The organism is Thermonema rossianum DSM 10300 (assembly GCF_000426825.1).
Lineage (GTDB): Bacteria > Bacteroidota > Bacteroidia > Cytophagales > Thermonemataceae > Thermonema > Thermonema rossianum.
Window position 1 is genome coordinate 57,672 of the sequence record NZ_AUGC01000009.1, and the last position, 90,734, is coordinate 148,405.

At 47.2% G+C, this 90,734-nt stretch carries 72 protein-coding genes and 1 rRNA gene (1 of these 73 only partly in view); 29 read left to right on the forward strand and 44 right to left on the reverse strand.

Features of this window, described 5'->3' with window-relative positions:
* From K384_RS13665 to K384_RS07590, 13 genes are all read right to left on the reverse strand, one after another.
* Positions 1 to 1,715, reverse strand: partial view of an HsdR family type I site-specific deoxyribonuclease gene (locus K384_RS13665; protein ID WP_084147156.1) — the beginning only. 1,954 nt of this gene lie to the left of the window's left edge; only the first 1,715 of its 3,669 coding nucleotides appear in the window; the start codon lies at positions 1,713 to 1,715; its stop codon lies off the left edge, out of view.
* Between the two features lie 82 nt (positions 1,716 to 1,797).
* The gene (locus K384_RS13840; protein WP_211245234.1) at positions 1,798 to 2,526 is read right to left on the reverse strand and encodes a transposase; all 729 of its coding nucleotides are present in this window, start codon (positions 2,524 to 2,526) and stop codon (positions 1,798 to 1,800) included.
* A 4-nt stretch (positions 2,527 to 2,530) separates the two neighbouring features.
* Positions 2,531 to 3,706, reverse strand: coding sequence for a restriction endonuclease subunit S (locus tag K384_RS07540; RefSeq protein ID WP_038030996.1), 1,176 nt, complete (start codon positions 3,704 to 3,706; stop codon positions 2,531 to 2,533).
* Entirely contained in the window at positions 3,703 to 4,128 is a 426-nt protein-coding gene (locus K384_RS13670; RefSeq protein WP_245605290.1) for a GIY-YIG nuclease family protein, read from the reverse strand. Before K384_RS13670 ends, K384_RS07540 begins: the two co-directional genes overlap by 4 nt.
* 31 nt (positions 4,129 to 4,159) lie before the next feature.
* Positions 4,160 to 5,722 (reverse strand): class I SAM-dependent DNA methyltransferase, encoded by a 1,563-nt coding sequence (locus K384_RS07550; protein WP_038030998.1) that lies wholly within the window; start codon positions 5,720 to 5,722, stop codon positions 4,160 to 4,162.
* A gap of 140 nt (positions 5,723 to 5,862) precedes the next feature.
* Positions 5,863 to 6,654 (reverse strand): M48 family metallopeptidase, encoded by a 792-nt coding sequence (locus K384_RS07555; RefSeq protein WP_038031000.1) that lies wholly within the window; start codon positions 6,652 to 6,654, stop codon positions 5,863 to 5,865.
* The gene (locus tag K384_RS07560; protein ID WP_038031001.1) at positions 6,651 to 7,097 is read right to left on the reverse strand and encodes a DUF4870 domain-containing protein; all 447 of its coding nucleotides are present in this window, start codon (positions 7,095 to 7,097) and stop codon (positions 6,651 to 6,653) included. The genes K384_RS07555 and K384_RS07560 overlap by 4 nt, the downstream gene beginning before the upstream one ends.
* A 37-nt stretch (positions 7,098 to 7,134) precedes the next feature.
* Positions 7,135 to 7,497 (reverse strand): TM2 domain-containing protein, encoded by a 363-nt coding sequence (locus tag K384_RS07565; protein ID WP_038031003.1) that lies wholly within the window; start codon positions 7,495 to 7,497, stop codon positions 7,135 to 7,137.
* A 37-nt stretch (positions 7,498 to 7,534) separates the two neighbouring features.
* Complete coding sequence (locus K384_RS07570; RefSeq protein WP_051633229.1) at positions 7,535 to 9,214, reverse strand: acyl-CoA dehydrogenase family protein; 1,680 nt, start codon at positions 9,212 to 9,214, stop codon at positions 7,535 to 7,537.
* 157 nt (positions 9,215 to 9,371) lie between these two features.
* Entirely contained in the window at positions 9,372 to 12,386 is a 3,015-nt protein-coding gene (secDF, locus tag K384_RS07575) for a protein translocase subunit SecDF (protein WP_038031004.1), read from the reverse strand.
* A gap of 127 nt (positions 12,387 to 12,513) precedes the next feature.
* Positions 12,514 to 12,906 (reverse strand): hypothetical protein, encoded by a 393-nt coding sequence (locus K384_RS07580; protein ID WP_038031007.1) that lies wholly within the window; start codon positions 12,904 to 12,906, stop codon positions 12,514 to 12,516.
* Positions 12,907 to 12,964: 58 nt separating this feature from the next.
* Positions 12,965 to 13,942, reverse strand: coding sequence for an AAA family ATPase (locus K384_RS07585; RefSeq protein WP_038031010.1), 978 nt, complete (start codon positions 13,940 to 13,942; stop codon positions 12,965 to 12,967).
* A 50-nt stretch (positions 13,943 to 13,992) separates the two neighbouring features.
* Positions 13,993 to 15,987, reverse strand: coding sequence for a sensor histidine kinase (locus K384_RS07590; RefSeq protein ID WP_038031013.1), 1,995 nt, complete (start codon positions 15,985 to 15,987; stop codon positions 13,993 to 13,995).
* 117 nt (positions 15,988 to 16,104) lie between these two features.
* On the opposite strand from K384_RS07590, the gene K384_RS07595 reads away from it, so the two are divergent.
* The 7 genes from K384_RS07595 (at position 16,105) to K384_RS07625 (ending at position 25,195) form a co-directional block, all read left to right on the forward strand.
* Entirely contained in the window at positions 16,105 to 18,480 is a 2,376-nt protein-coding gene (locus K384_RS07595) for a TonB-dependent receptor (RefSeq protein WP_169737629.1), read from the forward strand.
* 14 nt (positions 18,481 to 18,494) lie between these two features.
* Positions 18,495 to 19,070 (forward strand): hypothetical protein, encoded by a 576-nt coding sequence (locus K384_RS07600; RefSeq protein WP_038031018.1) that lies wholly within the window; start codon positions 18,495 to 18,497, stop codon positions 19,068 to 19,070.
* A gap of 541 nt (positions 19,071 to 19,611) precedes the next feature.
* Positions 19,612 to 20,931, forward strand: a complete 1,320-nt coding sequence (locus K384_RS07605) for a flippase (RefSeq protein ID WP_038031019.1) — start codon at positions 19,612 to 19,614, stop codon at positions 20,929 to 20,931.
* A gap of 19 nt (positions 20,932 to 20,950) precedes the next feature.
* Positions 20,951 to 21,988: a hypothetical protein gene (locus K384_RS07610; RefSeq protein ID WP_038031020.1), complete on the forward strand. Its 1,038-nt coding sequence runs from the start codon at positions 20,951 to 20,953 to the stop codon at positions 21,986 to 21,988.
* A 219-nt stretch (positions 21,989 to 22,207) separates the two neighbouring features.
* Complete coding sequence (locus K384_RS07615) at positions 22,208 to 23,116, forward strand: glycosyltransferase family 2 protein (protein WP_038031022.1); 909 nt, start codon at positions 22,208 to 22,210, stop codon at positions 23,114 to 23,116.
* Between the two features lie 29 nt (positions 23,117 to 23,145).
* On the forward strand, positions 23,146 to 24,258 hold the full coding sequence (gene glf, locus K384_RS07620; protein WP_038031024.1) for a UDP-galactopyranose mutase: 1,113 nt from the start codon (positions 23,146 to 23,148) through the stop codon (positions 24,256 to 24,258).
* 13 nt (positions 24,259 to 24,271) lie between these two features.
* Complete coding sequence (locus K384_RS07625) at positions 24,272 to 25,195, forward strand: glycosyltransferase family 2 protein (RefSeq protein ID WP_051633230.1); 924 nt, start codon at positions 24,272 to 24,274, stop codon at positions 25,193 to 25,195.
* 77 nt (positions 25,196 to 25,272) lie between these two features.
* On the opposite strand, the gene K384_RS07630 is transcribed toward K384_RS07625, so the two are convergent.
* Genes K384_RS07630 through gmd form a run of 8 tightly spaced genes read right to left on the reverse strand, consistent with a single transcriptional unit; the run spans position 25,273 to position 32,655 of the window.
* On the reverse strand, positions 25,273 to 26,514 hold the full coding sequence (locus tag K384_RS07630; RefSeq protein ID WP_038031026.1) for an O-antigen ligase family protein: 1,242 nt from the start codon (positions 26,512 to 26,514) through the stop codon (positions 25,273 to 25,275).
* On the reverse strand, positions 26,495 to 26,797 hold the full coding sequence (locus tag K384_RS07635; protein ID WP_071837472.1) for a glycosyltransferase: 303 nt from the start codon (positions 26,795 to 26,797) through the stop codon (positions 26,495 to 26,497). The genes K384_RS07630 and K384_RS07635 overlap by 20 nt, the downstream gene beginning before the upstream one ends.
* Before the next feature lie 59 nt (positions 26,798 to 26,856).
* On the reverse strand, positions 26,857 to 28,005 hold the full coding sequence (locus tag K384_RS07640; protein WP_038031030.1) for a glycosyltransferase: 1,149 nt from the start codon (positions 28,003 to 28,005) through the stop codon (positions 26,857 to 26,859).
* A gap of 2 nt (positions 28,006 to 28,007) precedes the next feature.
* Positions 28,008 to 28,532, reverse strand: a complete 525-nt coding sequence (locus tag K384_RS07645; RefSeq protein WP_051633231.1) for a glycosyltransferase — start codon at positions 28,530 to 28,532, stop codon at positions 28,008 to 28,010.
* 7 nt (positions 28,533 to 28,539) lie between these two features.
* Positions 28,540 to 29,364, reverse strand: coding sequence for a glycosyltransferase (locus tag K384_RS07650; protein WP_038031031.1), 825 nt, complete (start codon positions 29,362 to 29,364; stop codon positions 28,540 to 28,542).
* Complete coding sequence (locus K384_RS07655; RefSeq protein WP_038031032.1) at positions 29,315 to 30,583, reverse strand: O-antigen ligase family protein; 1,269 nt, start codon at positions 30,581 to 30,583, stop codon at positions 29,315 to 29,317. Before K384_RS07655 ends, K384_RS07650 begins: the two co-directional genes overlap by 50 nt.
* Positions 30,584 to 30,595: 12 nt before the next feature.
* Entirely contained in the window at positions 30,596 to 31,537 is a 942-nt protein-coding gene (fcl, locus tag K384_RS07660) for a GDP-L-fucose synthase (RefSeq protein WP_038031033.1), read from the reverse strand.
* A gap of 5 nt (positions 31,538 to 31,542) precedes the next feature.
* Entirely contained in the window at positions 31,543 to 32,655 is a 1,113-nt protein-coding gene (gene gmd, locus K384_RS07665; protein ID WP_038031154.1) for a GDP-mannose 4,6-dehydratase, read from the reverse strand.
* Between the two features lie 104 nt (positions 32,656 to 32,759).
* On the opposite strand from gmd, the gene K384_RS07670 reads away from it, so the two are divergent.
* Positions 32,760 to 33,593, forward strand: a complete 834-nt coding sequence (locus tag K384_RS07670) for a hypothetical protein (RefSeq protein ID WP_038031036.1) — start codon at positions 32,760 to 32,762, stop codon at positions 33,591 to 33,593.
* 12 nt (positions 33,594 to 33,605) lie between these two features.
* On the opposite strand, the gene K384_RS07675 is transcribed toward K384_RS07670, so the two are convergent.
* Entirely contained in the window at positions 33,606 to 34,583 is a 978-nt protein-coding gene (locus K384_RS07675) for a hypothetical protein (protein WP_157630099.1), read from the reverse strand.
* Positions 34,561 to 35,085, reverse strand: coding sequence for a heavy-metal-associated domain-containing protein (locus K384_RS13380; RefSeq protein WP_051633233.1), 525 nt, complete (start codon positions 35,083 to 35,085; stop codon positions 34,561 to 34,563). The genes K384_RS07675 and K384_RS13380 overlap by 23 nt, the downstream gene beginning before the upstream one ends.
* Positions 35,086 to 35,133: 48 nt before the next feature.
* Here K384_RS13380 and K384_RS07685 point away from each other — a divergent pair, with 48 nt between their 5' ends.
* Entirely contained in the window at positions 35,134 to 35,958 is an 825-nt protein-coding gene (locus K384_RS07685) for a hypothetical protein (protein WP_038031040.1), read from the forward strand.
* An 85-nt stretch (positions 35,959 to 36,043) separates the two neighbouring features.
* On the opposite strand, the gene K384_RS07690 is transcribed toward K384_RS07685, so the two are convergent.
* Genes K384_RS07690 through tpiA form a run of 3 tightly spaced genes read right to left on the reverse strand, consistent with a single transcriptional unit; the run spans position 36,044 to position 43,048 of the window.
* The gene (locus K384_RS07690) at positions 36,044 to 41,416 is read right to left on the reverse strand and encodes a hypothetical protein (protein WP_157630100.1); all 5,373 of its coding nucleotides are present in this window, start codon (positions 41,414 to 41,416) and stop codon (positions 36,044 to 36,046) included.
* A 17-nt stretch (positions 41,417 to 41,433) separates the two neighbouring features.
* Positions 41,434 to 42,267 carry a 50S ribosomal protein L11 methyltransferase gene (gene prmA, locus K384_RS07695; protein ID WP_038031045.1) on the reverse strand — a complete coding sequence of 278 codons (834 nt, stop codon included), beginning with the start codon at positions 42,265 to 42,267 and terminating at the stop codon, positions 41,434 to 41,436.
* Between the two features lie 10 nt (positions 42,268 to 42,277).
* Positions 42,278 to 43,048 (reverse strand): triose-phosphate isomerase, encoded by a 771-nt coding sequence (gene tpiA, locus K384_RS07700; RefSeq protein WP_038031048.1) that lies wholly within the window; start codon positions 43,046 to 43,048, stop codon positions 42,278 to 42,280.
* 115 nt (positions 43,049 to 43,163) lie between these two features.
* On the opposite strand from tpiA, the gene K384_RS13385 reads away from it, so the two are divergent.
* Both K384_RS13385 and K384_RS07710 read left to right on the forward strand, forming a co-directional pair.
* Positions 43,164 to 45,701, forward strand: coding sequence for a PAS domain-containing protein (locus tag K384_RS13385; RefSeq protein WP_051633234.1), 2,538 nt, complete (start codon positions 43,164 to 43,166; stop codon positions 45,699 to 45,701).
* An 86-nt stretch (positions 45,702 to 45,787) separates the two neighbouring features.
* A complete protein-coding gene (locus K384_RS07710) occupies positions 45,788 to 46,459 on the forward strand; it encodes an arsenate-mycothiol transferase ArsC (RefSeq protein ID WP_245605291.1) in 672 nt (223 codons plus the stop codon).
* Positions 46,460 to 46,462: 3 nt separating this feature from the next.
* On the opposite strand, the gene K384_RS07715 is transcribed toward K384_RS07710, so the two are convergent.
* The 5 genes from K384_RS07715 to K384_RS07735 all read right to left on the reverse strand — a co-directional run bounded on the left by K384_RS07715 (position 46,463) and on the right by K384_RS07735 (position 53,874).
* Positions 46,463 to 47,581 carry a vWA domain-containing protein gene (locus K384_RS07715; protein ID WP_038031051.1) on the reverse strand — a complete coding sequence of 373 codons (1,119 nt, stop codon included), beginning with the start codon at positions 47,579 to 47,581 and terminating at the stop codon, positions 46,463 to 46,465.
* Positions 47,582 to 47,637: 56 nt separating this feature from the next.
* Positions 47,638 to 49,287 carry an apolipoprotein N-acyltransferase gene (gene lnt, locus K384_RS07720; RefSeq protein ID WP_245605292.1) on the reverse strand — a complete coding sequence of 550 codons (1,650 nt, stop codon included), beginning with the start codon at positions 49,285 to 49,287 and terminating at the stop codon, positions 47,638 to 47,640.
* Between the two features lie 74 nt (positions 49,288 to 49,361).
* Positions 49,362 to 51,413, reverse strand: a complete 2,052-nt coding sequence (locus K384_RS07725; protein ID WP_051633235.1) for a M16 family metallopeptidase — start codon at positions 51,411 to 51,413, stop codon at positions 49,362 to 49,364.
* Between the two features lie 8 nt (positions 51,414 to 51,421).
* Positions 51,422 to 52,756 (reverse strand): M16 family metallopeptidase, encoded by a 1,335-nt coding sequence (locus tag K384_RS07730; RefSeq protein ID WP_038031056.1) that lies wholly within the window; start codon positions 52,754 to 52,756, stop codon positions 51,422 to 51,424.
* Positions 52,757 to 52,896: 140 nt separating this feature from the next.
* A complete protein-coding gene (locus K384_RS07735; RefSeq protein WP_038031057.1) occupies positions 52,897 to 53,874 on the reverse strand; it encodes a ribonucleoside-diphosphate reductase small subunit in 978 nt (325 codons plus the stop codon).
* Positions 53,875 to 53,991: 117 nt separating this feature from the next.
* Between K384_RS07735 and K384_RS13950 the strand changes: the two genes are divergently transcribed.
* Complete coding sequence (locus tag K384_RS13950) at positions 53,992 to 55,131, forward strand: hypothetical protein (RefSeq protein ID WP_038031059.1); 1,140 nt, start codon at positions 53,992 to 53,994, stop codon at positions 55,129 to 55,131.
* Positions 55,132 to 55,162: 31 nt separating this feature from the next.
* A complete protein-coding gene (gene kynU / locus K384_RS07745; RefSeq protein WP_038031061.1) occupies positions 55,163 to 56,437 on the forward strand; it encodes a kynureninase in 1,275 nt (424 codons plus the stop codon).
* A 551-nt stretch (positions 56,438 to 56,988) separates the two neighbouring features.
* Here the strand turns inward: kynU and K384_RS07755 are convergent.
* The gene (locus K384_RS07755; protein WP_038031065.1) at positions 56,989 to 57,297 is read right to left on the reverse strand and encodes a GIY-YIG nuclease family protein; all 309 of its coding nucleotides are present in this window, start codon (positions 57,295 to 57,297) and stop codon (positions 56,989 to 56,991) included.
* A 425-nt stretch (positions 57,298 to 57,722) separates the two neighbouring features.
* On the opposite strand from K384_RS07755, the gene K384_RS07760 reads away from it, so the two are divergent.
* From K384_RS07760 to K384_RS07775, 4 genes are all read left to right on the forward strand, one after another.
* Complete coding sequence (locus K384_RS07760) at positions 57,723 to 59,120, forward strand: LutB/LldF family L-lactate oxidation iron-sulfur protein (RefSeq protein ID WP_038031067.1); 1,398 nt, start codon at positions 57,723 to 57,725, stop codon at positions 59,118 to 59,120.
* Positions 59,117 to 61,150, forward strand: coding sequence for a BatA domain-containing protein (locus K384_RS07765; RefSeq protein ID WP_038031070.1), 2,034 nt, complete (start codon positions 59,117 to 59,119; stop codon positions 61,148 to 61,150). Before K384_RS07760 ends, K384_RS07765 begins: the two co-directional genes overlap by 4 nt.
* The gene (locus K384_RS07770) at positions 61,141 to 62,391 is read left to right on the forward strand and encodes a peroxiredoxin family protein (protein ID WP_038031073.1); all 1,251 of its coding nucleotides are present in this window, start codon (positions 61,141 to 61,143) and stop codon (positions 62,389 to 62,391) included. Before K384_RS07765 ends, K384_RS07770 begins: the two co-directional genes overlap by 10 nt.
* A 95-nt stretch (positions 62,392 to 62,486) precedes the next feature.
* Positions 62,487 to 62,666 carry a hypothetical protein gene (locus K384_RS07775; protein WP_038031075.1) on the forward strand — a complete coding sequence of 60 codons (180 nt, stop codon included), beginning with the start codon at positions 62,487 to 62,489 and terminating at the stop codon, positions 62,664 to 62,666.
* Between the two features lie 68 nt (positions 62,667 to 62,734).
* On the opposite strand, the gene frr is transcribed toward K384_RS07775, so the two are convergent.
* Both frr and pyrH read right to left on the reverse strand, forming a co-directional pair.
* Positions 62,735 to 63,298, reverse strand: a complete 564-nt coding sequence (gene frr, locus K384_RS07780; protein ID WP_038031077.1) for a ribosome recycling factor — start codon at positions 63,296 to 63,298, stop codon at positions 62,735 to 62,737.
* Positions 63,299 to 63,331: 33 nt separating this feature from the next.
* Complete coding sequence (gene pyrH, locus K384_RS07785) at positions 63,332 to 64,048, reverse strand: UMP kinase (protein ID WP_038031079.1); 717 nt, start codon at positions 64,046 to 64,048, stop codon at positions 63,332 to 63,334.
* Positions 64,049 to 64,199: 151 nt separating this feature from the next.
* On the opposite strand from pyrH, the gene K384_RS07790 reads away from it, so the two are divergent.
* Both K384_RS07790 and hemC read left to right on the forward strand, forming a co-directional pair.
* Positions 64,200 to 65,183, forward strand: a complete 984-nt coding sequence (locus tag K384_RS07790) for a type IX secretion system membrane protein PorP/SprF (protein ID WP_038031081.1) — start codon at positions 64,200 to 64,202, stop codon at positions 65,181 to 65,183.
* 67 nt (positions 65,184 to 65,250) lie between these two features.
* Complete coding sequence (gene hemC / locus K384_RS07795) at positions 65,251 to 66,171, forward strand: hydroxymethylbilane synthase (protein ID WP_038031083.1); 921 nt, start codon at positions 65,251 to 65,253, stop codon at positions 66,169 to 66,171.
* A 124-nt stretch (positions 66,172 to 66,295) separates the two neighbouring features.
* Here hemC and K384_RS07800 read toward each other — a convergent pair whose 3' ends face one another.
* The 6 genes from K384_RS07800 to K384_RS07825 all read right to left on the reverse strand — a co-directional run bounded on the left by K384_RS07800 (position 66,296) and on the right by K384_RS07825 (position 73,968).
* Positions 66,296 to 68,689: an outer membrane beta-barrel protein gene (locus K384_RS07800; RefSeq protein ID WP_038031086.1), complete on the reverse strand. Its 2,394-nt coding sequence runs from the start codon at positions 68,687 to 68,689 to the stop codon at positions 66,296 to 66,298.
* Between the two features lie 99 nt (positions 68,690 to 68,788).
* Positions 68,789 to 71,059 (reverse strand): peptidase domain-containing ABC transporter, encoded by a 2,271-nt coding sequence (locus tag K384_RS07805; RefSeq protein WP_157630101.1) that lies wholly within the window; start codon positions 71,057 to 71,059, stop codon positions 68,789 to 68,791.
* A complete protein-coding gene (locus K384_RS07810; protein WP_038031091.1) occupies positions 70,986 to 72,305 on the reverse strand; it encodes a radical SAM/SPASM domain-containing protein in 1,320 nt (439 codons plus the stop codon). Before K384_RS07810 ends, K384_RS07805 begins: the two co-directional genes overlap by 74 nt.
* Before the next feature lie 167 nt (positions 72,306 to 72,472).
* Positions 72,473 to 72,817, reverse strand: coding sequence for a hypothetical protein (locus K384_RS07815; protein WP_038031093.1), 345 nt, complete (start codon positions 72,815 to 72,817; stop codon positions 72,473 to 72,475).
* A 96-nt stretch (positions 72,818 to 72,913) separates the two neighbouring features.
* Positions 72,914 to 73,123: a hypothetical protein gene (locus tag K384_RS07820; protein WP_038031095.1), complete on the reverse strand. Its 210-nt coding sequence runs from the start codon at positions 73,121 to 73,123 to the stop codon at positions 72,914 to 72,916.
* Positions 73,124 to 73,509: 386 nt separating this feature from the next.
* Positions 73,510 to 73,968, reverse strand: coding sequence for a peroxiredoxin (locus K384_RS07825; RefSeq protein ID WP_038031096.1), 459 nt, complete (start codon positions 73,966 to 73,968; stop codon positions 73,510 to 73,512).
* A gap of 141 nt (positions 73,969 to 74,109) precedes the next feature.
* On the opposite strand from K384_RS07825, the gene K384_RS07830 reads away from it, so the two are divergent.
* Entirely contained in the window at positions 74,110 to 74,922 is an 813-nt protein-coding gene (locus K384_RS07830; protein WP_038031098.1) for an enoyl-ACP reductase FabI, read from the forward strand.
* Between the two features lie 140 nt (positions 74,923 to 75,062).
* Positions 75,063 to 75,833, forward strand: coding sequence for a hypothetical protein (locus tag K384_RS07835; RefSeq protein ID WP_038031101.1), 771 nt, complete (start codon positions 75,063 to 75,065; stop codon positions 75,831 to 75,833).
* Between the two features lie 4 nt (positions 75,834 to 75,837).
* Here K384_RS07835 and K384_RS07840 read toward each other — a convergent pair whose 3' ends face one another.
* Both K384_RS07840 and K384_RS07845 read right to left on the reverse strand, forming a co-directional pair.
* Positions 75,838 to 78,006 carry a heavy metal translocating P-type ATPase gene (locus K384_RS07840; RefSeq protein WP_071837474.1) on the reverse strand — a complete coding sequence of 723 codons (2,169 nt, stop codon included), beginning with the start codon at positions 78,004 to 78,006 and terminating at the stop codon, positions 75,838 to 75,840.
* A gap of 5 nt (positions 78,007 to 78,011) precedes the next feature.
* Positions 78,012 to 78,227 carry a heavy-metal-associated domain-containing protein gene (locus K384_RS07845; RefSeq protein ID WP_038031166.1) on the reverse strand — a complete coding sequence of 72 codons (216 nt, stop codon included), beginning with the start codon at positions 78,225 to 78,227 and terminating at the stop codon, positions 78,012 to 78,014.
* A gap of 89 nt (positions 78,228 to 78,316) precedes the next feature.
* Between K384_RS07845 and K384_RS07850 the strand changes: the two genes are divergently transcribed.
* The 3 genes from K384_RS07850 to K384_RS07865 all read left to right on the forward strand — a co-directional run bounded on the left by K384_RS07850 (position 78,317) and on the right by K384_RS07865 (position 81,777).
* Positions 78,317 to 79,342, forward strand: a complete 1,026-nt coding sequence (locus K384_RS07850; protein ID WP_038031102.1) for a glycosyltransferase — start codon at positions 78,317 to 78,319, stop codon at positions 79,340 to 79,342.
* Between the two features lie 367 nt (positions 79,343 to 79,709).
* Positions 79,710 to 80,459: a hypothetical protein gene (locus K384_RS07855; RefSeq protein ID WP_038031104.1), complete on the forward strand. Its 750-nt coding sequence runs from the start codon at positions 79,710 to 79,712 to the stop codon at positions 80,457 to 80,459.
* Positions 80,460 to 80,877: 418 nt separating this feature from the next.
* Positions 80,878 to 81,777 carry a hypothetical protein gene (locus K384_RS07865; RefSeq protein ID WP_038031110.1) on the forward strand — a complete coding sequence of 300 codons (900 nt, stop codon included), beginning with the start codon at positions 80,878 to 80,880 and terminating at the stop codon, positions 81,775 to 81,777.
* A 653-nt stretch (positions 81,778 to 82,430) separates the two neighbouring features.
* Here the strand turns inward: K384_RS07865 and K384_RS07870 are convergent.
* Complete coding sequence (locus K384_RS07870; RefSeq protein ID WP_038031113.1) at positions 82,431 to 83,540, reverse strand: MBL fold metallo-hydrolase; 1,110 nt, start codon at positions 83,538 to 83,540, stop codon at positions 82,431 to 82,433.
* A 277-nt stretch (positions 83,541 to 83,817) separates the two neighbouring features.
* On the opposite strand from K384_RS07870, the gene K384_RS07875 reads away from it, so the two are divergent.
* The 5 genes from K384_RS07875 (at position 83,818) to K384_RS07895 (ending at position 90,138) form a co-directional block, all read left to right on the forward strand.
* Entirely contained in the window at positions 83,818 to 85,095 is a 1,278-nt protein-coding gene (locus tag K384_RS07875) for a hypothetical protein (RefSeq protein WP_051633237.1), read from the forward strand.
* A gap of 52 nt (positions 85,096 to 85,147) precedes the next feature.
* Entirely contained in the window at positions 85,148 to 86,209 is a 1,062-nt protein-coding gene (locus K384_RS07880; protein WP_038031115.1) for an imelysin family protein, read from the forward strand.
* A gap of 62 nt (positions 86,210 to 86,271) precedes the next feature.
* Positions 86,272 to 87,624 (forward strand): di-heme oxidoreductase family protein, encoded by a 1,353-nt coding sequence (locus K384_RS07885; protein WP_051633239.1) that lies wholly within the window; start codon positions 86,272 to 86,274, stop codon positions 87,622 to 87,624.
* Positions 87,625 to 87,763: 139 nt separating this feature from the next.
* The gene (locus K384_RS07890) at positions 87,764 to 89,269 is read left to right on the forward strand and encodes a GH3 auxin-responsive promoter family protein (RefSeq protein WP_038031117.1); all 1,506 of its coding nucleotides are present in this window, start codon (positions 87,764 to 87,766) and stop codon (positions 89,267 to 89,269) included.
* A complete protein-coding gene (locus K384_RS07895) occupies positions 89,266 to 90,138 on the forward strand; it encodes a DUF3667 domain-containing protein (protein WP_038031119.1) in 873 nt (290 codons plus the stop codon). The genes K384_RS07890 and K384_RS07895 overlap by 4 nt, the downstream gene beginning before the upstream one ends.
* A 344-nt stretch (positions 90,139 to 90,482) precedes the next feature.
* Here K384_RS07895 and rrf read toward each other — a convergent pair.
* A 5S ribosomal RNA gene (rrf, locus tag K384_RS07900) occupies positions 90,483 to 90,594 on the reverse strand.
* Positions 90,595 to 90,734: the final 140 nt, after the last annotated feature.

The window sequence follows — 90,734 nt, forward strand, 5'->3', positions numbered from 1 at the left end:
AATTTTTGAATGGTGGTAAAGATAATACCTCCGGAAGCGACTTTCAATTTTTCTTTCAGGTCTTGACGGCTCTCGGCTTGCTTGGGCTCTTGACGCAACAGCTGGGTGGAAGCGGCGAAGGTATTGAACAATTGGTCGTCGAGGTCGTTGCGGTCTGTAATGACTACAACGGTGGGGTTATCCATTGCCAAGACAATCTTTCCGGTAAAGAAAACCATTGACAGGGATTTGCCACTGCCTTGGGTATGCCAGACAACCCCTCCTTTCCTGTCTCCTTTGGGCTGTTGTTTCACTCCTGGCAAGCTGTACTGCTCGGGTGATTCTTCTACGAAGTTTTGCTGCGAAGGAGGAGTTGATGGTTCTTTTCCTTGAAAGGCAGGATGATCGTAAAGCCACTGCATTACTGCATCTATGCTTTGCAAAATTTCTTTTGCCGGTATATGAATGACGGTTAATCCCAGCGATTGGAGATAATGGTCTCTTTCGGCATCATATTCCATTTTATCATCATGGCTGCTCCCGTCTATTTCAATCACTACCTGATAATTGGGGCAATAAAAATCAACAATATAGTTTCCGATAATTTTTTGCCTGTCAAAATCCAAGCCTTTAAATTTTCCCTTATGGACTCGTTGCCAGAATAATACCTCAGCAAGGTTGCCTGCTTTGCGCAATTCTCTTGCCCGTTCTTTAAGTTTTGGATTGTAAGGCAGGCTGAAATAGTTTTTGTTGGCTCTTTTTACCACCCCGTCAGACTTCGTCTGCCACCCCTCCAAAGGAGGGGAACTAACCACCCCGGTCTTCGACCACCCCTCCAAAGGAGGGGAATAGTTGGCGGCTCTCAGGACCGACTCTACCGCCTTGTTTACGGCATAGTATTGATGGTAAGCTGCCAGTTTCTTTATGGTAGCGATGGTTATCTGTCCGGTTTTCGGGTCTTCGCGCTTTGATTTTTCATATACGATAAAGTGCCTGATTAAATCAAGCAAGGTGGTTTTGTTGAGCATGCCTTTGATGAGGGTTTCCAGCTGGCTGACCAGCTGCGAAGCCTCGCGCTTCCCGTCGGCTGATTTCCAAGCCATGAAACGGCTCATGTCCGCCGATAAGGTGCCTGCTCTGGCTTCGAAGCCATCCGAAATCACGGAAAAGGCGTTGTAGGTAAACAAGGAAGGAATGCTTTGCTTGTAGGTTTGTATTTGACGGAAAGCCGATTGTATGGTGGCATTTTCATTGGCGGCATTCTTGAGCTCCATCACGACCAAAGGAATGCCGTTGACAAAAAGGACAATATCGGGGCGTTTGTTTACGCCGTTTTCAATGACCGTAAATTGATTGACTACGACAAATTCGTTGTTTCCGGGGTTTTGAAAATCGATGAGACACACCGAGTCGCCGCGCGTTTGTCCGTCTTTTTGATAGGTAACTTTGATGCCTTCGGTAAGCATGCGGTGAAAGGTTTCATTGGCGGCTATCAGCTCGGACGAGTGGACGCGCCGTACTTCTTTCAGGGCTTCTTCTTGTACCTCTGCCGGAACCGAAGGGTTTATTTTTTGAATCGCATTTTTCAGGCGGTTGGTGAGCAAGACGTCTTCATAGGCGGCTCTTTCGGGGTTCTCGCCGTCGGGGGCAATGTGCGGACCATACAGATATTGAAAGCCCTGTTGTTGTAGCAGCTCTATGGCATATTGTTCTATGGTGTTTTCATTGAGTTTCATATTGTATCATTCAGGTTCTGTTTCCGTCATCCGTCTTTGGTTTCTAATGGGTGGTTGGGAGTCCGGTTAATTTTTGGCATTTTTATATCATCCAAATTTCTGAATTGTATTCTGCTTGTGATTCCCTTATGGTGTTGCTGTTGTTGCTGTTTAATTTATCATTTTCCCATTTTTTGGGATTATTTATAATGTATTGTGTAATGCGATAATATTCATTTTCATTTCGTATGACGTGTTCCCAATACCGGGGCTGCCATGCAAAAGATTGATTTATTTGGCGGGCATTTTTTGTTACGCCGATTTTAAATCCGCGAACGATTGATGCCAAATTTTTGGATTGTGGACCGAATTTGTTTTTTGTTGATGGGGGTTCCGGTTGGGGTTGTAGAGACGCAATATTTTGCAGAGACGCAATATTTTGTAGAGACGCAATATTTTGCAGAGACGCAATATTTTGCAGAGACGCAATATTTTGCAGAGACGCAATATTTTGTAGAGACGCAATATTTTGCGTCTCTACAATGTTTTTGTTCGCGTTGCGTTTATTGATAATGATAATGCCATGCACATGATTGGGCATAATGATATGCGCCCCCAATTCAACAAACGGAAAATGATTGGATATTTCGTACCAACACGAATTGGCAATATGACCGATGGGAGACAATTGCATTGCACCGGATGAAATCTCTCCAAACCAACAATGTCTGTTTTTTGTGCAAATGGTGATAAAATACGCGCCATTCCAACCGTAATCCCAATTTTGCAATCGTGTTGACTCAATACGATATTTATTTTTGAATTTTCCCATTGTATTAAAATTTTACCCGCACCTCCCCGCTCATCAATTTCGGTAACAAGGTATCCCGCAGTTTTTCAAGCGTGCGGATTTGCTTTGAATTAACTATTTGCTTGTCAATCAATGGTTGAATTTTATTTGTCATGTTTTTCAATTCATCATCTGTAGGCACTAAAACCATAGCATTATCCAAATCCTTTCTTTTTATGTGTCCCATTGTAGTTGCTTGCGCCGTTGCAATAGCAATAAACTGCTCGAGATGGTATCTGCTCCATAGATAATAATACCATTTTGGAAATTCATCTGATGTAACCTTGAAAAGGTGCTGATTCAAAATGCAGGATTCGCCATCCCATATTTTGACCATCAAAGATGCTGACCATGAAAAAATCACATCACCATTTTCTACAACGTATTTTTCATCAACATCAGTAGTACACCAGTCACAATCTTTCGAAATACCATTCCTCAGTTCTTTTATCTTCAAAACTGGCAGTTTATCTATATCATTTTTTGGCGGGTATTTTTGGCAAGCCAATCCATTTAAAAATGTAGCTATAGAACTCAAAGGCTTTTCTTCCCATTCAGGATTAGGATTCTCCACAAACCACTGCCGAAACAGGGTTTCGGCCATTTGTTCGAGTGTTTTGTTTTGGCGGTGGAGCAGGTCTATTTTGTCGTCTAAGCTGCTTAATACTTCAGCTATGGCTTTTTGCTCAGGGAGTGGGGGGAGGAGGATTTCGATTTCTTTGAAAGTATCGCGAGTAATCGTATCGAAAACACCTCCGTGAGAATATTGTAAAAAGTTTGACACTCTATCTTTTAGGAGATAGTAAACATATTCATTTGTCGAATACTCATTTGCCCTTATTCCATAGCAAGATTGATTAAATGCCATTTGTTTTCCCAACATTGCAACAATACCTACTGTTCCTCTAGCAGAAATAATTATATCGCCTTTTTCTAGCAATTTTGTACTACTGTTTTTTAGGCCTTCTTCAGTAATTTTTTTTTCTGTATCGTAAACATATTTCTTCCCATTGTTAAAATCAACAACTGAAAGCCATGGGATATCACCATTCCAATATTCAGCAACAGAAGTTTTGGGTGTCCCGCCTCCCACAATCTCTGCTATTTCTCCTAATTTATATTTCTTCCACTCACATTTCGAGCGGTTCAATGTATCACTCATCGCTTTTCTGTTTTTTTGTTGTTGTCTTTGGCAGGGGTGCTGTTATTGGTTTTGGGGATGTTGCCTTCGACAGACTCAGGCAACATGTGTTTTGGCTCGGGCAATGGGTCTTCTTTTCCGGTGGTTTCGACAGGCTCAACCACCGGAGGATATTGGGTGTAGTTCCTCGATAATCGCGGCAATTGGTCATCATTGCCTTTTATTAATGCTTCTTTTTTCTTCCGGCTCCGGCCCTGCACTTGTTTTTCCCGGCAATACGCCTCGTCTATTCTGTCGTATTCTTCATAATATACCAATTTTACGGGCAACCGTTTTTTGGTGTGATTGGCGCCCTCGCCTGCCCGGTGTTGAGCCAATCGCCTTTCCAAATCGGTTGTGCTTCCTGTATAATAGCTACCGTCTGAGCATTCTAATATGTACATCCAACCCTTCGGCATGTTCGGATATCAACTTTCATTTTGACCCGTTCAATGTGGCGCTTTCCGGCAATTGTATTTTACTTAGGTTTTCCAATATCCTTTTATTGAGCTCCGCTTCTTCTTTCAATTGTTCTTCGAACTCGGCTTTGAGTTTGGCAAAGCGCTCGGCAAAGTCAAAATCATCGTCTTCTTCGGGCAAGCCCACATAGCGCCCGGGAGTGAGCACATAATCCAATTCAGCTACCCGCTCTATAGGCACAGAGGCGCAAAACCCTTTTATGTCTTCGTATTGGCGGGCTTCGACAGGCTCAGCCCGCCAGTTATGGTAGGTATCGGCTATTTTGCGTATATCTTCTTTTGAGAGTTCGCGCGTTCTTCGGTTTACCAAGTGCCCCATGTTGCGTGCATCAATAAAGAGGATTTCCCCTTTTCTGTGGGTTTTGTTTTTGCGAATAAACCAAAGTGAAGCCGGTATTTGTGTATTTAAAAACAGTTTGGCAGGCAGGTTGACGATGCAGTCTATCAAATCGTTTTCGATAAGGTTTTTACGAATGGCATATTCTTCTTTTTGTTTGGTTGTCAGCGAGCCTTTTGCCAATACAAAACCGGCAACGCCGTTGGGTGCCAGGTGATAGATAAAATGCTGTATCCATGCGTAGTTGGCATTGCCTACAGGCGGCACCCCGTATTGCCAGCGGGGGTCGTTGCGCAAGAGTTCCCCGCTCCAGTCGCTCACGTTAAAAGGTGGATTGGCGATGATGAAATCGGCTTTGAGGTCAGGGTGGGCATCGTTCAAAAATGAGCCTTCATTGTTCCATTTTACTTGCGAACTATCAATGCCCCTAATGGCAAGGTTCATTTTACACAGCCGCCAGGTGGTCTGGTTGCTCTCTTGCCCGTAAATGGAAATATCGTTGACCCTGCCTTGGTGCTCAATCACGAACTTTTCGGACTGTACAAACATACCGCCTGAGCCACAGCAAGGGTCAAACACCCGCCCTTTGTATGGCTCAAGCATTTCTACCAACAGCTCTACCACACTGCGCGGTGTATAGAACTGACCGCCTTTTTTGCCTTCGGCAAGGGCAAATTCACCGAGAAAATATTCAAATACATGCCCGAGGATATCGGCACTCCGGGCTTTGGCTTCTCCAAGCGCTATGTTTCCTATAAGGTCCACCAACTCGCCCAAGGCGGTAGGGTCAAGATTGGGACGTGCATACACTTTTGGCAATACGCCTTTCAAGGAAGGGTTTTCCTTTTCTATGGCGTCCATGGCATCGTCAATCATTTTGCCAATGGCAGGTTGCTTGGCGTTTGCCTGCAGGTAACTCCACCGTGCTTTCCCGGGTACAAAAAACACATTCTCGGCTTTGTATTCGTCTATATCTTCGGGGTCGGCACCGGCATATTCCCCTTCGCCTTCTTTCAGTTTTGCATATAGTTCTTCGAAAGCGTCGGAGATGTACTTCAAAAATATCAACCCCAGTACCACATGTTTGTATTCTGCTGCATCAATGTTTTTTCTGAGCTTGTCGGCAGCTTTCCATAGTTGCTTTTCCAGTGGTTCTTGCGTTTTTTTTGTCTTCTTTGCCATGAAGCTATAAGTGATTTGGTTTATTTGAAGAGAAATTTAAGGCTTTTTAACCAAGGTTCAAAGGGAAATTCCGGCGCAAAGGGAGGAAAGGAAAGCGTCATCTTTCGTAAGACATACCTTCTCTTCGCCGGCCGGTCTGACTACCACTCCACTGCCTTCCTTACCGTCTCCCATCGGTCTGCGCCCGGCACTTCGCAGTAGGTCTGTCTGTGTTGCTGCTTGTTGAGGGCAGCGCGTACATACTCCACGCGTTCTTTTGAAAGCGGGTGGGTGCTGAGCCATTCCGGCATTTCGGGCAAAGCGGCATCCCCGGCAGCAAAGCGCTGCAGGATGCTTACCAAGCCTTGCGGGTCGATGCAGGCATTTTCGAGCAGGATAACGGCACGCAGGTCAGCCTCTTGCTCTGCCTCACGGCTAAAAGCATTGGACAAGAGCATGGCAGCCAGCCGGCTTATTTCGCTGCCGCCGCCTGCCGCCGCCAGTATCATCGTAATACCTGCCTCTTTGAGCAGCTTTTCCGATATGTGATTGAGTTGAATGTGAGCCATCTCATGTGCCAGCACCGCAGCGAACTCTTCGGGTGTATCGGTAAGGCGCAACAAGCCGGTAAATACCACCACATGCCCTCCCGGCAGTGCCACTGCATTGGGCTCGGGTGCATGCAATATGTGCAGATGAAGGCTGTCGGGGTCCATGCCGTTGGCTTCTGCAAGATGCTGCATGATGTCGCCGGTCATAGCTGTAAGCGTAGAATCCCGGGACTCTCTATACAGAGAACGCAGCTCTTCCCACAACAAGTCGCCCAGTTGGTTTTCCCAGCCTGCCCCCAAAGAGCGGCGGTCAGACAACAGCCCGTCTGCCATCAGCACCAGCAGGAAATATAACAAGGCAAGCCCTGCCAGCGCCCCGGCTGCTTTTACCGGCTTTTTCATTTCTTTACGGTTTGCAGTCCCAGTATTTCGTCGCAGTAGTCGGCATAGAACCACCAACGCACATGCCTTTGCTTTGAGAGGTGATGCATCGTTATCAAAGTGGCTATAAACTCGCCTATGTTGAGCAACACAGCCAAGACCAAATAAGCAACGTAATATTTGTTTGCTTTCGCATCGCTAAAAACAACCAACATGGTCCACCAAAAAGCCGCTGCATTCACAACAAAGAGAGTGAGTTGTGAAATCATGGCTTGCATGGCATGCCAGCGCACAAAAAGTGAGTCTTTGCGAAAAGAAAAAAAGAAAATAAGCGTAGCCAGCAGGTTCAATACAGGTAAAGGCAAGCCTGCCATCACCGCTACTATCGACATCATGTAGCCTTTTGCGGCAAGACTTGCCTCATCTTTGTGAACGTGAAGGGGAAAGGTAGTTACTTGAATCATTACTTCCCTTTTTTCCATTTAAGGTAAGCAAAAAGTATTACTCACCCATCACTTCCATGAATAACTCAAAGTTTTTCTTGGCGGTATCTTCGGCACTGATGAACCAGTCAACCACGGTCCATATGCCCAAGCCCCCGCAGGTAATCAGTTTCAAAATACCGAAGGTCACGTCATTACGCATGAAGCGGTCCAAACCGAAGTAGCCGCCCACCAATGAGAAGATGGTGATGACCGACGGGTCGTAAAATTTAGTTTCCATCAGGCGCTTCCAGTCGGCTTGTGTGCTCGATTCCAGCATGGAACGTATGGTTTCCAAGTCGCGGCTCAGGAAGTACCTGCCGTAAGTAACCATAAAAAGGTCAATCTGTTCCGGGGTGATAGGGTCTAAAAGGTCTCTCATAGCAGTTTTTTTATTTTTTATGTTGCATAAAAACATTTTAAAAATCCCAGGCAACGAGCCGGTGGGCATCGTGCACCGAAGGCATGGCAACAGGCTTTGTCAAAGCATGATGCCGGTAGTTCCAAGAAGCTGCCAGCCAAGGGGTGGCTTCACTTTGCTCCTGAATGAGCAGGCTCAGCGTGTAGAGTTGCGTCAGGCGCTCAAACAGATGCTTTGCCACCAGCTGGTTTTCATTGCCTTCGGGCAGGTCTTTCATCTCTTTGAGCAGCTCATCCAGCTGATGCAAAAAAGGAAGCGCAGCCTCACCCTCTTGGCGGAAAGCAGTGGTCATTTCTTTGACCATCACTTCCAAACCATTCGACTTGGCAGCCGCCCGCAGCATGTCCAATATCATGATGTTGCCGGCACCCTCCCAGATAGGCAATACCAGCACGTCACGCATCAGCTTAGGCATCACGCCGTCTTCTATGTAGCCAATGCCCCCCATCATCTCCATCGACTCCCGTATGATATAGACCGCTTCGAGGGCAGTGTATCGTTTTGCCATAGGAATCAACAAGCGTGCCAAATGGGCTTCGCTTTCGTTGCCGTTGTCGGCGGCATCCAATGCCCTGATTGCCCGCCAGGTGATATAAAAGACAGCCTGATAGCGAGCGCCCAGCTCTACGAATTTATCATAAGCCAAGGGGTGCTCTATGAGTCGCTTGCCGAAAGTAGAGCGGTAGCAGGCAAATTGATAAGCTTCGACAAGGGCACGACGGGCAAAGGCTGTGGCTGCCACTGCATTGTAGAGGCGCGAAAGATTGACCATCTCTGCCATCAACTTGAAGCCTTCCCCTTCTTTTCCTATGCGTTTGGCGAGGGTGTCGCGCATGATAATTTCGGCACTTGCCATGGAACGCACACCCAGCTTATCTTTCAGGCGCACCACTTCCATAGGGTTGCGCCCGCCGCCGGGCAACTGGGGTTCTATCAAAAACAGGGAAAGCCCACGCGTACCCTCCGATGGTGCCCCGGTACGTGCCAAAGCAAATATGATTTGTGCATTGGCATTGCTGCAGAACCACTTTTCGCCGTTCAGGCGGTAATAGTTGTCCTTGCCGGGGGTTGCCTCCACCAAATTGGCACCCACGTCGGAGCCGCCCGACTTCTCGGTAAGAAACATGGCGCCGGTATAAAGCTCTGCGGGCTTGTCGGTATAAACATGCGGCAGCAGGCGCTGTTTGTCTTCTTCTTCGCAGAAACGGTCAATCAAACGGGCAGCGCCATCGGTCATACACAAAGGGCAAGGGAGGCCGCCTTCTGCCATGGCATACAAGAAATAAGGAGCAAAACCTGCCAGGTGGCGCTCTTTTTGAAAGGCAGCCCGCAGCTTAGGATGCCACTTCACACGAAACATCTCCGAGCGAACGGCGATGCCTGTCAGTTGCCAATAAGCAGGATGAAATTCGATTTCGAAAATGTCTTCTCCATAAAAATTGCGGCGCTTCAATACAGGTGGGTACTTATCGGCAGCAAGCGAGAGCGCATCCATCACTTGCGCTGCCTGCTCTCCTATCCATTTCAGCTTGGGGGTCAGGTACTCGTTCAGCTGTGAAGAAAAGTATTTTTTCCAATAATGGGCAGCCATGCGGTCGCTTTCATAAAAATTTTGGCTGGGCAAAAAGCCGGAAGGCAGCACCCGGTTTTCTATACATTTTTTTGTGGAAGTACTCATGGGTTTGGTTCTTGGTATGTATACCGAATTTACACAATTTTTTCAAAAGAAAATACCAAAAAACAGTTGTTTGCCCGGTGGTGCGTGCGCAATAAAAAAAGCCGCCCGGGAAGGACGGCTTTTCATATTTATTTATAGAAGTGCAGACTTTCAGCGCTTATGCATTGCCTGCTGCTTCTTTGCCGGCTTTTTTCTTGGTAAAGTCATACACAATGGGGGTGGCTATGAACACCGAAGAGTAAGTACCGAAAACAACCCCCATCACTAAGGCAAAGGCAAAGCCACGCAGCACTTCGCCACCAAACAGCAACAGCACAAACACTACCAAGAAGGTGGTGAGTGCCGTAATGATTGTACGGCTCAATGTTTGGTTGATGGCTTTGTTCAGCAGCTCGCGCAGGGGCAGGCTACCAAACTCGGTGCGGTATTCGCGGATGCGGTCAAACACCACCACGGTATCGTTGATAGAGTAACCAATGATGGTGAGCATGGCTGCAATGAATACCTGATCGATTTCCAGAGAGAAGCCCAGCAAGTTGGCCAACTGATAGGTGGAAAGTACCACCAGGGCATCATGGAAGAGTGCTATCACGGCACCCAAGCTGTATTGCCACTCGCGGAAACGTATCAAGATATACAAGAAGATAACCACCAAAGATAACAAGACCGCTACTTGCGAAGTATTGCGTATGTCATCGGCAATGGTGGCCCCCACTTTGTTTGAGCTCAGCACCTTTGGATTCAGCTCGCCGAACTGTGCCAAACCTTTTTCCAAGGCTTCCCGAACGGTTTGATCGGCTGTTTCGCTTTCATCGTCAATCAAGTAGCTGGTGGTGATTTTAAGACGGTTGTTGGCACCGAAGGCTTTTACTTCGGGCGCCTTGTTTTCGAACACGGGGGTTAAGGCAGCACGTATATCCTGTGCCGATACGGCCTTGTCGAATTCTACCACATAAGAGCGGCCGCCTTTGAAGTCAACCCCCAAGTTGAAGCCGCCCATGATAAGGGTAGCTACAATACCCAAAACAACCACTACTGAAGAGAAGGCATATGCCTTTTTGCGATTGGCAAGGAAGTCGAAGTTTTGAGCGTCGAGTTTTTCCGACACTTTACGGGTAAGGGCGGTGATGAAGTTGATGCGCGGTTTTTTACCATCGCCGGCAAGGTATTCTACCACCAAACGGGATACAAAGACAGAAGAGAATACCGAGCAAACAATGCCTATTAACAGGATGATGGCAAAGCCCTGCACCGGGCCGGAACCAAAGATATAGAGAATCAAGCCGGTAAGGAAGGTAGTCACGTTGGCATCGATGATAGAGCTCAGCGCCTTGGCATAGCCTTTTTCAATGGCTCCAACCAAAGGCAAGCCATGCTTCAACTCTTCGCGAATACGTTCATAAATCAGCACGTTGGCGTCCACTGCCATACCGATGGTAAGCACGATACCGGCAATACCGGGCAAGGTAAGCACAGCGCCCAAAGGTGCCAACACACCGAAAATAAACAAAAGGTTGATAAGCAAGGCGAAGTTGGCTACCCAACCGCTGCTGCCATAGTACATCGCCATGAAGGCAAGTACCAGCACAAAACCTAATACGATAGACAGGATACCCTGCTGAATAGACTCTTTACCCAAAGAAGGACCCACTACGGCTTCTTCTACGATGCGTACCGGTGCGGGCAGTTTGCCGGCTTTCAATACGTTTGCCAGGTCGGCCGCCTCTTCTACCGTAAAGTTGCCGGTAATGGACGAGTTGCCGCCGGTGATTTCGGCTTGCACCGTGGGGGCCGTATATACGTAGTTGTCGAGCACGATGGCAATACGCTGTCCGATGTTTTCACCTGTAATTTTTGCCCATTTACGAGCCCCTTCGGCATTCATAGACATAGAGACAGCCGGACGTCCGTTCTCATCATAATCGGGGCGTGCATCGGCAATCACATCGCCCTCGAGCAAGGGCTTGCCATCGCGTTGCGTTTCAATGAAGTAGAGTTCCAGCTTGCCGGCCAATGGGTTGTTTGCACCGGTTTCGGGCTTGGCAGCCCACAAAATACGCACATTGGACGGGAAGAAAGCACGCACGGTTTCATCTTGCAAGATGCGATTCACCTCGGCGGTGTCTTCTACAGACACATACAAGCCGTAGCCGGTCAGCACAAAAAGTTTATCAAAGCGAGAACGCTCTATTTGCAATGAATCGGCGGCGGTGCTGTCGGCTTGCGCCTGTGCTTCTTCTGCTTTCAAAGAATCACTGCTTTCGAGCGAGTCGGCTTGTGCCACACCTGCAGAGTCGGCAGTTTCTTCGAACGGATTGCTTACTTGTTCGTCTGTTTTTGTTTCCGCTTCAAACGGATTGGTGGCGTCTGTCTTGCTTTCGCTGTCTTCTATTTTCAGGTAGTCTCTTAGTTGCAATAGTGAGAATTGCAATTCATTGAGCGGGTATACCCGGTAGAACTCCAGCTTGGCTACGCCGGAAAGTAGTTTTTTGGCACGCTCCGGGTTATCCACACCGGGCAATTCCACCTGAATACGCCCGCTGGCAGGCAGTTTTTGAATGGTGGGGTTGGCCACGCCGAACTTGTCAATACGGCGGCGCAATACTTCAAAGGCACGATCTACCGCATTGTTGATTTCCTTGTTCAGATAAGCCACCACTTCTTCATCGCTCGAGTTGAAAGTGAGCTCTTTGTTGCCGGGATTGGCAAACAAGCGCGCCAAGTTGCCGTCGGGCTTTACTTCTTTGTAAGCCTCGGCAAAAAGGGTTCCGAAGGGGGCTTGACTGCTTTGCTGCTTCTGTTGCGCTAATTTCAGCGCTTTTTCAAAGTCTTCGGTTTTGGCTCTTGCCCCTGCCAAAGCCTTTACGATATCGGCGGGCGATACCTCAAGCACCAGGTGCATGCCCCCTTGCAGGTCAAGCCCCAGCGACAAAGCGCGCTTTTGCACGTCCTCGTAGGTAAACGAGCGGAATCCCAAATTGTAAACCGTCACGTTAGAGACGGAGTCAAGGTAACGTTGCTTTAAAGAGAAATCGATATTTCCGTTGCTGTCGGTGGCATAAGCCTCTGCGTCACGCTGCACTTTATAGTGCACCAAAGTGAACGACAGATAATAGACCGACAGGATGCCCAGTATAATGGCTAACCATTTGATAGCTCCTTTTGCTGACATAGTCTATTTTTATTTTTTGGTTTTGATTGAATACAATACGGTGGGTAAAAAAGACAGACGCACCACAGGTGCATCCGGCGGCTCGCCAATGCATGCAGCCGGCTTCGTTCGAATGGAAAAAAGTGGCTTAGGGGGCGTTGACCACCACAAAATACCGGAAGAGATACTCGTAGTATATCAGCCGGGGCGGAAAGTCGGGGAAAGCAATGCGCGTGCTCTCCGGTGAAGGAAGGCTGATGTTGAACAGAAAAAGAAAAGGGTGTTTAAAATCGAAGCGCAAAACCGATAACACAGCCTTGTGGACGATGCCTTGCTCCCAACAGGCTTGGGAAGTATCCTCCCGGTCTGCCGGAGTGTCTTGACAAGCGCTACCGGTACCTACGGCTTGTCGCTGCTGCTCTGCCTGAGCGGGCAGGCTCCATGCATGGACCTGGCCGGCAGCCTGCCACAAGAAAAAGACAAGCAAGCCCCAGATATAGGCATAACGCGCAGCAGCAATATGTTTACGGACCGATTTCACGCTGTATTTGTCATCAAACAGCGCGCAATTTATAGAATATCATTCAATCATTCAAATATCAGGAAGCGTTGATGATTTCAAGGATTAAATCATCGACCGAAATATTTTCTGCTTGTGCTTCGAAGTTTAAAACAAAACGATGCCGCAATACAGGCAATGCCACAAACAGCAAATCTTCCTGCGCCAGCGAATAGCGCCCCGAAAGGAAGGCATGGGCTTTGGCTACACGCAACCAGGCTTGCCCGGCACGGGTACCTGCCCCCCATTGCACCCATCGTTTGATGCTCTTGTGGGTGGTACTTTGTGGGCGGCTCTCCAGCATGCAGCGATGAATCCACGCAATGAGGCTTTCATCCACGGCAATTTTTTGTACACAAGCCTGCGCCGCCAAAAAATCGTCGCGATTCATGACAGGCGCCGGCTCGTAAAAACTTTCGGTAGCCGTTTGGCGCAACACTTCCAGTTCGGCCTCTTGAGCCGGATATTCCATTTTTAAATACAGCAGAAAACGGTCAAGTTGCGCCTCGGGTAAAGGGTAGGTACCGGATTGCTCTATGGGGTTCTGAGTAGCCAGCAAGAAAAAAGGCGAAGGCAAAGGGTAGGTATTGCCGGCATAGGTAATGGCCCGCTCTTGCATGGCTTCCAACAGAGCCGCTTGTGTTTTTGGGGGTGTCCGGTTGATTTCGTCTGCCAGCAACAGGTTCGTGAACACAGGCCCCGGACGAAACTCCACTTCCAGATTACCGCCGGGCAGTTGCCGTATCACCTCGGTACCTATGATGTCGGAAGGCATCAGGTCGGGCGTAAACTGAATGCGGTTGAAGTCCATCTGCATGGCCTGCGCCAGTGTTTTGACCAGCAGTGTCTTGGCTAAGCCGGGCACGCCTTCCAGAAGAGCATGTCCGCCTGCCAGCATGGCCGAAAGCACCAATTTGATGGTATCGTGTTGCCCAAGCACCACCTGATCGACTTCTGCCAGCAGCTTCCACAAACGCTCCTGCAGATACTTGACTTGTTGTTCAGTGGTCACGCTCATGATATTTTTTCAATTAAACGCCGGGCAGGGGCAATTGTTGTGCGGTGTCCTTAACCGGCAGAAGGTATGTTGATGCCATAGTTGACCAAGACAAGCGTAAAACACACTTTGGTGCCTCGTTCCGGGGTGCTTTCCACCGAAAAAGTGCCGCCGCTCTTGGTGATAAAGTCATGACACATCAGCAGGTTGAGCACTGCTGTGTTGAATTTGCTTTTCTCTTGATAGCTGATTTTTTGCACTCCTTCTTGATAAGCCTTTATTTCGGCTTCACTAAAGCCAATGCCGTTGTCTTCTACACACACCTTCAAGCTGCTGTCTTCCGGGCATTCGATGCTTATGTGCACGCTGCCCTGCGGGGCAGTCATACGGATGGCATTGGACAAAAGATTGCGAATCACAAAAGACAAGGCATCTTTTTCTATCTTGGCGGCTACTATTTTATTGCAAGCATTCCGGAAATTAACACTTAGCTGCTTGGCTTCAATAAACGGGCGCGATTGGTCCACGCTCTCACGTATATGACGCACCACATCGAAACAAACGGAACTGTCGAGCGCAGCCGTTGACTGCTGCTGCATCCATTGCAGAATGTCTTGCAAATGCAGAAGGGCTTTTTCAAGCTCACCCAGCATACGCTGCCCAAGGTCTTTCTTTTCTTCGGCACTCAACACATTTTCGTGTGAAGTGAGTAGAATCAAAAAACCTTTCAGTGTGCTGAGTGGCGCCCGTATTTCCTGCGAAATAACCGCATACATTTTTTCTTTTACACGCAGCTCATGTTCAATCAATTTTCGTTGCAAAGCATTTTCTTCTGCCTTTTGTGATACTTCCAACGATATTTGATGCAGTTTTTTGTTCCGGTCTTCAAGGGCTTTGTTTGATGCTTCCAACTGCCGGTTGATGTCTGCCAGTGTCATGTTGGCCTCTTCCAACTCTTCCTGCTTGGCTTCCAAATTATTGAGTGCATCCTGCAATGAAAAAAGCAAGCGGTTGAAGCTCTCCGTCAATTCGCCCAATTCGTCTTCCGTGAATTTCTGCACGGCATAAAACGAACGGATGCGTTCATATTGCCCCTGTGCAATGTAAGAAGTGTAGCGTCGCATGACTTTCGTCAGGTGCTGCAGCGGAATGGTCATCAGGTAAGACAAGAAATAACCAAAGGTAAGACTCAGAATAAGCATAATCAGAAACGAAACAATCATGATATTCTGAAACTGCCCTTGTAAAAGACTGTCCTGCTTGGCTACTTCTTCCAAGGCTCTTTCAAGGGCATTGGTAGCGCGGTCGGCACTGCGGCGCAGCTCAAAACGCAGGCCTTCGCCTTCCTGCTCCTCGCCTATCTGACGATAATAGACAAAATACCAGCGCAGATGGCTCTCGTATTCTGTCAACAGCTGTTCAAACTCCCGGAAAGTTGAAGCGGGCATAAGGCGGCGCGCCCGCTGCCGTAAGCGTGCAATTGCTTTTTTCAAGTTTTCCCGGTTCGAAGGGTCAAGGCTCTTGATTGACTTTTGTTCCCACAGGCGTACCTCCATCCATTCAGCCCGTGGCAAGTAGGGAATATGATCTATGGCTTTTGCCAAACGCATGACCTCGCCATATTCACCATAATTTCCATAGCCCATCCGCTGCACAATCACCACTGTCTGATTCAGCTTGTCATGATAAATGCTCAGTTGCTCCCTTGCGTCTTTCAGGTGCATGCGTATGTCGCTGTTCTGCACCACAGGCATCTGCATGAGGGTGTCTAAGTTCTTTTGAATATGGGCATACAACTGCTTGTGCCTATCTATCAGTTCGCTGCGCCCATAGCGGTAGAAGTAAGGCTTCTTCAGGTCTGTCAGGAAAAAACTTTGCTCTATTTTCACCAGCTGCAGGGTCTGTATCATCACGCCGGTCATTTGCTGCGACAGCCGGCTGATGCTGCGGCGTTTGTTGTAAAACGAAAGACTAATAGCCATCAAGCCGCCCAAGAGGGCAATAAAGAAGGCATAGCTTGCAAAGAGTTTGTACCGTACAGACCAACGCTTGATTACAGACCACATGCTTGTAAAGCAAAAATAATTTCATGGGTAAGATAAAAATTTATGGTTTGTGAAAAAAACTGTGAGAGAGTCAAAAAAAAAGTATATTTGCAACATTGTTGCAAAAACAAAATCGAAATGCCTCACTACAAAACATTTCTGTGGGTTTGCTTAGGGCTGTTGCTACAGGCTTGGGATGGCAAGGCACAAGACTGTGCACTTCGCTTGGACGGACGCATAGTTGATACGGACGGCAAGCCACTGCCTGCCGCTACGGTTTACATAGTGAATAGCAAGCAGGGCACCGTCTCCTCTTCCGATGGTTACTATAGGTTGGAAGGTTTGTGCCCGGGACGCTACGTCATTGAAATCTCCTTCACAGGATATAGCACCCTCTACGACACTTTGCAGCTGCATAGCTCGATGCACCGGAACTACCGCCTGTCGGAAGCCCTCCTGAATGCAGGCGAGGTGGTCATTGAAAGCAAGCCTTTCCTTTATGAGAGTGTTATTGTTGAAGCACTCGATGACGAAGCACAGTGGCGGCGGGCAAACAAGCCGCTCAGCCGCATGCTTGAAGAGGTAGAAGGCATAAGCAGCTTGCGCACCGGCGCCGAGATAGCACAACCCATGTTGCATGGATTTTGGGGTAACCGGCTGGCGTTGAACGTAGAAGGCAGCCCACTGGGCAGCCAGCGCTGGGGTGCCGAGCATGCCCCTGAAGTGGACCCGCTGGCTTATGACCAAATAGAGGTTATCAAAGGGGCGCAAGCCGTGCTGCTGGGAAGCGATGCCATAGGGGGCGCTGTGGTTCTTAAGCAGCAAGCCCTAAGCGACGTGGACAGCCTGCGGAGCCGGTGGGTATTGAACGCACACAGCAATGGGCGGGGCTTTTTGTTGCATCAAAAAACCAGCGGACGCCTCTCCAAACAATTGGCTTTCAGACTACACAGCACAGCAGCGCGCAGTGGCGACCGTCAGGCAGCCCACTATATGCTTTCCAACACCGGCCATCGTCGCCTAAGTGCCGGTATGGGCTTGGGCTACCGCTTCCACCGGTGGGATGCCGACCTGCAATATGACTACTTCGGCGCAGAGAACGGTATCCTGCGGGCAGCTCATACGGGTAATCTCGATGACCTTGCCCGCGCCATGGAACGCCAAGAACCATGGTACATTGCCCCTTTCAGTTATGAAATTGAGCACCCCAAACAAGAGGTCGCGCATCATAGTTGGCGCCTGCAATCGCACCGCCATGGCCCGAAGGCCGATTGGCGTTTTGTGTATAGCTTGCAGATAAATACCCGCAAGGAGTATGACGTGCGGCGGGGCGGCCGCAGCGAGCTGCCTGCTGTATGGATGCGCCTCCTGCAACAGCACCTGCGTGTGCAAAGCGATTTTCATTTTTTGAAACAGATAGAGAGCAGTTTGGCGGCAGAATGGCTTTGGCAGGACAATCTGAATCGCACCGAAGAAACCAATACCCGTCCTATACTGCCGGATTATCGCCGTCAACAGGTGAGTCTTGCCTGGGCAAACACCATTCCTCTTGCCCACATGGAATGGAACTGGGGCGTTCGCTTTGACTATAACAGTGCGCAGGTGTGGATTTTCGACTACCAAAACCGGCTATTCACCCCTGATTTTAAGAAGCTGAATGTTCAGTTCAATGCAGGTTTTCACACGCACCTGTCAGATGCATGGTCATGGACTTCTTCCTGGGCATGGAACCGCCGTCTGCCGGCCATCAATGAGCTTTACAGCCAAGGGCTGCACCACGGCAGTGGGTGGATAGAAGAAGGACTGCTGGTAGATACCAACGGATATTATGCGCCCGGGACCGAACTACGATTTGAGGAAACTTACCGCTGGGTAAACCAGTGGGTATTTCACAAGGGGGCACACCGGCTAAGCCTCACGCCTCACCTGAGTTATATTCAAAATTATGTAAATCTGGAAGCTGCCGACTTGCGTCTTACCATCCGGGGCGCCTTTCCTGTGTTTCGCTATCATCAAACCGACGTGCTGTGGGCGGGCAGCGATTGGTTGTGGGAATGGCAGATAGCTCCCTTTCTGAAAACCACACATAAAGGCAGTGTACTGTGGGCTCACGATATAACAAGGAATGCCGGTTTGAACCGGGTACCGCCTCCGGCATATCGCGGGGCTTTCGTTTGGCAAAAAGAAAGATGGGGAAAATTCTCGGGCATACAAGTAGAACTGGCTGCCGAATATGCGGGTATTGCCTGGTCATTGCCGGCGGTGGTCGCTCCTGCCGAGGTAGGCAGCCGCCCGGAACAGCAAGCACAAGCCTGGGATTTCATGCCGCCCCCCAATGATTACTGGTTGTTTCATTGGCGTATAGAAGGCAGCTATACGTCGCACTGGCGTTTTGCCTTGGAAGTAGAGAACCTGTTCAACCGGGCTTACCGCTCTTATTTGAACCGTTGGCGGTACTTTGCCGATGACTTGGGACGCAATGTTTCCGTTTCTGTTCAATATATGTTTCACTAAAACTCAAAAAAAGTATGAGAAAGCAAATTTTCTTTTTCGCAGTCCTGCTGGCAGGCGTATTTATGAGCGCTTGCAAAAAAGACGACCCCAAGCCGGTCAATGAGTCGGAGCTCATTACTACTGTGGAGGTTACCTTCACCAATCAAAACGATGCCTCGGATATGGTTACGCTTCGCTGGTACGATGAAGATGGCGACGGACCGGCCGCGCCGGTTATCACCAATGGTAATTTGAAAGCCGGTGCTACCTATCAAGCACAGGTCAAATTGCTGGACGAGAGCAAGTCACCTGCCGAAGACATCACCGAAGAGGTGCAGGAAGAAGCAGAAGTTCATCAGTTGTATTACGGCTTTGGCAGCGGGTTATTTGCTTCGTTTGAGTACATGGACCAAGATGCCAACGGTAAACCGTTGGGTTTGCAGTTCCGGGTAACTACGGGGGCGTCGCCGGTTGCTGCCCAAAACTTCACGGTAGTGCTCATCCATGAAGGTGACAAGTCGAAAAACAATTCTTCTACCCCATGGACCTATGATGCGCTCATAGGGGGCGAAACGGACGTACAGGCTACATTTAGCGTAGGAATTCAGTAAGAGTACTACTGTCTGTATCATTCTGAGAGACCAAAGGCAACCCTGATAGGGTTGCTTAGTTGTTTTCAATGTATTACCTTTGCATTCTAAATAAGAAATGAGCATCATTAATCATTCTATTCTTAGAACCTCGTATCAAGAAGATGCAGCTGCAAGAAATGATTAATCAGTCTAAATTGCGCAGCTGGTTTAAAAGCTGTTACTAAAAAGCTAAACCACACGCTTCCCAAAATTAAGTGTTATCGTAGTTAAAATATAAGAGACGCCTAACAAACAGCTTGAGGTAGTTTTAAAAGAAAAGAACAAACTCTCATTTGACACCACAAAGCATAAATACGCAAAAGGGCACATTCTTTAAACACAAGTCGAAGGCATAAAAATTGATGAGACAACGACATACTGTAAAACCAAATGAACTTATAACCTAAAAGAAAAGTATTTGTATTGGAAACCGATTTAGAGTAAAAACACATCTGTAATCAATTATTTACGACCAAAGTCATAATAGCTACATGCCCCCTTTTTCAAAAAACACACGCATATGATTGAGTTGATTTCGAATTGTGTAAAGAGTAAAATCCAGTCAGAGTCTAATAAAAGACTGTTATCTAACTTTTTTTCATTGTCTATTTTACAAGTATCAAACTACCTCTTGCCTTTGATTAGCTTTCCATATCTTATAAGGGTTTTGGGGGTTGAAAAATATGGACTGTTAGCTTTTGCCAATGCATTTATTGCATATTTTACTGTATTAGTAGATTATGGATTTAACCTATCAGCTACGCGCGAGATTTCTATTTACAGAGAACACGAGCAAAAAGTTTCTGAAATATTCAGTTCTGTAATGTTGATTAAACTCGGCTTGCTTGTGCTCTCTTTTTTTATCCTATCTTTTATTGTTTTTTTCTTTAATAAATTCAAGCAAAATTGGCTGATTTACTATTTGACTTTTGGTGTAGTGATAGGGCAAGGTCTTTTTCCAATTTGGTTTTTTCAAGGCATGGAAAAAATGAAGTACGTAACATTTTTAAATCTTTTAGCAAAACTCATCTTCACAGTTTTAATTTTTATTTTTGTTAAAAAACAATCAGATTATTACCTTGTACCAATATTCAATTCTTTGGGATTTATTGCAGCAGGAATCTGTTCAATATCGATAGTTTTCTCAAGTTTTAACGTAAAATTCTTAACTCCTGGCAGAAGAGAAATTCTTTACCAGCTCAACAAGGGGTGGCATATTTTCACTTCAATGCTTTCGATAAGTCTGTATACTACGTCACGTATATTCGCAGTGGGGTTATTTACAAACAACACCATCACTGGATATTATGCAGTAGCAGAAAAAATCATGAGTATCTTTCAATTTTTTCCTATAATTTCTCTCTTGCAGTCAACCTATCCAAGACTAGCTAATCTTTACAACCAAAACCCTAAAAAAGCTTTTTATTTAACGAATAGGTTGCAACTTATAACAACTCTTTTTTACCTTGTGCTCTGCATAATGGTTTTTGCTTTTGCCGATTGGGTAATTTTATTGATTAGTAACAAGATACATAAAGAGGTTGTCATTACTCTTAGGATTTTAACGGTTGCTGTGTTTTTTATAAATGCTAACGCTTTTAAGGCTCAATTTTTGCTGGTGTCAGGAAATGATAATATACATGCCAAAATTCACTTTGTTTTAGGGAGCTTAGGGCTTGTTTTAATTTCTCTGATGACTTACCTTTGGAGCTACAAAGGTGCTGCATTAGGAGTAGTATTTGTTGAGATTGCTGTATTTATATACACTTATGTAGTAATTAATCGCTTAAAGAAAGAAAAAATATTTATTTCCAGTTTCGATAAAAGAGTCAATTTGTAGAACCACAAAAGATTTTGCTATGTACAAGGGATATAAAGTAGTTTGTCTAACACCTGCCGGGAGAAGAAGATACATGAAGCTCCTTGCACCTTACATTTTAAAAGCAATTCAAGAAAAATATGTAGATGAGTGGCAAATATTGGTTAATACAACCAATCCTGATGATATCCTTTTTTTTGAAAGACTAAGGGAAAACTTTAATAATATAAAATTGATTCCACAACCTGATGGAATCATAGATGGTAATAGAAGCATCAATGCATTTTTCCGATACTTTACAGACGAGAAAACAATATATATACGACTTGATGACGATGTGGTATGGATAGAAGATAACTTTTTCAAAAAGTTTTTAGATTTCAGAATAGAAAATCCCCAATATTTTTTAGTATTTCCTCTAATCATAAACAATGCAGTATGTACTCATATACTTCAACAAGAAAATAAAATCTTAAAAGATGGTCCCTACATACGTGCACTTGCTTCTGACAAAAACGGATGGGAAAATCCATTATTAGCTGAAAAAATCCACCGTTGGTTTATTAAAAGTGTTTTAAATGGCACTTACAAAAATCTGTATTTTGATTATGTCCCGGTCTCGTTAAATAGAGTTTCTATCAATTGCATTGGCTTTTTAGGGGAGCATTTTAAATTATTCAATGGTAATGTCGTTGGAGACGAAGAAGAGGATCTAACTGTCCACAAACCAAGACAACTAAAATTAGTGAATTGTATATTTGGCGGTGCTCTTATCTCACATTTTGCATTTTACACCCAAAGAAGCCATTTAGATAAAACCAATATTTTAAATGAATATGAAAAGCTACTATTAGAAAGCAAAAATAGCTTTATCAAGGAAACCTACCTTATCATTAATAAACTGCTGAATATCGAGCATTCGTCACAAGCAAACCTTAATAAATACATAAATCCCCAAAAGCAATTTATACATAATAATATTGCATATGTAAAAAAGAAAGTAGGGGATATCAAAGTTCCTTGGATAGTATTGAAAAGTCTCAGAGAGATTAAAAATCTATATTGGAATAAGATGTAATGTATGGAAAAGAAAGTTTGCAATGTAGTATTTTATGGCAGGCATGTTAGTTAATTTATTTTTATTTAGAATACATGAGCATACTGTAGACATGTATCGAAGTAATTTACACTACTTTGGTAAGGCTTTTGCTTTATGTTCTGACATAAGGCTATGCCTTATACTGTCTATCTTTTAAAAAGATATAACTTGGACACATTTGCTACAACGCAAAAAAACATGAAAATCTTTGCAACAGTTGTTACCTATAATCGGCTAACATTGCTACAACAATGTATTGAGCATCTGCGAAGTCAAACCCGCAAACCTGATGCTATCATCGTCATTAATAACGGCAGCACCGACAATACACTTGCTTGGCTGAGAGAGCAAACAGACCTAATAGTAGTTACGCAAGAAAATACAGGAAGCGCCGGAGGCGAATATACTGCCGCTAAGACAGCTTATGAGATGGGTGCCGATTACGTGTGGATGATGGATGACGATTGTATACCCGAGCTTGATGCCTTAGAATATCTGACTAACTTCTTAGATAGAAGCGAACTTCATGGTAAAGCAGTCGTTGGCTGCCTTGTTTGTAGCAATCAAGAAGAAAACAAGCTATCCTTTCCATTAACGGAATACCCTTCGTCCATCACTTACTTTAAGCCTTCCGAAATCAAGGAAAAAGAAGCTATACGCACCCTCTTTTTTACTTTTTTGGGTATACTAATTCCCAAAGAGGCTATACGGAAAATCGGCTACCCAGACCCCCGTTATTTCATCCGTTGCGATGATATTGAGTATGCTGTTAGACTAAAAAAATTGAACTTTCCTATATACATAGTAACTCGCTCGATAGCAAGACACCCCAGGCCGCAGTATGTTCATTTAAAAATGCTTGGTGTAGAGCTTCTTTTTACCAATGATGACAGTAAGAAAATATTTTATGGTCTACGCAATTCTACCCATCTTCTAAAAAAACACACTCATCCTATTGCTTTTATAGGCAAGCATCTGCCAAAACAGTTACTCTTGGCTACATATAAGGCTATTGCTATTGATAAGTCTCTCAAAAGCTTTTTTATTTATTTAAAAGCAATTGTCCATGGGCTTACCAATCGCTTAGGGAAAGTCGAGTTTAAATAATAAAGTACTAAAAGAAAACAGTAAAGCATATGTATGACTATTTGATTGTAGGTGCCGGATTGTTCGGAAGCGTATTTGCCCGGGAAATGACAGATGCAGGCTATAAATGTCTCATCATAGACAAACGACCACATACCGGCGGCAATGTGTACACAGAAAAGAAAGAGGGCATAGATGTGCATATGTACGGTCCTCATATTTTCCATACCAGTGATGATAAAATATGGGCATATGTCAATCGCTTTACAAGATTCAATCACTACGTCAATCGTCCCAAAGTGTATTACAAAGGAAAAATTTACTCTTTCCCTATTAACTTGTTTACCTTATATCAGTTATATGGTGTAAAAACTCCGGCAGAGGCGCAAAAAAAATTAGAAGAAGTAAGAGTACCTATTAAAAATCCCAAAAACTTGGAAGAGTGGGTGCTATCTCAGGTGGGACGTGAAATCTATGAAACTTTTATTAAAGGATACACCATGAAACAATGGATGTGTGATCCCAAAGAGCTTCCGACTTTTATTATTCGACGCCTGCCCATTCGCTTGACCTTCGATGACAACTACTTCAACGACTGTTACCAGGGCATTCCTGTAGACGGCTATACGGCTATGATGGAACGCATACAGGAAGGTATAGAGGTGCGTCTCAACACCGACTACTTCGCCGATAGAGATTACTTCGACAGCCTTGCACGTAAGGTGGTATTTACCGGCAAAATAGATGAGTTTTTTGGTTATCGCTTTGGCGAGTTGGAGTACCGTACGTTGCGCTTCGAACACGAAATGCATGAAGGCGATTATCAGGGCAATGCAATTATCAACTATACCGAGTATGAAATTCCTTACACCCGTATTTGCGAGCACAAGCATTTCACCTTCGGACAACAAGCCAATACAATTATAACCAAAGAGTATCCGGAAGCATGGAGTAAAGGGAAAGAGCCCTACTACCCCATTAATAACGAGCGTAATAATACAATTTACAAACAGTATGCAGCACTTGCCGAGGAGTTAAAAGGCAAATACATTTTTGGAGGTCGCCTTGCCGAATACAAGTACTATGACATGCATCAAGTGATTGGTTCGGCCTTGGCCAAAGCCAAAAAAGAGATTGAACTACAAAAAACAACACATTCATAACTTTTTGCTCCAAATGAAAAATCATAAAGCAGTATTGGCGGTTGTAGTAACCTATAATCGTCTGGAATTATTGAAACAGTGTATAGAATCGTTACGGAATCAAACATATACGATAGAGCGTATTCTTGTAGTTAACAATGGGAGTAATGACGGCACTGCTCAATGGCTGGATGAGCAGCAAGACCTGTATGTAGTCCATCAGGAGAATTTAGGAGGTGCCGGTGGTTTTCATACAGGTTTTAGGGAAGCTCTTAAACAAAATGCTGAATGGGTTTGGGCAATGGATGATGATTGCATTCCTCAGCCGGAGGCCTTGGAAAGGCTTGTGCAATATGCAGAAAATGCAAATAACATTTATTGTAGCGTAGCAGTAGATGCTCAAAACCCTAAACAACTCTGTTGGATTACCAAGGGCATAGACGGGCGTAGGTTGCAAAGAACAGATGAGTTGGGCAATGTCCCTATGGAAGTAGCCGGAGTGCCTTTTTTGGCAATTTTTTTATCCACTGCACTTATAAAAAAAATTGGCTTTCCCTTGAAAGAACTTTTTATTTGGGGTGATGACACAGAGTATTGCTGGCGCGCCAAGAAACAAGCACAAAGTAAGATTTTTTATATTCCCCAAAGTAAGGTATACCATCCGGCAACAGAGTACATTTCTGTGCGCCTACTTCCGTTGATGCCACGTATTAATCTTGTAAATGCTGCCCCATGGAAGCTATATTACGAGTTTAGAAATATTACATTTCTCAATAAGCAATACTCCCACCCTATCAAATACTATTTCTTTTATTTGCCTAAGACCATCGTTAAATTATGGCTGTCCAGAAGATTTATATTTAAAACTGCCACCAAGCAACATTTCAAAAATATGCTTAAAGCCATTTACGCGGGACATCGAGGGAAGCTGGGAAAAGTTGATTACGAACGTCTATGATTCAAATTCAAAGAAAAAGAATAAAAAGGTAACCTTCTTCAGGGAATCATTTTCTTGGGCGTCTTCCTAGCCCTGAATCATTTCTTTGTACGGTCTTCCCGGTGGGGGAGCATATACCACATGCTCCCTATCCACATATACCAGACAATGCCCTTTTGATTGCTGAGGTAGCAATCAACCATCAAAGCAATGAAAAAAGCCACCGCTTGAAGCATATACCAATAGTTGCCCCGCCGGATGCTCCGGATTACCGGATAGAGAAATACGGCAAGCAAAAGGAGCAGCCCTATTAGCCCGTGCCGCACAGCCTCCTCCAAAAATTCATTGTGTGTGCTATATCCCTGAAGCCAGTCCCAGTCATTGGCAGTATAACAAGCATTCAGAGCTTGTGTAGCATCGCCGGTGCCTACCCCAAAAAGAAAGGTTTGCCAGTCTTGTGTCCATACTTCCACGCCGCAATGCCATTGCCCCAAGCGGTGGTAGAAGCTGTATTGCAAAAAACCTGTCAAATCGAAAGCCGAGCGTAGATTGACGGAAGAATCCACTTGGTAATGATAGTTTGTTCCCTGCCAAACTTTTATCCCCACCAAAAATAAGCATAACAAAACGGCAAACCCTACTGCAACGCTAAGAGCAAGATGCTTTCGGTATTGTTTAAAAGATGATAGCCAAAAGCAAGGAGCTAAAAAAGAAAGGGCTGCAAAGGCAATTAAAGCTGCTTTGGCATTAATTAGCAATAAAACACTCATTACCAAGAGGTAGTAAAAAATAAAAAACAAAGCAGCTGCTCTTTTACGAGATAGTAAATAAGCTACCATCCATAAACTACTCACCCAATACATCCCCAAAAAGCCATGATGGAAAGGTGTCGTTTGGGTGATTAGCCACATATTGATTTCCCGGTACTTAAGATAAAATGGGATAATGCCCCATAGCATGTAAGGCAATGTTAGAAGAACAGAAACAACAAAAACCCACATAAGCCCATGAAACTCCCGTGTATGCAAAGGCGGCGCCGTTGCCCACATCCAAGGCACCAATACAAGCAACATGTGCACTTCCAAGTTGAAAATACCTTCGCTATAATCGGCGGTCCACAGTAGCCCTATGGCAAACAACGCATACCATAGCCAATGCAAAAGCATCCAAGGACGCTCTCTCCACTCATGCCATGCCGGCCGGTAGTAAATATTGTATAAAAAGGTCCATAACATTAGCAGAAGCGTGCACGCTCCATTGAGGTGCTCATGCCAGGGCAGTGAAGCTATCACCAAAATGAGCAGTACGAAATATATTTTCTTATTCAAAATTGCCTTCATATGCCTTAAGATAAAGCTCTGCCATTTGCCGGGCATTGAAATGCTGTTCACATAGACGCCGCGATTCTTTTCCCATGTGAGCTATTTTTTCTTCCGGTGCCTTCAGCAAGTCATGCAAAGCGGCAACAGCTTCGTCGACTTTATCGAACAAGAAACCATTTTGGTTTTCTATTACTAAATCCTCATTTCCGACACACCGGTGCAAAAGTAAAGGTTTCTCGCACATCATGGCTTCCAGTACGGTAAAAGGTGGCCCCTCCCACGGGAGAGTGAGAATACCCAAGGAAACAAAACAATATAAGCTTTATTGCCTAATAAGCTAATTACCATAGCTCAAAGTTATCACACCTTATCTATCAGTAAATTACAATAAACATTAAGCAACGAGTCTTTCATCCTTTCTTTGGAAAAACGTTGAGTTACACTCTGTCTAAGTTCTTGAGCAATCGTATTGAGTTGCTCAGTATTGCTAAGTAGCCTGATAATTATTTCAACTGCTTCTTCACTGTTTTGAAATACAAGCGTTTTATTCCCTACCACTTCTTGCAGTGCCGGAACGTCCGAAACCACCACTACCCTTTCCATGGCCATGGTTTCAGCAGCCACATACCCAAACGACTCATACTTGGATGGCATAACCACAATATCAGCTGCCGCTATAAAGTCCCTAACATCAGAAACCCAGCCTGTGATCTTTAGCACACCATCCATTTTTTTCTTTTTGATTAAATCTTCGATTTGATGCCTTAAAGGTCCATCTCCTACCCATAAGAAATCCACTTGTGAAGGGAGCACCTGGAGCAATCGACACGCTATATCCACAAAGATTTCTGGTCTCTTTTGGTGTGCTAATCTACCCAAAGCTATAACTAAAAACTTATCTTGACTTACATTTAGCCTTTTTCTTGCTTCTTCTTTACTTTGAGGTACAAATCGATGGGCAGAAATCAAGGGTGATACGACGCTCACTTTTTTCGTGGTCACATTCAAGTCACGAATAATTCGTTTTTTCTCTGCTTCCGTAACTGCAATTAAACGATCTGTGACAGGCAATAAAAGTGTTTCTATTAGCCCATAATACCACGCTATACTTGTAGCTAACTCATTGGGAGTATATACAGTTTTAACTGTATTGTTCACTTGAAACAATAGCTTTAGCAAACGCACAAGCCCCCCAGCTTTTGAACTATGACAATGTATAATATTCGGTTTGAATTTTTTAATAATAGCTCTTATCTTTAGAGCCGCCTGCAAATCAGATATTGGGCTAATAGAACGAACCATTGGGACTTCGAAAAGTTCTACCCCATTCTTTCTAAGTTTCTCCAAAAGAAGTAAAAAACTCGGTTCTGAACGGTTCAAAGAATATATGAGCCCAAGTTTAAGATTATTGACATTCTCCAAAGCATAAAATACATCCTCTATGTACCTCTTGGTACCTCCAAGAGTAGGTTCAATAACATGCAAAATTCTTAGTTTAGTGTCTGACATAACTATGAGTAGTTTTTAACAATGAAGTTGTTTAAAGTTTCCTGAGTAAAATTGCGGTAAAAGCCAATAACCCTGCCGGCGTAAGCCGCAGCCACCCACTCAAGCAACACATAAAACAGTCGCATTGTCTTGCTAACGTCTTGGCGTGCAAAAGCAAGCCCATGAGGCGTATAAATAAGCCGCTGCCCGGGCACTACGCCTCTTAGTGCGAAGCGGCCCAAGAAGCCGGCTTTGGATGAGTGCAAGTGAATTGCCTGCACGGAATGCTCTCGTTGTATTTTCTTTACAATACGGCGAAGGCTACGGAATGCTTTCCAGTCCATTATTGGGTGTACTTCCCGCTGAGCAAAAGGCCACTCCACAAAACCGGCATTCTCCGGGAATTGTTTTCGCACAGCGTCTATATCAACCCCTCTTTTACCATAAATGATGATGTGTCGATATCCGGGTTGATTTTTTACTATCTGTAGAATAAATTCAATAATTCCTCCACCAAATGCTTCTGCTATATGGATAATTGTCTTCATGCGTTATTTACTGAATATTCAATCTGCGTTTTAAAAAAAGAATCCAAGAATATGGAAGTAGCAACAAGGCACAAACTCTTAACAAACCCAACCAAAAATAAAGGTTGCCGAAATTCCGGTTTGCCCAAATCACTTTTACTCGGGATTTCAATTGTTTTTTACGCTTGGTAGCAGAAATTCCTGATGGGTTCCATATATAAGAAATGAGGGACTGTGGAATAATTGCTGTTGGGAATTGCTTTACAAATTTAAAAAAATAGGCATAATCCTCTGCTGCCGGGTAGTCATAAGGATAAAAGCCTATTTCCTTAACAGCTGACGTTCTCATTATAACAGCAGGATGAATAAATAAAGACTTTAAATACATTTTTTTTCTTATACTTCTTTCATCTAAAGGAGCTTTATAGGTAAAAAGATAGTTTCCCTCCATATCATAAAAATTGACCCAGCATCCCAGAAGCGCCACTTCCGGATGTTCATCCATATATCGCTCCTGAATAGCAAAACGCTCCGGATGGCAAATGTCCCCACAATCTAAGCGGGCAATATAGGGGCAGTCAGGGAAATGGCGGAGAATATATTCTAATCCTTGATTCAATACATGTTCAATGCCACGATTTTGCTCGTTCAGTAGCAAGACCAGCTCCATTTTTTGCCCAAATCGCTTTTGAAGCTCAGCCTCACCGGGACGTTGTTCGGCTCTACTGCCGTCATCTACTATTAACACACGCACTTTAGGATGCGACGAGATGCTCTCCAATGACTTGTACAATCCTTCAAGATTATTGTAATGTGGAATGAGTACTGTAGTTTTGATTGTTTGATTGTCCATACTTCGTACCTATGTAAAGTCCCAATACTAAATAAAAATAAGGCTCCCCGCCTCTGAATTGCACAAATCCGGCTACAAGATAAAGTATTAAGGATAGTAGAAACAAATTGTTACGGTCCTTAAATAAGTAGTCTTTCACTACATTTGCAGCCAGAATAAGAAACAACATACCACCAATAACACCAAAATCACTAAGGAATTGGATATAGATATTATGAACATTGTCTTCGGGAAAGGCTTTCTCCTTCATCTTTTCCATCACCGGCACGGTATTACCTGCCCCCACACCACTCCACCAACCTAAGCGAAGAGCTTCCGGGTAAGCCTCCCATAGCTCAAAGCGCCCTTGCATGCCTTTATCTTCTGTTTTACCAATATACAGCAGTCGTTGCAAGCCCACGAACTTTTCACCCACGGCTTCCCAGTCCACAGATGCTGCCGCATACATTACCCCCACAGCCCCTAAAACTATTAAAAGCTGCCGCTCCCATCTACGAACATAGGATGAAAAATAAAATAAAAAAACTGTTACGACATTCAACACAATGGCTACCCGGGACGCGTAAATGAAAGCTACAGAGATGCAAGCCCCCCAAACAAGATAAAAAAGCCACTTTTTATTTTTGGACATAAAAAAAACAGAAAAGAAAGCAATCCAAGTGGCTTCCAAGTTAGGTCCTCCACCGTAAAACATGGGGAAATAGGGGTGCTCACGCCAGGGCTCATTAAAGAATAAAAGAATGGCATCGAAAAAAACAACCATTTTAACATAAACAGCTGCCAGCATGACAAGTAGTGTGTACCGTATAGCTTTTATGATGGCTTCTTTAGGCAAAGACAGACCCCAAAGCACACCCAAAAACATGGCTATAAACGACAATAAATAATTGATTAAAAGTTTATTAAAACCATGAATCCAATATCCAACAATCGAGCTAAAAACAACCCACACCACCCAGTGCCAGATGTAGTTAGGAATGTACTTAGTAAGTGCTCTGAATGAATAAATCACAACAGGTACAGAAAGAAGTAAAATTAACTGATACACCTTTACTACCACTCCGCTTTCTTCTTGCTCAAAAACCCATCCTGTAATGGATAGTGTTTGTAAGTTCATAAATATGAGCAGACAAACAAACAGCCACATGGCTGCTTGTTTATTTAAACGACCATAAACAGGGGCTTCACCCGGGGAGTATATCGAAAGATCGTTCGACATGATTTTAATAGTTTAGTCGTGCAAATCTTTTTGATTGTCAAGATAATAAGCGATCGTTTTCGTAATACCTTCTTTTAAACTTGTTTGATGCTTCCACCCCAACGCATGCAAGCGTTGCACATCCAGCAGTTTGCGCGGTGTGCCGTCGGGTTTGGAAGTATCCCAGTCAATGGTGCCGGTGTAGGCGGTCATCTCCTTGATAAGCCCGGCCAGCTCTTTGATGGAAATATCTTCACCCGTCCCCACATTGATGATCTCTCTCTCATCATAATGTTTCATCAAAAAAAGACAGGCATCGGCAAGGTCATCGACATACAAAAACTCGCGGCGTGGGCTGCCGGTCCCCCAAACAGATACCGAAGATTGCCCTTTTGCTTTGGCTTCCAAAAACTTGCGAATCAGTGCAGGCATGACATGGGAAGTCTGCAAGTCAAAATTATCGCCCGGACCATAGAGGTTGGTAGGCATGGCACAAATAAAGTTGCAGCCATACTGATCGCGGTATGCCTGACACAGCTTAATGCCGGCAATTTTAGCCACGGCATAGGGTTCGTTGGTAGGTTCCAGGGCACCGGTCAGCAAATACTCTTCTTTGATAGGCTGCGGGGCAAACTTCGGATAAATACAAGAGGAACCTAAGAACAAAAGCTTTTTTACGCCCTGTCTGTATGCCTCATGAATCACATTGGACTGAATCATGAGGTTATCGTAAATAAACTCGCCCCGGTATGTATTGTTGGCCAAGATACCGCCTACTTTTGCTGCCGCCAAGAAGACGTACTCCGGTTTTTCCTCTTCAAAGAAACGGCGTACGGCTGCCTGTTCACGCAAATCCAACTCTTTTGAAGTGCGTAAAACAAGGTTTGTATATCCTTCTGCTTGCAGGCGCCGCACGATGGCACTCCCTACCATGCCACGGTGGCCGGCTACATATATCTTGGCTTGCTTCTCCATGTCTTCTATTCGTGATAGTTTTTGGTTTTATGCCCGCCCTCTTTCAGATATTTGTCACGCTCAAAGAGTTGCAGGTCTTCCCGCACCATCTCTTTAACGAGCGCATCCAAATCATAGGAAGGGTTCCATCCCAATTGGCGGCGTGCTTTCGATGCATCGCCTATCAACAAATCGACTTCTGCCGGGCGAAAATAACGTGGGTCCACCTGAATGACCACTTTACCTTCGGGTAACTGAAAATCGCCATGACATGCAGCTACTACTCCCCGCTCTTCGACGCCTTCACCTTCAAAGCGCAGCTCTACGCCCAACTCTTGAAATGCTTTACGGGCAAACTCACGTACAGAAGTGGTTACGCCCGTAGCTATTACAAAATCCTCGGGTTTTTCCTGCTGCAGCATCAGCCACATGGCTTCCACATAATCTTTGGCATGCCCCCAGTCCCGGCGGGCGTCCAGGTTGCCCAAGTACAAAGTGTCTTGCAAGCCCAAAGCGATGCGTGCCGCTGCACGGGTTATTTTACGCGTAACGAAAGTTTCGCCTCGTAATGGGCTTTCATGATTAAACAAGATGCCATTGCAGGCATACATGCCATAAGCTTCGCGATAGTTGACCGTAATCCAATAGGCATAGAGCTTGGCTACCCCATAAGGCGAGCGGGGATAAAAAGGCGTCGTTTCTTTTTGAGGTATCTCTTGCACTTTCCCGTACAACTCAGAAGTAGATGCCTGATAAATACGGGTTTTCCGGCTAAGCCCCAGAAGACGAACCGCCTCCAGCACACGCAAGGTACCCAACGCATCCACATTGGCGGTATATTCAGGCATTTCAAAACTCACTTGCACATGCGACATCGCCCCTAAGTTATAAATCTCGTCGGGCTGCACCTCTTGTATAATGCGCGTCACATTCAAAGAGTCTGTCAAGTCGCCATAATGAAGAAAGAAGCGAATATCCTCTTCGTGAGGGTCTTGATAAATATCATCTACGCGATCGGTATTAAACAGGGATGCACGCCGCTTGATGCCATGCACTTCATAGCCTTTCGACAATAGAAAACGAGCCAGATAGGCACCGTCCTGCCCCGTAACACCGGTGATTAATGCGCGTTTGGTCATGTAAATAAACTGCTTATCCAAAAGTTCCTCGCAAATTTATTATTTTTTTTCCTTCTTTCAAAACTTCTCATTAGTTTTGCAGGAACATTTAAACAGCGAGAGTTATGGCAAAAATTCAACACCAAGAAGACTTTGACCTGATAGATGTGGGTGCCGGAGCGTACCGCCTGGCAAAACGCTACTATCGCCCTTTGATTTTATTTCCCGTCGCCGGTGCACTCTTAGCACTCCTTTTGTCGTTTGTTCTCATTAAACCGGTGTATCAAAACAGCTTCATCGTTTACTTTCGCGTGCTTAACCCGGATGAGGCCCTTCAGCTCATCAAAGACTTAGAAACACTTAAAGAAGACAATTATCCCGAAGACTTAGCCAAAGTATTGGGAATTGGCGAAGCGCAGGCTCGCAGCCTGAAAAGTATCACGGCACGACGTGTTGAAGGTAAAAATAACCAGCTGAGCCCCACGGTTATTGTTGAGTTTGAAACTACCAAGCCGGAAGACTACGAGGCCATTCAAAATGCTTTGGTAAACTACCTGTCCGGAATTCCTTATGTAGAAAAAGAAAACAACCTTTTTCTCAAGCGCCAGAAGGCTTTGCTTGCGGAAATACAAAGCCAAATACAGCGTCTTGACAGCATGCACGTGGCTTTGATGAATGCTATCAATAACACAAGTAGAAACGCGCAAGTACCTCAAGTACTTACAAACAGTATTTACACAGAGATTGTTTCTTTAAAAGAAAAACAACTTGCCATTGAAAGAGAGCTCCAATATCCTGAGTCCGTACGTATCATAGAGCCGGTACGCCCTATGAGTAAACCAACGAAAGCATCACTCAAGATGAATACTCTTATTGGCTTTTTTGCCGGTGTGTTCTTAGCTATGTTTTACATTTTCTTTGCCGAAGTAAAACAAAGGGCAGAACAAACTGCTGCTTAACAGTGCTAAATTCTAAGGAAAAAAGTAATGCTGTAGCTGAAACTGCACTACCGGATAATTGTGAATATAGGAGCGCCGGTACAGCGGCGCTCCTATTGCTATTTCTATACGTGTATTAGAGCGCACAATCTTTTGAATGCCTGCATAAATTTCCCAGTAATGCTGCCCGATGTGCAGCTCACTGCTCGCCGGGATGTATTCCCCATCTTGAATGATACGCACGGCAGGATACTGTTTGCCCATCAATTCCAAGTACAAATTGATGTTGTTTTGGTGGTAATCCTTGTATACACGCGGGTAAAGTAAATACCCCAGAGACAGATTATACTTCCAAGCCACTCCGTATTCCATGCGAGTGGGCAGGTCGCCACTCTTGCCTTCATAAGCTTGAGGCACAATTACCCCCATTGTATAAGAAAGCGCCCAGCGGCGATGCAGCTTGGTAATTACCAAGCCGGTTCCCCAGCCTCCGGTGTCATCATACAAATTGGCTTCTGCCTCTTCATGAGGGTTGTTGGCGGTGGAATACTCTGCATATGCAGCCGCGCGGAAGTGGTCATTGCGTTCATCATGTTTTAAAAACAGATACTTGGTATAGAAGTGTGTGCCCACATAGCGATAAGGATAAGGCACAAGCTGTTGTGGATTTGACGAATAAAAGACAGTTTGTGTACCTATATGGTAATGATTGACTAAATCGGGGGGCAGTTCAAGGCTGTGGTGATTCGAGAAAGCAGGCTGCACCCACACCATCCAACGTCCTGAAATACCATATGCCAAACGCAGCGCATGCATCAGACGGAAGCGGTCGGTGCTGTTAGGCTGCTCGTTGGGGTAGTGCATATGAATGAGACGCACAGCCAAGGCCCCCTTGGGGATATTGCTTGCCGGCTCATTGAGTATATACAACTCTTGTGCCCGGACGCCCCAAGAGAACAAGCAGAGGATTCCCCACCAGCAAACATATTTACTCATCTGCCGGCTCATCATAAGGCGTTTTGCTTACATACCAAATATTGGACAGGCATTCTGTGCAAGCCTGCGCCGGTAAAGAATGGCGCCGGTGCCATTGTTTATAAGCCCGTTTTGACAAGATGGTTCTACCTGCCACGTACACTCTTTGAAGAGGCGTGTCGCTTTCTTCTTCTGGCAACCACACCAAACACCCACCTCCCCACATCATACATGAAGTCACTCGTGTGGCAGACGTAAAAAGCAGGCTCATCGAACGCACCGAGAAACCTGCCTCCTCCACTGCTTTTTTCAATAAGGGCAATTGCCCTTCCCTGCCAACCTCTACATAAGCGATAGTAGCTTGCAAATCGACCCATACAGATTGCACACCCGGCTGTTTACGTAAAGCAATCTCCACGCTGCGCATGCACTGCGAGCAGGTAAGCCCATCGACGCCTAACTCTACCGTATAATGCTGCGCATAAACACTTATGGACAATAGCCACAAGCCCAACAAGCCGATTTGATTTTTTAGCATAGAATCCTTTGCTTTGCTTTCATTACGAAGCACCTAATTCCTCCTCCTATGAAACAACGAATCTCTTACCTGTTTGTTTTCTTGCTAAGTTATGCATCTTTTACATATGCGCAAGTCAGTGAGACATTGTCCTTTGAGCAAGCCAAGCTTGAGATGCTGTGCCAAGCCATACGCTTTAACTATCGCTATCAAGGACAAAGCGCTTACATCAAAACCTTAGACTGCCGGAGCTTAAAAGCTTTGGGCAACAGCATTCCTTCACGCTTCAAAAGCTCAACCCGTCTTTACAAGACCTACGCCGAACGGTCTTACAGCCAGCTGCCCGATCTTGAAAGCCGGCTTGAAAAACTGCAAAAAGATCTGATAGCCGAACTGGAAGGCATCGGGCAAATAGCTCATGGCGACAATGCAAAAAAACTTCAAGAGTGGAACCGCGCCCTGCAGCAGTTGAATCGTGAATTTGAAAGCATTCGTGCACGCGCCCTGCAAAAGCAGTCACAAACACAGGAGGCGGTGCCTGCTCCCGAAGCTACTTTTAGCGAGCAAACAGAACAGGAGACCATCATGCTTCAAGAAGATACGCACGATGTTTCGGCAGACTTGACGGAAAACGCTCCATCTCACGGGCATCACGGTCTGTGGATTATTAGCATTCTTTCTGCCTTTGTTGCCTTGGCTTCGGCAGGCATTGCCTACGTTATTTATGTACGTAGCAAATCGGAAATGGCAGCCCTTCGCGAGGTAGTGTATGAGCGCTACAACCTTCTGGATCGGCGCTTTGACCTGTTTTATCAACAACTGACCAAGCAAGACCAAGAGACGGGTGCCAATCCGTCAAGCGGACCACAAGCAGAAGAGGACGATGAGGCGTAGTCTGCCCGGATATCCTGCGGCGTCAATCAATCATATGTAATCAAAAAACGGAAGAGCTGCCTAAACCCGGGCAGCTCTTCACTTCTTAAAACCCTTCTTGTTCTTCTTCTTGTTGTGGCACCTCTTCTTGCGGTTTCGGCTTGGGTGCCCCCAAATACTTCGCCTTAAAGTCTTCCACGAACAGGCGGGCACTTCCCGGCTCCAGCAACTCAAAGCCATAATCTCCCTCCCGCTTGGGCTGTTTGCCCCGGGCAAATTGATTATTAAACTCATCGACAGACGATACAGCCCTCAGCATATGGTTTTGCATGGTAAAGTAAAACCATATTTCATCATTGACCTCCAAATAACAATGCCATACTTCGCCGGCTTCGGTTTTCTGTATTTCCATGTACCCGGTATAAGCAGCATTGATATCCTGCGCATAAGCATTGGACACGCCAATGGGTCCTACGCTGTAAAAGGCCCGTTCTTCGGGTGACCAACGCAAATCAACCCGCGAAAGCACCAAAGCAGCCGATGACAGTTGTTTGTCGGCAGTTACCAAGGGGATGGACATCTGCTCCTCGCTTGCCTTTAACTGCGCTTCTATATATGCTTGGGTTGGCTTATCGCCTATAATCTCTGCCAGTTTCCATTTGAGCTCTACGGGGTCCGGCTCTGCCACCCTTGCATTTTCCGGCTTGTTGAGTGCCATCAAGTTACCCATGATTGAAAAGGCAGAACGCGGCGCCGGCATGTTCAGCAAAAAGAAGGCATTGAACTTATACTCGCTGCTTTTTAAATCCACCTCTGCGGTAGCCGCCTGCTTCACATAAGGCATAAAAGCTTCGCCCAGCAATCGAATATTGCCATCCAAAATGATTTTGGCAGTTTCGTCGTCAAAGACCAAGCGGTTGCCTTTCAGCTGCTCGCCGGCTACTTTGCGCGGCGGGGCTATCTTAAATTCGTTCAAAGCAGCCGTATAAACCAATTCGCCGGAAGCCAAAAAGAGTTCTTCATCTGTAAACTTGCGTTTATTTTCCAAGAAGGTAGCATATAGTACCCCATCTACCGGGTCATAGAACAAACCGGAAGTCAACACATCGGCTCCCACGCTCAACTTTTCGGGTACTTGAATGACCACTTCGCCCGAGTCGCTCTTGAACGGTATCCATGCGTCCAGGTCTTTACGGCTTTGCAGATCCAGCCTGATGAAACCGTCGAATTGTAAGCCCGGCTTAGGTGCCACCATGGTCACATTCCCTTTAAACTGAATGCGTGGCGCCATGAAGAATTGTTCTATTTCTTTGACTTCCCCGGTAGAACGTGTATAAACTACCTCTTCCCACTTGGAGCGCCGCTTGGTAGTATCGCCAACTATATCGCGTACCAGCTCAAAATCATTGAAGTGCAAGACAAAGGTATCACCGGCAATATTCACATAGCGATAATCTGCCCGCCCTTCAAAGGCAAGCCGATGCTCTATCTTTATCTTTCCGTTAACAAAATGATGGTATTGGCGCAAGGTATCCACAATCACTTGTGCATTTTGCAGCTCTTGCACATCAGCGCCACCTAAAACTGTGATTTCGCCTTTATCGGGAATCACCTTTGCATCGGCGGTAATAATATAAGGCACGCCGGTCAGGTCCAAACGCGGCTCCTCTATGTTTCGTATATCGTAAACGCCCCCGGTTGCATGAAAGCGCAAATCTTTATTTGCTTCTGCTACATCCATGTCTGCATACTTGGTCGAATAAAAGACCGAGTTGCTGTCGCCCTGCATACGTATTTCTTGTTCGTTGAGGTCCCAAACGGCCTCGGCTATCGAAGTCCGGAATTGAGCATAAGGAAAGACTATAAACGGAAAGGCCGGGTTGGCTTGCATAATGTCAGGAACCGGCGATATTTTGCAAACTCCTCCGGCCAAGTCGAAGTCCACATTCACACCATTGCCTTGCAAAATGGGCGGATGCGTATAGAAGAAAACATCATCGATGGCAAAAGGATCGGTTTGATGGGAGTTCACCCTAAACTCCGACTCTTTTGCCCACAGGTGCTTAGACTCAATGCGTATTTGAGGGGAAAGTACCCAAAAATCCTTGCGTGCTAAAATACCATCTGCCCAGAAGGCATTGGGCGTAATGGCTATTTTACCGTCTTTGAATGCAGCGGGGTTGTTTTCTTCAAAGATGGTAACCGGCGCATTGGGGCGGGTAAACAACAGCATACTGTCCACCGCCACCGTGTCTTCTATTCCTGTGATATTGGTTACCCAGCGTAAGCGCAGCTTGTCGCCATAAGCACGAGGGTAGTCCGTTCCCTCAAATATGGCTTGACGTGTATCGAAGCTGGCTTCATAAGCGGTAAGTGAGTCGGAAGTAATGATAAACTGTGGCGAACGCACCGTTGTAGTCAGATGCTTAATTTCATTGTTTCCCAACGCCACCAACTTGGTTTTGTACATTACCAGAGAATCTGTTTTAAGAGTTCCTGCTGTATGGTAGAGCTTGTAGGGTCCGGACGGATAGTGCACAAAACCCAAAGAATACTTGGAGTCGAAGCCGTCATAATCGGGGTCAAAAATAGGCTGCAGCTCTTCTTCCAAAGGCTTGAAGAAGTTGGAATAAAACGTACCCTTAAACTGTGGCAACTTGGCGGTCAGGCTGTCTATGAAAATACCGGGTATTTTAAAATACACTTTCTGACGATGATACCCACCCCGCTGACGATACAGCTGATCGAAGTAGATGGTCCCACCTTCTTTAATACTTAGTTTGGGGTAAGCTTCATAAGTCTCATCGGAAACGCCCGGAATGGGTCCAAACTTCAAGCCTGACTTATTGTTGGCATAGTTGATTTGCAGTTCACCGGCACCCCAACGAATCTCTTCCCCCAGCCATATTTTCACATTGGGGTTTTCCACTTCGGGTATGGAGAAAAGCATGGTGTCTATTTCGCCCATTGTCAAGCGAAATTCTTCATAGGGTAAGACGAAATTTTTACCGATAAAGCGGAAGTTACCCACTGTCACTTCGCCTTCCTCAAGCATGATGACCCGGTTGCCAAAAATTTTAATCTCTTTATACTTCGGAATCACCGATACATTCAGTTTTTTACTCAGGTCGAAGCGCTCAATACCCCGGATGGTAATGCCACCCCCTTCCGCATCGATGGTTGCATTGGGCATGGGCGGCCCGGGAAACCGTTTGCTCAATACGTAGAAGCCTTCCACCTCGTCCAAGTAAAAGTTTGCTTCGTTGTAGTCGTAGCGGCGCAACTCATAAAACAACTTGTACACATAGTCACGCTTAAAGTTTGGAATGTTCATGGTATCTTCCACAACAATGGCCGTGTCGGGAATGCCTGCCAGTGAGTCGGGGCGGCTCTGCAAGCGCCATTTAGTGAAATATACATCTAAGCCCTCCAGCTTGGCCAAGTACATTTTTTCTTTCGGGAATTTAAAACGAATGGTATCATATGCCATGGAGTCGCGGCGTGCATCGCGTGGCGAAAGCGAGGTTATCAGCATGTCGTCGAAGTCATGGTAAACATATTTACGCATCCCTTCGGGCAGCTCTTGCGCATATTCTTCGAGCGAACGTACCGGTTTGCCGGCGGTTGTGTCTTTGCGCACCAGGTGATAAATACGCTTCATCACTTGCTTATATTGCTCCGAAGCGTAATTGTGTGTGGTGCGGTTTAATATTTTCACCGTACCGGTTACTTCATTGTATATTACAAAGCCTTTACGCTCCATCTGACGCACCATGCCCACAATGGTTTTGTAGTCCTTGTGGGTAATTTCCAAAAGCGCATCCAGGTAGATTTCGCCCTCGCCCAATTCGTTGTAGTATCCGTATCGCTCCAAGGCAGCCTGCAAAACACGCACGGGATGAAAAGGCTGCAATCCTTGCAGACCGACAAAGTTTTCCTCATCGAAGTAGCTGAACGATTCGAAGGTGGCCGGTATCCGGTCTTTAGCTCCTACAACATAAAAATCCATGTTATTGGATTCTATGTCATAAGTAGCCACATCGGCAGAGATATAGATTTTGTGGTAATTATCGATAAAGGGCATATCCACATTGCTCTTCTCTCTAATAAACTTGATGATATGCCGCTTGCCGCCATCTTCTGTTGCTTCAATGTCATAGTTCATTGCTACATTGAGATGAAAGAGCGAGTCGCCGGCAGCCATATAGAAAGAGAAAGAAGCGGCGGGAGATGACAACTTATTTTTAACCAGCAAAAACTCACGTGCCTGTATTTGCAGGTATTTTCTTCCGTTATGTGTTACCTGCAAACGGGCGGTATTTTTATTCCGGGCAAAACCAAACAAATACTTACCTCGCAACCCCACGCCCCCTTCATAAACAACATACTTACCCAAGCCTTCAAGGCGTATGTTTTCATCATAAGAAGTAAACAAAGGATAACGGGCTTGGTCTTCTTTGGCGCGTCGCTGACTCACAAACTCGAAGCGCCCTTTTAGAGGCTTGGGCAACATGCCTTCATAATAAAGCGTGGTGTTTTCTGCCCGGAAACGCACCTCTTTGACCGGATGCGCCCAGTAACCGAACTCCAAGCGCACCGGCAAGCGTTGAGTAGCCCGCACCGAGTCGGCCAGGGTTCTTGCCGACAGGTTATTCCAGTCAAAAATTCCCCCTTTGGCTATCAAAGCATCTTTTTCAAAGCTAAACACCCCTTGTACAGCAGTGAAAGCTACCGAGTCATAGGGGGTCATATAAACTACATCTACTTTGGGAAATACAATCAAGGCACCGGCAGGAATGGCTTGTGCCGCATCTTCAGGCGCGGTCTGAGGCTCTTCCTGCTGCCAGGTATCATCTTCCCATGTCCCATTGTCTATGTTTTCTTCACCGTTCAGGGCAAAATCATCTTCCGGGGCAGCCGGCGGCGCCTCAGGCACCAGCTTATCTATCCATGGATAATTGGCCGGTGCTTTCTTCTCCACCCATACAAAATCGTAAGTAGGTGCAAAAGCATAGAGCCGGTTAAAATTGGATGAATACAACAAAGAATCGGCCACTACGCCATGCAGCCGCTCCAAATAGAGACTCATGGCTTTGGAAGGGTATTCCTGAAATGCCCGCTTGGTTGTCTGCAGCAGGTTTTGCAGGCGGTTGTTGTCCCACCCCTGCTCTTTAGCGAGCGTAATCACTTCCAACCACTGCTTCCACTCGACCGCCGGCCGCAGACGCTTCTCCAAAATCACTTGCGAAACAGCGATGATATCGGCCTGCTGCGCGGGCGAATAAGCACCGGCCCGCCATTGCTCTGCAAAGCGAGTGGCAACAGCCGTTGCCTGAGTATTGCCGGTCGCAAGCATGCTTTTTTCTACCTGTGCAATAAACTCATCGGCTTGGGTAGAGAGCTGTTGCGCCCACACCGCAACCGTAGAGAGAAAGACGAGCATGCAGCACCGGGCTACCTTCCAAAGCATACGACTCATGTTTATATCTTTTTTGTTTAGGCTTCCTGTTTTTTTATGAAGTGGGCACTGGCCCATTCATTTTTTTGCTTCATTGCGACAAAGACCAAGCCGTTTGCTTCGGCTGCCTGTCGAATGAGTGGCATATCATCTGCCAGAAAACCACTCAACAGCAAATCACCACCCATCACCAAATGACGTGCATAATCCGGCATTTCGTCCAAAAGCACATTGCGGTTGATATTGGCCAGTATCAAGTCATAGGGCGATGCCTCCAACTTCACACTTCTGACAGTACCCTGTTGTACGAAAATTCTCTCGCATCGGTTAAGATACACATTTTCAAGGGCATTTTCTACTGCCCAATCATCAATATCGTAGGCATCTATGCGTTGCGCCCCTCTTTTTTCTGCCATAATGGACAAGATGGCCGTGCCACAACCGGCATCTAAAACCTTTTTTCCCTCCTGTGGCAGCTCCAGTTGCCACGCAAGCATCAGGCCGGTGGTAGGGTGATGCCCCGTACCGAAAGCCATCTTGGGCGTAATGACAATTTCATATTCTGCTTGCGGGGCCGCTTCGTGAAAGCTGGCACGAATAAAACAACGCCCTTCCACCCATACGGGCTCATAGCTGCGCTCCCACACTTCGTTCCAATTGACATTGGGCAGCTCTGCAATGGTATATTCCACCCCTTCGAAAGGCTGCAGCGCTTCCTGTAAACGCTCCGGTGACCAATTTTTCAAGGGAATGTAAGCCTTTAGCTGCTGCTCCTCTTCTACAAATCCCTCGTAGTCAATAAAAGAAAGCGCCGCCACCAGCTGCTCGTGCCATTCGGCGGGCGCTTTCAAATTCACTTCTATATATTCCATACCTTGCTTTTTATTGACGCGCTTTTACGATATCTACAAAACTACGGGCGTTGAGTGAAGCACCTCCAATCAGGCCGCCGTCTATATCAGCTTGTGCAAACAATTCAGCGGCATTTTCCGGCTTGCAGCTCCCGCCATATAAGATGCTCACTTCATGTGCCAAAGCATCGCCATAACGCCCGGCAATGAGCCGGCGGATATGCGCATGCACCTCTTGTGCCTGCTCCGGCGTAGCGGTTTTGCCCGTTCCTATTGCCCACACCGGCTCATAAGCAATCACAATGCGTTTCCATGACTCCGCATCTAAGGCGAAGAGGCTCTCCCGCAATTGGGTTTCTACATACTCAAGATAAGTGCCCGCTTCGCGAATAGCCAAAGGCTCGCCACAGCAAAAAATAAGTTGCATGCCGTGTTCCAATACCCGGAGTGCCTTTTTTGCCAACAGGTCATGTCCTTCGGCATGGTACTCGCGGCGCTCGCTGTGCCCTACTATCACATAGTCCACGCCCACAGATTGCAACATGGCTGCCGACACTTCGCCGGTATATGCCCCCTTTTCATGCGCCGAGCAGTCTTGTGCTCCCAAGTAGATATGTTTCTCACGCAGTGAACCAATAAGTTTGTGCACCGGATATAAGTGGGTGAAAGGCGGAATCAGTACGACATGTACCTCGCCGTTGGTTTCGTCTTCTACCATGTGAATCACTTCCGATGCCAAAGCTTGCCCTTCGGCAAGTGTGGTATTCATTTTCCAGTTTCCGGCTACTATTTTTTTTCTCATGATTTGTGTATTTTAATTTGAAGTTATTTGCTACCTCTTCAAGAGAACAGGTGCATGATACTCAATTCACAAAAATGCTTATTTTTGAGTAAATACAAACAAGTAGCCCTTACACATGGAAAAAATACTACGTAACATATTAAAATGGCTGGGCGGTCTGCTCAGAGTAAACTCCATCCGGGGACGTGTCATTTTGGGTGGTGTTACTGCCGTGCTCGTTTTGTTATTGTTCAGCGCGCTGCTTATTTGGCGCCTCAATGTGATTCTTGACAAGAGCAACGCCCTGAGTCGCCTTTATCATCCAACCAACCAATACGCTTTGCAATTAGGACAAGGAGTAGATGGTTTGATGAGTCGCTTGCAAGCGCTGGTCTATCCTTCCTCCATCAGCATCCCCAACCAAGAGAATCAAGAACTGCGCAATTACCTGGAAAAGCAGGTACAGGCTTCCTTTGCCCGGCTGCAAACTTTGATAGAAAAGCAAAACTCGCCGGAACTGGATGCCATCCTCGAAACACTGAGCAACCAAATAGAGCACTTCAATCAACTGGCAGAAGATGCCATCGAACTCAACCAAGAGCAAAACCGGCAGTATTTGTACAATAGCCAAGCCCTCAATGCGCTGCAAAGCGAGCAACGCTCCGAAGACATACGCATACAGTCGATGCGTGCAACGACTATCTTTAACCCCAAGCTGGCTTTTTTGGTCAACGGCTCACTGCGTGACGTACAAAGCTCTATCAATATTTCTTTGGAAAAGCTTATACGCGCCAATAGCCGCGCCATCAAAGAATTAGATGAAGGATTACAGAAAGAAAGCACCCAATTCAACTGGGTAGAAGTGCTGGCAGTATTGGCCACCCTTCTTTTGGTGCTGCTGGTAATGACGACCGTCATCCGTCTCATTGACCGTGACCTGGTGCGCATTCAGGCTCAAGCCAAACAACTGAGTGTGGGGAATATTCCCAAAGCCACTTATACCCGCAGCCAAGAGCTCAACCCCATTGCCACACACCTCAATACCTTGGCCAGACGCCTCAAGCAACTCAAGGAATATGCCTTGCAGGTAGCAAAAGGAAAATACGACGAATACGAAGAGCTGTTTCCGAAAGAAAGCGAGCTGGGCGAAGCGCTTTACCAAATGCAACAAGGCTTGCAGTCCATATCCAAGCAGGAAGCACTCCGTGCCTGGCGCAACGAGGGTATCGCCTTGTTTTCGAATATCTTGCGTGAAACCAACGACCTGGAAAAGCTGGGCAATCAGCTCATCAAAAACCTGGTGCAACGCCTGCAAGCCAACCAAGGCGGCTTATTTATTGCCACGGGCGAAGAAGTGGGCAAAGAAGATAAGCTGGTGCTTATTGGTTGCTATGCCTATGACAAGCAAAAGTACCTAACCAAAGAGGTTAAAATAGGCGAAGGTCTGCTGGGGCGTGTATGGAAAGAAGCCAAGTCGATTTACATTACCAACATTCCGCCCAAATACCTTGAAATACGCTCCGGTTTGGGTGGTGCAAGCCCCAAGTATTTATTCATTGCTCCCATGAAGGTAGGCGATAAAGTAGAAGGGGTCATAGAGATAGCTTCTTTTCATGAAATTCCACAAGAATATCGCGACTTTGTGGAAGAGTTAGGCGAAAGTATAGCAACCACCTTTGCCAACATCAAAGCAGCCCAACGTACTCAGAAGCTTTTGCAGGAGCTGCGCGAAGCCAACGAACTCATGCGCGAACGTGACGAAGAAATGCGCCAAAACTTGGAAGAGCTGCAAGCCACACAAGAAGAGATGGAGCGCGCCCAACGCGAAATTGCAGCCAAAGAAGGCAACCTCAAAGCTTTGTTGAACAACACCTCCGACGCCATCATGGCTTTGGATACGCACTATCGCATTACGTTTATCAACAATGTGATGAAGCGCCTTTATGAATCCTTTGGCATCTATTTGGACGAAGGGCGTATTTTGGAAGACCCGCTTCCCGGGCTTAGCTGGAAAGAAACCCAACGCGAGGTGAAGCGCGCCTTGCAAGGGGAGCGCGTAACGCTCTTTACCGAACAAACCATGCGTGGGGAGTTGTATTACTACGAAATACACCTTAATCCCATTTATAACGAGCGGCAGCGCATTTATGGCATCTCTGTTTTCATTACGGATATCACCCAACAGCGAAAAGCCGAATTGGCGTTGCGCACCAAAGAAGCTAACCTCAACTCTTTGATTAACAACACCGAAGACTCAATTGTAGCCGTAGATAAAGATTTCAAAATATTGGTATTTAACGAAGAGTTCAAACGCCGGCGCCAAGGTATTCCCGTGAAAGAAGGCGATGACTTCCTTCCTTTCATCCCCGCCGACCGGCGCGAAGAGTGGCGTTTATGGCTGGAGCGCGCCTTCCGTGGCGAACGCTTCCAAAAAATCATCAAGCGCGAAACCGAAAAACGTGTCATCTACCGGGAATATTCCTTCAACCCCATTTTAAACGAAGAGGGCGAAGTGATAGGGGCGTCTGTCTTTTCGAAAGATATCACCGAATCCAAGATGGCAGAAGCAGAGAACCAGCGCATCATACAGCAGCTGTTTGAGCAGCGCGCCCAGCTAAAATCACGTATCGAAGAACTTGAAAAGCAACTGGCAGAACTGCAAAGTTCATCATAAACCATTCCCTTTTCATAAATTTACAAAAAGATAATGCCGGTTTTTTTCATCATTATTGCCGGCATTGTTTTTTTGCCAAAAAAAAGATGATGCAGCTCTTGATTCTCTCTTTACTCCACTTGATTATGAACACTTTATACCCTGCTCTCGAGCAATATCTTCAAAAAAGAAGCAGCGAATTCAATCAAATCAGCCACGAGCGCAAAGAGCAGTTGCGTATTTTTGCAGAGCATATCCGGCAACTGCATCATAAACAGGGCGAAGTGCCCATCACTTTTATTTGCACCCACAATTCGCGACGTAGTCACTTCGCCCAAGTATGGATGACCGTTGCTGCTTATAATGCAGGGCTTGACTACATACGGTGCTACTCCGGTGGTACCGAGGCGACCGCCTGCAACCCACGCACCATTGCAGCCCTGCAGCGTGCCGGTTTTCAGGTAAGTACACACCGGGACGGCGACAATCCACATTACCAAATCCGCTTCGCCCCTGATGTCCCTGCCGTCATAGCCTATTCCAAAGTATATGACGCCGCCGAAAACCCACAAGAAGGGTTTATTGCCGTAATGACCTGCTCGCAAGCCGATGAAGCATGCCCGGCAGTGCGCGGGGCTGCCGCACGTGTGGCGCTTCCTTACGAAGACCCCAAAAAAGCCGACGGAACACCACAAGAAGCAAGCACCTATGATGCGCGTTGTGCACAGATAGCCCGTGAAATGCTTTATGTGGTTTCTTTACTCGCACCGGCGAAATAAAAATTACCGGCGCCCTCCGCGCATATAGCGGCGGCGGTTGCGTTGGTAGTCTTCAAACAAATAGTCGCCCAGCCCCTGCAATGAGCTGTAATAGGCACGCCCCCCATTCACTTGGGTGAATTTGCGCACAAACTCCTGCAAGTAAGGGTCGGTGGCTATCATGAAAGTGGTGATGGGAATGCCCAAACGACGACACTGCTTGGCTAAGTTCAAGGTCTTATTCAATATTTTCCGGTCTAAACCAAAGCTATTTTTATAGTAACGGATGCCCTCTTTAATACAAGTGGGCTTGCCGTCCGTTATCATAAATATTTGCTTATTGGGGGTTTTTCTGCGTCGAAGCAGGTCCATGGCCAACTCCAAACCGGCCACCGTATTGGTATGAAAAGGACCTACCTGCAAGTAAGGCAGGTCTTTAATGGAGATTTGCCATGCATCGTTGCCAAAGGCAATGATATCCAAAGTGTCTTTTGGGTACTTCCGCATAATCAGCTCTGCCAATGCCATGGCTACTTTTTTGGCAGGTGTAATGCGATCTTCGCCATAAAGAATCATGGAGTGCGAAACATCAATCATCAATACGGTAGAGGTCTGCACCTGCTGCTCCTGTTCTCTGACTTCCAAATCTTCCTGTGTCAATAGGAAGTCATCTATGCCATGGTGCACATATGCATTACGCAACGACTCGGTCATAGCCAGCTGCTGCAAATCATCGCCAAATTCATAGGGGCGCAATTCCGGCAATATTTCCCCCGAGTTGCTGCCGTCATGGGCTGTCCGGTGGTTGCCGGCTTTGCCTCTTTTCAGCTTGCCAAAAATTTCTTCGAGCGCCTGCTGCCGGATGGTGCGCTCACTTTTTGGGGTGATGATGAGCTTTCCTTGCCGTTGCTCTTCTTTGATGTATCCCTTTTTCTTGAGGTCTTCAATAAAATCACCTATGCCGTAGCGGTCATCGGTGAGCCCATATTTTCGGTCAAGGTTATTCAGCCAAGCCAGTGCTTCCGCCACATCGCCGCCGGTAATGTTGATCAATTCCAGGAAAATTTTCAGCAGCTGCTCAAAACCGGCTTTAGAGGTTGGTTTTGACTTTTTTGAATAGTGAGAGAATAAAAAGTGGCTCATGGTCAGTACTTTATTTTAAGAACAGGGAGGCAAGCCTTTTGGTTTGCTTGCAAAAACTACTTTTTTATCAAGCCTGACAAACGCCAATGCCGCACCCACAGCGATAGCCACAAAGCAGCCAAAACAAACAAAGCCAAACGCCCTAAATAATCACCGTAGCGACTGTAAAAAGTCAGCTCGTTATTCAATATCAAGGTATCGCGGATGGAAGCAGGCACCCAATAAGGGGTGGCCTGAAGCACCTCGCCCTTCGTATTGATAAAGGCAGAAATACCTGTGTTGGCGCAGCGTGCCACTGCCCGCCTGTGTTCTATTGCCCGCAGACAGGCATAGCGCATATGCTGTTTGTAACCGGGGGTGTCGCCCCACCAACCGTCGTTAGTAATGATACACAGCAGGTTGGCACCCTTCTGTACATATTCGCCCACGTATTCGCCAAACACCGACTCGAAGCATATGATAGGTGCATAGCGCGCATTGCCATCTGCGAATACTGTGCGCTCTGCTTGCTTGCCATAACCGCCGGAAGTGCCCCCCAAATCTATCACTAAATTGGAAAGCCACTGAAAAGCAGCCGGATAGGGCATGGCTTCTACCATGGGCACCAGCTTGGACTTATGATAAAAAGCCAGTGTATCTTGTTTTAAAAACATGGCTGTATTAAACACATCGTAGTACCCCAACCCCTCTTGATAACGTGCCGAGGCAGGTGGTAGCTCATTTTTGTAAAAACGAGCCGTGGTCAGTCCTGTAATCAATGCGGCTTGGGGGTAGGCGCTCATAAAGTTTTTGATTTGACGAATGACCGCATAGTTATGAATGTTTTCCTCCCACAGGGCATCGTCGATGGCGGTCTCAGGCCACAAAATCAGGCGGGTATTGGGGGTTATCTGCTGTTTCGACAACTCCATGAAACGCCGGATTTGTTCAGCAAAAGGAATAAAGTTGGGGCTGTCGGGAAACTTCTCTTGATAAGGGTCAATGTTGGGCTGCATCACCACTACCTCTACCGTTTCGCCTTTTGTTTCATAGCGTGCTGCCAGCCAGTAAGAAACACCTATGGGCAACAAGATGAGCAAGGCGGTATAGAAAGCATAGACACGGCGGTTGTGTGCAAGCCGGCTCGTGAAAATACGCATAGCTACCAGGTTGGTCAACAGTACCCACAAAGTGCCCCCTAAAACGCCTGTAAATTCATACCACTGCACCCAAGCCGGCACTAAGGCAAAGGCATTGCCCAGCTGCAGCCAAGACCAACTGAGCTCCCAGTTCAAATGCAGGTATTCGAAAGTGAGCCATGCCAGCACAAAAGTGAGCTGCATGCGTGCCGGGTCTGCTTTGCGTGCTATAGACATGGTCACCACTACCGGCAAACACATCAGCAATGCATTGGCCAGCCATGCCCCCACCGCACCGCCGGCACTGGCGTTCCATATCCACCAGGTGGTTGCTATATTCCAAAGAGCAAAAGCAAGATAGGTAGCTGCCAGTAACCGCTTGCCGCCAAGCAGCTTCATGCGATAAGCATGCAGCAGGCGCAGAAGCGGCACGAACGCAAAAAAGATGCTTATATGCAAATAAGGAACATACCATGCAACAGAAAACAGAAGAGCCGCCAAAGCTGCGTAGCCATAAACATAGAGCGCGGGCAGTACGGTAGCTTCATGTTGTTTCATCGACGACCGGGAAGTTACAGTTGAATCCATAGATTTTTACTTTGCCTTAAAAATATAAAAGCCGCTGATATGTAGCGGCTTTTATCACTCTTTTCTTATTTCCTTTAAGGAATAGACTCTATCGTCACATCCGGGTTGATTTGATAGCTGATAGTAGCTTCTGTGGTTTGTCCCATTAAAGAAAGCTCTGCTTTCACAGGCAACTGAAAACCTTCCACTTCGGCATATTCCAAATACTTCGCAGTAGTACCGTCAGCATCTATCGTCTGCAGCAGCAGTCCGCTTTCTTTGTCATAGTAACGCTTTTCTTTGACACCTTCCGGCGATTCGTAGGTGATTTCCAAAACTACCTTTCCATCCATTGTCTTAGCATCGGTCAGGGTAGCTTTGTAGCCCAGCTTCTGGTAATCACGCTCTAAAAGCACATAAGTGCCGGCTTTGGCGCGCTTATATACCTCATCTTCGGGGTTATCTATTACTCGTTCGCCTTGCGGGGTCTTGTTTAATACTTTTTTACCATCGAAACGAATAAGCTGCAAGCCAAAAGGTGTTTTCACTTTTGTTTCAAAGCCTTGTGCGGTGCGTACGGTTACAGTCTCTATTTGCAAGCCTTGAATGGTAAAGCTCACATTTTGCTGCAGGCTGCGTATGTCGCTAATATTACGGGTACCGGCAATGGCACGTAAGTATTGATTGATAACGCTAGCTACACTCACACCCTCCAAAGAGGCAAGGTCAACCCCTTTATATTCATTCCCGAAAGCGTCGTAACGTTTCACGGGCCCAAAGCGTGCCAACTTGCTTTGCAACACATCTATATCGCCCACGCCAATGATATAAGCATTGGAAGGCAGGAAGTATTGTCTTGCTACGAACTGTACTTCCTGGGCTTTGATTGCTTCCAAGCGCGGAATGTAGGTAGTATAGTATTCTGCCGGCAAGTTATAGATGGCTGTGTTGATGGCAAACTGCGCAATGGTCTCGGGGCGCTCCAATGAGCGCGCAAAGCTGCCTATTAAGATATTTTTTGCACGCCGCAACTCATCTTCAGGCACCACTTCATTACGCATGCGCTCCATTTCCTTAATCATTTCTACCATGGCGCTATCGGTAACGGCATTGCGCACATCGGCAGAAGCTATAAAATAGCCGGCCCAGCGGTCGGGTATCAAACGGGAATAAGCGCCGTAAGTATAGCCTTTGTCTTCACGCAAGTTACGGAAAAGACGCGCATTGGCATTGCCGCCCAAAATTTGGTTTGCCAAGCGTGCCACCAAGTAATTCTTGTCTGCCAAGTTGTATTTGATAGGATAAGTCAGACGCAGAACACTTTGCACGGCACCCGCTTTTTCTGCAATAGCCACTTGCGTGGCTTTGGGCGGTTGAGGCACCGGCAAGTACTCGGTAGGCACATTGCCTTTTTCCCATGCACCAAAATATTTCTCTACCAGACTTTTGGCTTCATCCAAGGTAATGTAACCCACAAATGCCATGTAAGCGACATTGGGGCGGTAATAGGTCTGATAGAACTTCACAAAATCTTCCCGGGTAATGTTCTTTACAGTTTGGGGCGTTGCCACCTCGCCATAAGGATGCTTGTCGCCAAACGACAAGCGACGCCGCAGATTATCGGCAATGGCTTCCGGTGAATCTTGCACAGCCTTTAAGTTAGACAAGGTGCGCTCTCTAATTTTCTCCAGTTCTTCTTCCGGAAAAGTAGGCTTCAACAGTATTTCGGCGGTCAGATCCAAAATGGTAGGCAGGTGTTTTTTCAAAGTAAACACCGAAAAGTAGTCACTCCCGAAAGAGATATTGGCGCCATAAAAGTCAATCTGTTCATCTATTGTGGCTTTATCTTTCTTTTCGGTACCCGCCATTATCAGCTCGCCAAACATATCCAGGAAGCCGGCCTTGTCGCCTTGCTTTACAGGCGGATAGTCGAAGGCAGTGTAAACGGTTACTTTGGGCAAGGTTTTGTCTTCAATAACAAATACCCTCAAGCCATTGGGCAAAGTAAACGACTGGTAGGGCTTGAGCTGAAGGGGCGGAAAGCCCTCTGCTTTCGGGGGGGTAGTAGGGTATTTCCGGCCTTGAGCCCAGACAGCTGTGCCAAAGAGGCTCAACAGTATCAATGAGAGTAATATTTTCTTGTTCATGGCGCTACTTATTTAGATTGTTCTTCTGACTTAGGCAACCAATAAAGGGTTACACGGTTTTCTTTCACCAAATACTTATTGGCTACCCGCTTGATGTCGTTCGGGGTTACTTTTAAATACTGCTGTATTTCGGTATTGATGAGATTGGCATCGCCAAAAAAGGTGTGATAATTGGCAAGGCTTTCGGCTATGCCTTCCATAGTGCTGTTCCGGGTATAGTATTCTGTTTCCAGCTGGTTACGCAACTTTTGAAACTCCTGGAAGGAAATGCCTTCCCGCTTGATTTTCTCATATTCTTCTTCCAAAGCTGCTTCCAGCTCTTCGGGGCTGACCCCTGCATTGGCAATTCCGTAAATGATGGATACCGAGGGGCTGTCTTCCAAACCAAAGGGGAAGGCGCCTACTGCCAATGCTTTTCTCTTTTCATTCTTCACATAACGGCTCAGACGAGAGCTCTCGCCTTGTGAAAGCAACTGCATCAGCATGTTGACTGCATAGTAGTCGGGCTCTTTGATGGAAGGGGTGCGGAAAGCGTGCACTACTGCCGGCAGTTGTACGTTGTCATACACCACGTCGCGCACTTCGCCCCCCAATGGCGGTTCTTCCACATTGGGGCGGGGCACTTTTTTGCCCTTCGGTATGTCACCAAAATAGATTTCTATGGTTTTCTTGGTTGCTTCCACATCGAAATTGCCGGCAATTGCCAAAGTAGCATTGTTGGGCACATAGAAGGTCTTGTAGAAGTTTTTAAAATCTTCTTCGCTGGCGGCTTCCAAATGCTCCATATAGCCTATCACGGGCCAGCGGTAAGGGTGTTTTTTGTAAACCCGCTTCATGGTTTCTTCTACCAGGCGCCCGTAGGGCTGATTGTCCACACGCAGGCGGCGCTCCTCTTTCACCACTTCGCGTTGCGTTTCAATGCCCTTCATATCTACTTTGGCATGGCGCAAGCGCTCGGCTTCTATCCAGAGCGCAAGGTTTAATTGATTGGCAGGCAATACTTCATAGTAGTAGGTGCGATCATACCAAGTATTGGCGTTATAGGTGGCACCTGCTTCCGTGAGCAGCTTGTCCAGCTCGCCGCGCTCTATGTACTTGGAACCTTCAAACATCAGGTGTTCGAAGAAGTGGGCAAAGCCGGTCCGCTCCGGGTCTTCATTTTTCGACCCTACATGATACATCATGCCGACTGCCACCACCGGCACGTCGTTGCGTGGATACAGTATGACATGCAGCCCATTGGGTAAGTCATACTCCTGAAAGTCTATCTTCATCTGCCCTGCACAAGGAAGCCAGGCGCTCCCTGCCAGCAGACACAACCATAATGCAACTATTCTTCTCATGGGATTGATATTTTTATGCAATTCAAATCTAATTTCTTTCGTATTAAATTCCAAAACTTAACAATTATTTAAGATTACTACAAAAAAAGGCACGGTCTTTTTAAGACCACGCCTTTTTGCCAAATTAGTTGGAAGTGTATTTAAAAGTCTTCATTTAAGGTGAACTTTTGATCATCTTTCTTGGATGACACCCCTGCTTTGCGGTATTCCGATACTCTTTTTTCAAAAAAGTTGGTTTTTCCTTGCAATGAAATCATATCCATGAAAGGGAAAGGATTGGTAGCATTGTAATGCTTTTCCTGCCCCAGCGCCACCAACAAACGATCGGCCACAAACTCTATGTATTGAGCCATCAGGCGGGAATTCATACCGATAAGGTCAACCGGCAGCGCATCGGTGATAAACTCTTTTTCAATAGCCACGGCATCGGTGATGATTTCGAGCACACGTTCCGGGCTTAATTTATTTTGAATGTATTGATTGTAAAGCAAGCAAGCGAAATCGCAGTGCAAGCCCTCGTCACGTGAAATCAGCTCATTGGAAAACGACAGCCCGGGCATCAAACCACGCTCTTTAAGCCAGAAGATGGCGCAAAAACTACCGGAAAAGAAAATACCTTCAACAGCCGCAAAGGCTATCAAACGCTCCACAAAATTGGGGCTTTCAATCCAACGCAGTGCCCATTCGGCTTTTTTCTTCACGCAAGGCACGGTCTCTATGGCATTGAAAAGGTGCTCGCGTTCGGCACTATCTTTAATATAGGTGTCAATAAGCAGAGAATAGGTTTCGGAATGAATGTTCTCCATCATTACCTGAAAACCATAGAAGCAACGTGCTTCGGGCAGTGTGACTTCGCGCATGAAGTTGAGCACCAAGTTTTCATTCACGATGCCATCGCTGGCAGCAAAGAATGCCAACACATGCGAAATAAAGTGGCGCTCTCCTTCATTCAAATTTTCCCAATCGCGCAAGTCTTGCGACAAGTCTATTTCCTCGGCAGTCCAGAAACTGGCTTCTGCCTTTTTATACATCTCCCATATTTCATGGTGCTTGATGGGGAAAAGTACAAAGCGGTTTTTTTCTTCTAAAAGCAACGGCTCGTTGTGTGTGTGGCTCATATGCAAATATCTTTTGTTTGGTTATGAAACTGTTCCTTTTGTAGATACTTATTTTCAGGCGTTTTTGTTTAATTTGTCATCACAAGACATAACAAATATACACAATCCGTGCTTTCTATGATATTGCGCAAAACCAAAAAAGACGCTTCCGGCAAGCCTTCCCTCTATGAATTCACGCTCCACGAAAGGCGCCCTTCATGGTGGTGGGCTGAATGGCTGGCACTTGGCTTGTCTTTATTCGCATTTTGGCGTTTCCGTAGCCCTTTCGTCAAACTGCTAAGTGTGGGTAGTGTCGCTTGGTTCAGCACACAAGTATGGATGCAGCTCAAACGGCTGCAGCTGCAGCTTACGGCCGAAGGGCTTAGCGTGCGCGAAGGCATCATAGGAAAAAAATACTTTTTCGACTGGGCAGATATCAAGCAAGCACAAATTTTAAAAGACAACAAAACATTGCCGTTTGGCTATCCCAGTTTATCCCAAAAGGTCATTCAGGAAGCCGATAGCATCCTGCTGTGCCATAGCAAAGAAAAAACAGCCCTCAAGATTTCGGCTTCCCGCTTTGGTGCCGGCCAATTTGGGGACTTTCTGCAGCGCCTTTATCGCGCCTTGCAGTGGCACAGCACCAACCGCGTGGAAAAAATAGACTACCTTATCGGCAAAATACAAGAGCATAAGCAGCAAGACTTGCAAATTATGCGCGAACTGGAAGACGCCCTTTTTGAAGCATACCGGACAGCCTATCAACCCATCTACCTTCAAGAGGGCAAGCAAGCTTCACAGCCTCTGTGGATATACCGCCGCGGCCAACACCCCATTGCCTTTTATGCAGACCACCCACAAGCCAACGTAAGTGAAGAAACGCGCCAAGTGGCAGAAGAGCTCATCAAGGTAAGCCGCGAAAATATGGAAATCGTCAAAACACGCTTGGCTTACTATGACAGTGTCATTCAGGTGCTTACAGAAAAACGCAAAGAGGTAGAACAACAGCAAAAACTTAAAGAAGTGGCGGGCAAATTAAAAGCCATTCAGGTGCGCAACCTCAAAAAACAAGAAACCCTGCAAAGCAGCGAAGAAGACAGCCTGATGGTCGAAAACCTCATGTTGTTGGATGAACTTACTTCCAAGGTTTATCAAATTGAAAACCTGGAAGATTCATTCTTACTTTCGCAGTATATCGAGCAGCTCAAGCCCGAAGCGCTGGCACACAACCAAGTATTGCGCGAGCTAAACGAAAAACTACAGGACGGACACAACTAAAAACACCTTGCACTTAAATCATAAATCGAATATGAGTCATAGCATATCCTCAATCACCATGGAAGACAGTTTGGAATTTGCACGGCAAATGGACAGCCGGGACCCCTTGCGCCGGTTCAGGGAAGAGTTTCATATTCCACGCCGCGAAGGACAAGAAATCATCTACTTGTGTGGCAATTCGTTGGGGCTGCAGCCCAAGCGGACAGCCCGTGTCATAGAGCAAGAGATGGAACGCTGGCGCACCCTGGCCGTCGACGGGCACTTTGAAGGCGAAACCCGCTGGTTCGACTACCATAAGGCGCTGCAGCCCATGCTTGCCCCCATAGTGGGCGCCCACCCCGATGAAGTCACCATCATGAACAACCTTACGTCCAACCTGCATTTCATGATGGTGTCGTTTTACCGCCCTCAAGGCAAGCGCTTCAAGGTGCTGATGGAGGCGGGCGCCTTCCCCTCGGATCAGTATGCCGTAGAAACACAGGTGCGTTTCCATGGCTACAAGCCCGAAGAAGCCATTGTGGAAGTAGCCCCTCGCGAAGGCGAAACTTTCCTGCGCACCGAAGACATAGAGGCAGCCATACGCCGCGAAGGCGATAGCTTGGCATTGGTGCTCTTCGGCGGCATCAATTACTACACCGGGCAAGTGTTCGATATGGAACGAATTACGGCTGCCGCCCATGAAGCAGGCGCAATGGCAGGCTTCGACCTGGCCCATGCCGTAGGCAACGTGCCTCTCCGCTTACATGACTGGGATGTGGATTTCGCCGTATGGTGCTCTTACAAATATTTGAACTCCAGCCCCGGTGGCGTAGGTGGTGCCTTTGTGCATCGCAAGCATCATCATGCCGATTTGCCCCGCTTTGGCGGCTGGTGGGGACACAACGAAGAAGAGCGCTTCTTGATGAAAAAAGGATTCAAACCCATCACCACTGCCGAGGGATGGCAGGTAGCCAATGAGCCCATTTTACTGATGGCTGCCCATAAGGCTGCTTTGGAAATATTCCAAGAAGCGGGCTTTGAGCACCTGCGCGAAAAAAGCAAAAAACTGACCGATTATCTGCTATTTTTCATAGACAACTACTGCAGCGACAACCTCACGGTACTTACCCCCCGTTCCTACGAAGCCCGGGGCTGTCAAGTGTCGATCTACGTGCACCGCGACGGGAAAAAAGTATTCGATGCGCTGCAGGCCGCCCATATAGTAGGTGACTGGCGTGAACCCAACGTGATACGCTTAGCCCCCGTACCTCTTTATAACACCTTTGAGGAAGTATATCGCGTAGGGCAAGTGCTCAAACAATTTTAGTAGAACATAGCCCCCAAAGCCGGGGGCTTTTTCACTTCTTTTTTTCCCCCTCATTATTTCACGCCCTCCTTCCATTATTTCATTTTTTCCCACTGTCATCTCGAGCATCATCTCCTGTCATTTCGAGCGCAGCGAGAAATCTTTTTTGCTTCTTGCGGCTTGGTTCGACGAGATCTCTCACTCGCTTTGCGAGTTCGAGATGACAAAAAGCAGAAGTAAACTTAACTTGACGAGATGTCTCACTTCGTTCGACACGACAAAAAGACATTTACATCTTCTTTTCATCTTTTAATCCTTCGTTGTTACTTTTTATGCCTTACCTATCATTTCTAAATACCTCTTGTGATTTTGAAATACTCCCTTTACCGCTTCAAGCTTTCCTCTTGCTATTTCGTTCTTCCTTCCTGTCATTTCGAGCGCAAGCGAGAAATCTTTTTTGCTTCTTGCGGCTTGGCTTGATGAGATCTCTCACTCGCTTTGCTCGTTCGAGATGACAAAAGATGCTAATACATCACAAAGCATTGCCAATAGATAGGAATCAGCCTTGTTTATCAAATCTCATCATTTAAAAATCGCCATTCCGGATTAAAAGAGTTAATAAGAGCTTCCTTTTTTGCCCTTCGCCATTTTTTAATCTCTTTTTCACGGGCAATGGCGTGTTCTACGTACTCAAACCTTTCCCAGTAAACCAAAAAGTAAGCATTATATTTCCCGGTAAAATGACTTTTGGTAGTGTAAGCATCCAGCTTATGCTCATAAAGGCGCCTGCGTAAATCGTTCGTAATACCTACATATAAAACTTTCTTGCTTTTGTTCGTGGTAATGTAAACAAAGTAATTGTGGCAACCTAAAGGTTTCATATAAACATGAAAGAAAAAGGCGTTTTTAAGGTCGCTACAAAGAGCAGATACGTGTTGTTCCTATTCCAAGATAATGACTATCATTCTTTTTAAAAAGAAAACGGGTTATTTTGGCATTTTATTTATGCTTGTATCACTCTACTCTTTTGAAGTTCCCTTCTTGTCATTTCGAGCGCAGCGAGAAATCTTTTTTGCTTCTTGCGGCTTGGCTTGATGAGATCTCTCACTTGCTTTGCTCGTTCGAGATGACAAAAAGCAGAAGTAAACTTGACTTGACGAGATGTCTCACTTCGTTCGACACGACAAAAGGCAGAAGCAAACTTGGATTGACGGGATATCTCGCTACACTTCGTTTCACTCGACAGAACGAGACACAAAGAGCTGTTTTATTTTTTAACTTTGTTTTGAAAGTTACTATCACAACTATGAGCAAAACACTCAGCCGCTTCCAAAAAGAAGCCGAAGCCAAGGTATTCGACGAAAAGCACCGCCGGACCATACGCTTCAACATGGGCAAGTATGAGCAAGCCGTGCAAAAGGGCTTGCAGCAATATAAAGACCATGAACTGGCGCGCAGCCGGGCTGCTTACATTAAACAAGAAGCCATTGCCCACCTCGACGACCTCCTGGTGCAGTTTGAACAAAACATCACCAAGCGTGGTGCCAAAGTGCTCTGGGCAGATACCTCAAAAACCGCTCTGCAATATATCGCAGAGATATTCGAGAAGCACCAAGCCAAAGAAGTGGTCAAGTCCAAATCGATGGCTACCGAAGAAATCGGATTAAACGAATTCTTGGAAGCGCGTCAGGTGCATGTATATGAAACCGACTTGGGCGAGTTCATTGTGCAACTGGCAGGGCAAAAACCCTACCATATCGTAACCCCCGCCATGCACATGTCAAAGGAAGACATCAGCCGTTTGTTTTCCGAGAAACTGCATATGGAACCCACCGATGACGCGCAACAGCTCACACATGCCGCACGGCGCCTGCTGCGCGAAAAGTACGTATCGGCCGACGTGGGCGTTACCGGCGCCAATTTCATCATTGCCGATATAGGTGGCATCGCCATCACCGAAAACGAAGGCAATGCCCGCCTGTCGGTTACTTTTCCCAAAGTGCATATTGCCATTGTGGGCTTGGAAAAAGTGCTGCCCCGCCTCGAAGACCTGAGCCTCTTCTGGCCTCTTCTGGCTACCAGCGGCACCGGGCAACACCTGACTGTATATAACAGCGTCATTACCGGACCCCGCCAAAGTAAGGAAAGCGACGGACCCGAAGAAATGTATGTGATTCTGTTGGACAACGGGCGCACCGAACTGCTGGCAGACCCCGCCAAGCGGCAAGCGTTGCACTGTATTCGTTGCGGTGCCTGCCTCAATGCCTGCCCCGTTTACAAAAACATAGGCGGACACACCTACGGCAGCACCTACAGCGGTCCCATAGGCTCGGTGATTACCCCCTACTTCAAAGGCATGAAAGACTACAAGCACCTAAGCTATGCCAGCTCTTTGTGCGGTGCCTGCAGCAGCGTGTGCCCGGTAAAAATAGAAATTCATGACTTGCTTTTGCTCAACCGGAAGAGCGCCGTGGAAAAGAAACTGGTGCCCTTTGCCGAACGCATGGCTTTCAAGTTGTGGAAAAAAGCCATGCTTAACCGCCGGCTCATAGATATGTGGGGCGCCGGCATTAAAAATACCGTATTGCGTCGCGTATTTAAAGACAGCTGGGGGCGCTACCACACCCCCATACAAGTGGCACCACGCTCGTTTAAACAACTGTGGCAAGAACGTATTGCCAATGCTAAAAAGACAAAGGTATGACCTTTTTGAATCCATCTTTTTTGTGGGCTTTCGCCCTGCTGCTTATACCCCTTGCTCTGCATTTGTTTAACCTGCATCGTCCGCGCAAGGTCTATTTCACCAATGTGCGCTACCTGCAGCAGCTCGAAACCCAAACCAAAGCCATGCGCAAACTGCGCGAATGGCTTGTGTTGTTGTGCCGTATGTTTTTTTTGGCAGCCCTTGTGATGGCATTTGCCCGCCCCGTATTGCCCGGCGAATACGCCGAAAGTGGACATGGACAAGCACTTCACAGTTTCTATATCGACAATTCTTACAGCATGCAACGCCCCGGCGTGGGCAGCGACCTCAACCTGCTTACACAAGCGAAGGAACAAGTAACGGCACTCAGCCATAGCCTGAATACCGGAGGGCGTTTTCAACTGTTGAGTAACGCTTTCGACAGCCGTGAAGCCCAAATCTATGAAGCCGATGAGCTGAGCGAAGCACTGGCCGCCATGCGTTTCAGCCTTTACCGCCCTGCGCTTGGTGACGTACTGCGCCGGCAGGAAAAGCTGGCTCGCAAGCGTTTACCTCATGCGCGTGCCCATTTGTTTTTGTTCAGCGACTTTCAAAAAAACAGCGCTGCCTCTCTTTTCAAATATACTTTTCAAAAAGACATACACTACCATTTAGTGCCTTTGCAGGCTGCACCTGTTGCCAATGTCAGCATCGACAGCGTGTGGCTGGGCGCTCCTTTTATTCAGAACAACAGCACCAACACCCTTTACTTCAAACTACGCAACCACAGCAGCCGCGAAGTGCGACAACTGCCCGTGCAGCTTTTTCTACAAGACCGCGCCATAGCCGGCAAAAGCGTGGATTTGGCTGCCGGTGAAAGCCGTACGTTTTCCGTCGAGTTCAGTTCCAACGAAAGTGGCTGGCTGCGCGGCAGGTTGCATATCGAAGACACGCCCATCACCTTCGATAACGACTACTATTTCAGCTACAATGCCCGGCGCCGCCTGCAGGTCTTGTATCTGCATGCCGGCAATGAGCCCAATCCTTATTTGATGGCAGCCTACAATGCCGAGCCACAAATACAGCTGCAACACAAGACATTCAACACACTGAATGAAGATGAGCTGCGCGAGGTTGATTTGCTCATCGTGGAAACCCATGCGAACATGGGCGGAACCCCCATAGAGCGCATCCGCCGCTTTGTGGAAGAGGGGGGCAGCCTGGCACTCATCCCTGCCCAAGGCGCACCGCCGGCTTTCTTGTCATCATGGGGCATTCAGCTGACACAGGCGGCCACACTCCCCCCCGACAGCAGCTTGCAACTGCGCGCCGAAAGCCTGAATCATCCTTTTTTTGAAGGCGTTTTCAGTAAGAAAACCAACAGCACCGTCATGCCTCTTGCACGCCCTCTATGGATATGCAAGGGGGGCGATGCGATTTTGAAAATGCAAAACGGCGAAGCTTTTCTCAGCATGTACCGCCTGCAAAGCGGCAAAGTGTACGTGTTTGCCGCCCCTCTGCAAAGTCAATACACCAGTCTGGTAAAACATGCACTCTTTGTGCCTGTATTGTACCGTATGGCACAAACAGCTCCCCAAAGAGCATTGCTCTATGCCTACCGCAGCAACGAACGCAGCCTGTTGTTGCCTGTGGGCGTGCAGCCGGCAGCCGACCGCCCCCTTAGTTTACGACGCGAACAAGAAGAATGGCTGTTGACCCCGCAATTGCTGGGCAAGCGCTTGCGTATTGACCTGCCCACAGAGAGCCTGCAAGCCGGCTTTTATGCCCTCACCTATGCTGCCGACACCCTGGCATTGGTGGCTTTCAACGTGCCTGCCGAAGAGTCAGACATGGAAACAGTCCCGGCGGACAGCCTCGCAGCACTCGCCGATTCGCTCCCCAATGTGCATGTATATGCCGGCAATGAACAACAAGCCTTGGTGCAGCAATACCGTGCGCAGTTTATTGCCACACCTTTGTGGAAATACTTTATTGTAGCAGCCCTTTTATTTTTGCTTTGTGAAACCTTAATCATCAGACTATGGAAATGACTATAAAAAACATCTTGATGGCGCTAATCGCCGCCACTTTGCTTCTTGCCTGCGACAGCTCACAAGAAAACAGCCCGGAACAAAACCTTGCCGGCACCTGGCGTTTCGTGTTGCACTCCGACGGTGGTGCCATGCCCTTCAACATGGAAGTATTTGAAGAGAACGGGCAGCTCAAGGCTTTCATCCGTAACGGTGAAGAAAAGTTGTTGCTTGACAGCATACAAACCAAAGGCGATTCGGTCATTATGCCGCTGCATATCTTCGATGCAGCCCTTTTGGGCAAACGCCACGGAAGCGACACGCTCGAAGGTCAGTTCGTGAAGTTTTACGCCCCGGATAAAGCGGTGCCTTTCACTGCTGTACGCGGGCAAAACTACCGTTTCTTCCCCGACTCCATGAGCGTGGCTCCTGCTTTTGATTTTTCGGGAAAATGGGAAGTTACCTTTACGGAACCGGATGGCAGCACTTATCCCGCGGTTGGTATCTTCCAACAAAGTGGCAATGCAGTTACGGGCACTTTTCTCACCGAGACCGGCGACTATCGCTATCTGGAAGGCAACGCTGCCGGCAAGGCGCTCTATCTGTCTGCCTTCGACGGCAACCATGCCTTCTTGTTTGTAGCTACCAGCGAAGACGGCACACAGCTGAAAGGCGACTTCTGGTCGGGCAAGGACTACCACGAAACATGGACCGCCATACGCAACGACAGCGCCGCGCTGCGCAACCCCTATGAACTTACCTACCTCAAAGAAGGCTATGACAAAATAGATTTCACTTTGCCCGACTTGGACAGCAACCTGGTGTCGCTTTCCGATCCGCGCTATCAAGGCAAAGTAGTGATTCTGCAACTGTTTGGCTCTTGGTGCCCCAACTGTATGGATGAAACCGCTTTCCTGGCAGACTGGTACCGCAAAAACAAAGACAAGGACATAGCCATTATCGCGCTGGCATTTGAGCGAAAGCCGGATTTTCAATATGCCAAACGGATGGTAGAGCGTGTAAAAAAACGCTTCGGCGCCGACTATGATTTTCTGATTGCAGGCACCAACGACAAAGGCGAAGCCGCACGCGTGCTGCCCATGCTTAACCATGTGATGTCGTTTCCTACTACCATCTTCATAGACAAGCAGGGCAAGGTAAGAAAAATACACACCGGATTTTACGGACCCGGCACCGGCGAATATTACGAGCGCTGGCGCGAAGAATTTAATGCTACAATTTCAGAACTTTTAAATGAATAATTTCGTAAAAAAAGTATCCGGCAAGCGGTTACTTTTGAGCTGCTATTACGTCTTAATACATAAACAACCCTAAATCACTTTAAAACTATACACTTATGGAAAGAAGTAATAAGTCTGCTCAAAATGACCGTAATATTGAAGAATTGCAAGAAAGCATTATAGAGTTGGTACGTGCATGCAGAAACAAAGAGCTTCTGGAGCAACTGCTCGAGCAGCTGCTGCCACAACTGGATGTTGCTGCTTCGTCGCAGCCCAGCCGGCGGTGGCACGCTTAACCCTCAACGGGCTTAAGCACAAAAGGGACGGCTAAACCGTCCCTTTGCTTTTTTCAAGGCAGTGCGCCCTACACCTTCATGATTTCCTGCTCTTTCTTCTCAAACAGCTCATCCAGTTTAGCTACATATTTGTCGGTGAGCTTTTGCACTTCCTCCTCACCACGCTTGATAGAGTCTTCGGGGATGCCTTCTTCTTTCAGTTTCTTGATGCTGTTGTTGGCTTCTTTGCGTATGTTACGCACACTGATTTTACCTTCTTCTATTTCCTGCTTCACTTGTTTTACCAGCTGCTTGCGGCGCTCTTCTGTCAGAGGGGGGAAAGCCAGGATGATGCTCTCGCCGTTATTTTGAGGATTCACGCCCAAGTCGCTGGCTTGAATGGCTTTTTCTATATCGTTGATAAGCCCTTTTTCAAAAGGACGTATGCTGAGTGTGCGTCCATCCAAACTGTTGACGTTTGCCACTTGCGTTAAAGGCACCTGTGCACCGTAATATTCCACGGTAATGCCTTCCAAGAATTCGGGCGTTACACGCCCCGCTCTGATTTTGCTTACTATGTCTTGGGTGTGGTCCAGCGCTTTCTTCATGCGCTCTTCTGCATCTTGCAGATACATTAAAATCTCTTCTTCCATAGGATTGTCGTTTTTTTAAACTAAAAACATTGATTATGAATCGGATGAAATGAGCGTGCCTATGTCTTCGCCTTGCACCAAACGGTAAAGATTGCCCGGCTTGTTCATATCAAACACAATGATGGGCAAGTTGTTTTCTTTACACAGGGTAAAGGCCGTCAAATCCATTACACTCAAACCGCGGGCATATACTTCTTCGAAAGTGATGGAAGTAAAACGCACAGCGGTCAGGTCTTTTTTCGGGTCGGCAGAATAAACGCCATCTACCTTGGTGCCTTTCAGTACCACATCGGCTTCTATTTCAATGGCACGCAAGCTGGCTGCCGAATCGGTGGTAAAATAAGGGTTGCCCGTTCCGGCGGCAAAGATAACCACGCGTCCTTTTTCAAGATGGCGAATGGCACGACGGCGGATAAAAGGCTCGCAGACCTGCTCCATACGAATGCCCGACATCAGACGCGTATAAACGCCCTGCTTTTCAATGGCGCTTTGCAGTGCCATGCCATTGATGACGGTTGCCAGCATGCCCATGTAGTCGCCCTGCACTCTGTCTATGCCCGAACGCTCCGCTTCGCTTCCTCTGTAAATGTTGCCTCCGCCTATGACAATAGCCACCTGCACCCCACTTTCTACCACACGTTTAATTTCTTTGGCGTATTGCTCCAAGCGCTCCGGATTGATAATATACTGCGGGTCGTCGCCGCTTAAGGCTTCGCCGCTAAGCTTCAGCAGAATGCGTTTATATTTCATTGAGAATCAATTTAGGATAGGACACTGCCGGCAAATATACATCAAGCCCAAGTATTTAGCAATAAAGGTCCGGTGGATTGCCCCGGCTTTTTCAAAAAATGTAACTTGTGGTGCCGGCACTTCGTGAAGGAAGAATAGCAATATCAGACCTATGCCCAAACGATTATTGATTTTGTTTTTGTGTTGGATAGCCGCTGCCCCTTGCCGGGCACAGTACACGGCTTTTTCTTATCCGTGGCAGGCAAGCCTGTGGCACAACCCCGCAGCCGCAGCCGGCACGCATGCCCACCATGCACAGATGAGCTACCGCCACCGTGCCCCGCGCCTTGAAGGCGGCATTGCCGGCATGTATGTGCAGTATGCGCACACCTGGCAACAGGCACGCACTGCCTTGGGCAGCTGGGCAATGCTCGAACAGGCCGGTAGCGGGCGCTTCCGCCAACAAGCCGTGGCACTGTCGCTTACTCACTTTGTGCCCTTGCACAAAAGTGTCATTTGGCGGCTGTCGCTTGAAGGCAGTTATTTACAGCAAACGCATGGTTTCGGGCAATACACCTTCGGCGACCAACTATCGATATGGGGCAATACGGGGCAGGCTTCTGCCGAAAGCTTTCCCGATGAGCGTTTGCACGCATGGAACCTGCACGCCGCCACCTTGTTGCACACGCCTTCGTTCTGGATAGGTGCTTCGGCGCGCTATCTAAACCAAGCCTTATTGCGGGGCAGTGGCGCTGCCTACCGGCTGCCTGTTTACTGGCAGGCACAAGCAGGGGCACGCCTCGACCTGCCCGCCTACCGCCGCACAGCGGCACTGTTGCCTTGGGCAAGCTATCGCCGCTATGCTGCCTATCAAAGCCTGGACGTGGGCATTTGGGGCATGCTCTCGCCTTTGCAAGCAGGAATTAGTGTGGAATCGCTGCCCATAGACGGCGGCAACGACAGCCGCTTGTTTCTTCATGCCGGTATCGACTATGAAGGGTACCGTTTCATTTATAGCTTCGGCAGCCCTGTGGGCGCGCAAGCGCTTGCCGGGCACGTGCACGAAATAGGGTTTAGTGTCCGGTTTGGTGAAAGTGCCCGCCGCAGTTACTCCCGCAGCCCGCTGCCCCGCTTGCCCTATGAGCCCTCACCCTGATGCTTGTCATTTCGCTTTTTGCAGGGGCTTTCGTAGCTTTGGCAGAAAGAAAGCAAACGTCATACTCATGGGGGACACCATACGCATAGGCACGCGCCGCAGCCAATTGGCACTGTGGCAAGCCGAACACGTAGCGCAGCTGCTGCGTCAAAAAGGGGTACAAGCCGAATTGGTTGCCATCGAAACCAAAGGGGATAAGATTCTGGACCGCTCTCTGTCGAAGATAGGCAGCAAAGGCGTGTTTACCGAAGAGCTGGAAGCCATGCTGCGCAGCGGCGACATACACCTTGCCGTACACAGTGCCAAAGATGTGCCCTCTACCCTTCCCGACGATTTGGAACTGATTGCCTTCAGTGAACGGGAAACTGCTTATGATGTGCTCGTCAGCCGGCAGAAAAACCTTTCTTTACAAACTCCTTTGCGTGTAGGCACCTCTTCCACACGCCGCCGGGCGCTCATCCGCCGCTTTTTTCCTCATTGGGAAGTAGTGGATATACGCGGCAACTTGCAAACCCGCCTCCGCAAGATGGATGAAGGCTTGTGTGATGCCCTCTTGTTGGCTTATGCCGGTGTGCATCGCATGGGCTATGATACGCTCATTGTGCACCGCTTCGACCTTGAAACATTCACCCCGCCCGTGGGGCAAGGGGCACTGGCAATAGAAGCCCACAAAGAGCTGGCGCCTGCCCTACGCCAAGTGGTCATAGAAGCGGTCAACCATGCGCCCACTGCCCACTGTTTGCATGCCGAACGTGCTTTCCTTGCCCGCTTGCAAGGCGGCTGCAGTGTGCCTGTCTTCGGGCATGCATTTCACGAAGGCGGGCAAGTCACATTGTTGGGCGGCATTGTAAGCCTCGACGGGCAAAAACTCATACAAGACCGGATAGCCGTAGGCAATGCCCCCGCCGAAGCGGGCACCCTGTTGGCAGAACGCCTGCTGCAAGCCGGTGCCGGTGATATACTCAAAGAAATCAAAGCGCAGTTGTAAGGCTATACTCCGGCTTTTGTTTTTTGATACATTTACAATGTTTCCACTCTTTTGCTCATAAACGAAGAAAGCAGGTACTCCGCAATAGGATACCTGCTTTCATTACCCACTATGCGTGGGGGTCTTACTTACCCATACGCTGCTCTATATCGCCCCTATCCAAACGACTGTCTTGCGAGTTGGCAATGCGGCTGCCAAAAGTGTAGCGCACCCGCAGTTGCACATAACGGGCATCTTGATACATAGTTTGCTCGGTTATTCTTGAATACATATTCGTTTCCAAGCGGTATATATAGTTCCTTCCGAGGTCGTCGGAAGTCAGGCTCAGCGTCCAATCCCCAAAGCGGTAGTTAACGTCCACATAGAAATAAAAGAGCGGTGATATCTGTATGTTCATTTGGTTAAACGGTCCTCTCAGACCGGCTCCCATATCCACACTCAACACCTTGCCCTCTTTTTGAACAGGCACCAAAGTAAGCGTGCCCGATGTGTTCCAGGTAAAATTGAGGGCATCCGAAATGATGCTCTTGTAGGCACTGTAGGGTAAATATTGAAAAAACGCACCTGCTGCATAGAGCTTAAGTTGCCCCCGCCCTTGCCAAAAGCTTTCGGTATAGTCACCGAAAATAGCCCACATATGATAATCTGCGGCATTCAGGCGCTTAAAGGCATTGTTGCCCTGCTCGTCTTCCAGTAGCATCTGTGCACTTTTCCGCCCCTCGTATTTCCACAAAAGCCCTAAAACAATTTTTTGCCGGATGACATGTGACAAAGTATTGCTTATACTATAAGAAGGCTGCAGAAAGGGATTGTTTTCTATGTAATAGTTAGGCGCTGAGTAGAAACGATAGGGGTTCAACTCCCAGAAGGCAGGGCGCTGAACGCTGCCCCGGCTCTGCAGTTGCCATATATGATTTTCGTTTTGCACAAACAAGACGCTCACATCCGGCAGCGGGTTGAAGTACGTATTTTCGAACTTGCGCATGCCATCCAAAAAACCTTCATTGAAGGTGCTCTCCACGCGCAAGCCCACTTTCGACTGCCAGCGCTCCGACCACTGCTTCTGCCACCCGATGTAAGGCGTTACGTAATACTCCCGGTAGTCGTAAACAAAGGTGTTTTCCGGCTCAGGCACATAGCCCGATTGCGCCCACTGCCACCAACGCGTATCATTTCCGTTCACCGCATAAGCCCCGTAAACACCTGCCATCAATACACTTTTTTCCGACAAGGGGCGTTGGTAATCCACTTTATTGTATATGCTGCGTATGGTTTGAACCACATACTGACGCCGGCGTTCGTCATCGTTGCCCAAATAATCCTCATAATTCATGATGCCTTCGTTTTCGCTTTTGTAGTAGCTGAAAGCGGTATTCAGCGTAAGCTTTCCTTCGCCCACAGGCTGCTCGTAGAACACGCCCAAGGTTCCCGCTCCTTCACGCTCCAGTTTGGAATTGTCTTGCTTGCCCAGGGCTACGGTCTGCACGCCATTGCCTGTATATACTTCTTGCCGGAAATTGTTCAACTCCCGGGAAGGTGCGCCCCGGTTGGTTCTATAATTTCCGGACGCCTGCACCTCCCACACCTGCCCCGAGGGCTTGCTATGAGAAGCTATCCAAGTAAGCGAAGTGCCAAGTCCCCTTCTATTTATCCATCGTGTATCGTTATAAGAAGCAGCACTTCCATCCTGCTCCATGATATTGTCCTTGCCAATATGGTACTGTATATCATTGCCGGCATAAAACATCAAGGTAGAGTTCCATTTCCCTTGTTTTGCCCAAGTAATGTCGCCGCCTTGCGAATTGAAGGTTCTCTGCATTGTCCATGCATTCAAATAATAGCGGGAATATAAGCCCCCCTTGCGCAAATATATTTTTACAATAGCCACGTCGCCTTGTTCATCATACTCGGCACCGGGATTCAGCACCAGCTCCACACGCTCAATCTCCTCGGCAGGCAGGCTCTCCAGCAAGGCTTTTATCTGCTCCTCCGATAAGAACGAGCGCCGGCCGTTCAGATAATACACCGTCCGTCCTTTGCCCACCACCTCCGGCAAGCCGTCTGCCTTCCTGCGCAGCATGGGTAACCGTGCCAATGCCTGTTGGGTGGTCAGCCCTTTCAAAGCTTCGGTATTTGCCCAGCTCATGTTCATGCCGTCGGCTGTCGGCGTTATCAAAGGCTTGGAGGCAGTGATTTCCACCCCTTCCAGCTGCATGCCCGCTTTCATGCGCACTTCCACCCGGAGGGCTCCGCTGATTTCTATTTTCTGATAGTAGTCTTCATAACCCACGTAGCTCACGGACAGATGATAGACACCCGGCTGAGGTACCTGCAGCTGAAAGCATCCTCGCTCATCGGCTGCCGTCGATAAATTCACCGCTGCCGAGTCGGTCAACTGCACCGTAGCATAGGGCAAGCCGCCCTCTTCGTCTTGCACGCAGCCCGACAACTGCCATTGTGCCCAAAGGTTCCGTAGTGGCAGAACCGCAAATACAAGAAGTAAAAGCGTCTTTTTCATAGTTTTTTGTTTTGCGTTTAAAGATTCAGTGAATGATGATGAATGTTTCTTTACTCAAGATGCTTTTTTGGCCAAGATGGTTGCCCCGGCTTGGCTTTTTCAGCTACCCAATGCCAGCTGATTACTGATTAGGTGCCGGTAAAGCCCTTGCCGCTGCAAAAGCTCCTCATGCCTGCCTGTCTCTACAATACGTCCATTTTCCAGCACTATGATGCGGTCGGCATTACGTACCGTGCTTAGGCGGTGGGCAATGATAAAAGCCGTACGGTGCTGCAAATAAGCCGAAAGGTTTTCCACAATGGCGCGCTCGGTAGCCGCATCCAATGCAGAGGTGGCTTCATCCAAGAAAAGGATATCGGGTTGGTGGTAAAGCGCACGTGCAATAAGCAAACGCTGCTGTTGCCCACCACTCAACTGCATACCCACCCCACCCAATTTGGTTTGATAGCGCATGGGCAGTTTCATGATATCGTCGTGCAGACAAACCAAGCGGCACACTTCTTCTACGCGCCGCATATCGGGCTGTTCCACACCGGGTGCTACATTTTCTGCTACCGTGCCACTCAAGATGGAACCATCTTGCAGAACCACCCCACAGCGTGCGCGCCATGCGTCTATATCATAATCCCACAAAGGTTGTCCGTTGAGCAATATGTCTCCTTTGACAGGAAAATAGTAGCCCAGCAGCAAACGCATGAGTGTGGTTTTTCCACTGCCGGTGCTGCCTACAATAGCTACTTTTTCACCTCGGCGTATTTCCAAGTGAATGTCGTCAAGAATCAGGCGGTGTTCGTAACCCGGGTAGTAGAAAGAAAGCCCGCGTATGCTTAGTGTTTGAATGGATTCAGGTAAAGGCTTTTTCTGCCCGGGTGTTTGCTCGGGTGTTTGCTCAAATACAAGCCCCAAGCGTTCTTGGGCAATGCGGAAGTTCTGCAGCTCGTCCACACTAAAAAGCCAAGCATTGACCGGTGCGCTTAGTTGTCCGATGATAAACGATGCACTCATGAGCACGCCCAGCGACAACTCCTGCTTGAGGATAATCAAATAAGCGCAAACTGCCACCACTGCTGCATCCTTGAGCTTGCCGAAGAGTGTTGTGCCTGCATTTTGATAAAGGTTCAACCACAAGTCACGCCACTCTTGGCGGTTGTGCTCTTCGGATAAATGCATGATTTTATCAAGGCGCCGGTCTTGTGCACGATAAATACGCAGCTCCTGCATCTTGGTCACAAACTCATACAACAGATGGTTGAGTTTGCTCTTTAACAGCGTGTTGGCATAGTTCAATGCTCGGCGGTGGCGCAGGAAAAGCATTACCCAGCCTATCGACAAGAGCGTGAAGCCCGCATATATCCAGAAAACCGGTGCACTGAGACGGTAAAGCAAAAAGCCAAATATCAAAATATTGCCTAAATGCAACAGCAGGTTCATAAGCTGCCATGCCACAAACTGACGCACCTCCGACAAGTCACTCAAGCGCTGCAGGGTTTCGGTATTGATGCGGGCATCGAAATACGCAAGAGGCAAACGTGTGAGATATCGAAACAAATGTTCTTGCAGGTGCAACGAAAGCCCCAAATTCAAACGGGTAAAGACCACCATACTCCACGACTCGCTTATAAAGCTGCCAAAGAAAAGCGCCATCTGTGCCAACAACAATGCCAGCACCATGCTGATGTCCTGCGCCATGATGCCTTCATCAATGACCTGTTGGAAGAGCTTGGGGGTGTACCAGTTGGCGGCCATACCTCCCAAAACCAACAACAAACCACCCAGATAAGCCCCTTTTCTGCAAGCCAAAAAGCCGGTGATTTCACGAAGTAAATGGCGCATGCCCCCACTCTGCAAAGGCGGCAAATGGAGAGGTGACCTCACAGAGGCAGACTGCAAACATATGAGGATGCCTTTGGCTTGCCCGGCAAGCCACTCGCTCAAAAAAGCCTCTTCGGTAAGATGCACACGCCCATAGGCAGGGTCCAGAAGCGTAAAGCGCCCCTTGCCGCCTTTCTTCCGGCTTATCCTTTCCAGCACCACATAGTGGTCCTGTTTCCAGAAAAGGATGCAAGGCAGTGGTACCTGCTGCAATTCCCCGGGCGATGCCTTATATGCCTGTGCATCCAAGCCTATCTGCCGCGCCAAATGCAACAGCTGCGCTACCGATACACCCAAGCGCGACAACTTGCCCAGTGCACGCAACTGCTTCACATGCACTTTTATGCCATGATAACGGGCAATCATGGCAAGACAGGCAGGACCACAGTCAGCACTTTCGAGTTGAGGCACAAAAGGCACCCGTTTAGCCCACTGTTTCACGCGTCCGGGCAAGCAGAATTTGTTCAATATGCTGAATAACCACGTAGTCTTTTTCACTTTCGTCGCCGTTATACACACAATAATCTTCACCCATATGTTCGAGTGCCTGCTGCGAGCAGCCCCCGTTGCACAGCGGTTGTATGCGGCAGCTTAAGCAAGGGCGATTGCGAAACTTGATATTCATGCGCTTTTCGAGGTGGTCGTCTTCCCACACAATCTCTCCTGCTTCAGAGAGGTAGCCCACCCGGTTTTCGGGTTTGAAGTCGCGTGCCGTGCATTTATACACGTCACCGTTGTAGTTGATGACGGCACTATGCCGTTTGTCGGCATAGCACGAACCTTCCACTGTATCTACCGCCGACTGTTCCATGGCAGCAAATCCCGCCATCCGCACCGCCTCCATTGCTGCTGCCACCTCCTCTTTGATGTCTCCTTCTGTGTCTTGCCACACCCGGTGAAAGCTGAAGTTTATAAGAGATTTGGCTTTGGCAGGCAGGTCTGCAAAGTCATAGGGCACCTGTTTCACCGAAGCAATATTGGCAGCCGTGTAGTTGACACGCACCCCCACCCCAAAGCCCGCAATGGCAAGTTGTTTAATGTTGTGGACAATCTCGCGATAAGAGCCCTTTTTTTCGTTTACATAACGCACCCGGTTGTGGTTCTGCTCGTCGCCATCGAGGGTAATCTGAAAACTTGGCAACAAGCCTTCCTTACGGAAGAAATCAATCATATTTTCATTTATCAAATAGCCATTGGTAGTGAAGTGCAGCTCCAAAGCAATGCCTGCGCCTTGCAACAAACGCTTGGCTTCACTTATCAATGGCTTCACATTGCGCTCGAAATAAAGCAACGGCTCCCCCCCAAAAAAGCCAATGATGAAATGGCGCAAACCGGGATTTTGCTCCACTGTGCGCTGTATAAAGCGCAGAATCCGTGCTATCCCCTCTTCACTTAGGCGGGAGTTTTTTATGTGCGTTTCATAGCAATACCAGCACTTGAAATTGCAATTCATGGTGGGATTGATAATCAGCTGAAAGGTATGGGCGGCGTTGTCTATAGCCCGCACTTTCTCTTTCAGGCGCTCCAATTCATCCACCGAATCATCTATGATGAATTCGTGACGGCAGAGATAATCATAAAACTGCGGGTGCACTTGCGCCAGCTCTTCCACACCATGATGCGCGGCACTGTCGAGCAGGTCTTTGAGCAAGAGCTCTATAAAAATCACCCTCTTACTGAAAGCATTGAAAAGGGCATACTTACCCCCGTACGGTACTATATTATTGTATCGGCTTAGTTTCATGCTAAAGTGTATTTGTTAAACAAATCAATAAGCAATTGTCCTAAATAAGGAGCCAGTCGCTATCCTCCTTCTTTTTTCAACACCACACGGAAACAGAAGGCACAATACTCCCCTTCCGGCAAGCATTCATGCCTGCCATACTTTAATCAACAGCCCCTTGTCATTGATTACCTGTTCGAAGAGGCGCAATCTGCATTTACTACCAACGGAATGACAAGCTTCTTCCTCACGCCTGCCGAGTCATAGCTAATCTGCATTCCCCCCTGTTGGGTACTGTCTCCCGGGAAAAAGGAAATTTGAAAGTCTTTGACATGTGTGCTTTGTCCTTTGACAGGCTTCGAAGAGGAAGCTTCCATAACACACCCCCAGTTAATTGTCATGCGTCTATCACACGCTTTGTCGTTGGTGCCTGTGGCATGTCCACCGCCTGCCAAACACTCCGAGAACCCGCCATACAAGCAACGGCTTTCCTCGTCTGAAAGTAATTCCGGAATAAAAGGTAGTGTTTTCATGGATTATCGGATTTTTTAACCTTTACTTTATTTCTATTTATTTCTATTAGACAACCGGGCAGGGGTAAGCTCCCCCACCCGGCATCAACTACTGTCTTAATTTACTTTCTTCGGGCTGCAACTGTTCGTACATTGATTACACCCAGTATTAACCGTAATCTCACAAGCTATCCTATTATTCGTTCCCTCACTCTCATAAGCAAAATGCCCTTCCAACACATCGGAAAAGCCTCCATAGATAATTTCTTCTTCAATTTTCAGAGGCTCGAGGTTCAACAGTGCTTCTTTTTTCTTTAACTCTTTCATAGTCTTTGTGATTTAATGATGAAACATAAGAACCAAAATAATGCAGTCGATGTACGATTTAGTGACATAATATACATGGCGCCATGGCAACTCTATCCACCTCCCGGGTGCAGTGGAAGAATTGCATAACAATTCTAAAAAAAAAAAAAAAAAACAAGTCAATAGTACGATGCATTTTTTTTACAAAATACATATAAGGTATTAAAATTCAATCATATAAAAATAATCAATCATCAAAATAGTGTTACAACATTGATTTTTATTACAAAGCATAATCTCAAGTATACTATGCAGCAGCAGAGCACTTTTTGCCTTTGCATGCACAAAAAAAGGCGCCGCTAAGGGCACCTCTTTGGCATGATATGCTATATGTTGTTTTTTACCGCTTAGGCTTCTTTCTTTTTCAGCTCTTCAAGCATGGATTCTATGTGCTTGCGGGCGCCAAAAAACTCCTGATAAGCTGCCACTATTTTATGCGAAGCATCCAGCAGATACGTAATCCGCTTGGGAATGCCCAACACAGGCACCAAGGCATCATATTTTTTGCACACCTCTCCGGAAGCGTCGCTCAGCAATTCAAAGGGCAAGTCATACTGCTCTTTAAAACGCCGGTGAGTAGCGATGTCATCACGGCTGATGCCAATAACCGTCACATCCAAACCGCGAAAGTCGGCAAAGTGGTCGCGGAACTCGCAGGCTTCCTTGGTGCAGACTTTCGAGAAGTCTTTGGGATAAAAAAAGAGGATGCAGGGCTTGCCTGCCATGTCTTTACTCAGGGTGAAGGTGTCGCGCCCGGTAGAGGGCAATGTAAAATCGGGCGCCGGAGTGCCTACTTTTAGTGCCATAGTCTGTTTGTTTTTTTCGTTGTGTTTATTATTCTTGAACAAAGAAAGCGGGGCAATGGTTTGCCCAACACAAAAGGTCCTGCATTCGTACAATTTTCACTTAAAAAGCTTACATTTAAAGCCCAAAAACTAAGAGAAACTATGGCTTACAATTTATTGAAAGGAAAAAGAGGCATCATTACCGGTGCTCTGGACGAAAACTCTATCGCTTGGAAAGTGGCAGTACGTGCCAAAGAAGAGGGCGCTACCTTCACGCTCACCAACGCGCCCGTTGCCTTGCGCATGGGTAAAATCAAAGAATTGGCAGAGCAATGCAATACCGAAGTGATTCCGGCAGATGCCACTTCTGTGGAAGACCTCGAGAACCTCTACAAGCGCTCTATGGAATTGCTGGGCGGCAAAATCGATTTCGTGCTGCACTCCATAGGCATGAGCCCCAATGTACGCAAAGGGCGTGAATACGGCGACCTGAATTACGACTGGTTCATGAAAACCCTCGACATCTCGGCGATGTCGTTCCATAAGATGCTGCAGGTAGCCGAAAAACTGGATGCCCTCAACGAAGGGGCTTCGGTGGTGGCGCTGTCTTACATTGCCGCACAGCGCACCTTCCCCGACTACTCAGACATGGCACAAGCCAAAGCCATGCTCGAGTCGATTGCACGCAGCTATGGCGAGCGCTACGGACGCCTCAAGAAAGTGCGTGTCAACACCATCTCCCAGTCGCCTACCCGCACCACGGCAGGTACCGGCATTTCGGGCTTCGATGTGTTCTATGACTACGCCGAGATGATGTCGCCGCTGGGCAACGCCACTGCCGACGACTGCGCCGACATGTGCATTGTGATGTTCTCTGACCTCACCCGCAAAGTAACCATGCAGAACATCTTCCATGACGGCGGCTTCTCTTCTATGGGCATCTCACCGCAGGTGGTAGAAAAACTCAGCAAGTAAAAAAAGAAGTCTTTACGCCGTGCGAAGCCTTGCCCTTTGGGGCAGGGCTTCTTTTTTTTTATTCATGTAAAAACAAATTTTGCATAACAGAAAGCCGCTTCGAACTGCCTTGAATGAAAATAAAAGCTTAGATTGTGGGCATGAGCCGCAGTATAAAAAAGTGGGAAATTTCGTTGCGCACGCTTCCATTGGTAGCGGCGCTGCTGGCAATCAAATACGCACTGGGGGCTTACGCCGGCTTTCAGGGGCTGCTGAGCCTGCAGGAGATAGGGCTGGTTGTCACCGCCGGTGTTTTCTTGTTGGGTTTTATGCTTTCGGGCACTTTGGCAGACTACAAAGAGAGCGAGCGCATACCGGGCGAGATGGCTTCGGTTCTTGAAAATATGGAAGAACTAACTATCAATGCCGCACAGCAGACGGGCGTTTCCGCCGGTGCATGCCGCCATGCCTGCATGCAACTGATAAACACCACGCTGCAGTGGTTCTATAAACAAAGCTCGCAAGAAGAGCTCTATGAGCAGTTGCATGCTTTTGCCCTGCTGCTGCATCGCTTGAGCCGCGAGGGGGCGCCACCGCCTATCATCGGGCGTACCTTTCTTGAATTGAACAGCCTGCGCAAGCTGATTACACGCGCGGGGGTGATTTCACGCACCGGCTTTTTGAGCAGCGGTTATGCCCTGCTGGAGCTGCTGCTTGCAGCCATCTTGCTGCTGTTGCTCCTGACCAACTTCCCCTCACAAACCTTAATGTTTACCATCACTTCTACGGTCAGCTTGGTGTACATCTACCTTTATTTTTTGATTCGTGACATCGACGACCCCTTTGAATATGAAGCGGGAAAAGAAGCAGGCGCTGCCGAAGTAGCCCTCTTCCCCTTGGAGGAATACCGGCGACGCCTGCAAAAAAGATAAGCAACTAATCAAGCTTCATCCAGCGAAGGCGAAGCGAATTGAAGACCACTATCACATCGGAACAAGCCATAGCCAAAGCAGCCACCATAGGACTCAGCCAGCCTGCTGCTGCTATGGGTATTGCCAGCACATTGTAAAAGAAAGCCCAAAAAAGGTTTTGTTTCATCACACGCAGGGTGTGCCTGCCTATTTCAAAGGCGGTTTGCAGATGACGCAGGTTGCCGTCCAAGAGTACCACCTCTGCCGCCCGTATGGCTGCCTGTGTGGCATTGCTCAGCGAGATGCCCACATGTGCACGGCTCAAGGCCGGCGCATCGTTGACCCCATCGCCCACCATGGCTACCCGGGCTTTGCTTGCCAGCGTCTCTACTATCTGCAGTTTTTGTTCGGGTGTTTGCTCGGCATAGACCTCTTCGATACCCACTGCCTGTGCCAGTTGGTGGCATTTGTGGGCTTTGTCGCCGCTAATCAAGACGGTACGAATGCCCCGCCGGTGCAGGTAGTCGATAAGTCCGGCAGCATAAGGCTTTACTTCGTCTTCGATGGCAACTGCCGCTATCAACACTTCGTTGCAAAGCAAAAAAAGGTCATAGGACTGCTTGAGCGCCGCGCGCTGCTCTCCGGGCAACAGGCGAAACGAGCCCAAACGGTAGTGGTTGCCTTCCGTATCGCTGCCCTCCATGCCTACGCCCTTGATTTCACGTAACGAAGTCAAGGACAGTGGCTCTACCCCTTCTGCCTGCAGATGCGCCGTAAGCGCACGCGCAATCGGATGCGACGACGACTGCTCCAAAGCCAACAACACACGCCGCACAAAAGCGGTATCGATACCAAACGCCTTGATTTCTTTTATTTTGAAATTGCCGGTGGTAAGGGTACCCGTTTTATCGAAAAGCACATAACGGATTCCTTGCATGCGCTCGAGGGTGTCGGCACCACGCAACAAAATACCACTGTGCGCTGCCCTGCCCAAGGCTACCGTCACGGCGGTGGGCACTGCCAAGCCCATGGCGCAAGGGCACGAAATTACCAGCACCGCAATGGCACGGGTGATGCTTTCGCTCATACCTACGCCTGCAAAGAGGTAATTTGCCGCAAAGGTAATCAGGGCAATGGCTATCACTGCCGGCACAAACACGGCACTCACACGGTCTGCCAAGCGCTGTATGCCGGGCTTGCGGGCTTGTGCCCGGCGCACCAGCTCTATTATCTGCGCAAGCATGGTTTGCCCTGCTGCTTTCTGCACCTGCATGCGAAAAGCCCCATCGACCACTTCGGTACCTGCCACCAAGGCATCGCCTCTTCTTTTTTCTACCGGCAGGCTTTCGCCCGAAAGCAGGGATTCATTCACGGCGCCGGCCCCTTCGAGTATCTCGCCGTCGGCAGGCACCACATCGCCCACCGACAACAAAACCACATCGCCCACTGCCAAGCTATCGGCAGGCACTTCTTCTACCACCTCCCTGCCCGCTTCACTCACCGCCAAGCGTTTGGCTATGGCTTTTTGCAGGCGGGTGAGCTCGTCCACAGCCGTGGTGGTCTGCTTCACTGCTTTGTGCTCCATGTAGTTGCCCAGAAGCACAATGCTGATGATGCTGGCTGCCGTTTCGAAAAACATGTAATCATGCCCGCCGCCGGTCAGCAAGCCATAAAGGCTGTATATCAAAGCGGCGGTGGCGCCGGTCAATATGAGCACATCCATATTAGCCACGCCGCTCTTGACGGAGTTCCATGCGCTGCGCCCAAACTGACGCACGCCAATGGCAAAGACCGGCAGCGTGAGCCCCAATTGAACGAAGGGGTCATGCAGCCACGCATAGGGCAAAAACATAGCTGCCAACAGCGGCAGGGTAAAAGCCCATGCCACCAGCAGCTGCAGCAACAGCGGGTCTATGGTAGCTTTCTTTGCCGGCGCTTCATCGGCGGGCTGCACCTCGTAGCCCAGCTTACGGATGCCTTCAAGGACTGTTTCCAAAGGCAAGCCCGCCGGCAGGGTGAAGGTGACGTCTCCGGATGCAAAATCGACGCGCGGGTTTTCTATGCCCTTACGGCTCAAGAAGCGCTCCACACCCAAAGCACAGTTGGTGCAGCTCATGCCGTGCACTTTCAGATGCACCGCTTTGCCCTCCGGGCTTCGTTTGTCTTTTTTCTTCTCTTGAAGTGTCGCTTCCATAAGCATTAATCGTTTTGCAGGGCTTGGGCATCGAAGCCTGCTTCTTCTACCAGCGCTTTCACCTCTTCGGCAGAGAGTGCATCGGTATTGACGGTCAATATCTTGTCAGGATGGTTGGTGTCCACTTCCCAATGTTGAATTTTGGGGTCATTCAAAAAACCACTTACACTGCGCACGCAGTTATTGCAATGGATATTGGTTTTGAAACGGTAAGTTTTCATCTTGCTTTTTGTTTTTTTGATTAGTTTGCATTGCAGTTTAGAAACGTTCCAAATATAAACTTTGTTCATTTCTTCCTAAAAAAGTGGCCATGTCTGTCGATGCATTTCAAGAAGTGCCTTTTTTCTCGATTATCATTCCGGTATATAACCGCCCGGAAGAACTGGACGAGCTGTTGGCTTCGCTATGCGGGCAGTCGTTCCGTTCTTTTGAAGTAATCGTAGTGGAAGACGGCTCGGAAAAAGACTGCCGGAAGATAGTGCAACTATACCAAGAACAGCTTCCCATTCAATACATTTACAAGCAAAACTCAGGACCTTCGGCAAGCCGCAACCGGGGCGCACAAGATGCCCGGGGCGATTATTTGCTTTTCCTGGATTCCGACTGCCTGACGCCCCCCCACTTCTTGAAAGCGATTTATGATTTTTTACAAAAAGAAAAAGCAGCCTGTTTTGGCGGACCGGACACCGCTCATCCCGGCTTCTCGCCCATACAGAAGGCTATCAATTATGCCATGACTTCGCGGCTTACGACAGGGGGCATCCGGGGCGGCAAGCATTTTAACCCCTACCGTTTTTTGCCACGCAGTTTCAACATGGGGGTGCAAAAAAAGGTGTTTCAAGAAGTCAAAGGCTTTGCCGAAGATATGCGCTTTGGCGAAGACATAGACCTTAGTTTACGTATCAGAGCGCATGGTTACCCCACTGTGCTGATTCCCGAAGCGTGGGTTTACCATAAGCGCAGAACCAAGTTGTGGCAGTTTTTCAAGCAAATCTATAATTCGGGCATGGCGCGCGTGTATTTAAGCGAACGGCACCCCGGCACTCTCAAGCTCATCCACCTGCTGCCCTCGTGTTTCGTCTTGTTTGTGGCAGCCTCTCTGCTGCTTGCTTTGGTTTCGCCCTTTGCTTTGCTGCCGCTGCTCTTTTGGGCTTTGCTGATATTCATGGATGCCTTGGTAAATTACCGCTATCCTTTGCGCGTTGCTTTGACGGCAGTAGCCGCTGCCTTCCTTCAGCTAACTGCCTACGGCATAGGCTTCCTGCATGCGTGGGTGCGCCGCAAGCTGCTGCGCCTTCCCCAAAAACATGCCTTTGTGAAGCGGTTCTATGAGTAAAAAGGGAAGCCCATCCCCTCTTAGCCGGGCACGGACGTAAACACCGGTAGTATTCGAAGCAAAAACAGCCTGAAAGTTTATTTTTCTGACTCAAGCTGTTTTTGAAATAGAGAAAATGCATTGCAAAGGTTTGTATTTTCAAGAAAAAATATATTATTTGGTATTGATATACTTTTATTGAAGCAATATTGTATATAACAGCGACTAAATAAAATAAAAACAAACATTGCCACCCAACATGGCAAGGCAAAAGAGCTAACTTGCAGGTTAGTGCTATTTAGTAAACTTAGTACGATAGGGATAAAATACTACTTAATTCTACCCTTCATAAATACTTTTCCGTTGTAACCAATTAAATTAAACAAGAATGATAAGCGATAATTTACTCACAAAGACACTGGATTATTTTGACAAACACAAAAATGAAAGAGAGGTAGTAAAACCCAGTTTACCCATATTGTATTTTGGAGACTTAGATGCCTATCAGAAATCGGAATTAAAAATTATTACTGTAGGTAAAAACCCATCAGACAATGAATTTCGGCTAAATAAAGAAGAGCCTTTTTCATTCATACGATTCCCAAAATGGTGCTCGAAACAAAGGAATTTAATTGAAGCATTAAACCCATATTTTGAGCACAAACCATTGCAGTGGTTTTCTTGTTTTGAGCCTATTTTAAATGGAGCAACAGCATCATATTATCAAAAAAAAGGATACTCAAATATAGCATTACACACAGATATTTGCTCGCCATTAGCCACAGACCCAACTTGGCGTAAAGTTAGCCCTGAAACAAAAAAATTGTTATTCACCGAAGGGTTTGAAATATGGAAACAACTTGTTAACGAATTGCAACCGGATATAATTTTTGTTTCAATTCCCATAAAATTATTCAAAGATACTTTTAAACCTAATTCACAAGGGCAACTACTAATCGAATTTAAATACAAAAAAGATGGAACCCCCAGAAATAAGCCTTATCGAGTTGAGTTGTTTGAATATACGTTGAATAATAAGAAAAAAGTAAAAGTAGTATTCGGGCAAGCAGCGAATACACCATTTGGTACGATTTCTAACAAGCAAAAAAATGAAATTGGTGAATTATGCCTAAAATAGTACAATTCACACACCCGGGTGGCGAACATGGCCATGACAAAGGCAATCCAAATCACAAGTCTTGGAATAAGCGCGCGCACAAAAGAAAATTTATGCTTAGCAAGGGTAGCTATGTCGATAATAACGAACTAAAAGAAGCTGAGCTTGTTTTCTGGGGTGAGTGGGAGCCACCCAGTAGGGTTATAAAACAACAAAGGTTCATCCTCAATGGTTGCATGCACCATATTTACCCAACGAAGTTGTTTAAAATTTTCTGAGTAAAATTATAGTAAAAGCCAATAACCACAAGGATTTCCAAGCTTCATTTTTGGCTTCAAAACGGATTAAAATCGCCTTGAAAGCGTCTAACCAAGTGTTGGTTCTTTCAATGAAGTTATACAACTTCTAAAGATTAACAAAAATTAAATAGGCACATAATATGAAAGTTCAACTCAATCACCCTGGACGTCAAAAGCCTTTTAAATTAGGAAAAGGATATATAGAAATTGGAAATCAAATTGTCCGTGAATGGAATAATGATGAAGTTCATTACAGAAAGTTCATTCAAATAAATGGTTATTATATAAATGATTTAAATGATACAATGCCTAAATATACCACCTTATACTTTTGGGGAGAGTGGGAAGGGAACTCATTCTTTACGCCGTTTCCAAAAAATGAAAGGAAACAAAAGGTTGATTACCGTAGATTTCCAAATGGAGTGCATAAACCATTTCATTCAACTGTCATTAGAGGAGTACACAATACAGACCCTTACGTTTATGGAAAAGATTTCAAATATTGTGGTTGCAAACAAAAAGGACAGTTAACCAGACTTAAACCAGATGACCTAATTCTATTCGGAACGGTTGTACCTTCATTAAACAAATTTTACATTGACACTGTATTTGTAGTTAAAAACGGCAATCCTTCAGAAAGCATTCAAAAGACAGGAGGAATGAATTATTCTCAAGTGTATAGGGAAGAAGTTTTAGAGCAAATAAATGAATATTTGAAACAACCAACAATTAAAAATAACAATAAAGTTTATCATAGTAAAACGTATTGGGACGACAGTAATTATTTTAGTTTTGTTCCGTGTAAATTAAGTTGTGGCAACGCTGGATTTGAAAGATTATTTATAGAATTGAATAACCCAACATTTCAGCTTTCAAAATACCCGACAGGAAAATCATTTTTACGTAATTGCCCCCTAAGTCCACAAGACTTATGGAAAGAAGTTGTAGTGGCCTGCACCGAACAAGGTTTTGTGCTGGGAATTCAATTTGATGAACCTACATTCAACAATACATTAGACGACTTAGATTATAAAAAATAAACGGTTGCGCACATCTATTGTTCGCCCAAACATCGTTATTGATGAATTCGTTATAATGCCCGACCATTTGTATGGCGTTTTGATAATTATTGACAATAGTCGTTGTTGTAGGGGCGTATTATCATACGCCCCTACGACGACACCGTCCACAAACAAACCAAATCAACTGTCCACATTTAAATCACCATCCCAAACCATCGGCGCCATCATTCGCGGGTTCAAATCCGCCACCACAAAACAAATCAACATTTCCCGCAATACACCGGCGCCCCCGTCTGGCAACGCAATTATTATGAACACATCATCCAAAACGATAATGAACTAAAACGCATTCGGTTATACATCAAAAATAATCCAATGAATTGGCATCAAGATGAAAATAATGTAAACAAATGACACCCATTTATTTTCTATCCATTCCATCATTCCACCAATAGATAACCCATCACCGCCAAAAACAACATAAAAACACAAACACCACACAATAGGAGCGGGGAATAGACAATTTGGCATATTCGCTGTATGAACTGACGGAGGAGGAAATTAGAATTAAAAGTAATTGAAAATCAAAAATGAAATACAAGCCCTAACAAACACCGCCCCGGTCTGTTCGTTTGCAACGATACGATTATGCACAGGAGGGGTGTATTTCACTACCACCCCTCCCACCAGCGTTTAAATGTTTGCTGCCGGTCGTCAAGATTTACCTTTTCTCCTATCATGGGCGTGATGACGCGCACGCTTTTTTCTTGGTTTTCTACAATTTTTTTAAGAGGTTCGTCCCAATCGTGAGTGGCAAGCGTAAACTTCGAGGAGTGCACCGGCAGTAAAGTATACGCCCGGAGTGCCTTTGCTGCTTGCAATTGCTCACCCGGCAACATGTGTATATACTTCCAACAAACATCATATTGCCCGTTTTCAAGAATAGCCAAATCGAAAGGACCGTAACGCTCGCCTATGTCAAGGAAGTGTTTTCCATATCCGCTGTCGCCCCCCATGTAAATGCGCGCCACAGGCGAAATAAGCGCAAACGACACCCACAAAGTCTGATTACGTTTTATTCCTCTGCCCGAAAAATGCCGTGCCGGCAGAGTATGTACCTCCCAACCTGCCTTGGGCTTGAAGCTTTCATACCAGTTTTGCTCTATGATACTTTCGGATGCATATCCCCATCGCTCCAGGTGCGCCCCAACCCCAAGCCCGCAGATCACCTTCTTAATCTTATTGCGCAAACGGCGCATGGTAGGGTAATCCAGGTGGTCCCAATGGTCATGGGTAATAAACAAATAATCGATGGCAGGCATATCCTCCGGCGTATAAATATCGCTGCCCGCATAAGCCTTGGTGGTAAAAGACACCGGCGAAGCATTGCCACTAAATACGGGGTCCACCAGTATTTTCACACCATCCAGCTGTATGAAATAAGAAGAATGTCCCATCCACACCAACACATTTTCATGAGGCTCAAGCGCCATCAAGTCTGTTTTTTGGTGAGGGAGCGGCTCCTGTGGTTCTTTGGGCTTTGCCCCCGCGAAAAAGTCATAAAGCACCTCTACATAACCGGTTCCTTCGGTCAGCATGGGGGTAGGCTCTAAGTTATGAAAGGCGCCTGCCTTATAGTGCGGCGAGCGCTCGATGCGCTTTAAACGCTCCCCCGCCGGATGCGCCCCAAAAGGCTTTGTATATAAAAATGCAATGCCACTAAGCAACAGAACTGCTATTAAAACACCCAAAATCATCATGCTCTTTTTAAATGTTTTCATGTTTTGTCTTTTCCTGACTAAGCGGCAAGATACTTCCCCTTTTCTGCATGTGCTTATATATTTCGCAGAATTACAAATACTTTTTTAAAACGCTTCTGCAATCGACAGACATTGCAACAAAAGATTCTAAGTCTAAGGACAAACTGCTTTACCCTCGCACAAAACTGTTTCCAACAAGTTGCATTAATAACTTTTTTCGTTTTATATTTGTCCCAAATATTTAAATTTAGTCTAAATAAAAATACTGTTAAAACATCAATTGCAATTTGTAACTATCATGAATCGACACCTTGCCTACTATCTGATTGGTCTATTGGGCGGGCTGCTTGTGTTACAACCGGCCAAGGGACAACAGACCGTTTCCTCGGATTCCCGGGGGGCCACATCACCGGCCACAGTCGAAAGCCTCATGAAACGACTACGCCTAAGCGCCTACGGCGTAGTGAATTATTATGCTTTTGATTGGGACACATGGAAAGACAAACGCAATGCCATTGACCCGGAGCGTCTAAATACCTATGTGTATTATGATTTCAATGACAGGGTGCAGTTCAAAGCAGAGATTGAATTTGAACACGGCGGCACCGGCTCCACTATGTCTTTTGACCCATTAGAAGAGTTTGGCGAATTTGAAGAAGAGATAGAAAAAGGCGGACAGGTCATTTTAGAGCAAATCAATGTCCTGTTCAAAATACATCCATGGCTCAACGTACGCTTAGGAAAGATGCGCTTTTATATGGGCAACGCCTCCAAACAAGACCAGCCCAGAGAGTATTTCACAGCTTACCGCTCCGAAGTAGAAAACACCATCTTACCCCTTGGGTGGTATGAAACCGGCATTGAGCTCAGCGGTGATATAGCGCTAAGCTCCTCCTCCTATCCTAAACTTGCCTATAAGCTTTATTGGGTAAGTGGTTTAGACAATAGTGGTTTCAGCTCTGCAAATTGGATAAGGCGCGGTTACCAGAAACGTTTCGAAACAATTAACGCAGACCACCTGGCCACCGCCTTGCGCTTGGATTACATCTTTGCCAAAGATAGCGAAATAGGAATATCCTTATATGCCGGAAATACCAACAACCGCCCCAAGGACGACTTTGACCTGCCCGCCTGGCTCTTGTATGGTGATGTACACTTTACAATAGAACAACACCCATGGCGGGCACGAGCTTATGGCGTATGGGGACATTTGCAAAACAGTGAGGCTTTAAGTGAAGCCAACCGCAATTTATCGAATAACTTGGGAGTAAAGCGAACACCCGTTGGTGCCGAAGCTGCCGGTGCTTACATAGAATATGCTTACGATATCTTTTTCCCCTTGGGCATTCAAGACAAACAATTGTATCTGTTTTCCCGTGCCGAATGGTATGACTCTATGTTCAAAACAGAAGGAAACATCTCAGACAATCCACGTTACGAGAGAAAAGTGTTAACTGCCGGTATCAATTATTTCCCCCTGCCGACGGTGGTGCTCAAAGCCCACTATGCTTGGCGAATACTGGGCAGCGGAGAACATGAAAATACCTTTGCTGCCGGTTTAGGATTCGACTTTTAATAAATAATAAATCTTCAACTAAATCTTGTTTCACCTAAAATTTACTAAAATCATGAGAAGAAAGATTTCCCTTTTCGCAGCTATTGCCGTGCTGCTTCTGAGCGCATGCAAGAGTAGCTCAAACGACCCGCAGCCGTCAATGAACCACGAGCCGGTACTCACAACCACCGCACAAGTTATTTTGAATACCTACCAAGACCTGAGCCAAAAAGCTGCTAAATTGCAAGAGACCACTGCCCTGCTTCGACAAGTCCCCATTGAAGCTCACTTAGAGCTTGCCCGTCAAGCATGGCGAGAAGCCCGTAGTCCATGGGAGCAATCCGAAGGCTTTTTGTTTGGTCCTGTTGACCAAGAAGGTTTAGACCCTTCCCTGGACTCATGGCCTGTTAACGTAAGCGACCTGCAAGCAGTACTCAATAGTTCACATACAATCACTGTGGAATTTCTACAACAACAAGAGGGGACTCTGAAAGGCTTTCATACCATTGAATATTTACTATGGGGCGAAGACGGTAAAAAAACAGTTGCTGACTTCAGCGAGCGGGAGTTTGAATACCTTGAAGCATGTGCCGGAGCACTCGCCCAAGATGCAGCTCGTCTGTATGAGCTATGGAGCCCTGAAGGTGGAAATTATATATCGAATGTTATCAATGCCGGCAAAGGCAGCAAAGTGTATGTAAGCCAAAAAGCAGCATTGGAAGAAATCGTAAGTGCCTTAGGCGTGATTGCTGATGAGGTAGCCAATGGAAAAATCAATGAGCCTTTCAGCCAAAAAGACTTAACTCTGGAAGAGTCGCGCTTTAGCGCCAACTCCAAGAATGACTTTGCCAATAACATGCGAAGCATTCAGAACATTTACCTGGGGCAATATGAAGGCGAAGGTGACACCGCCAACAGCCTTTCTGCCCTGGTCAGCTCATTGGATGCCTCTCTGGACACCCGCCTCAAAGAACACATTCAAAAAGCCATCGACGACATAGAAGCAATACCCGGCACATTTTCAGAAGCGGTATTTTCACATCGCGCCGAAGTTCAAAAAGCCCAACAGAGCGTACGCGACCTGCAAGACCTCATCGAAGGCGAAGTGCTGCCGCTGATAAACAGCATCAAGTAAAAACCGGGAGGGCACCCCTCCCGGCTTCTTTTTGGTGTCATTAAGCAAAAAACATCACGACGATGAAAATCCTTTCAACTGTCCGCTTTCTTATTGCATGCGTGGGCATCAGTTTGGCTGCCTGTCACTCTTCTGTAGAACCACAAGAAAACAATTGGACCTATGCCGGCGGCGAAACCACCGTATTCAGCACCGGTCCGGATGCCTATACCCTCCCCCTTGCTAATTTAAATAAAGATGGCTTGCAAAAGCATTTAGAAGCTGACGCTATGTTTGCTCAACAGTTTGTAACCGAGCCGGCAGAACGATTTGGAGGCTTGGGCCCCATTTTCAACCAAAATGCTTGTGAGAGCTGCCATATACGCAACGGAAAAAGTGCCGTGCCCGCCTATTCCGGCGACCCCTCATCCGGGCTGCTCTTGCGTTTAGGTACCGAAAACGGTGAGGAGCTCCCCGGTTTTGGCAACCAATTACAAACCAAAGCTGTCTTTGGTTTTACTCCGGAAGGCAAAATTTCAATAGAGGAAAGGGAGAAGATTGTACGCTTTGCCGATGGCATGGAAACCAAGATACGCGAACTACAATACGGCATTCAAGATAGCTATATACCATTGCCTGCCTCTACCCGTATTTCTCCGCGTATGGCACAAGCAGTTTATGGTCTCGGCCTGCTCGAAGCCGTACCCGAATCGGAAATACTGGCATTGGCAGATGAAAACGACCGCAACGGCGATGGTATCAGCGGACGCCCCAACTGGGTATGGGACAAGCAACAACAAAGCATCCGCTTGGGGCGTTTCGGGTGGAAAGCCGCCCAGCCATCGGCTCTGCAGCAGTCTGCTGCCGCTGCCCACAACGACATGGGACTTAGCAATCCCCTCTTCCCGGAAGAAAACTGCACAGGACAAAACAACTGTGGTGGTGACGGCAAAATGGATATTTCAAACGAGGAGTTGGAATTATTCACCTTTTACTTCCAGACCTTAGGCGTGCCGGCTCCCCGCAATCAAAATTCAAATAAAGTAAAACAGGGACGCTTGTTGTTTTTCGAAGCCCGCTGTAATGCCTGTCATGTACCACCCCTGCACACCGGTCCCCACCCCATCCGGGAGCTCGCCTACCAAACCATTCACCCCTACACAGACCTGCTACTACACGACATGGGCGAAGACCTTGCCGATCATCGCCCCGAAGGTAAAGCAAGTGGTAGAGAGTGGCGCACCCCGCCTTTATGGGGCATTGGTCTTACTCAGGTTGTCAATCCGCAGGCTACCTTTCTTCATGATGGGCGCGCACGCACCATCGAAGAAGCCATTCTGTGGCATGGCGGTGAAGCCGAATATTCCAAACAGTTTTACATGAAACTTCCTAAAAGCGAACGGGAAAAGCTGCTTGCTTTCGTAGAATCCCTGTAAAGCCTCATTAGCGGCAAACAACAGCTATAGGCGGCTTCTGTCAAATAGAAGCCGCTTTTCTTATACTGCCCTTTTCGCTAACTTTAAAACCTGAGCGTAAACAAACATAAACAAAAGTAAGCAACACAATACACACACTATGGGAATACGTGCTACTTTGAGCAAACCACTGGCATGGTGGACGGTGCAGCAACAAAAACGATGGATGCAGCGCCCTGTTGAAACGCAACTACACTGGATGCACAAGTTGGTGCAACAAGCCCGGCATACCGCTTTCGGCAAAGAACATGGCTTCGATGCCATTCACTCATACGAAGATTTCAAAAAGCAAGTACCCATCCGCGATTATGAGGGCTTACGTCCTTATGTTCAGCGCATCATTGAAGGGGAAGAGCACGTACTGTGGCGCGGAAAACCACTCTATTTTGCGAAAACCTCAGGCACTACTTCCGGCGTGAAATACATTCCCATCACCCGCGACTCTATTCCCAACCATATCAACGGGGCACGCAACGCCCTGCTCAACTACATTTATGAAACCGGCAACAGCGACTTTCTGGACCGCAAACTGATATTTCTTTCCGGAAGCCCCGTATTGGACCAAAAAGGGGGCATTCTGACCGGGCGCCTGTCAGGCATTGTCAACCATCACGTGCCCGCCTACCTGCGCAGCAATCAAATGCCTTCCTATGAAACCAACTGTATTGAAGACTGGGAGGAGAAGCTGGACCGCATCGTGGAAGAAACCTTGAAGGAAGACATGTCGCTCATATCGGGCATTCCGCCCTGGGTGCAAATGTATTTCGACCGCATCATAGAACGCACCGGAAAAAAAATAAAAGACGTTTTTCCCAACTTCTCGCTTTTTGTGTATGGCGGGGTCAACTTTGAACCCTACCGCGCCAAATTGTTCGACAGCATCGGTAAGCCGGTGGATTCAATAGAGTTGTTTCCTGCCTCCGAAGGGTTCTTTGCCTATCAGGACAAACCCGACCACCAAGGGCTGTTGCTGCTGCTCGATACCGGTATTTTTTATGAGTTCATTCCTGCCGAAGAGTATTTCAACGAAAACCCGCGCCGCTTGCATATAGGCGAGGTGGAAGAAGGGAAAAACTATGCCCTGATTATCAACAGCAACGCCGGATTATGGGGCTATTCCATTGGCGACACCGTGCGCTTCGTATCTACCAACCCCTACCGCGTGGTCGTAAGCGGTCGCATCAAGCACTACATTTCTGCCTTCGGCGAGCACGTCATTGGCGAAGAAGTAGAGAAAGCCATGAAAGCCACATTGGAGGCATTTCCGGAAGTGAAAGTAGTAGAGTTTACCGTGGCTCCTCAGGTAACCCCTGCCGAAGGGCTGCCTTATCACGAATGGTTGATAGCATTTGACCACCCACCCGCCGACTTGGCGGCTTTTGCCAAGAAACTGGACGACACACTTCGCTCGCTCAACATTTATTACGATGACCTCATTAAGGGCAGCATTTTGCGCCCGGCCGTAGTTACGCCTCTGCAAGCCGATGCTTTTGTGCATTACATGAAGTCCATCGGCAAGTTGGGAGGGCAAAACAAAGTGCCCCGTCTTTCCAATGACCGGAAAATTGCAGATGCACTACTGCAATGGGAAGCAAGAACGCCATGAACAACCACCAAGAAGAAAGCGCACATAGCCCGGAAGAACGCTGCCTCAATTGTGAGGCACCGCTTCTGGGGCAATATTGCCACCACTGCGGGCAGAAACGTGGCACCACCAAGCTCACCTTGGGGCAGTGGTTCATGCTTTTTTGGGACAACCTCGTGAGCATCGACGGCAAGCTGCTCAAAACCATCGTGCCCTTGCTGTTTATGCCCGGGCGCGTCAGCCGCGACTACATAGAAGGGCGGCGGGCGCGCTATGTCGATCCCGTGCGTCTTTTCCTGGTGAGTTCTTTCCTGCTCTTTCTGGTAGTCGAATACTCCATAGAGCCGGTCATCATAAAAGGGAATGAAATAAGCAGGCAGGTAACAGAAGGAAGCAACATACAAGCGATGCTCCAAGAAAGCACGCAACAAACAAGCCTTGAAGAGAGGGTAACCCTCAGTTTACAAGAAGAAATACCGGGCGATATGGTCCGCAAAGGCATACATGTCTTCCGGCAGTTTTTTGAATGGCTTCCCAAGCTGCTCATACTTTTCATGCCGCTGTATGCCCTCTGCCTGAAGCTGTTTTACCTGCGCCATCGCAACTTTTACTTTACCGACCACCTGATTGTCTCTGCCTATCTACACGCCGTCATCTGCTTTATGTATTTTGTGCTGTTCATTGCCTTGCGCTTCACTCAAAACGCATGGGTTTTTACCGGCTTATGGCTGCTGCCGGCAAGCTATCACTACCTCACACTCAAAACGGTTTACCGGCAAGGATGGATACGCACTTTCTTTACCTTTCTGTTTAGCACTGCCTTGTATTTCTGCACTTTGTTTGTTATCACCAGCCTTTTTGTTTACTTTCTCTGGTGGAAAGCCGCCTGAAGCAGCGGCACGCTTATGTATTTCCTTGTCTCTGCCTTTGGGCTGTGTTCTTTACCGCTCCGGACCTCCCCTTTTGCTCTTTTGAGGCTCTCCCTTTGTCATTTCATGCCCCCCTTTTGTCATTTCGAGCGTTAGCAAGGAATCTCTTTGCTTTCCTGTGGCTTGAAGAGATTGAGATTTCTCACCTCACTGCGTTCGGTTCGAAATGACAAGAAGGAAGAGGGAAGTCGAAAAAGCCAAAAAGGCAGTTACCGAAGAATAAAAAACCCGGCTGTTTTGGGGCTTACACCTCACACCCCCTAAAAACAAAAAAACCCCCTTTTCCAAGGGGGCTTTCAGTGTTCATGTGGCGGCGACCTACTCTCCCGGGTGTGACCCCAGTACCATCGGCGCTGGAGGGCTTAACTTCTCTGTTCGGAATGGGAAGAGGTGTTCACCTCCGCTCATGCCACCAACAATATCTTTATCAATGCCTTTAAGCTCTCTACATACTGTCTATATCGAAGACTACATCCACGCAAAGAAGTCTCTCGGGGTATTAGTATGACTCGGCTCAACGGCTCTCACCGCTTACACCTGTCACCTATCTACGTCCT

Coding starts and splice junctions, on each gene's coding strand:
- K384_RS13840 (WP_211245234.1), bottom strand. CDS start 2,526: ATGGGAAAATTCAAAAATAAATATCGTATTGAGTCAACACGATTGCAA.
- K384_RS07835 (WP_038031101.1), top strand. CDS start 75,063: ATGAGCCGCAGTATAAAAAAGTGGGAAATTTCGTTGCGCACGCTTCCA.
- gmd (WP_038031154.1), bottom strand. CDS start 32,655: ATGACCAAACGCGCATTAATCACCGGTGTTACGGGGCAGGACGGTGCC.
- K384_RS07790 (WP_038031081.1), top strand. CDS start 64,200: ATGCCCAAACGATTATTGATTTTGTTTTTGTGTTGGATAGCCGCTGCC.
- K384_RS07610 (WP_038031020.1), top strand. CDS start 20,951: ATGTACAAGGGATATAAAGTAGTTTGTCTAACACCTGCCGGGAGAAGA.
- K384_RS07710 (WP_245605291.1), top strand. CDS start 45,788: ATGATGCAGCTCTTGATTCTCTCTTTACTCCACTTGATTATGAACACT.
- K384_RS07540 (WP_038030996.1), bottom strand. CDS start 3,706: ATGAGTGATACATTGAACCGCTCGAAATGTGAGTGGAAGAAATATAAA.
- K384_RS07650 (WP_038031031.1), bottom strand. CDS start 29,364: ATGGACAATCAAACAATCAAAACTACAGTACTCATTCCACATTACAAT.
- glf (WP_038031024.1), top strand. CDS start 23,146: ATGTATGACTATTTGATTGTAGGTGCCGGATTGTTCGGAAGCGTATTT.
- frr (WP_038031077.1), bottom strand. CDS start 63,298: ATGGAAGAAGAGATTTTAATGTATCTGCAAGATGCAGAAGAGCGCATG.
- K384_RS07590 (WP_038031013.1), bottom strand. CDS start 15,987: ATGTGGTCTGTAATCAAGCGTTGGTCTGTACGGTACAAACTCTTTGCA.
- K384_RS13380 (WP_051633233.1), bottom strand. CDS start 35,085: ATGCTAAAAAATCAAATCGGCTTGTTGGGCTTGTGGCTATTGTCCATA.
- pyrH (WP_038031079.1), bottom strand. CDS start 64,048: ATGAAATATAAACGCATTCTGCTGAAGCTTAGCGGCGAAGCCTTAAGC.
- K384_RS07850 (WP_038031102.1), top strand. CDS start 78,317: ATGTCTGTCGATGCATTTCAAGAAGTGCCTTTTTTCTCGATTATCATT.
- K384_RS07560 (WP_038031001.1), bottom strand. CDS start 7,097: ATGATTCAAGTAACTACCTTTCCCCTTCACGTTCACAAAGATGAGGCA.
- K384_RS07890 (WP_038031117.1), top strand. CDS start 87,764: ATGGGAATACGTGCTACTTTGAGCAAACCACTGGCATGGTGGACGGTG.
- K384_RS07730 (WP_038031056.1), bottom strand. CDS start 52,756: ATGAGAAGAATAGTTGCATTATGGTTGTGTCTGCTGGCAGGGAGCGCC.
- K384_RS13950 (WP_038031059.1), top strand. CDS start 53,992: ATGATATTGCGCAAAACCAAAAAAGACGCTTCCGGCAAGCCTTCCCTC.
- K384_RS07865 (WP_038031110.1), top strand. CDS start 80,878: ATGAAAGTTCAACTCAATCACCCTGGACGTCAAAAGCCTTTTAAATTA.
- K384_RS07895 (WP_038031119.1), top strand. CDS start 89,266: ATGAACAACCACCAAGAAGAAAGCGCACATAGCCCGGAAGAACGCTGC.
- K384_RS07670 (WP_038031036.1), top strand. CDS start 32,760: ATGGCAAAAATTCAACACCAAGAAGACTTTGACCTGATAGATGTGGGT.
- K384_RS07640 (WP_038031030.1), bottom strand. CDS start 28,005: ATGTCAGACACTAAACTAAGAATTTTGCATGTTATTGAACCTACTCTT.
- K384_RS07675 (WP_157630099.1), bottom strand. CDS start 34,583: ATGATGAGCCGGCAGATGAGTAAATATGTTTGCTGGTGGGGAATCCTC.
- K384_RS07760 (WP_038031067.1), top strand. CDS start 57,723: ATGAGCAAAACACTCAGCCGCTTCCAAAAAGAAGCCGAAGCCAAGGTA.
- K384_RS07770 (WP_038031073.1), top strand. CDS start 61,141: ATGGAAATGACTATAAAAAACATCTTGATGGCGCTAATCGCCGCCACT.
- K384_RS07775 (WP_038031075.1), top strand. CDS start 62,487: ATGGAAAGAAGTAATAAGTCTGCTCAAAATGACCGTAATATTGAAGAA.
- K384_RS07765 (WP_038031070.1), top strand. CDS start 59,117: ATGACCTTTTTGAATCCATCTTTTTTGTGGGCTTTCGCCCTGCTGCTT.
- K384_RS07825 (WP_038031096.1), bottom strand. CDS start 73,968: ATGGCACTAAAAGTAGGCACTCCGGCGCCCGATTTTACATTGCCCTCT.
- K384_RS07585 (WP_038031010.1), bottom strand. CDS start 13,942: ATGAGCGTGACCACTGAACAACAAGTCAAGTATCTGCAGGAGCGTTTG.
- K384_RS13385 (WP_051633234.1), top strand. CDS start 43,164: ATGGAAAAAATACTACGTAACATATTAAAATGGCTGGGCGGTCTGCTC.
- K384_RS07885 (WP_051633239.1), top strand. CDS start 86,272: ATGAAAATCCTTTCAACTGTCCGCTTTCTTATTGCATGCGTGGGCATC.
- kynU (WP_038031061.1), top strand. CDS start 55,163: ATGAGTCATAGCATATCCTCAATCACCATGGAAGACAGTTTGGAATTT.
- K384_RS07840 (WP_071837474.1), bottom strand. CDS start 78,006: ATGGAAGCGACACTTCAAGAGAAGAAAAAAGACAAACGAAGCCCGGAG.
- prmA (WP_038031045.1), bottom strand. CDS start 42,267: ATGGAATATATAGAAGTGAATTTGAAAGCGCCCGCCGAATGGCACGAG.
- K384_RS07735 (WP_038031057.1), bottom strand. CDS start 53,874: ATGAGCCACACACACAACGAGCCGTTGCTTTTAGAAGAAAAAAACCGC.
- K384_RS07600 (WP_038031018.1), top strand. CDS start 18,495: ATGAGAAAGCAAATTTTCTTTTTCGCAGTCCTGCTGGCAGGCGTATTT.
- K384_RS07845 (WP_038031166.1), bottom strand. CDS start 78,227: ATGAAAACTTACCGTTTCAAAACCAATATCCATTGCAATAACTGCGTG.
- fcl (WP_038031033.1), bottom strand. CDS start 31,537: ATGGAGAAGCAAGCCAAGATATATGTAGCCGGCCACCGTGGCATGGTA.
- K384_RS07800 (WP_038031086.1), bottom strand. CDS start 68,689: ATGAAAAAGACGCTTTTACTTCTTGTATTTGCGGTTCTGCCACTACGG.
- K384_RS07830 (WP_038031098.1), top strand. CDS start 74,110: ATGGCTTACAATTTATTGAAAGGAAAAAGAGGCATCATTACCGGTGCT.
- K384_RS07690 (WP_157630100.1), bottom strand. CDS start 41,416: ATGAGTCGTATGCTTTGGAAGGTAGCCCGGTGCTGCATGCTCGTCTTT.
- hemC (WP_038031083.1), top strand. CDS start 65,251: ATGGGGGACACCATACGCATAGGCACGCGCCGCAGCCAATTGGCACTG.
- K384_RS07870 (WP_038031113.1), bottom strand. CDS start 83,540: ATGAAAACATTTAAAAAGAGCATGATGATTTTGGGTGTTTTAATAGCA.
- K384_RS07875 (WP_051633237.1), top strand. CDS start 83,818: ATGAATCGACACCTTGCCTACTATCTGATTGGTCTATTGGGCGGGCTG.
- tpiA (WP_038031048.1), bottom strand. CDS start 43,048: ATGAGAAAAAAAATAGTAGCCGGAAACTGGAAAATGAATACCACACTT.
- K384_RS07880 (WP_038031115.1), top strand. CDS start 85,148: ATGAGAAGAAAGATTTCCCTTTTCGCAGCTATTGCCGTGCTGCTTCTG.
- secDF (WP_038031004.1), bottom strand. CDS start 12,386: ATGTCAGCAAAAGGAGCTATCAAATGGTTAGCCATTATACTGGGCATC.
- K384_RS07810 (WP_038031091.1), bottom strand. CDS start 72,305: ATGAAACTAAGCCGATACAATAATATAGTACCGTACGGGGGTAAGTAT.
- K384_RS07555 (WP_038031000.1), bottom strand. CDS start 6,654: ATGAAAAAGCCGGTAAAAGCAGCCGGGGCGCTGGCAGGGCTTGCCTTG.
- lnt (WP_245605292.1), bottom strand. CDS start 49,287: ATGGATTCAACTGTAACTTCCCGGTCGTCGATGAAACAACATGAAGCT.
- K384_RS07855 (WP_038031104.1), top strand. CDS start 79,710: ATGATAAGCGATAATTTACTCACAAAGACACTGGATTATTTTGACAAA.
- K384_RS07820 (WP_038031095.1), bottom strand. CDS start 73,123: ATGAAAGAGTTAAAGAAAAAAGAAGCACTGTTGAACCTCGAGCCTCTG.
- K384_RS07715 (WP_038031051.1), bottom strand. CDS start 47,581: ATGAGCCACTTTTTATTCTCTCACTATTCAAAAAAGTCAAAACCAACC.
- K384_RS07725 (WP_051633235.1), bottom strand. CDS start 51,413: ATGAACAAGAAAATATTACTCTCATTGATACTGTTGAGCCTCTTTGGC.
- K384_RS07605 (WP_038031019.1), top strand. CDS start 19,612: ATGATTGAGTTGATTTCGAATTGTGTAAAGAGTAAAATCCAGTCAGAG.
- K384_RS07755 (WP_038031065.1), bottom strand. CDS start 57,297: ATGAAACCTTTAGGTTGCCACAATTACTTTGTTTACATTACCACGAAC.
- K384_RS07565 (WP_038031003.1), bottom strand. CDS start 7,497: ATGAGAGACCTTTTAGACCCTATCACCCCGGAACAGATTGACCTTTTT.
- K384_RS07550 (WP_038030998.1), bottom strand. CDS start 5,722: ATGGCAAAGAAGACAAAAAAAACGCAAGAACCACTGGAAAAGCAACTA.
- K384_RS07655 (WP_038031032.1), bottom strand. CDS start 30,583: ATGTCGAACGATCTTTCGATATACTCCCCGGGTGAAGCCCCTGTTTAT.
- K384_RS07630 (WP_038031026.1), bottom strand. CDS start 26,514: ATGAAGGCAATTTTGAATAAGAAAATATATTTCGTACTGCTCATTTTG.
- K384_RS07645 (WP_051633231.1), bottom strand. CDS start 28,532: ATGAAGACAATTATCCATATAGCAGAAGCATTTGGTGGAGGAATTATT.
- K384_RS07625 (WP_051633230.1), top strand. CDS start 24,272: ATGAAAAATCATAAAGCAGTATTGGCGGTTGTAGTAACCTATAATCGT.
- K384_RS07595 (WP_169737629.1), top strand. CDS start 16,105: ATGCCTCACTACAAAACATTTCTGTGGGTTTGCTTAGGGCTGTTGCTA.
- K384_RS07685 (WP_038031040.1), top strand. CDS start 35,134: ATGAAACAACGAATCTCTTACCTGTTTGTTTTCTTGCTAAGTTATGCA.
- K384_RS07570 (WP_051633229.1), bottom strand. CDS start 9,214: ATGAGTACTTCCACAAAAAAATGTATAGAAAACCGGGTGCTGCCTTCC.
- K384_RS07815 (WP_038031093.1), bottom strand. CDS start 72,817: ATGAAAACACTACCTTTTATTCCGGAATTACTTTCAGACGAGGAAAGC.
- K384_RS07615 (WP_038031022.1), top strand. CDS start 22,208: ATGAAAATCTTTGCAACAGTTGTTACCTATAATCGGCTAACATTGCTA.
- K384_RS13670 (WP_245605290.1), bottom strand. CDS start 4,128: ATGTACATATTAGAATGCTCAGACGGTAGCTATTATACAGGAAGCACA.